Origin of the sequence: Modestobacter italicus (genome assembly GCF_019799965.1) — a bacterium.
GTDB classification, from domain to species: Bacteria; Actinomycetota; Actinomycetes; order Mycobacteriales; family Geodermatophilaceae; genus Modestobacter; species Modestobacter italicus_A.
This window is the reverse complement of the sequence record NZ_JABGCJ010000001.1, coordinates 619,263-734,605: the sequence shown is the minus strand read 5'-3', so window position 1 is coordinate 734,605 and position 115,343 is coordinate 619,263. Positions and strand designations below refer to the sequence as shown.

Below are 115,343 nucleotides of genomic sequence, written 5' to 3'. Positions count from 1 at the left end.
GCGGCATCATCCGGGTGCACTGGTTCGACAAGGTCGAGATGTTCAGCTTCTGCGCCCCCGAGGAGGCCGAGGCCGAGCACCGCCGCCTGCTGCAGTGGGAGGAGGAGTTCCTCCAGCTCCTCGAGCTGCCCTACCGGGTGGTCGACATCGCCGCCGGTGACCTGGGCACCAGCGCCGCCCGCAAGTTCGACATCGAGGCCTGGTTCCCCAGCCAGGGCGCCTACCGGGAGCTGACCAGCACCTCGGACTGCACCACCTTCCAGTCCCGCCGGCTGCAGATCCGGCACCGGGACGCCGACGGGAAGCCGCAGCCGGCCGCGACCCTCAACGGCACCCTGTGCGCGATCGCCCGCACCATCGCCTGCCTGCTCGAGGTGCACCAGCGTGCCGACGGCTCGGTGCACGTGCCCGCCGCACTGCGCCCCTGGCTGGGCGGGCACGCCGTCCTCACCCCCGGCATGTCGCTGGCCGCGGTCGCCGCACCGGGCCTCCCCGCATGACCGCAGACCAGCCCGGCGGCGGTGGCCTCACCGCGCCGGCCGCGGCCGGCCGTGCCCAGGAGCTGGTCGACCTCGGCGACCTCGGGGCCCGGCTGGGCAGCTGGCGGCCGCGGCTGGTGGTCAGCGACATGGACGGCACCCTGCTCGACTCGGCCGGCGAGGTCAGCGGGCGCACCGCCGCCGCGATCGCTGCCTGCCGCGCCGCGGGCATCCCGGTGGTCGGGGCGACCGGCCGCGGGCCGCGGCTGCTGGAGAGCGTCCGCGCGGCGATGGCCGGGCAGGGGATCGCCGTCCTGGCCCAGGGCGGCTACGTCGTCCGGTTCGGCACCGGCGGCGAGCCCGACGAGGTGCTGCGCACCGTCGGGATGACCCGCGAGGTGGCCACCGAGGTGATCGCCGCGATCGAGGACGTCGCCGGTGAGCTCATCGTGGCCGTGGAGGACGCCGCCGAGCAGGCCGAGGCGCTGCGCCCGCTGCGGGTGCAGCACGGCTTCGACTGGCCCTACCCGGAGCCGGCGCACCTGCTGCCCCGGCACGAGGTGCTGCCGGTCGGGGCGGTGCTCAAGGTGTTCCTCCGCTCCCCGCGGCTGGCGGAGGACCAGTTGGTCGCGCTGGCCCGCTCGGTGGTCGACCCGGTCGACGCCGAGCTGACCCACGCCGGGCTGGGCTTCATCGAGGTGCTCCCGCCGGGGGTCACCAAGGCCACCGGGCTGGCCGTCGTGCTCGACGAGCTGGGCATCGGGTTCGGCGACGTCCTGGTGTTCGGCGACATGCCCAACGACCTGCCGATGTTCGAGGCGGTCACCGCCGCGGGGGGCCGGGCGGTCGCGATGGCCAACGCCCACCCCGCCGTCCGGGCCGCTGCCGCTGACCGGACCAGCGGCCACGACGCCGACGGCGTCGCCCGCTACCTCGAGGCCCTGCTCGCCCTGGAGGGCACCGATGTCTGACTGGCGCCCGAAGCTCATCGTCAGCGACCTGGACGGCACGCTGCTGCGCAGCGACGAGACGATCAGCGACGCCACCCTGGCCGAGCTGCACCGCTGGGCCGACGACGGCGTGCCGCTGGTGCTGGCCACCGGCCGCCCGCCGCGCTGGATGCTCGGCGTCCGGGACCGGCTGGGCGGTGGCACCGCGATCTGCTGCAACGGCGCCGTGCTGCTGGACCTGGGGCCGTTCCGGGTGCTGGAGGAGCACCCGGTCCAGCCCGAGGTGCTGCGGGAGGTCACCGCGCAGCTCCGCCGCCGGCAGCCGGACACCTGGTTCGCCGTCGAGTACGGCGACCAGTTCCGGCACGAGCCGATCTACCGGCCGCGCTGGGACGCCGACGCCCCGGGCGTCGCGGTGGCCACCCTGGAGGAGATGGTCGCCCAGCCGGTGGCCAAGCTGCTGGCCAGGCACGAGCGGCTCGGCCGCGACGAGTTCGTCGCCCTGGTCGCCGAGGTGGTGGGGGACACCGCAACGGTGACCACCTCCTCCTCCGACGCGATGGCCGAGATCTCCGCCCGCGGGGTCACCAAGGCCACCGGCCTGGCCCGGCTGGCGGCGGAGCGGGGGCTCGGCCCGGCGGACGTCGTCTACTTCGGTGACATGCCCAACGACCTGGCCGCCTTCGACTGGGTGCGCGAGGGCGGTGGGCGGGCGGTCGCGACGGCGCACGCCCACCCCGACGTGCTCGCCGCGGCGACCGACGTGACCGGCTCGAACGACGAGGAGGGGGTGGCGGCTTTCCTGGCCGCCCTGCGCTCCTGACCTGCCGCCGGACCGGCGAACTCGTTGGTTCCGGAACTCTGCTGCGCTGCACATCCGGTCGTGCACTGCCGATCTCTGGCTCACCTGGGCGCTCGAGTGCGTCCGACGCTCGAGAGGCACCTCATGATCGACATCCTGGTCGGCGACCACGGCACGGCCCCTGCTCCTCCCCGGACCGGCGGGCTCTTCCAGCGGATGGGCCTGCAGGCGCGGCTGCTGGTGGCGTTCCTCCTGGTCGCCCTGATCACGCTGATCGTGGGCGCCCTCGGCGTCACGCGGATGAGCGAGCTCAGCCACCAGGCCGAGGCCGTCTACGAGGACGGCGCCGTCCCGCTGCGGGACATCCTGCTGCTGCGCTCCACCTACTGGGAGATGCAGGCGGCCACCTCCCGGAGCCTGAGCCCCGGTCTCGGTCCGGACGTCGTCCAGTCGCTCCAGGAGCAGTCGGTCGCCATCCGCGGGATGCTCGACGGTCTCCGGGCCGGCCTGGACGAGGCCGACCTCGGCTCGGCCACCGAGGCCGCCTTCCAGGACTTCCAGGCCGCGATCGCGCTCTACGACGACACCAGCGCCCAGATGGGCGAGATCGCCGCGGCGGGCGGGGACATCTACACGGTCCTGCCCACGCTCATCCAGGCCGAGGAGGACGCCGTCGCCGCGCTCAACGAGGCCACCGACGCGCAGATCGCCGCCACCGAGGCCACCGTGCAGGAGGCGCGGGACGCCTACGCCAGCGCCCGCCTGCTGACCGTCGCCGGCGTGGCGATCGGCCTGGCCGTCTCCGTCGCGCTCGCCGTCCTGATGGCCCGTAGCGTCACCCGCCCGGTCCAGCGCATCCGGGAGACGCTGGAGCAGGTCGCCGGGGGCGACCTGCGGGTCCGTGCCGGCCGCACCGGCGGCGCCGAGCTCGGGCAGGTCGCGGAGTCCCTGGACGAGACGCTCGACGCCCTGGGCGGGGTGCTGACCCTGGTCAACGACTCGGCCGGGCGGCTCGCCGCCGCGTCGACCCAGCTCAGTGCCGGCGCGCAGTCGATGGCGGACAACGCGCGCACCGCCGCGGGCCAGGCCGACGTGGTCGTCGCCTCGGCCGGTGAGGTCGCCTCCAGCGTGGACACGGTGTCGACGGGGTCGCAGCAGATGGAGGCGGCGATCCGGGAGATCTCGCAGAACGCCAGTGAGGCGTCGCGGGTGGCGGGCCAGGCGGTGAGCGTGGCGGAGAACACCACCCGGACGGTGGGGAAGCTGGGTGACTCCTCGCAGGAGATCGGCAACGTCATCAAGGTGATCACCGGCATCGCCGAGCAGACCAACCTGCTGGCCCTCAACGCCACCATCGAGGCGGCGCGCGCCGGGGAGCTGGGCAAGGGCTTCGCGGTGGTGGCCACCGAGGTGAAGGAACTGGCGCAGGAGACCGCGCGGGCCACCGAGGACATCTCCAAGCGGGTCGAGGCCATCCAGGGCGACACCGCCGGGGCGGTCGCGGCGATCGAGGAGATCAGCTCGGTGATCGGGCAGATCAACGACTACCAGGCCACCATCGCCGCGGCGGTGGAGGAGCAGACCGCGACCACCAACGAGATGAACCGCAACGTCGGGGAGGCGGCGGGCAGCTCGCGCAGCATCGCCACCGCGATCACCGGCCTGGCGGCCGGCACCGCAGAGACCAACCAGCGGGTCGCCGAGGCGCAGCAGTCCGCGGCCGAGCTCTCCCGGATGAGCGGCGAGCTCCAGCAGGCGGTCAGCCGCTTCACCGTCTGACCGACCCGGCTCCACCGGACGCCGGTCACCGCTCACGCGGTGGCCGGCGTCCGGCGTCTGCGCCCTCGGTCACCCCGACGGGCCGCTCCTTTCAGTTGCGCTCAACAGGACCCGTGGACTGCCGATGAGAACGACGAGCGGGCCGCACGAGCGAGCCCTCGGGCAGAGGGGCACACATGGAACCGGGAGCACAGCAGCAGTCGTCGGAGGCGGGCGGCGGACTGGGGGCGATCGCCGAACGGGTGGGGCTGCGCGGTCGGCTGCTCGTCGCGATCGGGCTGGTGGCCGTCACCACGCTGACCGTCGGCTCGGTCGGCATCCAGCGCATGTCGGTGCTCAGCGACAAGGCCGAGCAGGTGCACGCCGAGGGTGCCGTGCCGCTGGACGCGCTGCGGCAGCTGCAAGCCGGGTGGTGGCAGTTCTCCGCCACCAACGCCCGGGCGAGCATCTCCGAGCTCCCCGCCGAGACGCGAGCCGCGTTCGCCCAGGCCTCGACCGAGAGCCTGCAGGTGCTGACGGAGGCCACCGCGGCCGCTGAGGACCTGCCGCTGTCCGACGAGGCCCGGGCCGGCTACGAGCAGTTCGCCGCGGCCTCGCAGCAGTACCTGGGCATGCTCCAGCAGCTGTCCGGCGGTCAGGGCACCCGGACGCCGCAGCAGACGCTGGCCCTCATCGGTCAGATGAACGACACCGAGACGGCGATCTCGGCCGCACTGGTCGCCGCGACCGACGCAGCCGCCGCGGACGCCGAGCAGACCGCCGCCGAGGCCCGGGACGCCTACACCAGCGCCCGCACCGTGACCCTGGCGATCATCGCGGTCGGCCTGCTGGTCTCGGTGCTGCTGGCGCTGCTCGTCGTCCGGTCGGTCATGCGGCCGGTGCAGCGGGTCCGCGAGGTGCTCGACCAGGTCGCCGGCGGTGACCTGAGCGTGCGCGCCGGGGAGACCGGTGGCGCCGAACTCGGTGAGGTCGCCCGGTCGCTGGACACCACCCTGGACTCGCTGAGCAGCGTCCTCACCCTCGTCAACGAGTCCGCCGGCCGGCTGGCCGGTGCCTCGCAGGCGCTGAACGCCGGGGCGGCCGGCATGGCCGAGAGCGCCCGGACCGCCACCGGTCAGGCCGACGTGGTCGTCGCCTCGGCCGGTGAGGTGGCCGCCAGCGTGGACACGGTGTCGACGGGGTCGCAGCAGATGGAGGCGGCGATCCGGGAGATCTCGCAGAACGCCAGTGAGGCCAGCCGGGTGGCCGGTCAGGCCGTCGCGGTCGCGGAGAACACCACCCGGACGGTCGGGAAGCTGGGTGACTCCTCGCAGGAGATCGCCACCGTGGTCAAGCTGATCAACGGGATCGCCGAGCAGACGAACCTGCTGGCCCTCAACGCCACCATCGAGGCCGCCCGGGCCGGCGAGGCCGGCAAGGGCTTCGCGGTGGTGGCCAGCGAGGTGAAGGAGCTGGCGCAGGAGACCGCGCGGGCCACCGAGGACATCTCCAAGCGGGTCGAGGCCATCCAGGGCGACACCGCCGGGGCGGTCGCGGCGATCGAGGAGATCAGCTCGGTGATCGGGCAGATCAACGACTACCAGGCCACCATCGCCGCGGCGGTGGAGGAGCAGACCGCGACCACCAACGAGATGAACCGCAACGTCGCCGAAGCGGCCAGCAGCTCACGCAGCATCGCCACCGCCATCTCGGGGCTCGCCGCGGGCACGCAGCAGACCAACGAGGGCGTGGCCGAGGCCCAGCGCTCGGCGGCGGACCTGGCCCGGATGAGCGACGAGCTCCAGGACGCCGTCCGGCGGTTCACCGTCTGAGCATCCCTCCGCCGATCGGCGGACCACGCCGGGACGTCACCGCCGATCGGCGGTGACGTCCCGGTCGTCGTCGTCGGCGGCGGGCACAGCCGGGGACCCGGTGTGTGACGCGTGTGGCGGGTGGGTCGACCCCGTGACGGGCGACGCCGTCCACTGGATGTCGGACCGCTGCGGCCGAGACTGACTGCGTCCCACCGGATCGTCCACGAGCCATCGAGGTGCCCGCGCATGCCCACCCCCACCGGCGAGGACCCCGCCGCAACCGACCACCTGCGCGAGCTGTGCCGCATCGCGGAGGCGATGCGCGACTCCTCCGCGACGGTCGAGCTCGCTCTCGACGGGACCGTGCTGACGGCCAACCGGCACTACCTCGACGTCATGGGGTACACCTCCGACGAGCTGGTCGGGCAGCACCACCGGAAGGTCTGCGACCCCGCCCACGCCGCGTCGGCCGAGTACGCCGCGTTCTGGGACCGGATGGCCGCCGGGCAGGTCGACGCGGGCGTCGTGGTCAAGCGGCTGGCCAAGGGCGGCCGAGAGGTGTGGCTGCGCGGCTCCTACATCCCCATCCCGGATGCGTCCGGCCGGCCGACGAAGGTCGTCGTGCTGGCCACCGACATCACCGAGGGGAAGGTCGCCGCGCTCGAGCGGCTGAGCCAGGCCGTCGCCCTCGACCGGTCGCAGGCGGTCATCGAGTTCGCCCTCGACGGCACCGTGCTCACCGCCAACTCCAACTTCCTGGACGCGATGGGCTACACGCTGGCCGAGGTGCGGGGCAAGCACCACCGCCTGTTCGTCGAGCCCACCACGGCCGCCAGCACCGAGTACGCCGAGTTCTGGCAGCGGCTGGGCTCCGGCCAGTTCGAGGGCGGGGTCTACAAGCGGCTGGCCAAGGGCGGCCGCGAGGTGTGGCTGCAGGCCACCTACAACCCGATCCTGGACGACGAGGGCCACCCGCTCAAGGTCGTCAAGTTCGCCAGCGACATCACCGTCGCGCGACTGGCCGAGGCCGAGTCCCGAGGCAAGGTCGCGGCGATCGACCGGGCGCAGGCGGTGATCGAGTTCAAGACCGACGGCACGGTGCTCAGCGCGAACACCAACTTCCTGGAGACGATGGGCTACGCCCTGCACGAGGTCCAGGGCAGGCACCACCGACTGTTCTGCGAGCCGGCCCTGGCCAGCAGTCAGGAGTACGAGGAGTTCTGGGAGCGGCTGGCCAGCGGGGCCTACGAGTCCGGGGAGTTCAAGCGACTGGCCAAGGACGGGCGCGAGGTGTGGCTGCAGGCCACCTACAACCCGATCCTGGACGACGTCGGCAAGCCGATCAAGATCGTCAAGTTCGCCAGCGACATCACCGAAGCCAAGTTCTCCGGCGCCGAGGCGCGCGGCAAGGTGGCCGCGATCGACCGCGCCCAGGCGGTCATCGAGTTCGACCTCAGCGGCCGCATCCTCACCGCCAACCAGAACTTCGTCGACACCATGGGCTGGGCGCTCACCGAGATCCGCGGCAAGCACCACCGCATGTTCTGCGAGCCCTCCTACGCCGCCTCCGACGAGTACGCGGAGTTCTGGGCGCGCCTGGGCCAGGGCCACTACGAGGCCGGGGAGTTCAAGCGGCGCGACAGGGACGGGCGGGAGGTGTGGCTGCAGGCCACCTACAACCCGATCCTCGACGACTCCGGGCGCGTGGTGAAGGTGGTCAAGTTCGCCTCGGACGTCACCCGGGCCAAGCGGCAGAACGCCGAGTTCACCGGCAAGGTGACGGCGATCGAGCGCGCTCAGGCGGTCATCGAGTTCGACCTCGACGGCACCATCCTCACCGCGAACCCCAACTTCCTCGACGCGCTGGGATACACGCTGTCGGAGGTGCAGGGCAAGCACCACCGGGTCTTCTGCGATCCCGTCTACACGACCACCCAGGAGTACCGGGAGTTCTGGGAGAAGCTGAGCAGCGGCGACTTCCACACCGGGGAGTACCGGCGCATCCACAAGAGCGGCCGCGACGTCTGGATCCAGGCGACCTACAACCCGATCCTCGACGACACCGGCCGGCCGTTCAAGGTCGTCAAGTTCGCCAGCGACGTCACCACGGCCAAGCTGCGCAACGCCGAGATCGAGGCCCGGGTCAACGCGGTGGACCGCGCCCAGGCCGTGATCGAGTTCGACCTCGAGGGCAACGTGCTGTCCGCCAACGACAACTTCCTGCGGACCATGGGCTATTCGCGCCGGGAGGTGCTCGGCCACCACCACAGCGAGTTCTGCGACGACGAGTACATCCGCTCGCCGGAGTACCGGGACTTCTGGATCAGGCTGGCCGCCGGCGAGGTGCTGGCCGGGCGGTTCCACCGCAAGGGGAAGTACGGCCGCGACGTGCACATCCAGGCCACCTACAACCCGATCCTCGACCTGACCGGCCAGCCGTTCAAGGTGGTGAAGTTCGCCTACGACGTCACCGCGGAGGTGGAGCGGGAGCGCCGGATCGCCCTGGGCACCAAGGACATGACCACCTCGGTGCAGCAGCTGTCGGCGTCCATCGAGGACATCGCGCGCAGCTCGCAGACGGCGACCGGGCTGGCCGCGGAGACCCAGGACAACGCGCGGCAGGGCGTGGAGGCGCTGCGCGCCTCGCTGGAGGCCATCGCGCTGATCCAGAGGTCGTCGAACTCGATCACCGAGATCGTCCGGGTCATGGGCGAGATCGCCAACCAGACGAACCTGCTGGCTTTCAACGCCTCGATCGAGGCCGCACGGGCCGGGGAGCACGGCGTCGGCTTCTCCATCGTCGCCGGCGAGGTGCGCAAGCTGGCCGAGCGCTCGTTCGAGGCGTCCCAGCAGATCGGCAAGCTCATCGAGGAGTCCGCCGAGCGGGTCGCCCAGGGCTCGGAGGTGTCCAAGCGGGCCGAGAACGCGTTCGAGCGGATCGTCAGCAGCGTCACCCGCACCAACGACACGATCCTCAGCATCTCCGAGTCCACGCAGCAGCAGCAGGCGGCCTCCCGCCAGGTCGACGAGCTCATCTCCCAGCTCGCCGCCGCGGACTGACCGTCGTGGCCACCTCGGAGGAACCGGCCGGGGACGTCGTCCACGGCCTGCTGCGGCTGGCCGGGATGGACGTCGCCCTGCCGCTGTCGGCGCTGCGGGAGGTCGTGCCGTGCCCGGCCGAGCTGGCCGGGCTGCCCGCGGCGTCGCCCGGCCTGCTCGGCGCGATCGAGCTGCGCCGGCTGGTCCTCCCGGTGCTGGACCTGCAGGCGGTGACCGGGCGCGCGGAGGAACGACACCCGGACCAGGTCGTCGTCGTCGTGGCCTCCGGCGGCCGGGTGCTCGGGCTGCTGGCCGACCAGGTGCAGGGGATCTGCGAGGTCCCCGCCGACAGCCTGGTGGCCGCGCACGCGCACGGCGGTGGGCTGCTGTTCTCGCACACCTTCCGGCACCCCGACACCGGCCGGGCGTACAGCGTCCTGGACGCGGCAGCGGTGCTGGAGCTGCCGGGCGTGCCCACCGTCACCGACGTCACCCGGGACGCCGCACCCGTGGGGGCTGGCGGGCCGGTGACCGGCCGGCACACCCTGACCGTGCTCCGCTGCGGGGAGCACCGGCTGGCGATCGACGCCGCGCACGTGCACACCACCATCCCCACGCCGGACCTGCGCACCTCGGTGCTGACCAGCCGGATGTGCCCGGGCACGGTGCTGTACGCCGACCGGGAGGTGCCGGTCGTCGACCCGCTGGTCCTGCTCGGACTGGGTGAGCTGCCACGCGCGGACACCGGCGCGGGCCTCGTGCTGGACCTCGGTCACGGCTACGTGGTGCTGGCGCTGAGCGAGCTGCTGGAGCTGGCCCACGTCGGCCCGGACGACGTCCTGCCCACCCCGTCGTTCGCCCTCCCGCGGCCGGACCTGCTGGCCGGGATGGCGCAGGTCGCGGGCGTCGGGGACTGCCTGGTGCTCGACGGCGGGACGATGCTGACCGACCCGCAGCTGTCGGGCTTCGCGGCGGTGAACACCGCGCTGGAGGCCACCCGCGGCGACGACGGGTCCGCGCTGGCGGCGGCGGCCGCCGCGGCCGGCGGGGCCCCGGCCTACCTGACGTACTCGATCGGCCTGGACATCGCCACGCCGCTCGAGCAGGTCGGCGAGATCCTGCCGTTCCCGGACTCGCTCACCCGGACCTCGGTGCCCGGGCTGCTCGGGCTGGTCACGCACCGGCGGGCCGCGGTGCCGGTGCTGTGCCTGTCCACCCTGCTCGGCCGCGAGCAGCGGGAGGTCGGGCCGTCGACCTGCCTGCTGCTGGTGGAGGTCGATGACGCGGTGGTCGCGTTCACGGTCGACGCCCTGCGCGGCATCTCCCCGCTCACCTGGACCGACGCGGACCAGACCGTGCGGGGCGGGACCGGCGACCGGGGTGCCACGCTGCAGTCGGCCCCGCTGGTGCGGGTCGGTGAGGACAGCAGGCTCCTGCCGGACCTGGACCTCCGTGCGGTGGCGCGGCGACTCAGCTCGGCCACCGCCCTCCCGACGACCCGATCGGGCGCCGCGGAGCTGACCGCGGTCTGATCGTCACTGCCGGGGCTCAGAGGTACTGGCCGCCGCCGGGGCGCTGGTCAGCGGCGGGCGCGCCGCCGGGGAGGGCCTTGCGGCGCATCTCCTCCAGCTGGGCCCGGGCGGCCATCTGCTGGGCGAACAGCGCCGTCTGGATGCCGTGGAAGACGCCCTCCAGCCAGCCGACCAGCTGGGCCTGGGCGATCCGCAGCTCGGCGTCGGAGGGGGTCTCGCCCTCGGTGAAGGGCAGCGTGATCCGGGCCAGCTCCTCGCGCAGCTCGGGGGCCAGGCCCTGCTCGAGCTCGCGGATCGAGGAGGCGTGGATGTCGCGCAGCCGGTTGCGGCTGGCGTCGTCCAGGGGCGCGGCCCGCACCTCCTCCAGCAGCTGCTTGATCATCGTGCCGATCCGCATCACCTTGGCGGGCTGCTCGACGAGGTCGCCGACCCCCGCCATGCCACCGTCGTCCCCGTCCATCCCGTCCTGGGGCATCGGCATCGCCCCGACCGGCTGACCGTCGGGCCCGACGACGAGGACCTGCTGCGGGCGCGACTCACCGGTGCCTGGTGCTGTCATGGCCTCCATCCTGCCTCGCGCCCTCCGCGGGGCCCCGAGCGCCCGGCCGGGCCGCCGCCGGACGAACTAGGCTCCCGGCATGTCGTCGGGCGGGGGCCAGCTGGACGTCGCCCGGGTCCGGGGGCTCTTCCCGGGGCTGTCCGACGGGCTGCTGCACGCCGACGGCCCCGCTGGCGCGCTCGTGCCGGAGAGCGTGGTGCGCGCCGTCTCCCAGGCCATGCGGGTGCCGATCGCCGACCGCGGTGGGGTGTTCGCCGCCTCGGCGCGGGCCGAGGCGCTGGTGTCCGGGGCGCGGTCCGCGGTGGCCGACCTGGTCGGCGGCACACCCTCGGGCGTCGTCCTCGGGCCGAACATGACGACGCTGACCTACACCCTTGCCCGCGCGCTGGCCAAGCACTGGCGGCCCGGCGACGAGATCGTGCTCAGCCGGCTGGACCACGACGCCAACATCCGCCCGTGGCTGCAGGTGGCCGCCGAGGTGGGCATGGTGGTGCGCTGGGCGGAGGTGGACATCGAGACCGGGGAGCTGCCCGACTGGCAGTACGACGAGCTGGTCACCGGCCGCACCCGGCTGGTCGCCGTCACCGCGGCGAGCAACGCCATCGGCACCCGCCCGGACGTCGCCGCGATCGCCGTCCGGGCCCACCGGGTCGGTGCGCTGGTGTACGTCGACGGCACGCACGCCGCGCCGCACGTGCTGCTGGACGCCGACGAGCTGGGGGCGGACTTCCTGGCGCTGTCGGCCTACAAGTGGTGCGGCCCGCACGTCGGCGCGGTCGTCGCCCATCCCGGCCTGCTGGGGGAGCTGCACCCGGACAAGCTGACGCCGGCGCCGGACCGGGTGCCCGACCGGTTCGAGGTGGGGGCGCCGTCCTTCGAGCTGTACGCCGGGGTGGCCGCCTCGGTCGACCACCTGGCCGCCCTGTGCCCGGACGCCCCCGGCACGCGGCGGCAGCGGCTGGCCACCTCGATGGCCGCGGTGCACCGGTACGAGGCCGGGCTGTTCGGCTGGCTGGACGACGCGCTGCGGTCGATGGCGCACGTGCAGGTGCTCGGCTCGCCGCAGCACCGCACGCCGACCCTGTCGTTCACCGTCTCCCGGATGCGCCCCCGGCAGGTGGTCGGCGAGCTGGCCCGGCGCGGCGTCTGCGCCTGGGACGGCGACTTCTACTCCCGCGAGCTGTTCGACGCCATCGGGGTGAACGAGACCGGCGGCGCGGTGCGGCTGGGGCTGATGCACTACAACACCCCGGAGGAGGTCGGCCACCTGATCGACCACGTCTCCGCCCTGCGCTGATCGAAGGACCTGACTGCCCCCCACGACTCGCAGGCTCGCCGCGGGCCCCTGCAGCCAGGCCGTTCCAGCACGTCACGCGGGGACGAGGAGGACCTTGCCGATGGCGCCGCTGGACTCCAGCAGGGTGTGCGCCTCGGCAGCGCGGGACATCGGCAGCCGGCGGTCGACGATCGGGCGGATGACGCCGCGCTCGACGTCGGGCCACACGTCGTGCCGGACGGCGGCGACGATCTCGGCCTTGCCGCCGGGGCCGGTCGCCGGGCGGGAGCGCAGGGTGGTGGCGGCCACGGAAGCCCGCTTGCGCATCAGCTTCCCGAGGTCGATCTCGGCCTTGGTGCCGCCCTGCATGCCGATGCCGACCAGCCGGCCGCCGGTCGCCAGCACGTCGACGTTCCGGGCCAGGTACTTGGCCCCGATGATGTCCAGGACGACGTCGGCGCCATGCCCGTCGGTGGCCTCGCGCACCACCTCCACGAAGTCCTGCTCCCGGTAGTCGACCAGGATCTCGGCGCCCAGCTCGCGGCAGAACGCCAGCTTCTCCGGGCTGCCGGCGGTCACCGCCACCCGGGCGCCGGCCCGCACGGCGAGCTGGACGGCCATGGTGCCGATCCCGCTGCCGCCGCCGTGCACCAGGAACACCTCACCGGCGCGCAGCCCGGCGAGCATGAACACGTTGGACCAGACGGTGCAGACGACCTCCGGCAGCGCCGCCGCGGTGGCCAGCTCGACGCCGGCGGGGCGGGGGAGCAGCTGACCAGCCGGGACGGCGACCCGCTCGGCGTACCCGCCACCGGACAGCAGGGCGCACACCTCGTCGCCCACCGACCAGCCGGTGACGCCCTCGCCGACCTCGCTGATCACGCCGCTGCACTCCAGGCCGAGCACCTCGCTGGCGCCGGGCGGCGGCGGGTAGTGCCCCTGCCGCTGGAGCAGGTCGGCCCGGTTCACCGCGGCCGCGGCGACGTCCACCAGCACCTCGCCGGGCGCGCACACCGGGTCGGGGACCTCGCCCCAGCCGAGGACCTCGGGCCCACCAGGGGAGTCGATCGTCACCGCACGCATGCCCCGACCCTAGGCCCGCCCCGAGGGCACGACGCGACGATCATGGAACGCCGGGGCGGCACGCTGCGTGCCGCCCCGGCGCCATGACCGTCGCGCGCGGTCAGCGGTTCTTGAGGTCCTTGCGGAGGATCTTGCCGGCCATCGACTTGGGCACCTGCTCGATGAACTCGACCAGCCGGATCTTCTTGTGCGGGGCGACGTGCTCGGCCATGTAGGCCTTGATCTCGTCCTCGCTGATCTCCGAGCCCGGCGCCCGGACGACGAAGGCCTTGGGCAGCTCCTCGCCGCTCTCCTTGTCCAGCACGCCGATCACCGCGGCGTCGGCGATCTGCGGGTTGTTCAGCAGCACGGCCTCAAGCTCGGCCGGCGCCACCTGGTAGCCCTTGTACTTGATCAGCTCCTTGACCCGGTCGACGACGGTGTAGCGGCCCTCGTCGTCCACGATCGCCACGTCGCCGGTGTGCAGCCAGCCCTCGGCGTCCAGGGTCTCGGCGGTGGCCTGCGGGTTGTTCAGGTAGCCCTTCATCACCTGCGGCCCGCGCACCCACAGCTCGCCGCGCTCGCCGGGGGCGGCGTCCTCGCCGGTGGCCGGGTCGACGAGCCGGCACTCGGTGTTGGGCAGCGCGTAGCCGACCGTGCCCTTCGGGGTGGGGCCGGCGCCGGCCGGCTCCAGGCCGACCTCGGGGGTGGTGTGCGAGACCGGCGACAGCTCGGTCATGCCGTAGCCCTGCCCGACGCTGACCCCCTCGCTCGCGCCCTTGCGCAGCCGGTCCTGCGCGGCCTGGGCCAGCGACTCGTCCAGCGGGGCGGCGCCGGAGGTGATGCTGCGCAGCGACGACAGGTCGAACTGGTCGACCATCGGGTGCTTGGCCAGCGCCAGCACGATCGGCGGGGCGACGAACGCCCGGGTGATCTTGTGGTCCTGGATGGTGCGCAGGAACTGCTCCAGGTCGAACCGGGGCAGGGTGACGACGGCGCCGCCCCACTGCAGGCCCTGGTTCATCAGCACGGTCAGGCCGTAGATGTGGAAGAACGGCAGGACGGCGATGATCCGCTCGTTGCCCTCGTCCACCCCGGCCAGCGGGCGCGACTGGGACACGTTGGCCACCAGGTTGCGGTGGGTGAGCATGACGCCCTTGGGCAGCCCGGTGGTGCCGCTGGAGTACGGGAGCGTGATCAGGTCGTTCGCCGGGTCGATGTCCACCTGCACGGCGGGGGCGTCGGCGGTGATCAGGTCGCGCAGCGAGGGGTGGCCCTCGGCGCCGTCCATCACGATGACCTCGTCGACCGGCGACTTCTCGGTCGCGGCCAGCGCCCGGTCCAGGAACGGGGAGACGGTGACCAGCACCTTGGCGCCGGAGTCCTTCAGCTGGAAGGCGATCTCCTCCGGCGTGTACAGCGCGTTGACCGGGCTGATCACGCAGCCGGCCGCGGCGATGCCGTGGAAGACCACCGGGTACCAGATGGTGTTCGGGCTGAACACGGCGACGACGTCGCCCTTGCGCAGGCCGCGGGCATGCAGGGCGGCGGCGACGCGCTCGACGTAGAAGGCGAGTTCACCGTGGGTGATCGTCTCGCCGGAGAGGCCGTCGATCAGGGCAGGGCGGTCGGCGCGTTCGCCGGCGCCCGCCAGCACGAACTGCGGGACGGACAGCTCCGGGATCTCGACATCGGGATAGCGGCTGGCCAGCGGCACGGGGTCCTCCTCGACTCAGGTGCGGTGACGCCAGTCTCACACTCGGCGTGTCGTGCGCCACACCCGGGCTACCCGCCGGTAGCCCGGGAGGGTCAGCGCGGCCAGAGCACCGACTGGGTGCAGCGGAAGAGCGCCAGCGTCTTCCCGGTGGCCTCGGCGGTCACCACGGCGTCCCAGACCTGCGTCGTCCGGCCGGCGTGCACGTTCGTGGCGACGGCGGAGATCCGACCCTCCCGGGCGGTGCCCAGGTGGTTGCTCTTCAGCTCGATGGTGGTGAAGCCGGTCGACCCCTCCGGCAGCAGTGCCCGGGTGGGCAGGCCGCAGCTGGTGTCGGCGAGGGTGACCACGGTGCCGGCGTGCAGGTACCCGTTGGGCGCGAGCAGCTCGGGTCGGACGTCCAGGTGTGAGGTCAGCCGGCCCGGCTCGTGGGTGTCGACGACGATCCCCAGCAGTCCGGGCAACGTGCCCGGCAGGATCGCGTTGAGCTCGTCTGCGGTGAGGAACCCGGTGGCGGCCATGCCGGGCAACCTATCGCCGCGGGGCCGTCCGACCCTCCGGCCTCCCGGCAGGGGCCGCGCCGAGCCCGCGAGGGGTGGGGGCGGGGAGGCCCCTTCCTCAGGCGAGGCCGCGGGTGGTGCGGGCCGGTGGCCGGTCGCCGCGGATGGAGGCCACCATGTCCAGCGTCTGCCTGGTCGCCGCCACGTCGTGCGCGCGGAACACCCGGGCGCCCAGCCAGGCGCTCACCGCGGTCGCGGCCAGGGTGCCGGTCAGCCGGGCGTCGACCGGGACGTCGAGGGTCTCCCCGACGAAGTCCTTGTTCGACAGCGCCACCAGCACCGGCCACCCGGTGGCGACCAGCTCGTCCAGCCGCCGGGTCGCCTCCAGCGAGTGCCGGGTGTTCTTGCCGAAGTCGTGCCCGGGGTCGATCAGCACCCGCTCCGGGTCCACGCCCGCGGCGACGGCGGCCTCGGCCAGCGCCGTCGTCCGCCGCACGATGTCGGCGACCACGTCGTCGTAGGTGACCCGGTGCGGCCGGGTGCGCGGCGGCAGCCCGCCGGCGTGGGTGCAGACGATCCCGGCCCCGGCCTCGGCGGCGACGTGCGCCAGCTCCGGGTCGACCCCGCCCCACGCGTCGTTGACCACGTCGGCGCCGGCGGCCAGCGCCTCCCGGCCGACCTCGGCGCGGTACGTGTCGATGGAGATGGGCAGGTCCGGGTGCGCCGTGCGGATCGCCGCGACCAGGTCCACGGTGCGGCGGATCTCCTCGGCGGGGTCGACCTCCGCGCCCGGGGCGGCCTTCACGCCGCCGACGTCCACCATGTCCGCGCCCTCGGCCACCACCCGCTCGACCCGGGCCAGCGCCGCGTCCAGCTCGTAGGTGGAGCCGCGGTCGTAGAACGAGTCGGGGGTCCGGTTGACGATGGCCATCACGACCAGCCCGCCGTCCGGCACGTCGAGGGAGCCGATGCGCAGCACGGGCCCACTCAACCAGCCCGGTCGCGCGCACCGTGACACCGTCCGGGGGTGTCCACGACCCCCGCCGACGTGCCCGACGACCTGACCGACGTCCTCGACCGGGTGGCCGCCGAGGCGCGGCCGCTCGCCGAGGACGACGAGGTCGCCCAGCCCGGGGCCGGCCCCGAGCGGTTCGCGCTGGCCCTGTGCGAGCTCGACGGCACCGAGCACGTCGCCGGCGACGCCGACGTCGGCTTCCCGGTGCAGAGCGTGGTCAAGGTGTTCACGCTGACCGCCGCGCTGCGACTGGTCGGCGAGGACGTCTTCCAGCGGGTCGGCCGTGAGCCGTCGGGAGACCCCTTCGACTCCCTGGTCCAGCTCGAGCGCGAGCACGGCGTGCCCCGCAACCCGTTCATCAACGCCGGCGCGGTGGTCGTGTGCGACGTGCTGGTGGGCGCCGCCGGATCGCCGGAGGCGGCGGTGGAGGAGGTCACCGACCTGCTGTCCGAGCTGGTCGGCGAGCGGCTCGAGCCCGATCCCGAGGTGCTGGAGGAGGAGCGCACCGGCGCCGACATGAACACGGCGATGGGCCACCTGATGAGCTCCTTCGACAACTTCACCCACCCGGTGGCCGAGGTGGTGGACGCCTACGCGCAGCTGTGCGCGCTCACCGTGACCACCCGGCAGCTGGCCCGGGCCGCCCGGTTCCTGGCCCACGACGGGGTGGACCCACGCACCGGCGACCGGGTGCTCAGCGAGCCGCTGGCCCGGCGGGTCAGCGCCGTGATGCTGACCTGCGGCACCTACGACGCGGCCGGGCAGTTCGCCTACGACGTGGGCTTCCCGTGCAAGAGCGGGGTGGCCGGCGCGGTGATGGGCGACGTGCCCAACCGGTTCGGCGTCTGCGCCTGGTCCCCGCCACTGGACCGGGCAGGCAACTCCCGGGCCGGCCGGGCAGCGCTGCACCTGCTCAGCGAGCAGCTGGGGCTGTCCCTGCTGTGAGGCCGGGACGGCGGTCCCGCTCGGCGGCCGGTGGACCCGACAGACTGGCCGGGTGACTGTGTTCCCGCCCGCCCCGCCCCGCGACGACCCGCCGTTCCGGGACGGCGAGCGCGCCGCCCTGGACGCCTGGCTGGACCTGCACCGGGCCACCCTGCTGACCAAGTGCGCCGGCCTGACGCCGGAGCAGCTGGGTGAGCGGTCGGTGCCGCCGTCCTCGCTGAGCCTGCGCGGGCTGCTGCGGCACATGACCGACGTCGAGCGCTCGTGGTACCGGCGCGTGTTGGGCGGCGCCGGTGACGCCCCGGCCCTCTACTGGAGCGACGACGACCCGGACGGCGACTTCGACGCGATCGGCCGGCCCGGCGACGACCCGGCGACCGCCGTCCCCGCCGAGCTCGCCGCGTGGACCGCCGAGGTGGCGGCCGCCCGGGAGATCGCCGCGGGCTTCGCCTCGCTGGACGACGTCGGCGCCGGCCTGCGGCACGGCGAGCGGGTGTCACTGCGCTGGGTGCAGCTGCACATGATCGAGGAGTACGCCCGGCACAACGGCCACGCCGACCTGCTCCGCGAGCGCATCGACGGCGTCACCGGCGAGTAGCTGCCCGGCCGTGTCCGCCAACACGGCCGGACGTCGTCAGCGGACGGCGCCCCAGGGGAGGACGGCGTGCACGCCGACCACCTGGTTGACGACCTGGGTGACCCGCAGGTCGACCACCACGCTGGCCAGGGCGAGCGCGTCGGAGCGGCCGATGCCGTGCAGCGCGGCCATGACGTCGAGCATCGCGTCCAGCGCGATCGCCATCGCCTCGTCCAGGTCGTCGGCGACGCCCATGGTCACCCAGCCGGCCGGGGTCCTCGCGACGGGCGTCGTGAGCGGAGCGCCGAAGAGGTCGGGCAGCACGTCCAGGGTCAGGTCGACGGCGTCCATCGGGCACTCGATCGCCGTCCCGCCGACCTCACCGTCGCCCTGCGCGGCGTGCCCGTCGCCCACCGACAGCAGCCCGCCGGGCACGGTCACCGGCAGGTACAGCGTCGCGCCGGCGACCAGCTCGCGGCAGTCGATGTTCCCGCCGTGCCAGTAGGGCGGGATGGTGGAGTGCTCACCCGGCTCGGCCGGCGGCACCCCCATCACGCCGAGGAACGGCCGCAGCGCCACCGAGTGCCCGGCCTGGTTGCGGCCGATCCCGGCGACCGGGTCGAGGCGCCAGCTGTGCACCACCGGCTCGGCGGTCACCCCCAGCCGCTCGTTGAGCGGGGTCGAGCGCAGGCCGACGTACGTCGTCCCGAACGCGGCGGGGACGACGTCGTCGATCCGCACGCTGAGCACCTGACCGGGCTGCGCGCCGGCGACCGCGACAGGGCCGGTCAGCGCGTGGCCGTAGGCAGGGTCGTGCACCGGGTGGCGGGGGCGGCCGACCATGTCCAGGCCGTGCTCGTCGGTGTGCGCGCCGGTCCACCAGCCGGAGTCCAGGGTGCCGATGCGCACCGTCGTCCCCGGCTCGACGGTCAGCGCCGGGGGGAGCGCGGGGTCCCAGTGCCCGTGCAGGGTGCGCTCGTCGGGCAGCAGGACGTGGCTCGGCTCCATGCCGACATCCTCCAAGACCGGCCATGTTCGCCAACATGGCCGCTCCCCGGGCGGCCATGTTGGCGAACATGGCCGGTCATTCACACGAGGGCCTGCTGGACCAGGGGGCGGAGGTGGTTGCGCACCGGCGTGGTGCTGGAGGGCAGCAGCTGCGTGTAGAAGGTGACCGTCAGGTCCTCGACCGGGTCGACGTAGAACTCCGTGGACGCCGCCCCGCCCCAGCCGTAGGTGCCCACGCTGGCCACCCCGCCGTAGCGCACCGGGTCGATCACCACGGAGAAGCCGAGCCCGAAGCCGACGCCGCGCAGCGGGGTCTCGGCGTACAGCGGCCGGCCGGCGGTCTCCAGGTCCAGGCCGCCGGGCAGGTGGTTGCGCACCATGTGCGCCAGCGTCCGCGAGCCCAGCACCCGCTCCCCGGACGGCGTGACCCCGCCGGCCCGCAGCATCTCCACGAACCGCAGGTAGTCACCGGCGGTGGAGACCAGCCCGGCGCCGCCGGCGAGGAAGGCGGGCTTGCGGTGCGCGGCCTGGGCGAACGGGGCGGGCAGCTGGGTGACGCCGGGGCCGTAGAGCTGGGCGAGGGAGTCGACGTCGTCCTCGGGGCGCAGGCCGAACGACGTCTCGGTCATGCCCAGCGGCCCGAACACCCGCTCGGCGAAGACGTCGTCCAGCGGCTTGCCGGCGACCACCTCCACCAGCCGGCCCAGGACGTCGGTGGAGACGCCGTAGTTCCACTCGCTGCCGGGCTGGAACAGCAGCGGCAGCTCGGCGAACTGCCGCACCACCTCGGCCGAGTCGGCGCCCGGCGGGGTGCCCCACTCGTGCCCGCGCAGCCGGTACGCGCCGTCGACCGGGTGGGCGTGGTGGAAGCCGTAGGTCAGCCCGGAGGTGTGGGTGAGCAGGTGCCAGACCCGGATCGGCTCCATCAGCGGCACGGTGACCGGCTTCTGCGCCGGGCCGGCGGTCCAGACCCGGGCGTCGGCGAACTCCGGCAGCCAGCGGCTGATCGGGTCGGTGAGCTCGAAGGCGCCCTCCTCGTACAGCGACATCGCCGCGACCGAGGTGACCGGCTTGGTCATCGAGTAGATCCGCCAGCGGGTGTCGGCGGTCACCGGGCGGCCGGCCTCGACGTCGCGCTGCCCGCCGATGCCGACGTGCACCAGCCGGCCGTGCCGGGCGACCGTGACCAGGTACCCGGGCAGCTGGCCCTCGTCGACGTAGCGGGCCAGCCGGCGGTCCAGCCGCTGCAGCCGGCCGGCGTCCAGCCCCACCTCGGCCGGGTCGGTGGTCACGGACAGGTCGGTCTGGACCGCGGTCATGGACGCACTCCGCTCGTCGCGGGCCCCGCTCCCCGATGAGCAGCGCCCCCGCCGCGCATCCTGGCACGGGGTGCCAGGCGCGCGACGGGGGCGCTGGGGTGGTGCTCAGTGCGGCCCTGCGAGAGGGCCGTTGCTCACTTGACCGGGACGGCGGCAGCGGCCTTCTTCAGGTTGGAGCCGGCGGTCACCTTGGCGGTGTGCGCCGCGGCGATCTCGATCGACTCACCGGTCTGCGGGTTGCGCCCGGTGCGGGCGGAACGCTGCGAGCGCTCGACGGTCAGCAGGCCGGGGACGGCCACCTTCTCGCCGCGGGTGATGGCCTCGACGAGCTCCTCCTGGAGACCGTTGAGCACCGAGTCGACGGTCGACGAGGGGACGTCGGCGCGCTTGGCGATGGCGGAGACGAGTTCAGCCTTGTTCATGGTGTTCCTCTCACAGTGTGATCAGCAGCCTGCCCCGGTGCGGGGCGGGCGCAGTCTGGTGTCGCGTCCGGCTGGGCCGGGTCGCGTCCCCCGGCCGTCCTGGCGGACCTCCGAGGCCTCCACCGTGCCAACTCGCCGCGGACGAACAACGCGGCGGGGGGCACGGTGGGCGGATCTGGCCGACCCCGTCGTCGACCAGCAACGGCGGGCACGTTGCCATGCCGACCTGGGTGTTGGCGAGCCGTACCCCCGGATTTCCGGGGTTTTCCTGCTCGTTGGTCACAAGCGTCACGGATTCGGGACCCGCTGGCGGTCCGGGCGCCCGCCGCGCGACGTCCTGGTGGCCCGCCTAGCGTGGAGCCCATGCCTCAGCTCCCCGGGACCGACCTGACCGTCAGCGACCTCTGCCTGGGCGGCAACGTGTTCGGGTGGACGGCCGACGAGCCGACGTCCTTCGCCCTGCTCGACCGCTTCCTCGACGCAGTCCCCAGTACCCAGCAGCCGTTCGTCGACACCGCCGAGATGTACGGCAACGGCGTCTCCGAGACGATCCTCGGCAACTGGATGGCCGAGCGCGGGGTGCGCGACCGGTTCGTGGTGGCCACCAAGGCCTCGCCGGGGGAGAAGGAGCACCCGCTGTCGGCCCCGGAGATCCGGGCGGCCGCCGAGCGCTCGCTGCGCAACCTGCAGGTGGACACCATCGACCTGTACTACGCGCACTACGACGACGAGACGACGCCGCTGGAGGAGACGCTCACCGCCTTCGACGAGCTGGTGCAGGCCGGCAAGGTGCGCTACGCCGCGGCGTCGAACTACTCGGCGAAGCGGCTGACCGAGGCGCTGGACACCGCGCAGCAGCTCGGGGTGACCGGGTACGTGGCGCTGCAGCCGCACTACAACCTGATGGAGCGCGAGGTGTACGCGGCCGAGCTGGCCGCCGTGGTGACCGAGCGCGGGCTGGGCTCGATGCCCTACTTCGGGCTGGCGCGCGGCTTCCTTACCGGCAAGTACCGCGCGGGGGAGACGATCGACTCGCCGCGGGCCAAGGGCGCGGCGAAGTACGTGGGGGAGAAGGGCGACCGGGTGCTGTCCGCGCTGACCGAGGTCGCCGAGGCGCACGGCGTCACCGGGGCGGCCGTGGCGCTGCGCTGGCTCGCCGACCAGCCCGCGGTGACCGCGCCGATCGCCAGCGGCCGCTCGGTCGAGCAGCTCGCCGACCTGCTGCCGATGCTCGACCTGGTGCTCACCGACGAGCAGCGCCAGCGCCTCACCGACGCCAGCGCGTGAGCCGGGAGGGCCGCCGCAGGCGGCCCTCCCGGCATCGGCCCCTCTGCAGGGGCCCGCGCCGAGCTCGCGAGGCGTGGGGGGCAGAGGGTCCTTCGTCAGGCCGCGACGATGTGCGCGCGGACCTGCGCCACGAGCTCGGGCGGCACGCTGCCCAGCCCGTGGTCGGCGGCGGCGTGGGCGGCCACGTGGGTGAGGACGGCGTCCTCGTCGGGTCCGGTGAACGTGGTGGTGCAGCCGGGGACGACGTCCCCGCAGGCGAAGGTCTTCATGGCGGCTCCTGTGCTCGGTGGGCGGGGTGGCCGGGCCGCGGGTCGGGGCGGCCCGGAGGTCAGCGGCCGGCGGCTGCGGCCGACGCGAGGTCCTCGACCCGCAGCAGACCGACGACGCTGCCGGTGCGGTCGGTGCACAGCACCGGGTCGAAGCGGTGCACCGGCGGGCGGGTGAGCGCGCGCTGCAGGGTCTCGGTCACCCCGGCCGACGGCGGTACCCGCAGCGACACCGGCGCGCGGTAGGCGGCGCCGGTACGCGGGTCGGCGAGCACCAGCTCCACCGGCACCTCGGCGTCGTCCAGGACGACGTAGGGCGGCGGCGCACCGTCGTCGTCCCCGACGCCGTGCTGGCGGAGCGGGCGCAGCAGGCTGGCCACCGAGTCCGACAGCTGGGCGCGGGCCACCTGGGTGCGCACCAGCTGGGCGGCCTGGGGGGAGAGCGGCGCGAAGTGCGGTGCCGGGCGGCCGAGCAGCCAGCCCTGCGCCAGCGGGACGCCGAGCCGGGCGAAGGCGGCCAGCTCGCCCGGGGTCTCGATGCCCTCGGCCAGGAGCCAGGCGTCGATCCGGCTGGTGAAGGCGCCGACCATCTCCGCCAGCGCCGTCTTGACCGGGTCGGTGTCGGCGCCGCTGACCAGCGCGCGGTCGAGCTTGACCAGCTGCGGGCGGATCTCGGCGAGCTGCTGCAGCCCGGCGTAGCCGGAGCCCGCGTCGTCGATGGCGATCAGCGCGCCGCGGCCGCGCAGCGCGGCGGTCTGCGCGCGGAGCCCGGCCAGGTCGGGGGTCGGCATGTGCTCGGTCAGCTCGACCACGACCCGGCGCAGCGTCGCCGGCTCGGCGAGGGCGGCGGCAACCGGCGCCGCACCCAGCAGGTGCGGGCTGACGTTGACGGTGAGGAAGGTGTTCGGCGGCAGGTCGGGCAGCGAGGCGAGGGCCTTGCGCAGGGCCAGCCCCTCCAGCTCCGCGCCCAGGCCGGCCTCGTGGGCCGCGGCGAACCACACGTCGGGTGCGGCCGTCCCCGGGAACCGGGCGAGGGCCTCGTAGCCGGCCACCGAGGCGGAGGCCAGGTCGACGATGGGCTGGAAGACGATCGTCAGGTCATCGGCGCCGGACAGCAGCGGCCGGCAGTCCCAGCGGTCCGAGAGGGTCGACGTCACCTCCTCCAGATCGGTCGTCCGGGGCTGGTCCTTGAGAGCTCCGTGCCCGGCGGAGGCGACACCGCCCCGGCAGCGGTCCCGTGGACCCCGGCGGCGGCGTGCCAGCATGGTGCCGCCCGCGTGTGGTGGGTGGTCGGCCCGGGCGGTCGGCGTGGTGAGCCGGGGGAGGTCGACTGAGCGTGCTTCCGGCGAGCACGGCGACCGGCGACGACCCGCTGACCGACCCGCAGCGGATCGCGGCCGCGCGCCGGCTGATGGAGGAGGCCTCCGCCGGGGCGCCGTTCGACCGGCTCTCCGGCCTGGCCGCGCGGCTGGTCGGCGCCGGCCACGCCAAGGTCACCCTCTTCACCGACCGCGACGTCGTCATCGGCGGGTACGGCCTGCCCGAGGGCGCGGTCGGCGGACCAGCCCTGCTGACCGGCGCGCTGTCGGCGATCACGGTCCGCCAGGGGCTGCCGCTCAACGTGCCGGTCGCCGCCGCGGACGACCGGGTGGCCCGTCTGCCGGCGGTGACCTCCGGGCAGGTGCAGGCCTACCTGGGCGCGCCGCTGACCGCGGCGTCCGGGCAGGTGGTGGGCGTGCTCGCGGTCTACGACGACCAGCCGCGCAGCTGGTCCGACGACGACGCCCAGCTGGTGACGCAGCTGGCGGCCTCCGTCGTCGCCGAGCTGGAGCTCGCTGCCGCGCAGTCCGCGGTCGGCGCCTCGACGGCGCGGCTCGAGGTGGCCCTGGAGGCCGGGTCGGTCGGCATCTGGGAGCGGGACGTGCGGGCCGGCTCGGTGCACTGGGACGAGCGGAACGCAGCCATCTTCGGCCTGACCGGGCCGCTGGTGCTGGCCGGCGACGACGACCTGATGGCCCGCATCCACCCGGACGACCACGACACGGTCCGGACGGCGATGGAGGCGGCGCTGACCGCGGAGGCCGGTGAGTTCGTGGTGGAGATGCGCGTGCTGCGGGAGGACGGCCAGGTGCGCTGGACGGTCTCCCGCGGCCGGGTGCTCCGCGACCAGCGGGGCGAGCCGGTGCGACTGCTCGGGACGACGGTGGACGTCACCGGCGCACGGGAGGAGGCGCAGCGGCGGCTGGTCGCCGTGCAGCGGGCTGCGGCGATCAGCGAGGTGGCCGCCGAGCTGGCCAACGCGGCCCGGATGCCGGAGCTGGCCGAGGTGGCGCTGCGGGGCTGCTCGGCGGTGCTGGGGGTCGCCGCCGGTGCGCTGGCGGTCTTCGACCCCGACGGTGACCGGCTGCGACTGCACATGACCCGCGGTCTGGCCGACGCGGTCGAGTCCGGCGCCGACGTGACCCTGCCCAGCAGCGGGGTGGAGCTGGCCCTCGACGACGCGCTGCCCACCCAGTACGTGGCGCGGCACGGCGTCCCGGTGCTGCTGGCCGACCGGGATGCCGCGGTGGCCGCCTTCCCGCGGATGGCCGAGGTCGGTGACCTGGTGGGCGTGCGGGCGCTGGCCGCGCTGCCGCTGCGGGTGGAGGGCCGGGTGCTCGGCAGCTTCATCGCCGTCTGGTCGGAGGACCGCACGCTGGACGAGGAGGAGGTGTCGCTGCTGGAGGCGCTGACCGCGCAGATCGGGCTGACCGTCTCCCGTCTGCAGGCCGATGCCGAGCGGGACGCCGCCGTGGCGCAGATGGCCGCGGCGAACGCGCGGCTGGAGCTGCTCGCCGAGGCCGGCCGGGTGCTGTCCGGGACGCTGGACATCGCCGAGCAGCTGGGCCGGCTGGCCGAGCTGGTGGTGCCCGCGCTCGGCGACTGGTGCTGGGTCGTCGTCGCCGACGAGCACGGCCGGATGCGGGACGTCGCCTCCGCGCACCGGGACCCGCGCCGCTCCGCCGAGCTGGCCGAGTACGTGCGCGCGATGGTCGCCGGGATGACCGACGAGGCCGCCGCCCGGGTGGTGATCCGCAGCGGCCGGCCGCTGGTGGTCACCGACCTGGACGCCGGCTACGTGCAGCGGGCGCTGCCCGACCCGCAGGCCCAGGCGCTGCTCGGCCGGCTGGCCGCGGGGTCGGGGATCGTCGTCCCGCTGGTCGCCCGCGGTGTCACCCTGGGCGCGCTGGGCCTCTACGCCGAGGCCGGGCGCGGCCGGCACAACGACGCCGAGCTGGACATCGCGCTGGAGCTCGGCCGGCGGGCCGGCGTGGCGCTGCAGCAGGCGCAGCTGTTCGGTCAGCAGCGCCGGCTGGCCGAGACGCTGCAGCGCAGCATGCTCACCGCCCCGCCGGCACCGGACCACTGCGAGATCGTCGTCCGGTACGTCCCCGCGGCGGCGGGCGCCGAGGTCGGCGGCGACTGGTACGACGCGTTCGTGCAGCCCGACGGGGCGACGATGCTGGTGATCGGGGACGTCGTGGGCCACGACAGCCGCGCGGCGGCGGCGATGGGCCAGCTGCGCGGCCTGCTGCGCGGCATCGGGCACCACACCGGCGGCACGCCGGCGGAGGTGCTCACCGGCCTGGACCGGGCCAGCTTCGGCCTCGACCTGGACACCATGGCCACCGCGCTGGTCGCCCGGCTGGAGCAGGACGACCCGGAGCTCGCCGTCGCCGACACCCGGGTGCGCTGGTCGACCGCCGGGCACCCGCCCCCGGTGCTGGTCGGCGGCGACGGCACGGTCACCCTGCTCGACGGCGACGACCCGGACCTGCTGCTCGGCGTCGAGCCCCGCCGCCCCCGGCACGACCGGGTCGCGGTGATCCAGCGCGGCGGGACGCTGCTGCTCTACACCGACGGTCTGGTGGAGCGCCGCGACCGCGACCTGGACGCCGGGATCGCCGAGCTGTGCCGGGTGCTGGCCGGGCTCACCGACCTGCCGCTGCAGCAGCTGTGCGACCGGCTGCTGGAGCGCATGTACCTGCCCGACACCGAGGACGACGTGGCCCTGCTCGCCGTCCGGGTGCACCCGCAGGACGAACCGCGACCGCCGGAGGCCGGCCCGCAGCGGGTGCCCCCGGGGATCAGCCCGGCACCGTCGGTGGTGCCCGGCGCGGGCAGGGAGCGGGCCTGACTCAGGCCCGCCGGCGGCGACGTCGCCGCGGGGTGCGGCGGACCAGCCGGCTGCGGGCCCGCTGCGGCAGGTCGACCGCTACCGGGGCCTCCCAGCCGCGCCACACCGAGACGACCCGCAGCGCCGCGACCAGCGCGATGACCAGCGCGGCGACCGGCAGTGGGGGCAGGCCCAGCGGACCGGCGAGCACGGTCAGCGCGGTGGCCCCGAGCAGGGCCGCGACGGCGTTGTAGGGGCCGGGCTGCACGATGTCGGCCCGCTGGGCCAGCAGCACGTCCCGGATGACCGCGCCGCCGACCCCGGTGAGGGTGCCGATGAAGACCACCGAGGCGCTGGGCAGCCCTGCCAGCTCGGCCTTCTGCGCCCCGATCACGGTGAAGAACCCGAGCGTCAGCGCGTCCAGGCCGACGAGCAGGCCGGTCAGCCGGGACAGCCAGCCGGAGAAGAAGAAGGTCACCATGGCGGTGATCGCCACGGTCGGCAGGTAGGCGGGGTTGGTCAGCGCGACCGGCGGGGGGCCGGCGAGCAGCACGTCGCGGATCAGCCCGCCGCCCAGCCCGGTGCTGACCGCCAGCAGCAGCACCCCGGAGACGGCGAACCCCTCCCGGGCGGCGAGGAGTCCACCGGTGAGCGCGCCGACGACCACCGCCGCCAGGTCGACCACGGCCGGCACCCGCAGCGTCTCCGCCGCAGCGGCCACGATCTCCACGACCGCACATCATCCGGCCCCGGCCCGCCGCCGTCCGCCGTCCCCTCCCGGGAGCGGCCCCGTCCGCCGTCCCCTCCCGGCCGTGTTGGCCGACATGGCCGGGAGGTGAGCGGCCATGTTGGCGAACATGGCCGCTCGTCGGCTCCGCCCGCGCGGGCCGCCGGCTACTGGGCGGGGGCCATGTCCAGGTCGGTCGCGGTGTCCTGCGCCTGCGGCTCGCTGCCGGCGGACCGCAGTGCGGCGTCGTGGGCGGCCATCGTCTCCTGGCGGCCCGGCTCCTCGGCCAGGATCGCGCAGTTCAGCCAGGCGTCCGGGATCGCGAAGGCGTCGACCAGGGTGCGCATGTGCGGGCGCAGCTCGGCCAGCAGCTCGTTCACCGCGCCGGTGAGCGCCTTGCCGCGGGTCGGGCTGATCCGCGAGTGCTCCAGGTACCAGCCCTTGTCCGCCTCGATGGTGGTGAGCGCGAACAGGTCGCAGACCCGGGACAGCAGCGCCCGCGCGGCCGGGTCCGACGTCCGCTCGATGCCGGCGACGAACGCCTCCAGCACCACCCGCTCCATGTGCGCCTCGGCGGCCTTGAGCGCGTGGTCCTGCACGTCGTTGAAGACGTCGAACTGCCGGCCGTCCCGGTGGGTGGCGGCGTTGCGGCGCAGCCGCTTGATCACGCCCGCCAGGACGTGCTCTTCCCGGTCCTCGAGCATCTTCAGCTGCCAGCCGCGGTCGGTGAAGGGGACGTCGTCCTCCCGGCCGGGGACGGCGTCGACCAGCCGCTGGATCAGCGCACGGGCCGCGGTCCGCTCGAGCACCGTCTCCCGCACCTGCTCGGCGACGAACGCGGCCTTGCCCCAGCCGTCCAGGGAGCCGAAGGCGTCCCGGTAGCCGGTGAGCAGGCCCTTGGCGACCAGCTGCATGAGCACCGTGTTGTCGCCCTCGAAGGTGGTGAAGACGTCGGTGTCGGCCTTGAGCCCGGGCAGCCGGTTCTCCTGCAGGTAGCCGGCGCCGCCGCAGGCCTCCCGGCACAGCTGGATGGTCTGGGTGGCGTGCCAGGTCTGCAGCGCCTTGAGCCCGGCGGCCCGGGACTCCAGCTCGCGCTGCGCCCCCTCGTCGACGGACCCGGCGCCCAGCACGTCGTGCATGGTGCCGAGCAGCTCCTCCTGGGCGAAGGAGAAGGCGTAGGTGCGCGCCAGGGCGGGGAGCAGCTTGCGCTGGTGCACCAGGTAGTCGTTGACCACGACCTCGCGCTCCTCGCCGGGGGCGGAGAACTGGCGGCGCACGTCGCCGTAGCGGACGGCGATCTCCAGGGCCACCTTCGTCGCCGAGGACGCCGAGCCGCCGACGCTGACCCGCCCGCGCACCAGGGTGCCGAGCATGGTGAAGAAGCGCCGCGTCTCGTTCTCGATGGACGACGAGTAGGTGCCGTCGGGGGCGACCTGGCCGTAGCGGTCGAGCAGCATCTCCCGCGGGACGCGGACGTGGTCGAAGCTCAGCCGGCCGTTGTCCACGCCGAGCAGCCCGGCCTTGGGGCCGTCGTCGCCGATGGTCACCCCGGGCATCGGGTCGCCCGCGGCGTCGCGGATCGGCACCAGCCAGGCGTGCACCCCGTGCCGCTGCCCGCCGGTGACCAGCTGCGCGAACACGACCGCCATCCGCCCGTCCTTCGCAGCGTTGCCGATGTAGTCCTTGCGGGCGGCCTCGTGCGGGGTGTGCAGGTCGAACGTCTGCGTCGCCGGGTCGTAGGTGGCCGTGGTGCGCAGCTGCTGGACGTCGGAGCCGTGGCCGGTCTCGGTCATCGCGAAGCAGCCGGGCAGGTCGAAACTGATGATCGCCGGCAGGAACTCGTCGTGGTGGCGCTGGGTGCCCAGCGCCTGCACGGCCCCGCCGAACAGGCCCCACTGCACCCCGGCCTTGACCATCAGCGAGAGGTCGGCCTGGGCGAGCATCTCGATCGAGACCACCGAGCCGCCGCTGTCGTCGGACCCGCCGTACGCCGCGGGGTAGCCGAGGGCGACGCTGCCGGTGCCGGCCAGGTCGGCGGTCAGCCGGGTCACCCGCTCGCGCGCCTCGGTCATCGTCTCGCCGTGCACGGTGGCGTAGCGGGCGGTGCCCAGCTGCTCGCGGGCGTCGCGGCGCACGTGCGCCCACCGGCCGTCGAGGACCTCGGTGAGCCGGGCCGGGTCGACCGGGGTGAGGGGGGTCGGGGTGCTGGTCACGCTTCCTCCATCGGACTCGCGGGGGCAGGAGTTGAGTGGCCGGGGGTCACGACGCCGCGCAACCCCGTCCAGGCCAGGTCGGTGAGGTGGGCCGCGAGCTGGGCGCGCGGCATCGGCCGGTCGGCGCGCAGCCACCAGTCGGCGGCGGCCCGGACCAGGCCGATGACGCCGTGGCCCCAGGGGGCGGCCGCCGCGGTGTCCTGACCGGCGCGGGTCAGCGCCGCTCCGACCAGCGCGCCGACCTCGTCGCCGACCAGGTCCGACAGGTTGCTGATCGGGTCCTTCTCGTCGGTGACCAGGCCGACCGGCCGGTCGACCAGCGCGTGGCCGACGACGAACCGGTAGACCTCCGGGTCGGCCTCGATGAAGAGCAGGTAGGTCTCCACGGCCGCGGTCACCATCTGCCGCGGGTGGTCGCTGCTGCCCATCGCCTCGCGCAGCTTGCGGGTGAGCTGCTCGGCGACCCGGGCGCAGACGGCGACGTACAGCTCGCTGCGGTCGGCGAAGTGCCGGTAGACGACGGTCTTGCTGGTGCCGGCCTCGGCGGCGATCTCGTCCATGCCCACCCCGGCGCCGTGCCGGCCGACCGCGGCGAGGGTGGCGGTGACCAGCTGCTCACGCCGGGCGCGGCGGTGCTCGTCCCAGCGCGAGTCGCGCCGGTCCCGCGGTGCGGGGGCCGTCTCCGTGTTCACGCAACCGACGGTACCTGATACTCTCGGTACTGGACATCGCCCCTTTCGAGGGGCAGAAATGGCCATTTCTGCCCTGGCTCCTGGAGGTCCCCCATGGCTGCACCGACCCGGAAGGCCGCGATCGTCGGCGGCAACCGCATCCCGTTCGCCCGGTCCAACGGCGCCTACGCCCGCGCCAGCAACCAGGACATGCTCACCGCGACCCTCGACGGGCTGGTCGCCCGCTTCGGTCTGCAGGGGCAGCAGGTGGGCGAGGTCGTCGCCGGCGCCGTCCTCAAGCACGCCCGGGACTTCAACCTGACCCGGGAGTCCGTGCTCGGCTCGCGACTGTCGGCGGCCACCCCGGCCTACGACGTCCAGCAGGCCTGCGGCACCGGGCTGGAGGCGGCCGTGCTGGTCGCCAACAAGATCGCGCTGGGTCAGATCGAGTCCGGCATCGCCGGGGGCACCGACACCACCTCCGACGCCCCGGTCGCGGTGAACGAGGACCTGCGCCGGGTGCTGATGGAGCTCAACCGGGCGAAGACCGTGCAGCAGCGGCTCAAGGCGCTGGCCGGCCTGCGCCCCGGCCAGCTGGCCCCGGAGATCCCGCGCAACGCCGAGCCGCGCACCGGGCTGGCGATGGGCGACCACGCCGCGATCACCGCCCGGGAGTGGGAGATCGGCCGCGAGGAGCAGGACGAGCTGACCGTCCGCTCGCACCAGGCGCTCGCCGCCGCCTACGACCGTGGGTTCTTCGACGACCTGGTGACGCCGTTCCTCGGCCTCTCCCGCGACGCGAACCTGCGGCCGGACACCTCGGTGGAGAAGCTGGCGAAGCTGAAGCCGGTGTTCGGGCAGGGTGAGGGCGCCACGATGACGGCGGGAAACTCCACCCCGCTCACCGATGGGGCCTCCGCCGTGCTGCTGGCCAGCGACGAGTGGGCCGCCGAGCGCGACCTGCCGGTGCTCGCCCACCTGGTCGACGCCCAGACCGCCGCGGTCGACTACGTGCACGGCGGCGAGGGCCTGCTGATGGCCCCGGCCTACGCCGTCCCGGTGCTGCTGGAGCGCAACGGCCTGACCCTGCAGGACTTCGACTTCTACGAGGTGCACGAGGCGTTCGCCTCCACCGTGCTGGCCACCCTGAAGGCATGGGAGAGCCCGGCGTTCTGCAAGGAGAAGCTGGGCCTGGACGCCCCGCTCGGCTCGATCGACCGGTCGAAGCTGAACGTCAACGGCTCGTCGCTGGCCGCCGGCCACCCGTTCGCCGCCACCGGCGGCCGGATCGTGGCGACGCTGGCCAAGCTGCTGCACGAGGCCGGCCCGGGCAAGCGCGGCCTGATCTCCATCTGCGCCGCCGGCGGCCAGGGCGTCGTCGCCATCCTCGAGTCCTGAGCCCCCCGCCGGCTCCCCGTCGCCCCCGGGTCGACCCGGGGGCGACGGGGTCGAGCCGCGTGCGCACCCGGCTCAACCCCGCCCGATCTGGGTCAACCCGCTTCGGGCCGCACGACCGACCCCCCTCCATGCGGAAGGACCCCACGTGAGCGACTGGTACCGCGACTTCGCCAACTCCGGCGTCGGCACGACCATCACCAAGCAGCTCGGCCTGCCCCGACCGGCGGTGCTGCGCCGCCACGAGCCCGGCCAGCCGCTGCTGCCGGGGCCCGCGGTGGTCGGCTCGGCGGGTGAGGGCCGGCTGCGTGACGAGCTGACCCGGCTGCTGCGCGACGCCGGGGTCACCGTCGTCTCCCCGGCGACCGTCGACGGCGGCACGGACGGCGACCGGCTGGCCGCCGTCCTGCTCGACGCCACCGGGCTGACCGGGCCGGCCGACCTGGCCGCGGCGCACGACTTCCTGGCCCCGGCGGTCAAGCGGCTGGCGCCCAGCGGTCGGGTGCTGGTGCTCGCCGACCCGCCGGCCGACGCCGCCTCCCCGGCCCAGGCCGCGGCCCGGCAGGCGCTGGACGGACTGGTCCGTTCGCTGGCCAAGGAGCTGCGCGGCGGGGCGACGGCCAACCTGGTGCAGGTGCCGCTCGGCGCGGAGGCGTCGTTGGCCGGCCCGGTGCGCTTCTTCCTCTCCGGCCGCGCCGCCTACGTCGACGGCCAGGTGCTCACGGTCACCGCCGCGGACGTGCCGGCCGGTGAGGACCGCGAGCGGCCGCTGACCGGCAAGGTCGCCGTGGTCACCGGGGCCGCGCGCGGCATCGGCGCCGCGATCGCGAAGGTGCTGTCCCGGGACGGCGCGCACGTGGTCGCGGTCGACGTCCCGGCGGCGGGGGAGCAGCTGGCCCAGGTGGCCAACGAGATCGGCGGGACGGCGGTGGCGCTGGACATCACCGGCGCGGACGCCGGCACCCGGCTGGCGCAGCAGCTGATCGCCCGGCACGGCGGGGTGGACGTCGTCGTGCACAACGCCGGCATCACCCGGGACAAGCTGCTGGTCAACATGGACGCCGCCCGCTGGAACTCGGTGATGGCGGTGAACCTGCAGGCGCAGCTGGACATCACCCAGGCGCTGCTGGACACCGAGGGTGCACTGAAGCCCGGCGCCCGGGTGATCAGCGTCAGCTCCCAGTCGGGGATCGCCGGCAACCGCGGGCAGACCAACTACGCGGCGTCCAAGGCGGGCATCATCGGCATGGTGCGCGCCTGGGCGCCGGAGTTCGCCCGGCGCGGGGCCACGATCAACGCGGTGGCGCCCGGCTTCATCGTCACCGAGATGACCGCGAAGATGCCGCTGGGCACCCGCGAGGTCGGCTCCCGGCTGAACTCGCTGCAGCAGGGCGGACTGCCGGTCGACGTCGCCGAGACGATCGCCTTCCTCGCCCAGCCCGGCAGCGCCGGGGTCAACGGCCAGGTCGTGCGTGTCTGCGGCCAGTCGGTGCTGGGTGCCTGAGATGGCCCGCACCGTGCTCGACGCCGCGCCCGCCATGCCCGCGCTGTTCGCCCGGGCCGCGCTCACCGCGCGCGGCCGGGGCGGCGACCTGCCGGACACCCGGCTGGCCCGGGTCGGTGTCACCGCGGACCCGGCCCAGCTGGCCGACTACGCCCGGGTCTGCCGGTTCCCGCTCTCCGACGCGCTGCCGCTGACCTTCCCGCACGTGCTGGCCTTCCCGCTGCAGGTCGCGCTGATGACCGACCGGGCGTTCCCGCTGGCCCTGCCCGGGCTGGTGCACGTGCGCAACCGGATCGAGGCCGACCGCCCGATCGGCGTGGGCGAGGCGCTGGACCTGGAGGTCTGGGCCGAGCGGTTCGCCACCCACCGCAGCGGCGCCACCGTCGACCTGTGCGCGTCGGTCTCCGCCGGCGGTGCCGAGGTGTGGCGGAGCCGGTCGACCTACCTGGCCCGCGGGGCGTCGGCACCCGAGGGTGCCCCGGCGTCGGACGTCGACGTCGAGGTCGGTGCGCTGGAGCGGCCGGCCGCGCAGTGGCGGGTGCCGGACGACGCCGGCCGCCGCTACGCGAAGGTCTCCGGTGACGTGAACCCGATCCACCTGTCCGGGCTGACCGCGAAGGCGTTCGGCTTCAAGCGGGCGATCGCGCACGGCATGTGGGTCAAGGCCCGGGCGCTGGCCGCGCTGTCCGGCCGGCTGCCGGACGCCGTCGCCGTGGACGTCGCCTTCCGCAAGCCGCTCTTCCTGCCCTCGACGGTCACGCTGTCCACCGAGGAGGCCGGCGGTGGCTGGGACCTCGCCGTCCGCAACGCCACGGCAGGCACCGAGCACCTGATCGGCACCGTCCGCCCCACCTGACCGGCCATGTGGGCCGACAGGGCCGCGGGCCGGGCTCCGCCGATCGTCGCTGACCACTCCTGCCCGGCCATGTTCGCCAACATGGCCGGGCAGGGTGTCAGGGCTGGTGGACGGCGCCGGTGGCCAGGAGGGCATCGACGTCGCGGACGCCCCAGTCGGTGAGCGCCTCGCGGGTGTGCTGACCGGGGCTCGGCGGCGGCCGGTCGAGGGCGCCGGGGGTGCGGGAGAAGCGCGGCGCGGGCGCCGGCTGGGGAGTGCCGTGCGACTCCACGTACGTGCCGCGGGCCCGCAGGTGCGGGTGGTCGCGGGCCTCTGCGTAGGAGAGCACCGGGGCCACGCAGGCGTCGGATCCCTCGAAGACGGCAGCCCACTCGTCCCTGGTCCGGGTGCGGATCGTGTCGGTGAGCAGCGCGCGCAGCGCGGCCGGGTCGTCGCGGGAGGCGCCGGGGAGGCCCAGCCGGTCGACCAGCTCGGCGAAGAACCGCGGCTCGAGCGCGCCGACCGCCAGGTGCCCGCCGTCGGCGGTCTCGTAGACGTCGTACCAGGGGACGCCGGTGTCCAGCAGGTTCACGCCGCGCCGGTCCTGCCACAGCCCGCCGGCGAGCATCCCGAGCAGCATCGTGGACAGGTGGGCGGTGCCGTCGACGATCGCGGCGTCCACCACCTGCCCCCGTCCGCTGGTAGCGCGCTCCAGCAGTGCGGCCAGCACCCCGACCACCAGGTACATCGCCCCGCCACCGAAGTCGCCGAGCAGGTTCACCGGCACCTGCGGCGGCCCGCCGGCCCGGCCGATGGCGTGCAGCGCCCCCGTGACGGCGATGTAGCCGACGTCGTGCCCGGCGGTGTGCGCCAGCGGCCCGTCCTGCCCCCAGCCGGTCATCCGGCCGTAGACCAGCCGCTCGTTGCGGGCCAGGCACTCGTCGGGGCCGAGCCCCAGCCGCTCGGTCACCCCGGGGCGGAAGCCCTCCAGCAGGACGTCGGCCCGCTCGGCCAGGGCCAGCACGGTGGCGACGCCGTCCGGGTGCTTGAGGTCGACCGCGATCGAGCGGCGCCCACGGGTCAGCAGGTCGACGTCGGTGCGGCCGAAGGGAGGCTCGGCGCCGGGCCGGTCGACCCGCAGCACGTCGGCGCCCAGGTCGGCCAGCAGCATCGCCGCGAACGGGCCGGGGCCGATGCCGGCCAGCTCCACCACGCGCAGCCCGTGCAGAGGTCCCATCCGCCCACTCTGGCAGGAACGCAGCGAGGGCGGGCTCCCGGTGGGAGCCCGCCCTCGTCAGAGGTCAGCCGCGACCGCTGCGGCTGGGACGGCGTCCCTGCCGTGACCCCGACCGGGACGCCGGGCGGCCGCCACGGCCGTTGCGGCCGGCGCCCTCGCGCTTGGCGCCCTCGCGGCCTGGCCCGCGCCCACCGGAGGGCCCGGAGCTGCACGGCCGGCAGGTGCTGAACCACGGCGCGATCGACGTCCCGCACTCGACGCACTTGCCGGAGCGGCCGATGGAGATCGCGTCGGGCAGCAGTTCGGTGATCGTGTTGGCGCACGCCTCCTCGAGCTCGGCGGCGTCCTCGCTGTCCAGGCCGGCGACGCCGGGGAACTGGCGCAGCAGGGTCTGCGCGTCGCGCGCGGCGGCGGCGGTCTGCTCGTACTCCTCGACGCTGGCCTTCACCGGGTACTCCGGCAGCACGGTCTCCACCGGCACGGGCAGGCCGATGGCGTGCTGCAGGGCGGCGCGGGCGAGCACCAGCCAGCGGGTGCGCCGCGGCGGGTTGTAGTCGATGGCCAGGTTGACCAGCCGCCACACCGTCTGCAGGTCGCCGGCGGCACCGAGCGGGCCCTTGAGCATCGGCAGCAGGGCGTGCACCCGCAGCACCAGGCCGGTGACGTCGTCGGCGGTCATGCCCTCGTCGCGGGTGGCCGCGCGGGCCCAGGCCATCCAGCGGGTGAGTGCCTCGGGCAGGTCGACGGCCTCGAACGCGCCGAGGTCCTCCAGCTCCGGGCGCAGGCGGGGCCGGCGCTTGGGCAGGTCGCTCATCTCGTCGCCGCGGGCCACGGCGGCACCGGAGGCGACCAGGGCACCGACCGGCTTGAGCCCGGCCACGCCGATCAGGATGCCGGTCTGGCCGTGCCCGGTGAGCCCGTAGCGGCCGGCGCGACCGGCGATCTGGGCGACCTCCCAGGTGCGCAGCGGCCGCAGCTCCTGGCCGTCGAACTTGGTGGTCTCGGCGAACAGCACGGTGCTGGCCGGCACGTTGATGCCGTGGCCGATCACGTCGGTGGTCACCAGCACGTCGAGCTCGCCGCGGGTGAACCGGTCGATGACGTCCCGGCGGGTGGCCGGCGGCAGCGCGCCGTAGAGGACGCCGACCTTGCCGGGCCGGTGCTGGTCGAGCTCGGCGGCGACGGCGTAGACCGTCTTGCGGGAGAACGCGACGACCAGGGTCTGCGGCTTCACCCCGTCGGTGCGCACCGGGGAGCGGAGGACGTCGAGCCGGGACAGCCGCTTGTGGTTCACGACCTGCACCTGCTGGGCGTCGGTGACCAGCGGCTTGAGCACCAGGTACGCCTCGGCGGCGGAGATCAGGTGCATCTCGCGGTACTCACCGGTCAGCAGCAGCCGCGCCCAGTGGTGGCCGCGGTCGGGGTCGGTGACCCAGTGCGACTCGTCCAGGACCAGCATCTCGCCGCGGTCGGGGGCCTTCTCCACGGTGCAGCAGACGATCGGCGCGTTCGGGTCGATCTCCTCCTCGCCGGTGGAGAGCCCGACGGTGCCGGCGGGCAGCTGGGCGGAGAGCTTGGCGTAGGCCTCGTGCGCCAGCTGGCGCAGCGGGGCGGCGTAGACCCCGGAGCCGAGAGCGGCCAGCGCCTGCAGCGACTCGTAGGTCTTGCCGGAGTTGGTCGGGCCCAGGTGGAAGACCACCTTCTGCGGGCGGGTGGCGCGGGTGGGCAGCTCGGGAGCGGCGCCGTCGACCCAGATCTGCTGGGCGCGCTTCTCGTCGCGGGCGGCGGTCCGGTCGGCGTCGCGGGCTGCGGCCTGACGGGCGGCGCTGCGCTCACGGCGACGGGTGGGGGACTGCTGGGGGGCGGTCACAGACAGGGAGTGTCCTTCGGTTGACGTGCAGGCTGTGGGAGGTCGACGCGAGCCTCGCGGACCATCTGGGGGGTGCAACGCCGTCCGGCGGCGGTTCATGCCGGGACGGCGGGGGGAACTGGGCCCGGGGTTAGGCTCGTCGCCGCCAGGAGGGCTCGCCTAGTGGCCGATGGCGGCGGTCTTGAAAACCGCTAGGAGTTCACAGCTCCTCGTGGGTTCGAATCCCACGCCCTCCGCATCCTCGCAGGTGGCGGCCCTCACGGGAACGGTGGGGGCCGTCACAGCGCGCAACCGCTCGGTCTTGCTGGCGCCGAGGTCGTCGCCGACCTGCTGCTCGGCGGCTGAGGCGCCTCACCCGCCCGAGGGGGTCACGGTCCGGTCGTGCACAGTCGATCTCGGCGGGCGCCGATCATGGAGGGGTGCAGACACCGGCGACGATGAGGGCCCGTGACCCTCGGGTGGCCGCCCGCACGGCGGTCGTCGTGCTGCTGGTGTGCGCAGTGACCATGCTGGTCTTCTCGCTGTTCGGTCCGAACGCGGCCACCCCGGCGGGCGTGGTCGCCTCCTGGGTCACCGCCGCGGTGCTCGTCGGGCTGGCCCTGCTGTACCGGGCCGCCCCGCCGGAACTCATCGACGCGCGCGGCGGGTACGTGCTGATCGCCGTCATCGGCACCGCCCTGTGCTGCGCGATGAACTGGATCACCCAGGACCCCTCGGCCGGGGGGCAGGCGTTCCTCGCGTTCCCCGTGCTGTGGGCGGGGGTGAACCTGCGCCGGGGCGCCGTCGCCCTCGTCACCGTCGTGGCGGTCGCCGGCGACGCGGTCGTGCTCTTCCGTCTCCAGCCCGTCGGCAACGCGGTCAGCGACCTGAGCTTCTTCGGCGCGGTGCTGGTGGTGATGGCGATCATGCTGGTCCGCGCCGGGGAGACCACCGACCGGCTGGTCGCGCTGCTCCAGCGGCAGGCCACGGTGGACTCCCTCACCGGCCTGGTCAACCGCCGGGTGCTCGACGAGGCCCTCGGCTCCGCGCTGGGTGCCCCCCTCACCCCGCAGGGCACCTCGCTGGTGCTGGTCGACGTCGACTCGTTCAAGACCATCAACGACCGGTACGGACACCCGGTCGGGGACGATGCCCTGGTGCACGTCGCCGACGTGCTGCGCACCGTCGTGCGCGCCGGGGACGCCGTGCTGAGCCGGATGGGCGGTGACGAGCTGGCCGTCCTGCTGCCCGACTGCCCCGCCGACGTGGCCCTCCGCCGCGCGTCGGAGGTGCTCGACGCCGTCCGGGCTGCGCCGCTGCTGCTGGCCGACGGCACCCTGCTGGCGGTCTCGGTGAGCCTGGGGGTGGCGCACGCTCCCTCGCACGCCACCGGGCTGGAGGAGCTGTACGCCGCCGCCGACGCGGCGCTCTACGCGGCCAAGCGCGCCGGTCGCGGCCGGGTCGAGGTCGCCGTCAGCTGAGCCGGCGCACGGTGGCCGCCAGGGTCCGGGCGGTGAGCCGGCCGTCGGCCAGCCCGAGGGCGACGACGTCGTCGAAGACCCGCTGGTCGTCGCGGGCCGCGCGCACCGCGGCGTCCATCAGCACCGGCAACCGGCTCAGCTGGGAGGCCAGCGTCGAGCCGCGCAGGTGCCCGCCGAGCCGACGGTGCAGCAGCTGCCGGTGCAGCTGCCCGGCCCCCGCCCCGGCGCCCGCCGCGGCCCCGGCCAGCGCACCGGACAGCACGGCGTAGAAGATCCCCTCGCCGGTGAGCGGGTTGATCAGCGACTGCGCGTCCCCGGCCAGCAGCACCCGGCCACCGGGCAGCGCCGGCCGGCCGGTCGACAACGGCAGCCGGTGCGCGCGCAGCTCCGTGGGCTCCACCCCGGGCAGCAGCCGGTGCAGCCCGGCGACCAGCTCGGCCCGGGTGACGCCGCCGGACACCAGCTCGCCGTAGCCGACGTTGGCCCGGCCGTCACCGAGCGGGAACGACCAGGCATAGGCCGGCCAGCGCCGGTCCGTCGTGGTCACCACCTGCACGCCGTCGTGGCCGGGCAGCACCGGCGCGTAGCCGCGGATCGCCACCGCCAGCCGGTCCGGGGGGTTGACCGGCACGCCCAGCGCGCGGCGGACCACGGACTCGGCGCCGTCCGCGCCGACCAGCACGCCGGCCCGGACCACGCCGTCCACCTCGACGTGGTCGGGGTGCACGGTGACGGTGCGGACGGTGTGCCGGCGGAACCGGACGCCGGTGGCCAGCACCTGCGCCAGCAGCCGGCCGTCGAGCACCGCCCGCGGGACGACGACCGAGGGCCGGGTGGTCGCCCGCTCGACCGTCGTCCCGCGCGGGCCGCGCAGCCGCAACCGCGGGACGGCGGGGTACCCGTCGGTCAGCGCAGCGACGTCCAGGCCGAGACCGCCGAGCACGTCGAGCGCCTCGGGGGCGATGCCGTCACCGCAGACCTTGTCCCGGGGGAACTCGGCGCGGTCGAGCACCAGCACGTCGGCGTCCGGGTGGTCCCGGCGGACGGCGGCCGCGCAGGCTGCACCGGCGGGCCCGCCCCCCACCACGACGACGTCGGCGTGCTCCACCGGTCAGCTGTTGCCGGCCGCGTCGGGGGTGCCGGTCTGCTCGCAGTTCTCGTCGTGGCTGTTGTTGTTGCCGCCGTCGCAGTCGGTCTCGCCGCGCTGCAGGTCGGTGTTGTCGCCGCCGCAGCCGGTGAGCGCGGCGCTGCCGGCGATCAGCAGTGCCACCAGGGTCCTCTTCAGTCGCATGTCCCGACCGGTGCCCACGGTGGGCGGGCGTCAACCTCAGGTCGCCGGGGGCGTCCACTTGCGGGCCGGGTGCCGGTAGCCGTCGACGAAGGCCAGCAGCTCGGCGGCGTCGTGCACCACGCCGAGGGCCTCGAGCCGGTTGGCGGCCAGGTAGCCGTCGTCGACCATCCGGCGCAGCTGCTGCAGCAGCGGCTGCCAGAACCCGTCGACGTCCAGGAACGCGGTCGGCTTGGCGTGCAGCCCCAGCATCCCCCAGGTCCAGGCCTCGAACAGCTCCTCGAGGGTGCCGGCGGCGCCGGGGAGGGCGACGAAGGCGTCGGACAGGTCGGCCATCACCGCCTTGCGCTCGTGCATCGTCTGCACGACCTCCAGCCGTGGCAGGCCGGGGTGGGCCACCTCGTCGTCCACCAGGTGCTGGGGGATCACCCCGACGACCTCGCCGCCGGCGGCCAGCGCGGCGTCGGCCACCACGCCCATCAGGCCCACGTTCCCCCCGCCGTAGACGATGCCCACCCCGGCGCGGGCCAGGGCGGTGGCGAAGTCGGCGGCGGCCTGCTGGTGGGACGGCGGCCCGGACTGGGACCCGGTGAAGACGGCGATGCGCACCCGGGGGACGCTAGGCGCACCGCCGTCCCGGACCCCTGCAGGGGTGGGGCAGGGGCCTCCTAGGCGTAGGTGCGGAAGACCAGCTCGGCGATGCAGACGGGCTTCTCGCCGCCCTCCCGCTCGATGACCGCGCCGATGGTCAGCTGCAGCCCGCCGGCGATCTCGGTGACGTCGTTGAGCGTCGCGGTCAGCCGGATCCGGGAGCCGACCGGCACGGGCGCGGGGAAACGGACCTTGTTCAGGCCGTAGTTCACGCCCATCTTCGCGTCGCTGACGCTGAGCACCTGGGAGTACATCGGGACGACGAGGGAGAGCGTGAGGTACCCGTGCCCGATCGGCCCGCCGAAGGGGCTCTCGGCCTTGGCCCGCTCGACGTCCACGTGGATCCACTGGTGGTCACCGGTCGCCTCGGCGAAGGTGTTGACCCGTTCCTGGGTGACCTCGAACCAGTCGCTGGTGCCCAGCTCCTGCCCCTTCAGCGAGGGCAGCTCGGCGATGGTCGTCGTGGTCCGCGTCGATGCGGTCATCGGTTCTCCTCGGGGTACGGGTCAGCCGCTGTGATCCTGCCACCGGTGCGTCCGGCCCGGGCGATGGAGTGGCCGGGGCACGGCCTTCCTGCGAGCAGTTCGCACAAGTGTCTGTTGTTGGCCGGATGCTCGTCTTCATGTCACCCGTTCGTGGCGACTCCATCGGAGAGTCGCTGCCGACAGATGCAGGACTGACGATGCGGGAGCGCCTCGAATGAGCCACGACCACGACCACGAGCACGGTCACCACCACCACGGCGACCACGACCACCACCACCACGCGACCGCCGGGGTCGAGGGCACCTGGGCCGACCCGCAGGCCGACGACCCGTTGTCGGTCTCGCGCCGTGGCTTCCTGGCCACCGCGGCCGTCGTCGCCGGTGCCGCCGCCGGTGTCGCCGGCGCCGCGGGTGGGCTGGGTCAGGGCGTGGCCGCCGCGGCCGAGCCCGGGACGACCACCAACGCCTGGACCGGGCGTTCGCAGTTCTTCGCCGGTGACCACCACATCCACACCAAGTACTCGCCCGACGCGCAGTACGACGTGGCGACCCAGGTCATCAAGGGCCGTCAGTACGGCCTGGACTGGATGGTCATCACCGACCACGGTGGCGTCGCCCACCAGAAGCTCTCGATCGACAAGATCACCCCGGAGATCGAGAAGGTCCGCCGCCAGTACGCGGGCACGATGATCTACCAGGGCCTGGAGTGGAACATCCCCGGCGCCGAGCACGCCACCGTCATGCTGCCCCCGGGCAACGCGACCGTCGACATCCTCAAGGCGTTCGAGGCCGGCTACGACGGCAGCGTGCTGTCGGCCAACGGCGTCACGGGCAACGTGGAGCCCTACGCCATCGAGGCGCTGAAGTACCTGGACAACCAGGTCCGCAACCGGCGCACCGAGATCGCGCTGATGTTCGCCAACCACCCCAGCCGCCAGGGCATCGACAGCCCGCACGAGATGCGCAACTGGCGCGACGCGGCCCCGCAGGTCGCCGTCGGCATGGAGGGCGCCCCCGGTCACCAGGCCGCCGGCATCCCGACCTCGCAGGGTGGCCCCGGCAGCGGCCGCGGCTACTACGACAACGCCGGCCAGCGGGCGGACCGGTTCATGCCCTACCCGCCGGAGTCCTACCGCACCTTCGGTGGCTTCGACTGGATGACCGCCACCGTCGGCGGCATGTGGGACTCGCTGCTGGCCGAGGGCAAGCCGTGGTGGGTCACCGCCACCTCGGACTCGCACCGGGTCTTCCGCGACACCCGCGTCCAGGGTCCGCTGGACTTCAACACCCACGGCACCAAGGGCGACGCCGTCGACACCGGCCGGCCGATCACCGAGTACGGCGACTTCTGGCCCGGCCAGTACAGCAGCACCCTGGTGGCCTCGGACTCCCGCTCCTACGTCGGCATCATGCAGGGCCTGCAGGCCGGCAAGATCGTCGCCGTGCACGGCCGGATCATCGAGGGCCTGGACGTGCGGGTCCGCTCGGCCAGCCACGGTGACGCGCAGGGCGCGACGCTCGGCGGCCGCACCTGGGTCCGCCGCGGCGGCGACGTCACGGTGACCATCACGGTCAAGGTGGCCGGTGGCGCCAACGCCAACGGCGACGTGCCGAAGCTGGCCAAGGTCGACCTGATCAGCGGCGCGGTGACCGGTCCCGTGTCCGACCGGGACGTCTTCGTCGCCCCGGAGACCTCCGTGGTGAAGACCTTCGAGGTGGGCCGCGGCCGCGCGCACTGGACCTTCGAGCACACCTTCAAGAACGTGGAGCGCTCGTTCTACGTGCGCCTGCGCGGCAGCGACGGCAACCAGCTCGACGGCAACGGCAACCCGCTGATGGACGTCGTCGGGGACGCGAACCCGTGGGAGGACCTCTGGTTCTACGCCAACCCGGTGTTCGTCGACGCGATCTGATGACGGCAGCGCTGACCGCGCTCTGGTGGGGTGTGGCGCCGGGGGCCGACGAGGTCCCCGACGCCCACCTGCTGGCCGCGGTCGACGAGGCGCTGGCCGGCTCGGGCACCGGGGCGGAGCTGGTCTGCACCCACGTGGACCGCTCCGGCCCGGTGCCCCGGGCCGGGGTCTCGCTGCGGCTGGCCGGGGAGCCGGCCGACCCGGCGGCGACGCGGGCCGCTCTCGCCCGGGCGCTGTCCGGTCCGGTGGTGACCGGTGGCCCCGACGCGGAGCACGCCGGCGACGGCGGCTCCGAGCCCGGTGCCGGTGACGAGGCCCTCGCGGCCCCGGCCCGGACGGCGCTGGACGAGGCCGGTGCCGGCACGGCCGGCCGAGCGATCCGCTTCCCGGGCTCGGCCGAGGTCGCCGGGCGGATCGCGGTGGCCGACCTGATCGCCGCGACCGCGATCGAACAGGTCACCGGGATCGGCGTGGAACCGGCCGGCACCGACGTCGTCGACACCGGCCCGAACGGCTTCCTGCGGCCGACCTTCTCCGGCGGGCGGCTCACGCTGCTCGTCGAGCGGGCGGCCGGGGGAGTGCTGCAGCCGTTCGAGATCGAGGACCCACACGTCTGCTGCGAGGGCGGGCACTGACCGACCCCCTGGGGCGGAGACGCACCGTCTCCGCCCCAGGGGACCCTCAGACCGCTGAGGTGGCGAAGCCGATCTCCTTGGCGGCGATGCACGCCGGGAAGGTCTCGAACACCCGGGCCCGCTCGGGTGCGTCGTTGTAGACGGCCTCCACCCGGCGGAACTCGTCCTGGTCACCGTCGTGCGCGACCGCCCAGGTGAACGTCTCGTGCTCGTCGTCGACGAGGGCGAACAGCAGCCGGAACCCGTACTGCTCCCGCACCGGGACCAGCGTCGGGAACCAGGCCAGGAAGTCGGCCATCCGGCCCGGCTCCATCACGTAGCGGCGCAGCTGCACCGTCTGCACGGCGTCCTCCGATGGCATCGGCGGGTCAGGACGGCGGGGCGTAGAACTGCAGGTCGTTGCCCTCGGAGTCCTTGAACGGCGCGATCCGGCCCCACGGGTGGTCGCTGATCCCGCCGGTGAACTCCACGCCCTTGTCCCGCAGCGACGCGACCTCGGCGTCCAGGTCGCCGTCGGGCTGGAAGGTCAGGACGGCGCCGCCGTCGGCGCGCTTGGCGCTCTCCCGCGCGTTCAGCCCGATCATCAGGCCGTTGGCGTCGAACTCGCTCCAGTCCTCGGTGGTCTTCTGCTCGCTGAGGCCCAGGGTGTCCCGGTAGAACGCCCGCGCCCGGTCCATGTCCTCCACCGGCACCCACACACTCGCCACGCCACTCGCCACGTCAGCCACTCCTCGATCGTCCGGTTCGGTCCTGCCCGACCGGTGCCCCGGGTGGCGGCGGGCCAACCCCCCGGCAGACTGTGGCCGTGCGCTCCCCGACCGACGGCTGGACGACCTGCGCCCTGGGCCACCGGCACTGGGGGCTCGCCGGGGCGGCCGGGCTGCTGCTGCACCGGCCGGGGGGCACCGGCCCGGAGGTCCTGCTGCAGCTGCGCGTCGAGTGGTCGCACCACGGCGGCACCTGGGGCACGCCCGGGGGCGCGCTGCACCCGCAGGAGTCCCCGGCCGACGGGGCACTGCGCGAGGCGGGCGAGGAGCTGGGGCTGCGCCGCGCCGACGTCATCCTGGGGCAGGAGTCGGTCGACGACCACGGGGGCTGGCGCTACACGACGGTGCTGGCCACACCGGCCGGCCCGCTGGACCCGGCGGACCTGGCGCTGAACGAGGAGAGCGTGGGCGTGGGCTGGTTCGGCCTGGACGACCTGCCCGAGCTGCACCCGGGGTTCGCGGCGTCCCTGCCGGTGCTGCGTCCGCTGCTCACCTGAAGTCCGGGGAACCTCCGGCCGAGGATGTCGGGGTGACCGCTGCCGATCCGCGTACCGCCCTCGCCCGGGTCTGGTGGGGCCTGCTGGCCCTCGTCGTGGGCGCAGCGGTGCTCATCGACCTGGTGCGCACCGTCGACGGCGCCGGCTCGGCGACGCCGGTGATCCGCTACCTCAGCTACTTCACCATCCAGAGCAACCTGCTCGTGGTCGCCGCGGCCGCCACCCTGGCCCGCGACCCCGACCGGGACGGGCGCGGTTGGCGGGTGCTCCGGCTGGACGCGCTGCTGGGCATCACCGTCACCGGGCTGGTGTACGCCGTGGTGCTCGCGCCGACCATCCACCTGCACGGCCTGTCCTGGTGGACCAACGTGGCGATGCACTACGTCTCACCCGTGGCCACCCTGCTGGGCTGGCTGCTGCTGGGCCCGCGGCCGCGGATCACCGGCGGCACGGTGCTCGCCGCCCTGGCCTGGCCGCTGGCCTACGCCGGCTACACGCTGGCGCACGGCGCGGTGACCGGCTGGTACCCCTACCCGTTCCTGGACGCCGGCGTCCTCGGGCACGCGACCGCGCTGCAGAACCTGGGCTTCGTCGTCCTGCTGGCGCTGGTGTTCCTGGTGCTGTTCCGTGCCCTGGACCGGGCGCTGCCGACCACCGACCGCCGCGCGGAGGTGCTCAGCGCGGGCTGATCTCGACCGTGGCCAGCCGGTGGTCGCCGATCGCCAGCCGGCGCACCTGCGGGTGCTGGGCCGCCAGGCCGGCCGGGCCGATCAGGTGGTCGAACTGCACCCTGGGTGCGCCGGCCGGGTAGCTGGGGGCCTCGACCAGCCGCCGGCCGCCGAAGACCGCGGCGGGCACCGGGCCGACCAGGTTCAGGTCACCGGCCAGCAGCACCGGGCCGGGCAGCGTGGCGCACCACCGCCGCAGCCGAACCAGCTGGCGCAGCGCGGTGTGCGGGGCGAACGACAGGTGGGTGGCCACCACCGTGCACCCGGCGAGCTCGGCGGCGATCGCCAGCCGGGGCTCGTCGGGGAACCACCACCAGCGCACGCGGCCGGTGCGCGGGTCGGGTGCCTGCAGTGGCAGCCGGGCCCGGCCCGCGCCGAGGGAGAGCACCTGCCAGCGGCGCACCGGGAGCCGGCTGACCAGCGCGATCCCGTAGTGCGGCCCGTCGACCGGCTCGCCGGGCCCGCGCAGCACCGGCGGGTCCACCGGCGTCCAGCTGCGGAACGGGGACGGGGTGCCGGCGACGGCCGCGGCGTGCCGCCAGTCGGGCGCACCCAGCGCGGCGGCGACCTCGGCGGCCTGGTCGGTCCCGTGCGAACGGGGCTGGCCGGCGTCCACCTCCTGGACGGCGAGGACGTCGACGTCCACGTCGGCCAGGGCGGCGCGCAGCGTCGCGGCGTCGACGGAGCGGCCGCCGGCGTCCCGGCCGGAGGCGAGGTTGAACGTCCCGACCCGCACCGCACCGACACTGCCCGCTCGGCACCGGGACGGCCAGCCCAGTGGGGGCGGCGGACGCTGGTGCTCTGCTGCCCAGGAGGCAGCAGAGCACGAGCGTGCGGGAGACCCGCTGGGAGGCGGGCGACCGGCCGCACCGGAGGGGCGGCGCCCCCGGGCGGCGGCTAGGTTCGGCGGCGTGAGTGCACGCGCCGACGTCTCGGAGATCTTCGACCCCACCGCCTGGCAGGAGGTCGAGGGCTTCGCGGGCCTCACCGACGTCACCTACCACCGTGCGGTGGACGCCGGCGTCGTCCGGATCGCCCTGGACCGGCCCGAGGTGCGCAACGCCTTCCGCCCGCAGACGGTCGACCAGCTGCTGGCGGTCTTCGAGCACGCCCGGCTGGCCACCGACGTCGGCTGCGTGCTGCTCACCGGCAACGGTCCCAGCGAGAAGGACGGCGGCTGGGCGTTCTGCTCCGGTGGCGACCAGCGGGTGCGCGGGAAGTACGGCTACGAGGCCGGCGACGGGGCGAACGGGCGGCTGCACATCCTGGAGGTGCAGCGGCTGATCCGGTTCATGCCCAAGGTCGTCGTCTGCGTCGTCCCGGGCTGGGCGGCCGGCGGCGGGCACAGCCTGCACGTGGTCGCCGACCTCACCCTGGCCAGCGCGGAGCACGCCCGGTTCAAGCAGACCGACGCCGACGTGGGCAGCTTCGACGGCGGCTTCGGCTCGGCCTACCTCGCCCGCCAGGTGGGCCAGAAGTTCGCCCGCGAGGTCTTCTTCCTCGGCGAGGAGTACTCGGCCGAGGAGGCGCACCGGATGGGCATGGTCAACCGGGTCGTGCCGCACGCCGAGCTGGAGGCCACCGCACTCGACTGGGGCCGGCGGATCGTGGCCAAGAGCCCCACCGCCCAGCGGATGCTCAAGTACTCGTTCAACCTGATCGACGACGGCCTGGTCGGTCAGCAGCTGTTCGCCGGGGAGACGACCCGGCTGGCCTACATGGCGGAGGAGGCGGTGGAGGGGCGCGACTCCTTCCTGGAGAAGCGCCCCGCGGACTTCTCCCGCTTCCCCTGGCACGCGTAGCGGAAGGACCCCGTTGCCCCCACCACTGGCAAGCTCGCGGCGGGCCCCTGCAACCGGGGCGTCCCAGCCCTGGCCACGAACGTCGACCGGAGGAGGAGACCGGAGATGATCGTCGAGGTGGTCGGCGGTGCCGACGAGGTGCCTGAGGTGCGGGTGGCCGACGTGGACGACCTGAGCCGGCTGCACCTGGCCGTGGGCGCGGTGACCGACGAGGACGTCGACCGGGCCCTGCGCGACGCGGGGATGGGCCGACTCGGCGACGGGGACACCGGCTTCCTGGACGTCGCCGCGCTGCGCGCCGCCGCGCAGCCGCAGGCGACCGCCGCGGACTGGGCGGAGCGCTTCGACGGCATGGTGGCGCAGGCCGCGGAGAAGGGCTGGGCCGGCGACGACGGTGCCAGCCTGCAGGTGCACATCGAGCCCGCCGCCTCCGCCTGAGCAGGGTCTGGGCCTTGCCCCGGCACCTGTGACTTGCATGTGCACGCGCGCGGTTGTTGTGGTCACTCCACTTTCTTGGGCACGATTGCACGGTGACGACCACCGAGCTCCCCCAGCGCCCCGCCGGCGCTCGCCCTCCGGGGCGTCCACTGTCCTCGGAACTGTCCGAGCAACTGGTGTCCGTGGCCGTGGACATCCTCGCCGACGAGGGGTGGGGTCGGCTCAACAGCGACCGGGTCGCCGCTCGGGCGCGGGCGGGCAAGGCCGGCATCTACCGGCGCTGGCCCACCATGGCTGCGCTCGCCCGGCACGCGCTGAGCACCGCGCCGCTGGTCGAGGTGCCCGCGGACGGCGGCTCGCTGCGCGCCGACCTCTGCGGCCTGCTGGTCCGCTGGACCCGCCCGCTGGACCGCGCCGAGCGGGCCGCGGCCAGCCTGGTCGGCGCGGCCCGGCACGACGACGAGCTGCGGGCCGGGCTGGATGACGCCCTGGTGCGCCCGCTGGCCGGCGCGGTGCGCGAGCTCGCCGCCCGGGAGGCCGCCCGCGGTCATGAGCTGTCGCACGAGCGGGTCGCGCTGCTCGGCTCGGTGCTCCAGGCGCTGTGGTGGCAGCGGTACACCGCCTTCGGGGCGGCGCCGATGAGCGCGCCTCAGGTGGAGCAGCTGGTCTCCGACGTCCTGCTGCCCCTCGCCGAGCCGGACCCGGCTGCCGTGGCTCGCTGACCCATCGGCCGGCGGCGGGTCAGTCGACCGGCACGTCCAGTCGGTGGGCCAGCTCGCGGACGCCGTCCTCCAGTGCGGCGAGGGCGTCGGCGGGGGGCACCGGACGGCGCAGCTCCGCCGGGGCGCCGTCCAGCACCCGGCGGCGGTGGTCGAGCACCAGCACCCGGCCGGTGATCAGGAACAGGTCGGCGGCCAGCCGGCTCACCACCTCGACGGCGGGGGAGGGGCTCGGGTCGCCGGGGGCGATCGCGGCGACCAGCGTGTCGGCGACCAGCTCACCGGCCTGCTCGACGAGCGTCCGTTCCCGGGCCTGCAGGCTGGGTGAGGAGGCCAGTGCCTCCAGGTAGCTGCGGTTCTCCGGGCGGGCCTCCTGCTCCAGCAGGGCGGACAGGTCGGCCTCGAGGTAGCGGCAGAGCGCACTGAGCGGGCCGGTGCCCGCGGGCCGGGCGGCCACGGCGGCGGCGACGCCCTCGACCCAGGGGGTGCGGCCGTCGAAGAACAGCGCCTCCTTGGTCTCGAAGTGGTTGAACACCGTCTGCACCGCGACGTCGGCGGCGGCGGCGACGTCGGCGATGGTGACCGCGTCGAACCCGCGTTCGGCGAACAGTCGCTGTGCGGTCTCTCGTACCTCGGCCCTGGTCTGCGCCTTGCGGCGCTCCCGTCGGCCCCCCGTGGCCTCACTCACACCGGCAAGCCTATGGCCCCGGGGGTGCGCCGCAGCGCATGTCAGCTGGTCAGCGCGCCGTCGGCGGCCGCGCGCAGCTCGCGGTGGGCGTGCGACCAGTCCTGCCACACCGCCTCGGCCCAGGCGCGCAGCAGCGCCGGCAGGTCGACCACGTCGAGGTCGGCGGCCAGGTCGGCCACGGTCGTCGTCCAGTGCGCCGGTGGGGCCGGCGAGGGGGGATCGTCCACCCGGGCGCCGGGGGCGCTGGCCCGTCGTGGGCCGGACGCCTGGTCCAGGTCCAGGCACAGTCGCACTGCCGGCCCGGCCGGCGCGCCGGCCGGCAGGTGCTGGGCGTCGTAGGCGTCGGTGGCCAGCTGCAGCAGCGCCGCGGACCGGTGGTCCTGGGGCGCCTCCTCCCGGAGCCCGCGGACGGTCACCCGGAACAGCCCGGCGCAGCTGGCCGAGGCGCCGGGGTGGTCGGCCTCCAGGCCGGGGACGACGACGAGCACCGCGCCGCAGCCCGGGCAGCTCGAGGTCTCCGGGGCGGTGGTGGCCAGGCCGTCGGCGGGGTCGGGGACGTCGGCAGGGCTCACGACCGACGATGGTGCCGCACCCGGGCGCCCGCCGCCGTGGCACCGGGTGCCACCCCGCCCCGGGCACCCCCTAGCGTGGGCTGGGTCACGCTCGAGACAGGGAGACGGTGGATGAGGACGCACGGTGCTGTGCTGCGGGGTCCCGGCGACTGGGAGGTCGCCGAGCTGGAGCTGGTCGACCCCGGTCCGGGGCAGGTGCTGGTGGAGATGGCCTACGCGGGGCTGTGCCACTCCGACGAGCACCTGCGGTTCGAGAGCCAGCGCTACCCGATCGTCGGGGGCCACGAGGGTGCGGGCGTGGTGCAGGCGGTGGGGGCCGGGGTGACCGGTGTCCGGCCCGGCGACCACGTCGTCACCTCGTTCCTGCCCGCCTGCGGGCACTGCCGCTGGTGCGCCACCGGCCGGTCCAACCTCTGCGACCTTGGCGCCACCATCGGCACCGGCCGGCTGCCCGACGGCACCTGGCCGTTCCGGTTGGACGGCGAGGAGGCCGGCGGCTTCTGCATGGTCGGCGCTTTCGCCCAGCACACGGTCCTGTCCGAGCACTCGTGCGTGAAGATCGAGCCGCACCTCCCGCTGGACGTCGCCGCGTTGATGGCGTGCAGCGTGCCCACCGGCTGGGGGTCGGCGGTGAACGCCGGCCCGGTGCGCCAGGGCGACGTCGTGGTGGTCGTGGGCACCGGCGGGGTGGGGTGCAACGCGGTGCAGGGCGCGGCGATGGCCGGGGCGGGGTCCGTGGTGGCCGTCGACCCGGTGGAGTTCCGCCGCGAGTTCGCCCGGACGCTGGGCGCCACCCACGCCGTGGCGAGCACCGAGGAGGCGGCGGGGCTGGCCCGCGAGCTGTCCCGTGGCACGGGGGCCGACGTCGTCGTGCTGGCCACCGGCACCACCAGCCCGGAGATCACCGGCGGCGCGTACCGCTGCCTGGGCAAGGGCGGCACGCTGGTGCTCACCGGCCTGGCCGACCACACGATGGACACCACGGTCGCGCTGCCGGGCAACATCACCACCGTCTACGAGCAGCGGGTCCAGGGCGCGCTGTACGGGATGTGCAACGCCTACCGGGACATCCCGCGGCTGCTGCGCCTCTACGAGGACGGCAAGCTGCAGGTGGCCGAGCTGATCACCAAGCGGTACGCCCTCGACGAGGTCAACCAGGGCTACCAGGACCAGCGCGACGGCACCGTCATCCGCGGCGTCCTGCAGCACCAGCACTGACACCTGAGGGGCCAGAGTCGCGATTTTGCCCCTCAGGGGTGGTCGGCGGGCGGGCTGGGCAGGTCAGGGGCATGGCTGAACCCACGATCGCCGTCCTGGACGTCGACGGCACCCTCGTCGACTCCAACTACCAGCACGCGCTGGCCTGGTACCGCGCACTGCGCTCCCTCGACGTGATCGAGCCGATCTGGCGCCTGCACCGGCTGATCGGCATGGGCGGGGACCAGGTCATCCAGGCGGTCGGCGGCGACGAGCTGGAGGAGCGGATCGGCGCGGAGGCCCGCAAGCGCCAGGGCGAGCACGTCGACGAGATGATCGACGAGATCTCGCCCCTGCCGGGCGCCCGCGACCTGCTGCTGGCCATCAAGGACCGCGGCCACCGGCTGGTGCTGGCCAGCTCGGGGCAGCCGCGGCACGTCGACGTCGCCGTCGACCTGCTCGACGCCCGCGACATCGCCGACGCGATCACCTCCAGCGAGGACGCCGAGGCGACGAAGCCGGCACCGGACCTGCTGCAGGTCGCGTTGCGCAAGCTCGGGGCGAGCCCGGACGACGACAGCGTGATGATCGGCGACTCGGTGTGGGACGTCGAGGCGGCGAAGAACGCCGGGATGCCGGCGATCACCGTGCGCGCCGGTGGCTTCGGGGACGAGGAGCTGCGCGAGGCCGGGGCGATCGGGATCTACGACACCCCGGGTGACCTGGCGAAGGCGCTGGACGAGACCCCGCTGGCCTGACGCCGGAGGGGCCCGCGGGGGTCAGCCGACGAGCATCCGGGGCGGCTGACCCCGGCGGCCTGCTCCTCGGTCGCCGACGCTCCCGCCGCGCTCAGCCCACGACGCCTGCGCGCAGCAGGGCGTACTCGTCGACGGCGCTCATCGGCGGGCGCTCGTCGACGGCGACGGTGTGGCTGGTGGGCACGAACCCGCGGCCGTCGTGGGCGAACTGGGTGAGCAGCCCGCCGGGCTCGAGCCGGCGGCGCCCGGGGCGCCCGCGCTCGGCCCGGGCCAGCACGGTGGAGACGATCTGGCCGGCCATCTTGCCCAGCGCCTCGTCGGTCTGGTGGGAGTGCTGGCGGGTGCCGAGGTCGACCTGGGCCAGGCCGTTGAGCCCGCACACCTGCAGCAGGTCGACCAGCAGCCCGACCTCGACGCCGTACCCGGAGACGAACGGGACCTGCTCCAGCGCGGAGCGGCGGCCGGCGTACTCCCCGCCGAGCGGCTGCACGAAGCCGGCGAGCTCCGGCCACAGCGCGTTGAGCAGCGGGCGGGCGGTGAGCTCGGTGACCCGGCCCCCGCCGGCCGGGCGGTGCTCGCCGTCGACGGTGAGCGGGCGGGTGTAGCAGCCCTTGACGTAGTCGACCCGCGGGTCGGTGAGCAGCGGGGTGAGCAGTCCGGGCACGTAGTGGCTGACGTCGCCGAGCAGGTCGGAGTCCATGAAGACGACGAGGTCGCCGGTGGTGGCGGCCAGCGACTTCCACAGCGCCTCGCCCTTGCCGGGCCGGTCGCCGTGGGTGGGCAGCACGTCTCCGGCGGCGACGACGTCGGCGCCGGCGGCCCGGGCGACGTCGGCGGTGCTGTCGGTGGAGTTCGAGTCGATGACGACGAGCTCGTCGATCAGCGGCACGCCGTCGACCCAACGCTCGACCAGGTCGCGGACGAGGACGCCGACGGTCGTCTCCTCGTTGCGGGCGGGCAGGACGACGCTGATCCGGTGCCCGCCCCGGCGCTTGGCCTGGAGCAGGGCGTCGACGTCGATCTCGGCCAGGGAGGTGGCCGACGTGGTGCGGTGGTCGAACCAGGCGCGGGCGTCAGGTCGCATCAGCCCACTGTCGGGCACTCCGCCCACCTCCGGCACGTCGACGAGGCGGCGTTCACACGAACTTCACCTGCCTCCCATCCAGGGTGAGGGCAGCCGCGGAGGTCGGCAAGCCGCCGGACGACGTCCGCTGGACGCCGCCGACGGGCGCCGGATCTCCGGCGGAACGGTCACCTCGCCGGAGAGGGTGCGGGTCGGGTCGGGGCGGTGAGGACGGCGTCGTCGGTGGCCGGCCGGCCCGGGGTGGGGTCGGGGTGACCGAGGTCTCGCAGCCACCCGCGCAGCACCCGGTGGAGGTGCTCGGCGCCGACGACCTCGCCGGGGTCGGCGAAGGAGCGCGGGTGCACCAGGAAGCCGTGCTGCTGTGGCCCGCCGAGGCCGCCGTGCGAGCCGACGTGCGGCTCGAAGGGGGATGCCTCGTCGGTCTCCGGGTCGTACCGGCTGTTGATGACCACGTCGGGGCAGTGCGCGAACCCCGACGCCCGGGCGACCAGCGCGGCGGCGTGCTCGCCGTAGGCGGCCAGGGGGTCGGTGCCGATGACCACGCCGGTGCGCAGCCGGTGCAGGCCGTCGCGGCCGAGCACCACCGGCCCGAACTCGGTGGAGTGCACGAGCAGGAAGCCCACGCCGTCGTGGTCGACGAGCGCGGGGAGCAGGTGCGGCCAGCGGCGCTCGATGGTCTCCAGCGGCACCCGGCCGGCGAGCTCGGTGAAGGAGACGTGCGCCATGTGCCCGGAGACGGTGACGACCACGCCGGGGGCCACCCGGCTCACCGCGCCCTGGTCGTCCGCCGGGCCGGCCGGCTCGGCCGGTTCGGCGCGGGCGACCCGGTCGCGCAGCCGCCGGGCGATCACCCCGCCGCCCTCGGCGAGGGCGGAGGTGACCTGCCAGGCCTCGGCCGGGCGGCGGCTGTCCTGGGCGGGCGCCGTCCGCAGGCCGAGCCACCGGCGGCGGGTGGGGGCGACCGGCCCGCCGCAGAGCCGGCCGACCAGCTGCTCGACGGTCTCCCCGAACCGGTCGGCGAACGTCTGGCCCTGGGTCTGGCCGTGGTCGGACAAGCACACCAGGTGGTAGCGCCGGGGGGCGAGCTGGGCGGCCCGCCACAGCCGGCCGATCTGCTGGTCGATGCTGCGCAGCACCTCGAGGGTGTCGAAGCGCTCGATGCCGGAGTGGTGGGCCACCTCGTCGTAGCCGAGGAAGTCGGCGTAGACCACCGGGCGGCCGGCCATCATGTCCTCGAGCAGGGCGTTGACCACGACGTCGCGGGCGATGACCGTCGTCCCGGGCCGGGCGAGCGGGTAGATGCCGCCGCGGTTGACCCGGGGCCGCACGTCGGCCCGGCGCTGCCGGGCGGCGGCGACCAGCTCGCGGTGGACGTCGACGAGGGAGACGCCGAGGGTGCGCAGCGCGTTCACCGGGTTGGCGAAGTAGGCGTAGTAGCCGGCGCCGATCCGGTCGTGGTGCGGCCGCTCCCGGCGCGAGCCGCGGGCGACGACGGGCAGCGAGCTCATGGTGAGCGACACGTGCGGGGCGTCGCCGGTGAAGAGGTTGCCGCGTCCGGCGCCGTCCCCGGCCAGCAGGCCCCGACCGTCGGAGTGCCGTCGCTCGACCTCGGCGGCGTCCTGCGGGTGGGACACGGCGACGACCCGGTCGCGGTCCTTCTCGTACCAGCGGAAGCCCAGGACGTCGTCGTTGGAGCCGTGCAGGATGCCGACGACGCCGGCGCCGGTCTGCGAGCTCCAGTCGGTGTGCCAGGAGCGCAGTTCGTGGGTGCCGGCCCGCAGCCAGCCGGCCAGGGTGGGCATCGACCCGTCGCGCACCGCCCGCCGGGCGACGGCGTGGCCGAGCCCGTCGATCTGCAGGAACAGCACGCCGGGCGGGCAGTCGCCGGTGTCGGCGGCGCGCCGGCCGCGACGGCGGACCCGGCGGAAGAAGACCTCGTCCTCGTTGACCGCCAGGACGCTGCTGATCACCCCGGCGACGCCGGCCATCGCGACGGCCACGACGACGCTGGTGCGGAAGGAGTGCACCTCGACGCCGGGGATCGCGGTGAAGACGGCGAGCACCCCGGCCCCCAGCAGCAGGAAGCTGCCCAGGCCGAAGGTGAACAGGGCGACCGGCAGGGCGATCCGCAGGACCAGCGGCCACACCACCGTGACGAGCACGCCGAGCAGCAGTGCGGCGACCGGGGGCTGCCACCAGGAGCGCAGCGCGAAGCCGGTGAGCCAGCCGTCCAGCGCGATGAGCGCGCCGGTGACGGCGGCCCAGATGAGCAGCAGCCGGGCGAGGGTGCGCCCGCTGCGCAGCACCCGGCCCGGGGGAGTCGTCCCGGTCACGGCTGCTCGCACCGCTCCGCGGCGCCGTCCCTCTGCGCTTTCGCGCGCGAAAGTGCGTCGTCCCTCCGCGCTTTCGCGCGCGGAGGTGCGGAGGGGTGCTTGCGGTGCGCGGAGACCAGGTTCAGCACCAGTCCGACGAGCAGCACCAGCAGGGTGGCGATCAGGGTGGCGATCAGCGGGGAGTCGAAGATGCCGCCGCTGACCACGCCGAGCAGCGCGTAGGCGCCCGCCCAGACGGCGCCGGCGGCGAGGGAGGCCGGCAGCAGCCGGCGCCACGGGTAGGCCAGGGCGCCGGCGGCGAGCAGCACGGGGATGCGGCCGGCGGGCAGCAGCCGCCCCACGACGACGATCTGCCAGCCGTGCCGGCGGAACTGCTCCCGGACCTCCTCGATCCGCTCGGCGTGCTGCCCGCGGGCGACCCAGCGGACGGCGGTCGGGCCGCCGGACCGGCAGATCGCGAAGGTGATCACGTCGCCGGTGAAGGCGCCGAGGGTGGCCAGCAGCAGCACCACGGGCAGCGACATCGCGTCGGTGGTGACGGCGACGGCCGCCGCGGCGCCGACGACCGCACCGGTGGGCACCACGGGCACGACCGAGCCCAGCAGCACCCCACCGAACAGGACGGGGTAGCCCAGCGAGCTGCCGTCGGTCCAGCTGACCGCCAGCACGGTGGCGCTCATCGGGGTTCCGGCAGCAGGGCCACCGGGGAGCCGGGATCGGTGAGCAGCACCTGCGTGCGGGCGCCACCGACGGTGGCCGCCGCGGCGACGGCGGCGGCGAACCGGCGCGGCGGCTCGACCAGCAGGGACCGCATCCGGGCGCGGTACGGGCCGGGCAGCGAGGTCAGCCCGGCGACGGCGTAGGTGCCCCAGTGCACCGGGACGGCGGTGCGCGGGCGGAGCAGCTGCACCGCCTCCGCGGCGCCGGCCGGGTCGAGGTGCCCGGGTCCGAGGGAGGGGCCCCAGCCCCAGACCGGCAGCAGGGCGACGTCGATGCCGTCGTCCCCGAGCTCGGTCATCGCGGGGAAGAGGTCGGTGTCCCCGGCGGCATAGACGGTGACGCCGTCCCCGCTCAGCAGGTGGCCGACGGCGGGGGCGTGCGGTCCGTGGGTGAACCGGGGGCCCCAGCGGTGGGCGGCGTGGTCGGCGGCGGTGGCGGTGACGGTGAGCCCGCCGTAGCGGAGGCTCTCGCCGGCGCCGAGCTCGGTGACGTCGGTGAACCCGTGCCGGGTGAGCCAGCGCCCGGCGCCGCGGGGCACGACGATCGGCGTGCCGGTGCCCAGCAGGCGCAGCGAGCGCAGGTGCAGGTGGTCGTTGTGCAGGTGCGAGACCACCACCAGGTCGACCCCGGCCCAGGACGACGGGGGCAGCGGGGCCACCACCCGCCGCAGCGGCCCGAGCCGTGGGGTGAGCAGCGGGTCGGTGAGCACGGTGCGCCCGGCGAGCTCGACCCGGACGGTGGAGTGGCCGAGGAACTGCAGGCCCGGTGTGCTCACCGCGCCAGTATCGGGTGACACGGCTGCCCGGTCACGACACCTCGGCGCGCGGCCGGGGCGCCGGGAGGGGTGCCACCACCGCCGACGACGGGTGCCGCAGCAGGGCGGCGGCCTGCGCGGCGGTCAGCCCGCTGGGCAGCACGGGGCCGGAGACGGCGACCACGCCCTGCACGCGCAGGTCGTGGAGCAGCTGCGGGGAGCCGATCTCCTTCGCCACGGTGGAGACCTCGAACCCGCGGGCGCTGCGGCCGATCGCGCCGAGCAGCTCGAGGGTGCGGTCGCGCTCGCCGCCGGCGGAGAGGGTGCGGACGTCGACCATGACCACCTCCAGGGGCAGCCGGGCGAGCTGGGACCACAGCGTGGAGCCCATGCCGTAGTCGTCCAGCCCGAGCCGGACCCCGGTGCGGTGCACGGCGTGCAGCGCCGGGATGAGCGCGGCCGAGGAGGTCTGCAGCACCTCCTCGGTGACGAACAGGGTGAGCCGGGGTGGCGCCAGACCGGCGGCGGCCAGGGCCGTGGCCACCTCGCCGGGCAGCTCGTCGGCGTGCACCAGCCCGGCGGGCAGGTCGACGGCGACCAGCAGCTGGTCGTCGAGCTCGGCCGCGTCGGCGCAGGCCCGGGTGATCAGCCACCGCTGCAGGGCCGCGGTCTGGCCCTGGCGCTCGGCGGCGGCCCACAGCTCGGCGGCGGGCAGCACGCCGAGCTCGGGGTGCACCCAGACCGGCTGGGCGTGCAGCGCGGCGAGGATGCCGGTGTCGCCGTTGGCGATCGTGTCGAAGCGGAGCTGGACGTCGCCGTCGGCCAGGGCGGTCGCGAGTGAGCTGGTGGCCGCGGCCTGGGCCACCCGGTCCTCGGTGTGCACCCGCCAGCAGCCCTTGCCGGCCTGCTTCGCGGCCCGCAGGGCGGTGTCGGCCTGGCGGAAGGCGAGCTGACCGCCGCCGGGGTGCACCCGGCACAGGCCCACGCTGGCGCCGACACCGAAGGTGCGGTCGCCGACCCGGTAGGGGCGGGCGAGCACGTCCACCACCCGCTGGGCGGCCTCGACGGCGGCGTCCTCGGCGCCGGCCAGCAGCACGGCGAACTCGTCGCCGCCGAGCCGGGCGACCAGGTCGTCGGCGCGCACCAGGCCGCCCAGGCGCCGGGCCACCTCGACGAGCAGGAGGTCGCCGGACTCGTGGCCGGCGGAGTCGTTGACGGCCTTGAAGCCGTCCAGGTCCAGCACCAGCAGGGACCGGTCACCGGTGGCCGGCGCCGCCATCTCGCGGAAGAGCATCGCCCGGTTGGGCAGCCGGGTCAGGTGGTCGGTGAAGGCCATCCGCTCCAGCTCGCGCTCGCGCCGGCGGCGGGTGGTGGCGTCGCGCAGGTGCAGCACCCGCCGGCCGCTGCCGGGCCGCTCGTGGTGGGTGACCTCCAGCTCCCGCGGCTCGGCGCCGGGCACCGGGACGCGCAGGTGCACGGCCTGGGCGACCGGTCCGGCGGCGCAGGTGAGCTCCGCCCGGACCCGCTCGCGGTCCTCCTCGACCAGCAGGTCGAGCAGCACGGGGTGCCGGTCGCTGCCGGGGAGGAGGCCGAGCAGGGTGCGGGCGGCCGGGGAGGTGAACTCCAGCCGCAGGTCGGTGTCGATGATCGCCAGGCCGTCGGAGCTGGCCTCGACCAGACCGCGGAAGTCCTCCTCGCTGCGCACCAGGTCGGCCTGGATGCGGCCGCTGTCCCGGATGCGCAGGACCAGGCGCAGCAGCAGCAGCCCGATGAGCGCTGCGGTGCAGGAGATCTCGCCGGTGCCGATGGGCAGGTCCAGCAGCAGCGCGAGGACCAGCGTGACCGGGACGCCGCCCAGCGCCAGCACGTCGACGGCCACCCCGGCGGTGTTGACCACCGGGGTGTCGCGCTCGTCGGCCGCGGGCGCGGCGGCGGCCAGCTGCACGGCCCGGACGCCGACCACGAGCGCACCGGCGATCGCGACGTCACCGGCCGCGCTCCACAGCCCGCCGGGCCGCAGCACCTGGAGGGCCAGGCAGCTGGCGGCGACGCCGAGCAGGCCGGTCATCACGATCATGGCGGTGGCCGGGCGCCGGACGCCGGCGGTGGAGACGGTGCACAGCGCACCGACCAGGCCGACGGCGACCGCCGGGTAGATGCCGTAGGCGAGCACCAGCGGCTGCAGGCCCGGGCTGATCGCGCCGGGGGTCAGGGCGGGGGAGAGCACCAGCACGTCGGCGACGATGACCAGGGCGACGGTCACCATCGCGCCGTCGACCACCAGCACCGGCCAGCGCGTGCCGCGGACCCGTCCGCCGATGAGCGCGGCGCTCACCGTGGGGCCGAGGGCGGCGACCAGGACCAGGCACTCGCCGATGCCGACCGGGCCGATGCTGCCGCCGATGCCGAACCCGCTGAGCAGGCCGGCCACCCCGAACAGCAGGGCACTGCCGCTGAGCACCAGCCACGGCAGCCGGTCCCGGCCCTGGAGCCGGCGGGTGAGCCGCCTGCCGTGCGCCGCCGCCCACACGCCGGCCGCGGCGAGCACCAGGTCGTCCCACCGGGGGAGGGCGCCGGCCGGGCTGAACGGCACGGTCACCGCGATGCCGGCCAGCGTGAGCAGCAGTGCCAGCAGCAGCGGGGACAGGGGGGCGCGGTCGGACCTCGCCGGGTCGCTCACGTCGGCACCCCGTCGCCGTCCTCGTCCCGCCCGGGGGCGGGCAGGCCGGCGACGGTCGCGTCGGTGAGGCCGGGCAGCTGGGTGGGCAGGGCGGCGACGTCCAGCGGGCGGGCCAGCAGGAAGCCCTGGATGTAGCGGTGGCCCATGTCGCGCAGCAGCTGCAGCTCGGTCTCGGTCTCCACGCCCTCGACGACCACGGCCAGGCCGAGGCTGGTGCCCAGGTGCAGCACGGAGCTGCACAGCGCCCGGCGCTGCGGGTCGGTCTCCACGTCGGCGAGGAACTGGCGGTCCATCTTGAGCACGTCGATCGGCAGGCCGACCAGGTAGGCCAGCGACGACCAGCCGGTGCCGAAGTCGTCGACGGCGATCCGCACGCCCATCCGGCGCAGCGCGGCCAGGTCGTCGGTCACGTGGTCGTCGTCCAGCAGCACCGACTCGGTGATCTCCAGGACCAGCCGGGAGGCGCACAGCCCGCTGGACTCCAGCGCGGCCAGCACGTCGGCGACGAGCTCCCCGCTGCGCACGTGCCGGGCCGAGACGTTGACGGCCACACCCAGCTCGGCGTGCGGCAGCGCGGCGACCGTGGCGGTGGCCTCGGCGAGCACCCAGCGGCCCAGCTCGGTGATCAGTGCCGACTCCTCGGCCAGCGGCACGAACTCCGCCGGCGAGACCTCCCCGTACACCGGGTGCCGCCAGCGCAGCAGGGCCTCGACCGAGGTGGTGCGGTGCAGCGCCAGGTCGACGACGGGCTGGTAGACCAGCCGGAGCTGGCCGGCGGCGAGGGCGTGGTCCAGGTCGGTGCGCAGCTGCTCCTCGCGGTCCTGGGTGATCCGCAGCGCGTCGGAGTGGCGGCGGACCCGGCCCGGGCCGGCCGCGCGGGCGCTGCGCAGCGCCAGGTCGCCCCAGCGCAACGCCTCACCCGGGTCGGCGTCCGCGGGCAGCGGGGTGACCCCGGCCGCGGCGGTCAGCCGCAGGGTGCCGCCGGCGGTGGCGACCGGCTCGACCGCGGCGACCAGCCGTCCGGCGACCACCTCGGCGTCGGCGATCGTGCCGTCGACCAGGACGGCGAAGTCGCCGGCCCCGGCGCGGGCCAGCCAGTCGTCGCCGCGCAGGACGCGGGAGCAGCGGGTGGTCAGCTCGCGCAGCACGGCGACGTCCGCGCCGGTGGGCAGCCCGTCGACGCCGAGCACGACCAGCGACGCCGGCCGGGCGCCGGGCGCCCGCAGGGTCGCCGCGAGTCGCTGGGTGAGCGCGGAGCGGTTGGGCAGGCCGGTGGCCGGGTCGGTGGTGCTGACGGCGAGGTCGGGCTCGTCGGCCGGCCCGGGGTCGTCGCGGCTGACGTCCCGGCAGTAGAGCACCAGGGCGCCGACGTCGGGGTCGCTGCGCAGGTCGCGCACCTGGGCCTGGATCAGCCGCCAGCGGCCGTCCTCGTGCCGCACCCGGGCCGTGCGGGTCTTGGTCTCGGTGGGGTCGGTGTCGTGGGTGCTCAGCGCGGCGACCAGGCCGGGTACGTCGTCCGGGTGGACGGCGGCGGTGACCGGCCCGCCGATGATGTCCTGCGGGTCCATGCCGAGCAGGTCGGTGATCGCGGGGGAGACCCACTGCACGTCGAGCCGGTCGTCGAGGATCAGCACGGAGTCGGCGTTGCTGCGCACCAGCGTGCGGAACCACGCCTCGCTGCGCCGCAGGTCGCCGGTCAGCCGCAGCTGGGTGCGCCAGCTGACGGTCTGGTGCGCGAAGAGCACGCCCAGCCCGAGCATCGCGAGGCTGGTGCCGAAGATGGTGATCTCGCCGGTCAACGGCACGCTGAGCAGCAGCAGCGAGCCGCCGACCACGGCGGTGGCGTGCGGGAGCAGCGAGCCGAGGGTCGAGGCGGTGGGCAGCTGCAGCTCCCGGGGGCACGCGGCGACCGGCCGGTCGGCGCGGCAGGCCACGGTCACCAGCCCCAGGCCCAGCACGCTGGCCCCGCAGGCCAGGTACTGCAGCAGCTGCGGCCCGGCGGTGATCGCCGACAGCGCTCCGGCGGAGGAGGCGGCGCACTGGGAGGCGAAGACCAGGCCGGCGACCCGCCGTCCGGCCGCGCGGGCGACCGACATCATCAGCAGCGAGAAGCCGGTGCCCAGCGCGATGCTGAACAGCAGGGCGAAGAAGCTGACGGTCTGGGCCATGGAGAGCAGCCCACGGTCGGCGATGGTCAGGTGGTAGATCGTGTGCACGGTCAGCAGGTCGGCCAGGACGAACAGCACCAGGGACGTCGCCAGCTGGGCGCGGGCCGCGAGCAGTGACGGCCGGTCGAGCATCTGGGCGATGGCCAGCACGATGACCAGCTGGCCGGGGATGCTGCCCAGCGCGGTCTGACCCCAGGGCATCAGGACGGCGGCGAGCGCCGCGCCCCCGCCGCCGAGGGCGACGGCCACCGCGTACCAGCGCCAGCCGGCGGGGTGGGCGGTGTGCGGGGCCGACCGGGCGATGACGACGGTCGCGCCGACGATCACCAGGAAGTTCAGCGCGACGGGCAGCAGCTCGCCGCCCGACGGGCCGAGACCGGAGACGGTGGTCAGGGCGGCGAGGGCCAGCACGAGGAGCAGCTGACGGCCCACGGCGAGGGGGGCCGTGCCGCCCGTCGCCGGTGCGGCCACGGCCCGCGCCGGTGCGGCGAGGACTCCAGAGGTCACCGGTCAGTTGTCGGGACGACGCCGTCCGCACTGGACCGGTGTGGCCGGCGCCTCACCCGAAGGAGAGGGGTGGGCCGCCCTGCTACCAGCGCAGCGGCTGGACCGCCCGGGAGTCGGCGGTGCGGCAGGCGCGGCAGTGCCCCCAGGTGACGATGCGCAGCGGGCTGCTGGGTTCGCCGCACTCGGGGCAGTCGACCGACGCCGCCGGGTCCTCCGGCGCCTCGGTGAGCTGCTGGGTGCGCGCGGTGTGCAGCTGTTCGTCGCCTGCACACGCGCAGTCGGGGTGGACGTCCGGGCAGCCTGCGGGGTGGGTCGAGATGGTGCGCCTCCTGGGTGTCCCGGCCGACGCTACTGGCCCCGGGTGCCCGGCGGGGCCGATCGCCGCGCCGGTCCGCCCGGGGGCACGACCGGGCGCGGACGGTGCGCGGCCGTCGTCCGCCGTCCGCGGCGCGGGCCGACCCGTGCCGGCTGCGCGGTCATGACGGTCTCGTGTCGACCCGACGCGCGGGGGGAGCCGGACGCGCGTGGTCCCCGATCGGGTGGCAAGCTCGTCGCCGTGAAGACGTGGCTCGACGCGTGGCCGGTGTTCCGGCAGCTCACTGGATCCGATCCGCTCGGCCGGGGCCATGCTGCCCGCAGCAAGGCCACCGAGCAGGTGGTCAGCCGGACGGCCACGGCCGACCGGGTGGTGAAGTCCGTCTGCCCGTACTGCGCGGTGGGCTGTGCCCAGCGGGTGTTCGTCAAGGACGAGCAGATCGTGCAGATCGAGGGCGACCCCGACTCGCCGATCAGCCGCGGCCGGCTGTGCCCCAAGGGCAGCGCCAGCAAGCAGCTGGTCACCAGCCCGTCCCGGGTCACGACGGTCAAGTACCGCCGTCCGTACGCCACGGACTGGGAGGACCTGGACCTGGACACGGCGATGGAGATGATCGCCGACCGGGTGCTGGAGGCCCGGGAGAAGGGCTGGCAGGACGAGGACGCCGGCAAGCGCGTCAACCGCACCATGGGCGTGGCCAGCCTCGGCGGGGCGACGCTGGACAACGAAGAGAACTACCTGATGAAGAAGCTGTACAGCGCCCTGGGCGCCGTGCAGATCGAGAACCAGGCCCGCATATAGCACTCGTCGACGGTCCCCGGTCTGGGGACCTCGTTCGGCCGTGGTGGCGCGACCAACTTCCTGGAAGACCTGGCGAACTCCGACTGCATCGTCATCGAGGGTTCGAACATGGCCGAGTGCCATCCGGTCGGGTTCCAGTGGGTGTCCGAGGCGAAGGCCAAGGGCGCCAAGATCATCCACATCGACCCGCGGTTCACCCGCACCAGCGCGATCGCCGACCTGCACGTCCCCATCCGGATGGGCACCGACATCGCCTTCCTGGGCGGGCTGATCAAGTACGTGCTGGACAACGACCTGTACTTCAAGGAGTACGTGGTCGCCTACACGAACGCCGCCGCCCTGGTCGGTGAGGACTTCGTCGACGCCGAGGACCTCGACGGCCTGTTCTCCGGCTTCGACCCCGAGACCGGCCAGTACGACGAGTCGAGCTGGCAGTACGAGGGTGCTGAGCAGGTCGCCGCCGCTGGGCAGCGGTCCCCCGGCCAGCCGGGCTACTCGGGCACCTTCGAGAGCACGACGGAGGGCAGCGAGGAGGAGACCGGCCAGGCCGACGACCCGAAGCGGGCCGCGGAGCAGGAGGCCACCGACGACGACCCGTCGGTGAAGGCCGCCGACCGCGGGCAGGCCGCCGGCAGCGGCGGGCCCACCATCCCGGGCAAGCCGAAGCGGGACGAGACCCTGCAGCACCCCCGCACGGTGTTCCAGGTGCTCAAGCGGCACTTCGCCCGCTACACCCCGGAGATGGTCGCCGAGGTCACCGGCATCGAGCCCGCGGTCTTCGAGCAGGTGGCCAAGTGGGTCACGTCGAACAGCAACCGGGAGCGCACCACCGCGTGGGTGTACTCGGTGGGCTGGACGCAGCACAGCGTCGGCGCGCAGTACATCCGGACGGCGTCGATCCTGCAGACCCTGCTGGGCAACATGGGCCGCCCCGGCGGCGGGATCATGGCGCTGCGCGGGCACGCGTCGATCCAGGGCTCGACCGACGTCCCGACGCTGTTCAACCTGCTGCCCGGCTACCTGCCGATGCCGCACGCCGCGCAGCACCTCTCGCTGGCCGACTACGTCGCCGCGAGCGCGGGCAAGGCCGGCTTCTGGGGCAACATGGACGCCTACATGGTGAGCCTGCTCAAGGCCTGGTTCGGCGACGCGGCGCAGCCGGAGAACGACTTCGGGTTCGACTGGCTCCCGAAGATCAACGGCGACCACAGCTCCTACCGCACGATCGCCGACATGATCGCCGGCAAGGTGCACGGCTACTTCCTGGTCGGGGAGAACCCCTCAGTGGGGCACCCCAACGGCAAGATGAACCGGTTCGGGCTGGCCAACCTGGACTGGCTGGTCGTGCGCGACCTGCAGATGATCGAGTCGGCGACCTTCTGGAAGGAGGGCCCGGAGATCGAGTCGGGGGAGATGGCCCCCGAGACGATCGGAACCGAGGTCTTCTTCATGCCGGCGGCCACGCACGTGGAGAAGGAGGGCACCTTCACCCAGACGCAGCGGCTGCTGCAGTGGCGCCACAAGGCGGTCGAGCCGCCGATGGACGCCCGCAGCGACCTCTGGTTCTACTTCCACCTGGGCCGCATCCTGCGCGAGCGGCTGGCCGGGTCGACCGACCCGAAGGACCAGGCGCTGCAGAACATGACCTGGGACTACCCGACGATCGGGGAGACGCAGGACCCCGACGCCGCGGCGGTGCTGCGCGAGATCAACGGCGTCGGCCCCGACGGCAGGGCGCTGAGCTCCTACACGGAGATGAAGGCCGACGGGTCGACCAGCGGTGGCTGCTGGATCTACACCGGGGTCTACGCCGACGAGGTGAACCAGGCCGCCCGGCGCAAGTCGCACCGCGAGCAGGGCTCGGTCGCCTCCGAGTGGGGCTGGGCCTGGCCGGCCAACCGGCGGATGCTCTACAACCGCGCCTCGGCCGACCCCGAGGGCAAGCCGTGGAGCGAGCGCAAGAAGTACGTGTGGTGGGACGAGGAGTCCGGTCGCTGGACCGGTGAGGACGTCCCCGACTTCGAGGCCACCAAGCGGCCGGACTACCAGCCGCCGGAGGGGGCGAAGGCGCAGGACGCGATCTCCGGCGTCGACCCGTTCATCATGCAGGGCGACGGGAAGGCCTGGCTGTACGCGCCGGCCGGGCTGACCGACGGCCCGCTGCCGACGCACTACGAGCCGGCCGAGTCGGTGGTGGAGAACGCCCTCTACGGGACGCAGTCCAACCCGACGATCGAGCGCATCGCCGGTCCGTGGAACCGGGAGAACCCCTCGCGCAGCGAGGTCTTCCCGTTCCAGGTGACCACCTACCGGCTGACCGAGCACCACACCGCCGGCGGGATGAGCCGCACGCTGCCCTACCTGTCGGAGCTCCAGCCGGAGTTCTTCGTGGAGGTGAGCCCGGAGCTGGCCGAGCTGCGCGGCCTGACCAACGGCGAGTTCGCCACCCTGGTCAGCGCGCGGTCGGCGATCGAGGCGAAGGTGCTGGTCACCGAGCGGATCCGGCCGATCAAGGTGGGCAACGGGCAGATCGTGCACCAGATCGGCATGCCCTACCACTGGTCGTACGCGGGCCTGTCGACCGGCGACAACGCCAACGACCTGCTGGGCATCGTGCTCGACGCGAACACCCACATCCAGGAGGACAAGGTCAGCACCGCGGACATCATCCCGGGGCGCCGGCCCCGCGGGCCGGAGCTGCTGGAGTTCGTCGAGGGCTACCGGATGCGGGCCGGGGTGAAGTCCGGGCGGGTGGGCATCAACGGCCGCGCCCCGGACGAGGACCCGAGCAAGATGGAAGAAGCGGGCGCGTGACACACGGGAAGCAGGGAACGCGATGACCGCGGTCAGCTCGGCGAGCCCGGGCCTGGGCAAGGGCTCGGCGGGGACGGGGGCCGAGAACCGGCTGTTCGGGCCGTTGCCCGACGTGCAGGGCGAGGCCGGGTACGGCGAGGACCACCCGGCCCGGGTCGGGTTCTTCACCGACACCTCGGTGTGCATCGGCTGCAAGGCGTGCGAGGTGGCCTGCAAGGAGTGGAACACGCTCCCGATGGACGACTCGCACGGCAAGCGGGACGCCATGGGCATGTCGGGGATGTCCTACGACAACACCGGCATGCTCGGCGCGAACTCCTGGCGGCACGTGGCCTTCATCGAGCAGAGCCGCGCGGTCGACCTGCCGATGCCGACCATCGGTCGGCCCGGCGACGACCGCCGCGACTCCGGTCTGCCGGTCAACCCGATCAGCCCGCAGGCCGACGGCCCGCTGAACGCGCAGACCAGCGTGCTCAACGCCGAGGCGCTCTCCGAGTTCGACCCGCAGACCAGCCAGAGCGGCGGCGACAAGCAGATCCGCTGGCTGATGTCCTCCGACGTCTGCAAGCACTGCACGCACGCCGGCTGCCTGGACGTCTGCCCGACCGGTGCGCTGTTCCGCACCGAGTTCGGCACCGTCGTGGTGCAGGGCGACATCTGCAACGGCTGCGGCTACTGCGTGCCGGCCTGCCCCTACGGCGTCATCGACAAGCGCGAGGACGACGGCCGGGTCTTCAAGTGCACGATGTGCTACGACCGGCTCACCGACGGGCTGCAGCCGGCGTGTGCCACCGCGTGCCCGACCCAGTCGATCCAGTTCGGCGACCTCGACGAGCTGCAGGCCCGGGCAGATGCCCGGCTGGCCACGCTGAAGGGCCAGGGCGTCGAGAGCGCCCGGCTCTACGGCCGCGACGAGAACGACGGCGTCGGCGGCAACTCGGCGTTCTTCCTGCTGCTCGACGAGCCGGAGGTCTACGGCCTGCCGCCGGACCCGATCGTCACCACCCGCGACCTGCCCGCGATGTGGAAGGCCGCGGCCACCGGTGCGGCGATGATCGTGGGCATCATCGGCTCGGCGTTCCTGGGGCGGAGGCGGTCGTGACGGTGTCGTCGCACGGGTCCGGCGGGGCGGACAGCAGCGGCCCCACCGGCAACGAGCCGGCCGGCGACGCGCCGGTCACCCCGGGCGCGGGCTGGCACCGGGCCGGCGGGGAGGACCTCACCAGGCCGCGGCGCAAGCGCCGCAAGGGCGGCGGTGGCTGGGGCGGTGGCAACCGCGAGGCGGCGATGGTGCCGGAGGCGGAGTTCAGCTCCTACTACGGCCGCCAGATCATCAAGACGCCGACCTGGAAGAACCCCGAGGTCCCGATCTACTTCTTCCTCGGTGGTGCCGCGGGCACGTCGTCGGTGATCGCGGCGCTGGCCGAGTTCACCGGCCGGCCGAAGCTGGCGCGCAACGCCGAGTACGTGGCCGGGGCCGGCGCGCTGGCCTCAGTGGTGCTGCTGATCGACGACCTGGGCCGCCCCGAGCGCTTCCTGCACATGCTGCGGGTGTTCAAGGTGACCTCGCCGCTGTCGGTGGGCTCCTACATCCTGTCGCCGTTCAGCGCGCTGGCCTCGGCGGCCGCCGCCTTCCGGCTGCTGGACCTCAAGCCGGTCATGGGGCTGGGCACCAAGGTGCTGCCGTTCCTGCCGAAGATCGCCGGGGCCATCCCGTTGCTGCGGAAGTCCTCCGCGGTCGGCGCGGCGGCCTTCGGTGGGCCGATGGCGACCTACACGGCGGTGCTGATCGCCAACACCGCGGTGCCGTCGTGGCACGCGCCCTACGACGAGCTGCCGTTCGTCTTCGCCGGTTCGGCGATGGCCGCCGGTGGCGGCATCACCATGGCGCTGACCCCGGTCGACGAGGCCGGCCCGTCGCGCAGGGTCGCGCTGGGCGGCGTCGCGCTGGAGCTGGCGGCGATGCACAAGGTGGAGAACGGCCACGGCGTGGTCAGCGAGCCCTACCACCTGGGCAAGGCCGGCAAGCTGATGAAGGCGGCGAAGGCGGCCACCGTCGGCGGCGCCGCCATCACCGCGCTGCTGGGCCGCAAGCGTCCCGGCGCGGTGGCCGGCGGCGTGCTGCTGGCCGCCGGTTCGCTGCTGACCCGGATGGGCGTCTTCGAGGCGGGCATGGCCAGCGCCAAGGACCCGAAGTACACGGTCATCCCGCAGCGCGAGCGGATCGCCGCCCGCGAGGCGGCCCGGGGCGCCACGACCGACGGCACCGAGGGCAACGACATCACCAGCGGCGAGGCCAGCACCATCACCCGCTGACCCCTCCGCGAGACACCACACCGCCCCGGTCATCCGAGCACGGATGACCGGGGCGGTGGCATGTGGTGGTGCTGCCCGTCGCCGCGCTCCGGCCCGGGACGGGTGACCCCCGCGCGGGTGACCGAGCGGATGGACGGTGACCGGCCGGCCTCGCCGGGGCGTCACCCCTCTGGGCGATATCTGTGGCGGTATGGGTGCTCCAGGGCCCCAACGCACCTGGATCGCCCGATACTTGCCTGCGATCGGGTGGGGGACGAACCCCCTCCCACGCGGGGAGCCGGGCGAGTTCGGCGTGAGCGTCCGCGGCACTCGAACGGAGGACCATGGACGACACGGCCACCTCGACCGTCGCGACCGCGGCCAACCGGGTCCAGCGACCGCTGCCCGACCGCGGGGAGATCTCTTGACCTCCTCGGCCACCCGGCCTGCCCACCCCGTGCGGCCGGGATCCCGTCGAGTCGACGTCCGGGACCGCCTCTGGCGGGGCATCCAGACGGTCTGCGTGCTCAGCGGCGTCGACCCGGTGATCGACGCGGAGGCGCTGCGCACTGCGCTCCTGCGCCTGCACGACGACACCCCTTCGGCTCGGGCGCTGTGCCGGTTCGACGGTGCCTCCGGACGGTGGACCCCGGTCCCGGCGGAGCAGATGGCGGACTGGCTCCGACGCCTGGTCGTCGATGCCCGCGGGCGGGCGCCCCGCGCGCCGGCGGACGTGGCCGAGCAGCTGTTGCGCGAGCCGTGCGACGAGCGGCCCTTCGTCGTCACGGTGGGCGACGGCTGGCAGGCCTGGCAGGTGCACCACGTCCTCGGTGACGGCACGTTCGCCGTGGCGGAGCTCATCCCCGGGCTGTTGCGGGCGGCCGCCGACGCCAGCGTGCCGAACGGGCTGGCCCGGGCGGAGTCCGCTCTGGCGAGGCCGCTGCTCCGGGCGAGCTGGGACACCCTGGTCCGTGAGCCGCAGTGGCAGACCTGGCGCACCGCGGTGGCCCGGGTGAGCCGACGGCGCGGCCGAGCTCCTCGCGAGGGCAGTGGCGGACCGGCGTCCGAGCTCGGGCTGGTGGTCGCTCACGGTGCGCCGGACTCGGTGGCCCTGCTCCGCCAGTGGGCCGAGGCGCACCACCCCGGCGTGTCGGTGGCCGTGCTCATGATGGCCGCCGCGCGCATCGCGCTGGAGGAGCACGGGGTCGTGGGCCCGACGACGGACAGCGTGGTCATGTACGACCTGCGCCGCTATCTCCCTCGCAGGTCGCACGTCGAGGGCAACTTCGCCGGCGCGCTGCGACTCGAGGACCCGAGCTGCCGGGACCCCCGCAGGATGGGTGACCAGATCCGTGGGGACGCTGCCCTGGGCCTGCCGTTGGTGTCGCTGCTGGCGGCCACGGCGGGGGAGACCCTCGCGCCGGCGGTCGGGCTGGCGTCCCGGTTCCGGCCGGAGCGCCCGTCGGCCGGCCCGGTCGTGCTGACCCACCTGGGCGCGGCGACCCCGCTCCGCAGACTCCCCTGGGACCCCAGGGAGGCGCACCGCGGGGTGATCACGGCCGCCGCACCCGCTGCGCTGGCCGGTGTCACCGCCACCACCAGCGAATGGGACCGGACGCTCCAGGTGGCCATCTCGTTCGGCGGGTCGGTGGCGTCGCGGGACGCCGTCGCCGCCGCGGCCGACGACCTCGTCTGCCGGCCCTGGGACCTGCTGGCCGGCACGGCGGTGACCCGGTGACCGCACTGACGGCGGACCGTGACCGCACGGACGACCGCGCTGCTCCCCTCGGCGCCCCGGGCAGGGACGACGGCTGGTCGGCCGGGCGGACCGTGCTGTGGGTGAGCGTGGCCGTGGCCATCGCCGCGCCCCTCGTGGCCGCGCTCGACCCAGCCGTCCCCGGCCGCACGTTGCTGGCACTGGCCTTCGTGCTGATGGTGCCCGGTGTCCCGTTGGCCGCACTGCTGCGGGTGCCGAACACCCTGCTCAGCGCCTCGCTGGCGGTCGGCCTGAGCATCTCGGTGCTGCTGCTGACCTCGGCCGCGCAGGTGCTGGCCGGCTGGTGGCACCCGACCGTCACCGCGGCGTCGGTCGGGCTGCTGTCCGTGGTCACGGCGGCCGTGGCCCTGGAGCGCATCCCGGGCAGCGGTGCCGGGGTGCCTGCCACCCTCGCCGCCGGCGGCGTCGCCGTCCGGCGGTGGGTCCAGCGGGCCGGACGTGCTGATGCCGTGGGCACACCGGACCGCTCCCGCCTGGCGACGTGGACCCGCCCGGCGTCGCCCGCGCTGCTGCTCTGCGCCGCAGCGTCGTGGTGGGTCGCCACCCGCCAGGTGGACCTGGACGACGCCGGGGCGCTCGGGGTGATCGGGGTCGTGGGTCTGCCCTACGTCGTCGCGCTCGTCCTGGTGGCCGTGGTCGGGGCCGTCCAGCTGACCCGCCGGACCCTGGACGGGCCGGTGCTGGCCGCCACTGCGGTCGTCCTGACCGTGGTCGTCTACGGCTTCTCCAACGTCGCCGACGGTCAGGCGGGGGTGTCGGTCGGCTGGCTGCACGTCGGCTTCAGCCGGTTCATCACCGAGCACCAGGCGTCCTTCGTGGGGTTGGACGCCCGGGCCTACTGGCCCAGCTTCTTCGCCGCGGGCGCCGTGCTCGTGCGGCTCGCCGGAGTGGGCGACGCCAGCACCTTCCTCTCCCTGGCACCGGTCTTCTACAACCTCGCCGCCATCGCCCCGTTGCTCGTCATCGCCCGGTGCATCACCCGTTCGCGCCGGCTGGCCTGGGCGTCGGTGTTCGTGTACCTGGGCGGCAACTGGTTCCAGCAGGACTACTTCTCCCCGCAGGCCACCGCGCTGCTGCTCTACCTGGTCGTCATCGCCGTCCTGCTCTGGATGCTGAGCCGAGCCGGGACGCCGCCGACGGCGGGATCCTGGTGGACGCGGGCCTGGCTGGCGGCCCGCCGTCGCCCGGCGCTCCCCCCGGGAGTCACGCCGCGGCGGTCCGCGGCCTGGGAGCTGGCGCTCCTGGTCCTGGCCATGGCCGTGGTCGTGTCGCACCAGCTGACGCCGGTGACCCTCGTCTTCGCCCTGCTGACCTTCACGGTCTCCGGGCACACCCAGTACCGCAGGCTGTGGCTGGTCGTCTCGCTGTTCTTCCTCGCGTGGTTCGTCTACGGCGCGACGGACTACTGGGTGGGTCACCTCGGCACGGTCCTGGGTGACCTCGGCAACCCCGGCGGCAACCTCGACACCGCCGTCGGATCGCGTGTGAGCGGCGACCCGACCTACCAGGTGATGCAGAACCTCCGGATGGGCTGGTCGCTGCTCTACGGCCTGGCTGCCGTGGCCGGCTGGTGGACCATCCGTCACCGTCGGGAGGCCCTGCCCGTCGCCGGCCTCGCCATCGGCTCCGGTGCCCTGGTCCTGCTGGGCAGCTACGGCGGTGAGGTCGTGCTGCGGGTCTTCGTCTTCGCGGCCCCGGTGCTCGCCCCGCTCGCCGTCCTGGCGGTGCGGCGGGTGGCCGCCCCGCTGCTCCGCCGTCCCGGCCGGCTGCGGCTGGTCGCGGTCGCAGCCGCGCTGCTCGTGCTCGGGCTGGGCGTCACCACCACCAGGGGGGTCAACGTCGCCTTCGAACGGGTCACCGACGACGACCTCGCGGCGGCCGGTGCGGTGTACGACCGGATCCAGCCCGGGGACGTGGTCGGCACGCTCGCCGCGACCGGTGCCCTCGGTCGGGAGCACGTGGGCGAGTGGCTGCCGCTGGACATGTCCGAGGCCGGCTGCGGACGAGAGGCACTCGCCTGCGCGCTGGTCGAGCAGCCGGAGTTCATCGTGGTCGGCCGTACCCAGGACGTGGTCGGCCAGCTGACGGCCGACCGGCCGGCGGGGTGGACGACCGAGGTCGCGGACGCGCTCGTCGAACGTGGCCTCTACCAGGTGATCTACCAGGGCGCCGACGCGACCGCCCTGCAGCTCGTGGACCAGGAGGGCTGACCGGTGGTGGATGCGCTCGCGGGCTGGGTCGGCGTCACGGTCTTCGTGCTGGCCGGGCTGCTCGCTCTCGGCCTCGAGGCCCGCGACCAGGTGCTGCGCGCCGGCCCTGCACGGGACGTCGTCCCGGAACGGCGGCGGTCACCTGTGCTGGGCTGGCTGCTCGTCGTCCTGGTCGTCGCAGCCCTGGCCGCGGTGGCGGTCCGGTTCGCCGTCTACCTGGGCTGACCGGCCGCGCTCCGCACCCGAACACCGATCGAGAGGCCCCCATGTCCGACGAGTCCACCCCGGGCGCGACCCACGACGGCGCAGCCGGCGGCGGCACCTGGTGCTGTGAGCTGGAGCTGTCCGCCGAGCCGAGGCTGCGCGCGGTCCTGCCCCTGCGCGGGGAGAACACCGCCCGGGTCCTCGTCCGGCTGCACGGCGCACCTCTGGGCTACGTGACCGTGGCGGTCGGGGACGCCGGGCTCGATGCCGCTGCGGTCGCCCGGGTGGCCCGCCTGGAGTTCGCCGAGGCCGTCACCGCCCACCTGGTGGAGGACGGGCTGCCCGCCCCGCTCGACCTGCCCCTGCCGGCCGCAGGGGGGCACTGTCCCGAGCTGGCCGAGTACGACGAGCTCGTCTCGGTGGTGGTGTGCACCCGGGACCGCAGCGACGTCCTGACCGGCTGCCTCGACCGGCTGGCCGCACTGACCCACCCGCACCTGGAGATCGTCGTCGTCGACAACGCGCCGACGGACGACCGCACCCGACGCCTCGTCGAGGCGGTCGCCGCCGAGGACCCCCGGTTCCGGTACGTCGTCGAACCCCGGCCCGGGCTGTCCTGCGCCCGCAACCGCGGCCTGGCCGAGGCCCGTGGCTCCGTCGTGGCCTACACCGACGACGACGTCGCCGTGGACCCGCGCTGGGTGCAGGGTCTGCTCCGGGGCTTCCGGCGTCAGGCGGACGTCGGTTGCGTGACCGGGCTGGTCTGCACCGCCGGGATCAGCAGCCGGGCCGAGGAGTACTTCGACGCCCGCACCTCCCTGTGGTCGACCCGGTGCGCGCCCCAGCTGTTCGACCTGGCCGGCAACCGGCCGGCTGACCCGCTCTACCCCTACGCCCCGGGGCTGTTCGGCACGGGGGCGAACTTCGCCTTCGACCGCGAGGTGCTGCTCGAGCTCGGTGGGTTCGACGAGGCGCTGGGCGCGGGCACGCTGACCCGGGGCGGTGAGGACCTGGACGCCTTCGTCCGGGTGCTGCGCGCCGGCCACGGCATCGCCTACGAGCCGGCGGCCGTCGTGTGGCACCACCACCGGGCCGACGACGCCGCTCTGCTGCGGCAGCTGTTCGGCTACGGCACCGGGCTGGCGGCCTACCTGGCCAAGTGCCTGCTGGCGGGGGACACCCGCCGGGAGGTGCTCCGTCGCGTGCCCGCCGGCCTCGCCCGCGGAAAGGGGATCGCGGAGTCCACCAGCGACCGCCTCGGCGCGACCGCGACCGCCCCGCGCGGCGCGGCCCGGCAGGAGCTCACCGGTCTCGCGGCCGGCCCGTTCCTGTACCTGCGCGCCCGGCGGGCCGCGCGGCGGTCCCCGGGCGTGCTGCCGGACCCGGTGGCGCTCGCCGGCTGACCCCCGGCCGGGGCGCGCGGCGCGCACCCCGGCCGGGGACCGGGCGGCTACCGGCTGGCGGACACCGCCGTCGAGACCCGGGCTGCCAGCACCTCGACGTGCCGGACCGCCAGGAGGTCGAAGTGGGCGCCCGGCACGGGCACCACCGTGAGGCGGGGAGCGGCCGCACGCCACACCGACAGCAGGTTCCCGGCGACCGGGATCCGCCGGCGGGCCAGGAAGTAGGTGACCGGGCCACCGTAGGGCTGCAACGCGTGCTGGTCGAAGACCACCTCGGAGTGGTCGAGGGCCTGGCGGTCCACCGGCCGGGTGGCCGGGCGGAACCGCTGCCGGAGCACCTCGCGGAGCGGGCGGTCGGCCAAGCCGGGGACGACGGCTCCGAGCTGCCCCGCCAGGTCGTGTGCCCACCGGCGTACCGACGTCATGCTCGCCCGCGGGGGCAGGACGTCGAGGAGCCCGAGGAACCCGACCGGCCGGCCCTGGAGCTCGAGCAGGCGGGCCGCCTCGAAGGCGACCAGGCCGCCGAAGGAGAACCCGGCGAGGTGCACGGGACCCACCGGCGCGACGGCCGACAGCTCGGTGACGGCCGCGGCGGCGAGCTCGGCGATCGACCGACGTCGCCCGTCGGCGTCGGTGAGCCGGGCGCGCACCCCGTACACCGGTCCGACGCCGGTCAGGCGTTGGGCCAGCGGGCGGTAGACGTCGACGTCCCCCCACGCGTCGTGGAGCAGGAAGAGCGGCGGGGCCGTGGGGTCGCCGGGGGCGAGCTGCACGACGTGCGGCTGGTCGGCGCCGGCACGCCGGACGGCGGCGGCCAGGCCGGCGATCGTCGGGTCGGCCAGGAACTGGTCCATCGGCACACCGGCTCCCAGCTCCAGGCGCAGCCGGCGCAGCAGGGTCATCGACTGGCGGGACGTGCCGCCGAGGTCGAAGAAGCTGTCGATGCCCTCGTGCGGCACGACGCCGAGCTCCCGCCAGAGCCGCCGGACTGCCGCGGTGTGCGGGTCGTGGTCCGGCTCGGCGGGGGCCACCTGGCGAGCGTCGGCGGCGGCCATGGCCTCGGTGATGCCGGTCAGCGAGCCCGGGTTGCGCAACGCCTCGACGTTGGCCACCCGGTCGCCGTTCACGGTGTCCCGGGCGGCCTTCTCCGACACCTTGCCGCTGTGGGTCATCGGCACCGCCGGCACCGCCAGGACCAGGGCGGGGACGTGGGCGGGCGAGGCCTGGCGCCGCAGCTCGTCGCGGATGGTCCGTTCCAGGGGCCCGTCCAGGACGACGCCCGCGCGCAGCTGGACCAGCAGCACCAGCCGGGTGGCGCCGGGGACGGTGGGGTGCCGCTGCTCCACCGCGACGGCCTGGGCGACCTGGGGGACGGCGGTGCGGAGCACCCGGTAGACCTCCGAGGGCCCGATCCGGACGCCGTCGATGTTCAGCACGCCGTCCGAGCGGCCGTGCACCCGGGCCGTGCCGTCCGCCTCGAGGTCGACGACGTCCCCGTGGGTCCAGGCGCCGGCGTGCTCGGCGTAGTAGGCGGCGTGCAGCCGGGCGCCGTCCGGGTCGGCCAGGAAGTGCACCGGCCGGGACGGGAACGGGGTGCGGCAGACCAGCTCACCGGCCTCCCCGAGCACGGGACGGCCGGCCGGGTCGAGGGCCGCGACGTCCATGCCGAGGCTGAGCGACTGGCTGCGGCCCCGGACCACGGGCAGTTCCGGGTGCCCGAGCACGAAGCAGCCGACGAGGTCGGTGCCGCCGCTGATGGACTGGAGCGGGAGCGGCCCGACGGCCTCGCTGAACCAGTCGAACTGCCAGTCGTGCAGCACGGACCCGGTGGACAGCACCGCGCGGAGGCGGTGCAGCGAGAACTCCTCGCCCGGGCGCAGGCCGAGGTCCTGGGAGAGCTGGAGCTGCGCCGGGCTGGTGCCGAAGACGGTGACGCCCTCGTCGGCGACGAGCTGCCAGAGCGTCTCGGGTCCGGTGACCGGGCCGTCGTAGAGCACCACGCGGGCACCGACCGCGAGCGCGGACAGCTGCCAGTTCCACATCATCCAGGCCGTGGTCGTGTGGAAGTACAGCGTGTCCCGGGCGTCGAGGTCACCGTGCAGCCGGTGCTCCTTGACGTGCTCCAGCAGGGTGCCGCCGATGCCGTGCACCATCGCCTTGGGCGGGCCGGTGGTGCCGGAGGAGAACATCACGAACAGCGGGTCGTTGAACGGCAGGCGGGGCCACGGGGTCCGCGGCGTCCCTGGTCCAAGATCGGCGAGGACGTCGCCCAGGCGCTGCACCCGGCGGTCGGGGACCTCCGGCAGCGGCAGGTCGTCCAGGACGAGCAGCGTGCCGGCCGTGGGCAGACCGGTGAGCAGCTGGTCGAGCACGTCCCCGGGGGCGCCGTCCCAGCCGGCCGGCGCGGCTGTGCGGTCGAGCAGCAGCACCGTGGGCGCCACCTGGGTGAAGCGGCCCAGCAGCGCGGTGGGCCCCATGTCGGGCATGCCCGAGGAGATGCTGGCGCCCACGGCGGCGGTGGCGAGCGCCGCGATCACGGTGCTGCCGTTGTTCGTGCCGACGACCACGGCACGGCCGCCGGCGCCCAGCCCCAGCACGGCCAGGGCGGTGGCGGTGTCGGCGACGGCCTCGCGCAGCTGACGCCGCGTCCACTGCTCCCGACCGCCGTCCGCGTGCAGCGCGGTCAGCGCCGGCCGGTCGTCGTCCACGCCGGCCAGGGGGCGCAACAGGTTCTCTGCATAGTTCAGCCGTACGCCGGGGAAGAAGGTGGCCGACTCGACGTCGTCGCTGGTGCACACCTCCTCCGCACTGCCCTCCCAGGCCAGCTGTGACCAGCTCAGGAAGGTCGCCCAGAAGTCGCGGAGGTGTGCCACGGAGTCCGCGTGCAGGGCCAGGGCATCAGCCAGGGGCCGTCCGGTGGACCGGGCGAGCACGTCACGGAACTCGGCGACCTGAGGGCGCGCGGGCAGCGGGGGGCTGGAGGCCGGGCGGAGGGACGTCTGGCTCATCGGAGGGTCACCGTTCCTTCGGCAGCACGGGAGGTAGGGCCGGACGGGCGGACGGCGAGGCTCGCCATCCACCCCGCGGGCACGTCGAGCGGGTGGAGGTGCCAGTCGCCGGCGGGACCGTGGCCGGCCTGGGCTGCCGCGGTGTCCACGGTGCGCGGGTCGACCAGGAGCCCGGTACCGACGCCCTTGAGCACGGCTTCCTTGCCGGTCCACGCCCGGGTCAGGGCCGCCGGCCACCGATCCGCCGGCAGCTGCGCGAGCGCGGTCTGCTCGGCCGCAGTCAGCCAGTCTTCGGCGTCGGCCGCCGCCGTGGTCAGGCGTTCCAGGTCGACGCCCATCCGGCAACGGCGGGCCACTGCCACCAGGCCCAGGGCACCGCTGGCGGAGCAGCCCAGGTCGACGTCCTGGCCGGCGAGTGCGCCGATCAGCGCGGGGCGGCCCGGCGGGTCGGCGAGCGGGACCTCCGCGGCGGTCAGCCCGAGCACCTCCCCGGCGAGCTGGCGGAGCGCGGCGCGGAGCAGGACCCGCCGGGTGCGGACCGGGGGCACGCCCCGGTCGGCGTGGGCCAGCTCGGCCGGGGTGAGACAGGCGCGCGCCGCCTCGACGTCGCTGGGCGAGGCGTCGACGGTGACGAGCCGCACCTGCACGTCCCAGTCCCGGGCCGGTCCGGCCGGCGAGCGTCCGCTCATGCCGCCGGCCGGCCCCCGCGGGTGGTCAGCCGTACCCGGGCCGCGACGTAGGCGGTGCCGGTGAGCGCGGTGCCCTCGATCAGGGCCAGTACCCGCGCGGCGCCGGACAGGTCGCCGCTGAGCAGCTGACGCAGTCCGGTGAGCACCGCGCGCGGCAGCGTCCGGCTCACGTAGCTGCGCTCGGCGGACAGCGCCGAGTCGGCGCCGGCCAGCTGGCTGACCAGTGCCTTGGACCGCCCCTCGGCACGGCAGCGGCGCCGGAAGTAGGCCCGGGTGACCCGGTCGGGCGTCACCGTGTGCCTGCACCCGGCGGTGGGCTGCAGCAGGATGCGGGCGCCCTCCTGCTCACGGGTGGCTCGGATCGAGAACTCGGTCTCCTCGCACCCCGCCGCGTCCTTGCCCAGCCGGCCCATCTCCGGGTCGAACCCGCCGCTGTGGCCGAACACCGATCGGCGGAACGCCATGTTGGCCCCGATCGGGTTGCGGACCTCGGCCTGTGTGGTGGGCAGCCCGGCGTAGCTGCAGCCCACGACCCAGAGGAACTCCTCGGGGAACCAGCTCGGCCGCGGGGCCCGCCAGTTCGGCGTCACGTGACCGCCGACGCCGATCACGTTCGACGCGGTGAAGGCCTCCAGCAGCCGTTCCACCCAGTCGGGATCGGCCGTCGCGTCGTCGTCCAGGAACGCCACGACGTCACCGGTGGCGGACGCGACCCCGGAGTTGCGGGCGTCGGAGAGGCCGCGGGCGCCGGTGTTGGGCAGGCAGATCACCTCGGGGAACGCACTGCGGGCCCGCTCGAGCAGCTCGGGGTTGTGGTCGCTGACCAGCAGCACCTCCGCGGGCGGGCGGGTCTGGTGGCGCAGGCTCTCGACGGCGGCCACGATGTCGTCCCAGCGGTCGAGCGTGTACGCGCAGATCACCACGCTCATGCTCAGTTCGTCGGGTCGGGAGCCGCTCTCCGGCCGTGTGGTCCGGGTGCCCGGTGCAGTGGTCACCGACGTCCTCTCGTGTGGTGTCCGGACGTGGTCCGGGGGCCGCAGCGTATCGGCGCCCGCACCTCTCTGACCTGGGCTCTCACTCGTCCGGGGCACCCCCGTCCGGGTCGCCCCGGACCCGCTCAGGCGGTCCGGGAGAGCTCGGTGCGCTGGGTGGGGAGGGCGGCGGGGGGCATGCGGCGGATGGCGGCGGCCTGGGTGGCGCCGGTGCCGTTGAGGCGTTCGATGAGCAGGGCGCGCAGGACGCGGAGGCCGTCGCGCCAGGTGTTGAGGTTGCTGGTGCCGAAGCGGCGGTCGTACTCGTAGCTGGGGACCTCGACGATGTGGAGGCCGGCCTTGGCGACGCGGGTGTTGATGATGGTCTCGATCTCGAAGCCGTCGCCCCAGAGCTTGTGCTGGGTGGTGCGGTCGCCGGCGTCGAGGGCGAGGACGTCGAGGCAGCGGGTCCAGAAGGCGTTGTAGCCATAGCACAGGTCGGTGTAGCGGGTGCCGAAGAGGAGGTTGGCGGCGCGGTTGAGCCAGCGGTTGCCCCAGGCGCGGATGCGGGTGATGTCGGAGCTGCCGCCGCCGTTGGCGAAGCGGGTGCCCTTGGCGAAGTCGGCGCCGTTGGTGAGGGCGGCGACGTAGTCGGGGATCTCGCGGGGGTCGGCGGAGCCGTCGGCGTCGAGCATGACGATGATGTCGCCGGTGACGGCGGCGAAGCCGCAGGCCATGGCGTTGCCCTTGCCGCGCCGGTTCTGCAGGACGATCTTGACGTCGGGGCGGAGGGTGCGGGCGACGTCGATGGTGTCGTCGATGCTGCAGCCGTCGACGACGATGACCTCGTGGATGTCGGCGGGGAGCAGGGCGAAGACGTGGGGGAGGTTCTTGGCCTCGTTGTAGGTGGGGATGACCACGCTGACCCGGGGGTTGGCGGGGGTGGTGGTGAACAGGGCGGTGGTGGTGCGGCGGGGCATGGATCTGTCCTCTCGAGGGGGACGGGTCCGGTTTCGCCTCTGCTCTCCGCCGGGCTGTGGCGACCAATGTGCGCCCGGCGGGTCAACGCTCACCCGTACATGTGGCTGGGGGCCGGCCCTCCTCGTCGCGGTGACCCACGGTTGCCGCATGGGGTGCGGTCGAACCGGGATCACCTCGCCGAGGTGAAGAGAGTCGGTTCCTCAGTGACTGTGCGTCACCTTGGTACGGGGTCGGCTCAGGCCCGGGGAACCCGGCTTCCCCTGCTCGGGTGACGAACGGCGCCAGGTTCGATCGGACGGGTGAGCGGCCGGGCCCGGCTGCTCGTTGCACCTCTCCGGCGGGCTCGGTCCCGCCGTCCGGCCCGCTGACCGGCCGCGTCATCCGGGTGGGTGAGACGCCGGTCGGAACAGCGCACTCCGGGCCGCCGACCACCTAGCGTGGCGGTGCTCGGGGCCGATGGGCGGTCACGGCGGAAGGGGCACGAGTGTCGTCGTCCGGTGGAGCGGCCCCGGTGCACGGGCAGGCGGACGGCGCACCTCCGGATCCGGAGACCCCGGCCCGCGCCGGTCACGACGAGCAGGCGGGCGCTGCCGCCGCGCTCCCCGGGACCGAGACGGCCGCGCCGTCCCTGTTCGGCCGGGGGCTGCTGTACGTGGCGATCTGGGCGGTGCAGCTGGCCGCCGCCGTTGTGGTCTTCCCGGTGCTGGCCCACCTCGTCCCCGGAGCGGAGTTCGGGCGGCTGAGCTCGGCGATCGCGCTGAGCCAGGTCCTGGTGGTCCTCTCGCTGATGGGCCTGGACCAGGCGCTGGTGGTGCTGCGGGCGCAGACCGGCAACGACCGGGGCGCCCGCTCCCTGGTCGCCCTGGGCGTCGGGCTGGCCGCGCTGGTGTCCGTGGTCGCCGCCATCACCTCGGGCCTGTGGAGCGGCCTGCTGGGCTTCTCCGGTGCGCAGGGCGTCGTGCTGGTGGCCCTGGCCTGGACGTTGCCGGCCGCCGGTGTCCTGCTGTCCTCCGCGCAACTGCTCAGCCAGGACCGGTTGAAGGCCTTCTCCCTGGTGAACGTGGCCTACGGGGTGGGCGGCCCGGTGACCGGTATGGCCCTGCTGGTGCTCACGGACTCCCGGACGGCGGTCACCTACGCGCTGGGCCACCTGGGTGCACTAGTGGTGACGCTGCTGCTCGCCCTGGCCCTGGTGCGGCCGACCTGGCGCGGATCGGCGGACGTGCCGCTGGCTGGCCGGGCGCTGCGGATGGGCCTGCCGCTGATGGTCAGCTCGCTCGCGGTGTACGTGCTGAACGCCGGTGACCGGCTGGTGATCCAGAGCGTGCTGGGCGCCACCGAGGTGGGGCGCTACCAGATCGCGTACAACGTCGGGAACGTCGCCATCCTGTTGCTGGGTCTGGCGAGCGCGGCCTGGGCGCCGCAGATCAGTGCCGTCCGGGACGAGGCGCAGCGGTGGGCACTCATCGCACGCTCCCGGGACGCGCTGTTCCGGCTGATGGTCCCGGTCGTCCTGGGCATGACCCTCGGCGCGCCACTGGCGCTGACGATCGCGGCGCCGGAGAGCTTCCGGCCCGACGAGCTGGTGCTCGTGGCGTTCCTGGTGGCCGCCGCGGGGTTCCCGGTGCTCGTCGGCAACGCCTCGGCGCGCGAGCTCATCGTCCGCGAGCGCACCCGGTCCCTCGCGGTCGCGGCGATCGTCGCCGCCGTGGTCAACGTGGGCCTCAACGTGCTCCTGCTGCCCCTGTGGGGGCTGCCGGGAGCGGCTGCCGCGACCATCGTCGCCTTCTGCGTCCAGACCCTGCTGCACCGGCTCTCGCTGCCGGGACACGTGGTCTGGCCCGGCGTCCCCCGCCGGCTCCTGGCGGCCGGCGGGCTCGCGCTCGCGGTCAGCGCGGGCTCGCTGTCGTTGCCGCAGGACACGGCGTGGGACCTCGGCCGGTTCGCGGTCGCGCTGGCCTGCCTGCCGTGGTTCCTCCGGGAACTGCGGCTGGCCCGGGCCGGCGACGGTCCGACGGCGGCCCCCACCCAGCCGGTCTAGCGCGCGGCTCCCCGGCTGTGCCGGGAGAGCACCTGCTCAACCCGGGTGACGTGGTCGGTGAACGAGAAGTGCTCCCGCGCCTGGGTCGCGCAGCGCGTGCCGAGGCCCGGGTCGGCCCGTCGCCAGTCGAGGAGGTCGACCAGGCCCGCGGCGAAGGCGTCCACGTCGGTCTGCGGCACGAGCAGCCGGGACAGCGCGCCGGACAGGATCTCCGGTACCCCGCCGACCGACGTGGCGAGCACCGGCCGGCCGGTCATCAGCCCCTCCAGCGCGACCCGCCCGAACGACTCGGGGAGCTGGCTGGGGAAGAGCACGAGGTCGGTGGCGTGCAGCAGCGGCACGACGTCCCGTTGCGCCGGCAGCAGCGTGGCCGCGCCGCCGGACACGAGCTCAGCCACCCGCCCCGGCAGCGCCGGGTCCCCGCCCGGCGTGAAGTCGCCGGCCAGCAACAGGTGCGCGCCGCGCAGCCGAGGTGTCGCCCGGTCCCAGGCGTCCAGGGCCATCCGCAGGCCCTTGGACTCGTCCAGGCGTCCGTAGAAGAGTGCGATCGGCACGTCCGGCGGCAGCCCCAGCTCGGTACGCGCCATGGCCCGCTCGGCCTGGCCGCCGACCGGGTAGCCGCCCTCGGGGACGGCGTTGTGCACGACGTCGATGCGCTCGGGGGCCAGGCCGGCGGCGGCCCAGTGCTCGCGCATGAAGGCCGAGACGGCGATGAACCTGCGGACCCCACTGGCCGCAACCGGGACCAGCCGGCTGGCGTTGAGCGCGTGGTGCAGGTGGCAGACGATCGGCGTGCCAGACCGCCGGGCGACCACCTGACCCCAGATGGCGTGCTCGAAACGCTGCAGCCAGAGGACGTCCGGGCGCAGTCGCGCGGCCAGCGACGCGGTCGGCAGAGACCGCAGGGCGGCCGGGACGGCGGTGGCGACGGTGGGCGGGAGGAACGCCTGCGGCCCGTGAAGGGTGACGCCGGCGGCCTCGAACTCCGGCCGCATGTCCGGCAGCACCCCGTCGCTGAGCGGCGGCCCGAACACCAGGTGCACCTCGTGGCCGCGGCTGACCAGGGCGCGGGTCACCTCGAGGGCGTTCACCTCGACGCCACCGAGCCGTTCGAGGCTGAGGGCGTTGGTCAGGATCTTCACGCGCGGCGACCCGAAGCCGCTCCGGAGACGCTCGTGCTCCGGTGTCCAGACATGCGGTCACGGTAGCGGGCGGGCTCCCCTCTTCGGGTGAGCGGCGCCGGTGCAGCCGCCGGATGCGCCGGTCCGGGGCGCCGGGCGACCTAACCTCGCTGCGTGAGGACCACGTTGAGCGCTGCCCCCCGCCGGACCCGCCGTCGGGCTGCGGTCGGTGTCCTGGTCGCCGTCCTGGGCGCGTCCGGGTGCGGGGTCGGCGACCCGGCGGCCTCGCCGCCCGTGCAGCCGGCGGCGCCGGAGGTGGTCGAGTTGACCGTGGGCGGTCAGCCGGCGGTCGCGGTGGTCCCGGACGTCGAGGAGCTGAGCGGTCTGGTGCTCTACGTCCACGGTGCGGGCGAGGACGCCGGCTCGCTCCAGGCCGGCGACGACCAGGCCCGGGTGACCGCGCGCCTCACCTCCGACGGGTACGTGGTGGCGGCCAGCGACGCCCACCTGGACGCGTTCGGCAACGCGGCGTCCCAGCAGGACTACGTGGACCTCGCGGCCGAGCTGACCCGGCGGTACGGCACGACACGGACGTTCCTGCTCGCCGAGTCGATGGGCGGGGTGGCGGGCCTGCAGCTGTTGGCCGGTGACCGCATCCCCGGGCTGTTGGGCATGGCGGCCATCTCCCCGCTCGTCGACCTCGACGTCATCGTCGGGACGGACTACGAGACGCCGGTGCGCCGGGCTTGGGGGGGCCGGCTGCCGACCGGGACCGAGAACCCGGCCGAGCTGCCGGCGGAGGCGTTCGCGGGCACCTCGATGCGCTTCTACCTGGCCGCCGAGGACGAGCTCGTCGTCTCCGCGCAGAACGCCGACCCGCTGGTGTCCCGGCTCCAGGAGGTCGCCGACGTCAGCGTCGTGGCCTGCGAGGGCGGGCACATCGACCCCTCCTGCTTCCAGCCCGACGACCTGGCCGACTGGTTCGGCGGCCTCGCGGGCTGACCCGGTCCGCTCAGGCCGGCGCCCAGACGGCGACCCAGTCGATCTGCACGTGCCCGGCGGCGTCCGGGTCGGGTGGCAGGTCGCTGAGCTGGGTCTCGGTCTGCAGCACCCACCGCATCGGGTCCACGGGGACCGCGCGGGGGTCGGTGGTCGTCCACTCGCGGTCGTCGAGCAGGAAGGTGAGGCGGCCGGGCGTCCACTCGATGGTCGCCGTGTGCCACTCCTGCATGGACGTGCCGGTCTCGATGGACCAGGCGTTCTCCGCCGGATCGCCTGTGACGTCGTGGGCGTTGCCGTCGATGGTCTCCCCGAGGTCGCCCTCCGGGAAGTCGACCTCGCCCTCGGTCCAGTCGTCGCTGGTCGGCCACAGCAGCCATGCGACCTTGTAGCCGGGTACGCGGTCGGCGCGGAACCGCACGGACCAGCGGCCGTGCAGCCGGCCGTCCCACCAGTTGCCGTCGCCGTCGGCGGTCGGCGTCAGCGCCATGACCTGCGGCGTCCCGTCGCGGGTGTGCACGTGGACGTCGAGCACCCCGTCGGCGACGGTGGTGGTCGTGCGGCTGTCGTACCGGCCGCGGGTGCCGCTGGGACGTCCGAGGTCCCGGGAGGTGTCGGTCGCCCCGTCGTAGCCGGCCCAGCCGGGGTACCTGGTGGCGAAGTCGCCCAGCTCGGCGTCGGTGTCGAAGTCCTGGACCAGCACGAGGTCCCAGCCGGGGAGGTCGTGCACCGGTCCGTCGGAGGAGTGGCGGATGACGATGACCCCTCCGAGCAGCGTGAGGCAGGCGATGACGGCGGCCAGGCCCCTGGCCCCGCGGCCGGCCCGGGCCTCCTGCGGCGTGCGTGCAGCTCCGAGGGTAGGTTCTGCCGGCGGTCGGCCGACGTCGTCCGTTGGCCCGTGACCTCGGAGGTCGTGCGCGTGGAACTCCCCCCGGACGTGCGGATCGGCCGGTCGGCCGGTCACCTCGTGCTGGTCGGGGGCCGTCATGACCTCACGCCCCGGCCGGAGCGTCGCTTGCCGGGCCCGTCGAGCGCCGGGGAGACTGGTCGCGTGCCGGCTGCTGCGGGGAAGACGTGTGGGTGTGGCCATGCCCGGCAGGCGCACCAGCACTACCGTCCTGGGTCCGACTGCGCGCTGTGCGGCTGCGCCCGGTTCCACCGTCCGCTGCTGGCCCGTCTCCGGGGGCTGGGTCGCTGACCTGGTCCGGCCGCTGGCCGGCGTGCAGCGCGACCAGCGCGGCACCCACGAGCACCAGCAGGTACAGCGGGTAGGGCATCGTCAGGCTCTGCGCGGAGGCCGGCCAGCCGAGGGGCACGCCCGGACCGGTGGCCAGGTCGCGGACGAGGTGGGTGCCGATCCCCAGCGCCAGGCCGAGACCGGCCGACCGGAGCGCCGGCAGGCTCGCCGCGGCGACCAGCAGCAGCACGGTGGCGAGCGAGTGCGTCACCGGGCGGCCGCCGGGTGAGGCGATCGCCTCCCAGCCCAGGTAGAGCGGCAGGTGGTCCAGGTCGAGGGCGACCGACCCGACGAGCGCCCAGCCGACGACGCGACCGCTCAGCCACCGGCTGAGTGCGCCGACCAGCAGCACGGCGGTGAGCAGGTGGGCCGGCTCGTCGAGTGCGCCGACCACCACGGTCGGCCACGCCCACTCGGTCCGCACCCGGTCGAGGACCGGCACGAGCAGGAGGGCGGTCAGCACCAGCACGGCGGACGGGACCCAGGCGCTCGAGCTGCCGGGGCGGCGCGGCACCGCACCCTCGCCGAGGGCGCTGCTCCGGTGCCGGCCGCCCATCAGGTCAGGCGCTGTGGCTCTGGGCGAGCACGGTCTCCGGGCGGACGACGTTGCCTGCCACCTGGTACGCCGGGGCGGGTGCCGCCGCGGGGAGCGGTGCCACGTCGTCGGACGCCCCAGCCGCGTGGGTGGGGAGGGCGGCGGGGGGCATGCGGCGGATGGCGGCGGCCTGGGTGGCGCCGGTGCCGTTGAGGCGTTCGATGAGCAGGGCGCGCAGGACGCGGAGGCCGTCGCGCCAGGTGTTGAGGTTGCTGGTGCCGAAGCGGCGGTCGTACTCGTAGCTGGGGACCTCGACGATGTGGAGGCCGGCCTTGGCGACGCGGGTGTTGATGATGGTCTCGATCTCGAAGCCGTCGCCCCAGAGCTTGTGCTGGGTGGTGCGGTCGCCGGCGTCGAGGGCGAGGACGTCGAGGCAGCGGGTCCAGAAGGCGTTGTAGCCATAGCACAGGTCGGTGTAGCGGGTGCCGAAGAGGAGGTTGGCGGCGCGGTTGAGCCAGCGGTTGCCCCAGGCGCGGATGCGGGTGATGTCGGAGCTGCCGCCGCCGTTGGCGAAGCGGGTGCCCTTGGCGAAGTCGGCGCCGTTGGTGAGGGCGGCGACGTAGTCGGGGATCTCGCGGGGGTCGGCGGAGCCGTCGGCGTCGAGCATGACGATGATGTCGCCGGTGACGGCGGCGAAGCCGCAGGCCATGGCGTTGCCCTTGCCGCGCCGGTTCTGCAGGACGATCTTGACGTCGGGGCGGAGGGTGCGGGCGACGTCGATGGTGTCGTCGATGCTGCAGCCGTCGACGACGATGACCTCGTGGATGTCGGCGGGGAGCAGGGCGAAGACGTGGGGGAGGTTCTTGGCCTCGTTGTAGGTGGGGATGACCACGCTGACCCGGGGGTTGGCGGGGGTGGTGGTGAACAGGGCGGTGGTGGTGCGGCGGGGCATGGATCTGTCCTCTCGAGGGGGACGGGTCCGGTTTCGCCTCTGCTCTCCGCCGGGCTGTGGCGACCAATGTGCGCCCGGCGGGTCAACGCTCACCCGTGCTCTGCTTGACGTGCTGGCTGTGGGAACGGCTCGCTCACCAGAACGAGCTGCTCCGATCTGGCAGCGAGCCCGGCGACCATCACTCTCCGTCGCGCTCTGCCGCCATTCCTACCGACAGTGACGGATGGGTGGAACCGCTCGGGCCGTTTTTCACCCGCCCGAGTGGACGCCTCGTCACTCACAGTCAGGCAAGGGGCACGGAGGTCATTGCCGCGCCGTAGGCCGTGGTCCTGGTCGACCGGGCTCGGACGACCCTGCGCCAGGGCTTCCTCGACTCGCCAGCCGATGGCCACCGCCGGGTCGCTCGCCGCCGTCGGCTCAGGCGGTGGACATGCCTCCACCGGCACCACCGGACGGGTGCTCTGCTCGTGCGCGGCGGTCACGCCGTGCACCCGATGTGACGTCAGCGAGCCCGGTGCTGTCACCCGATCGGCTGGCTGTTGCCCGTGATCGACTCGAGTTCCCTTACGGTCCGTCACGGCCGCCGATCCGGCGCCGGCGATGGAGGAACCACTGTGACCACAGCACCGACCAGCACGACGACGTCCGGTCCCGGACCGCGAGCCGCGGCCTCCGGGGGTCGGCTGCTGCGGCGTGCCACCGCTCTGGGCCTGCTCAGCCTGCTGACCGTGCTGGGGATGACCGGTGTGGCCGCACCCGCCGCATCAGCCGCCATCGGCTGCAGCATCAGCGTCATCGCGCACCCGGACGACGACCTGTTCTTCCAGAACCCCGCCGTGCAGGCGGACGTCGCCGGTGGCGGGTGCGTGAGCACGGTCTACGTCACCTCGGGCGACGGTGGGCGGGGGACCACCTACTCGCGCAGCCGGGAAGCCGGTGTCCGTGCCGCCTACGCCACGATGGCGGGCACCCCGAACGAGTGGACCACCACGGCCGTCACGGTCGCGGGCAAGGTCGTCACCCGGTCGACGCTGGCCGCGGCGCCGCAGATCTCGCTGGTCTTCCTGCGCCTGCCCGACGGCAACATGGACGGCAGCGGCACCACCACCTCCGGGTTCACCAGCCTCCAGCAGCTCTACGCGGGCGAGATCGCGTCGCTGACGACGGTCGACGACCCGATCCAGAGCTACACGACCACCGAGGTGGTCGACACCATCGGCGCGCTCATCACCTCGAGCGGGGCCACCGAGATCCGCACGCTCGACGAGCTCGGTGACTACGGCGACGGTGACCACAGCGACCACTACACGGTGGCCCGGCTGACGGTGCAGGCGCGCAACACCCACGCACCGACCGTGCCGGTGCAGGGGTATCTGGGCTACCCGAGCGCCCAGCTCGAGGAGAACGTCTCCGGGGCAGCGCTCAGCGCCAAGCAGGACGCCTTCCTCGCCTACGCCCCCTACGACTCGCAAATGTGCCGGACCCTGAGCGACTGCTCAGTGCGGGCCGAGGGCACCTGGCTGCCCCGCCAGCACCTGTCCACCGACATGTACACCCCGCCGGCGCCGATCACGGACGGGAACCTCGCCGCGGCGGCGACGGTGACCGCCTCCTCGCAGAACACCTCGACCGGGCAGACCGCGAAGAAGGCGGTCGACGGCGTGATCGACGGCTACCCGGGCGACCACACGGCTGAGTGGGCGACGCAGGGTGGTGGCGCCGGCAGCTGGCTGCAGCTCAGCTGGCTGGAGGCGGTGCAGCTGGACACCGTCGTCCTGTACGACCGGCCCAACACCGGGGACCGGGTCACCGGGGGCACGCTCACCTTCTCCGACGGGTCGACCGTGTCCGTTCCGGCGCTCGACGACGCCGGCGGCGCCGTGACGGTGGCGTTCAGCCCGCGCACGACGACGAGCGTGCGGTTCAGCGTGGCCAGCGTCAGTGCGACGACCGGCAACGTCGGCCTCGCGGAGCTGGAGGCATGGACGCCGGGCTCGACCCCGGTCGAGCCGACGGATCCGACGGATCCGACGGACCCGTCTGAGCCGGTGGAGCCGGTGACGCCGGTGGTTAACGTCGCGGGTGGGGCGTCGGTGGTCGCGTCGTCGGAGAACCCGAATGACGGGCAGACGGCGGTGAAGGCCGTCGATGGTGTGGTGGACGGTTACCCGGGTGACCACACGGCTGAGTGGGCGACGCAGGGTGGTGGCGCCGGTAGTTGGTTGGAGCTGACCTGGGCTGAGCCGGTGACGGTGAACCGGGTGGTGCTCAACGACCGTCCCAACGGCAGTGATCAGGTGACGGCGGGGACCCTGACGTTCTCGGATGGTTCGACGGTCGCCGTGCCGGCGTTGGACGATGCCGGTGCGGGGACGCAGTTGACCTTCGCCAGCCGGACGACGACGAGTCTGCGGCTGACCATCACCGGGGTCAGCGCAGCGACCAACAACGTCGGGCTTGCCGAGATCCAGGTGTGGACCACCGGCGCGGAGACCGATCCCGTGGACCCGGCCGACCCGACGGGGCCCACCGACCCGACTGAGCCGACGGACCCGTCTGAGCCGGTGGAGCCGGTGGAGCCGGTGACGCCGGTGGTTAACGTCGCGGGTGGGGCGTCGGTGGTCGCGTCGTCGGAGAACCCGAATGACGGGCAGACGGCGGTGAAGGCCGTCGATGGTGTGGTGGACGGTTACCCGGGTGACCACACGGCTGAGTGGGCGACGCAGGGTGGTGGCGCCGGTAGTTGGTTGGAGCTGACCTGGGCTGAGCCGGTGACGGTGAACCGGGTGGTGCTCAACGACCGTCCCAACGGCAGTGATCAGGTGACGGCGGGGACCCTGACGTTCTCGGATGGTTCGACGGTCGCCGTGCCGGCGTTGGACGATGCCGGTGCGGGGACGCAGTTGACCTTCGCCAGCCGGACGACGACGAGTCTGCGGCTGGCGATCACCGGGGTCAGCGAGGAGACCAGCAACGTCGGGCTCGCCGAGATCCAGGTCTGGTCGGGTGGCACAACGACCGAGCCGAGCGACCCGACGGAGCCGGTCGAGCCGACTGACCCGACGGAGCCGGTAGAGCCGACGGACCCGGTGGAGCCGACGGACCCGGTGGAGCCGACGGACCCGGTGGAGCCGACGGACCCGACCGACCCGGTAGAGCCGACCGACCCGGTGGAGCCGACGGACCCGGTGGAGCCGACGGACCCGGTGGAGCCGACGGACCCGGCCGAGGTGGCCACGGTGACGGCGGAGCCCACCACGGCGCCGACAGGACCTGAGCTGGCCTCGAGCGCCTGGATCGCGGACGGCACGCCCGGCCAGACCGTCGGGTCATGGGCCGAGTTCACCTGGCCGACCCCGGTGCAGGTCGGCCGGCTGGTCTTCCGCGACCCGACGGGATCGTTCGGCGGAGCCACCGAGGTTACGCTGACCCTCTCGGACGGCTCCGTGGTGGTCGTCCCGCTGTTCCCGACGCCCACCGGGGAGCTCACGGCGACCTTCCTGGCCCGGACGGTGGAGTCCGTGCGCATCACGGTCGAGGAGGCCTCGTCGACCGATGGGGACATCTTCGGGACCACGGTCCTGATCTACGCAGCCTGACCGCCGATCCCGCGGCGTGCGCACTGGGGACGTGGAGCTGCCCCGTACCGCCGGGACACGGCGGCACGGGGCAGGACTGGGGGGAGTTCAGCCGATCGGCCGGGGGCCCTCCGCGCCGCTGCGGCGGGGCCGGTCAGTGACGGGCGCCGCTGTAGCGGATGACCCGGCCGCCGCCCACGCTGCGGGCGGCGGTGAGGCAGAGGGTGGCCCGGCGGTGCACCTCGGTGGGTGCGGCGTCGGGGGAGAGCCCGGCGATGCCCGCGCAGGCGGTGAGTCCGGGAACGCCGGCGTCGGCGACGACCTGCAGCAGGCGGTTGGCCGCCGTCTCAGCGTGGTGCGCGGGACTGTCGAGCACCACGGCGAACTCGCTTGGGCCGGAACGGGCCAGCCAGTCACCGCCCCGCACGTTGGCCGAGAGTGCAGCCGCAACCCGGTCGAGGTGGGCACCAGGCGTGGGCCAGCCGTTGTCGCGGCGCAGCAGCCCGACGAGCACCAGCGCGGTCGGGGCGACGTCGGAAATCGGTGTCCGCTCGGCGAGGCGGTCGATCAGGGTCGCGCGGGTCGGCAGGAGGGAGATGGCGCTGGTGGCCTGGAGGTCGAGCTGCGGCAGAACCTCGTGGGCGACCGAGTTGGCGGCGATCGGCATGAACGGGTTGTCGTCCCGTCGACCAACTCAGTTGAGCCCCGAAACGCTCTTGCTCGCTCGGACGAGGGAGACCGGCCAGTGCTTGGGTTTAGCCGCGCCAGTGGCTCAGTCGCCGATCAGGTCGCCGACCAGGTCGATGATCTCCCCGATGGCACCGGACGTCTCCGCCGGTGTCTCGGTGGGCGTGGGCATGGCGGTCTCGGTCGGCTGAGGCGCGGACGTCGTCGGCTCGGGGGCGGACGGCGCGCCGGTCTCCGTCGGGGCTGGCCCCGTGGGGACCGGCAGCGGCAGGGGGGCGTCGTCGTCGGACAAGACGGGGGCGTCAGCTTTTCCGTCAGGTGATGGAACTGTCGACGTCTGCTCCTGCTCGGTCCGCTGCAATGTGGCGGGCGTCATCGTCCCGGTGCCTGTGCTGCTGGGAGCGGCCGCGGGGCCGGTCTCCGTGACGTCGGGCGCCGCCTCGATGGTCACGGACCCCCCGACACTGCTGGACTGCGCCGGGTCGGCACTGCTCGCTGCGCTGCTGGCCGCGGTGTTGCGGCCGGACGGCGTGCCGGCTGCGGACGTCTCGCGGCCCGTCGGGGCGGTGGTGGCCGAGAGCTGGCCCCGTGCGGGGGCGGAGGTCGCGGTGCCGATCAGCCCGCCGCGGCTGATCGCCTCGAGGGTGTCGGTGGCGTGATCGGGGTGGGCGGCGACCTCGGCGGCGACGGCGTCGTGTAGGCCGAGGGCGCTGTTCGAGCGCGCGAGCACCGGAGCAAGAGCGACGGCGATCAGTGCCGCGCCGGCCAGGATCCGCTGCGGTGCACGGCTCCGAGCCCGCCGGACGGCGTCCGGGTGCGCCTTCGGGGCGGCGTCAGCGGCGTGCCGCCGACGAGGGGCGGCGTTCTGCTCGGGCGCGGGCTGGGCGCTGACGGCCCGGTGGCGCCCAGTGTCGGTGAGCGGCACCTCGATCCGGCGGTGGCGGCCCGTGGTCTCTGGACCAGATCTTGCGTCCTGCACTCTTCCCCCTCGCACCGCCGACCACCCGATCGACTCACAGCAACGTAATTCGCATGGCACTCCGTGCCCATAGCACCACGGCGTGTCACGAATGACACGCGGAACGAATCGCATGAGCTGTGGACCCGCTGTCTCGATCAGGAGTCCGATGAGCGAACGCAGATCGGGCGGGCCTGCTGACTGCGATAACGCGACCGCCAGCATCTGTCCGGTCTGGCTGTCGGGCTTCCTCGGCGAGCGTTGGGTCCAGAGGACGACTGAGTGTCAGAGCCCTCTTTCGCGCGACCGGGGTGGACGCGCCCATGACGAGACCGCTGATCACGCGTCGTCAGCATTCGTTGACCGCCTGCTGTAGCGAGGTCACGCTTCACGTGACGTGCACCACGAACTTCACTCGGACAGGGCTCCGGATCTGGTGCAGACGGGCATGTGCCGCTTGAGTTGAGCTGGCAGCGGTGACCCCAGCTCCGTCGACAGCACGACGAGCAGGGGGACAGTGCTCAATGGAGCAGAGCGGCATCACGGGGGCGCGACAGGTGGAACGGGTGTGCGAGCTGTGTCTGTCGGATCGGGTGGGGACTCGGCCGTCCCCGCATCGGTGGGTCGGGGTTCGGTCGTGAAGGTGGCGCTGGCCCACGACTACCTCACTCAACAAGGCGGCGCCGAGCGGGTCGCCCTTGAGTTGTTGAAGGCCTTCCCTCAAGCGCCGATGTACACGACGGTCTTCGCTCCTGCGCGAACGTTCCCGGGCTTCACCGGCCGAGACGTCACAACCTCCTGGTTGAACCGAGTTCCTGCGGCCAGGCGGGACCCTCGGCCGTTGCTGCCGTTTCTGCCCAGCGCCATCAGGTCGTTGCACGTCGCGGATGCCGACGTACTGCTCTGCAGTTCGTCTGGTTGGGCGCACGGTCTGGAAGCCGGGTCGGCCGTGAAGGTCGTCTATTGCCACAACCCGCCTAGATGGCTGTATCAGCGGGACGAGTACTTGTCGGGCCAACGACGTGCTCGCCTGCCCCTCAGCGTGCTCGCGAGACGCCTTGAGCGGTTCGACCGGCGAGCCGCCCGGTCCGTCCACACGTACATCGCGAACTCGCAGGTGGTCGCGGGGCGCATCATGACCACATATGGGCGCGAAGCGCAGGTGATCAATCCGCCCAGAGGATTGGAGCCGGACGGGCCGGAAGAGCAACCTCAAGGTGTCGAGCCTGGATATCTGCTGACGGTAGGGCGTCCCCGCGGCTACAAGAACACCGGATTGCTGATCAAGGCACTCTCGGCAAGGCCCAAGGACCGGCTGATTGCGGTCGGCGGTGAGCCGGCCGACGCCGCGCCGAACGTCACGGTGCTCCGGGATCTCACGGATCCGCAACTACGCTGGCTCTATCGCAACTGTCGGGCGTTGGTGGGCATCTCATATGAGGACTTCGGACTGACGCCGCCCGAGGCAATGGCTCACGGCAAGCCGGTCGCTCTTCTCCGAGCAGGTGGGTACCTGGAGACCAACGTCGAGGGCAAGACTGGGGTGTTCATCGAAACACTCACCGAGCGCGACGTGCTGAGTGCGATAGACGACATCGATTCGACTCGGTGGGATTCGGATTCGATACGTACGCACGCCAGCCAGTGGTCCCCCGCGGCGTTCAGAGCTCGCATGATCGAGATCGTCGAGCGGGCCGCTCGTGGCTGACTCAAGACTCGACGTGGCTGACCTGCTGCGACGTGGCGGCCCCGTTCTGGCCGTTGCCTCAGGCGGCGGTCACTTGATGGAGTTGCAGCAGTTCGCGGACGAGGTGACGGATGGCTCCGGTCTCCTCTGGTGTACGTCGGGGCAACCCCGGGAGACGGAGACGATCTCCTTCCCGTACATCCCGGCAAAGAGCCTGTCGCGCGCCGTCAGTGCCGTTCCGCTTGCTCGGCGGATCCTCCGCGCTCACAACGTCCGTCGGGTGTTGACGACCGGCGCAGCCATCGCCCTTCCGTTCGCTGTCGCCTGCAGGATCGAGCGGATACCGATCCACTATGTGGAGAGCGCCGCGCGGCAGGACCGCTTGAGCGTCACGGGACGGCTGCTGAGGGCCAGTCACCTCGCGGTGGTGGCCGCTCAATTCGACATGGGGCGCGGGATCCCCGTCTCGAGCAACGTCTTTGACGGGTTCCACTTCGACTCCGCAGTCAGCCGGGTTCCCGTGGATGGACCTCTGCGCGTCGTCGTCACCTTCGGTACCAGCAGTGACTGGACGTTCCGAGCCGCCATCGACAAGGTCGCTGGCGTCCTGTCGGGTGTCGTGGAGGACTCGGCGGAGATCCTCTGGCAGACGGGGGTCGACGGCGAGGTCGTGATGGGTCAGAAGACCCACAGGCTGGTACCGGTCGAGGACCTCCGTGATGCGATGGCGCGGGCGCATCTCATCATCGGCCACGCCGGGGTGGGCACGGCGTTGATGGCCCTGCAGGCGGGCCGGGTGCCGGTCCTGCTGCCTCGACGGGCTGGGCGCGGGGAGCACACAGATGACCATCAGGTGCAACTGGCCTCCTTCTTGAAGGCGCGTGATCTCGCCGTCACGTGTGAAGTCGATGAACTGACCGCGGACCATCTCCGGACGGCCATAGGCCGACGGGTTCGCAGAGTCGGCGAAGAAGGACCGACTGGACCATGACGATGCCTTCACACCTGCACTCAGATCGCGCTGGTCGCCATGTAGCGACAGCACTGCACCACACCCGCTGCGCGGCCCGATGAAGTTCGCGCGAGTGGCCGCGTCCCGGGTCCGACGACTGTCGCGTCAGACGATCAGGTTCGCCGCTGGCGGGGCACTGCTCCAGTTGTTCGGTCTCGTGAGCGGCCCGCTGCTGGCGCACGCTCTCGGCGCTGATGGGCGTGGAGAACTGGCGGGTTTCCTGGCCCCCTTTGTCACCGTTGCCTTCATCACCTCATACGGACTGACCCAGCGCGCCGGACATCTCGTCGCCAGAGGACAGTGGTCCGGGCGCGCTGCCGCGAGATCGGTCGCTACCGTCGCCCCGTTCTCTGCTGTGGGCGTGCTGGCAGCGCTGTCCGGTGAACCGCCATCTCTCCAACTTCTCGCTGTGTCGGCTGTACTCGGTCACAACGTGAGCGCTTGCGTGCAAGGGGCCTTCCTGGGGTCGGGGCTCGCATCGCGGTTCAACGTCGTGCTCTTGGCGCCGTACGGTGCAAATCTCGCGGTCTTGGTCGCCGCGTTCGCAGTCGGTCGTCTGACCCCCACCGTGGCTCTCACCGCCCAGCTCGGGGCGTTCGTGATCGCCGGTTGTCTGACGGTGTCCCTGTACTGGGTGAGTCGTGGCGCGGTCAAGTCCACGGAAGTGGTCCCGTCGACGGCGCCGTTGTCGTCACTGCCGGCGCAAGCGGTGGCCGGATTGTCCGCGGTGTCATTCGCTGGATTTGATCAAGCCGTCATCTCCTTCCTGGCCGACGATCGGAGTCTCGGGCTGTTCGCGGTGGCGTTCTCGTACGCGGCTCTCCTTGAGACTGTGGTGGTCGCCATCAGCCTCAGCGCATTCAGCGCCATCTCCAATGACCATGCCTCGAGGAAGCACATGGTGACCGCCCAGAAGCAGACCGCGCTGCTCTCTGTGTTGGGGGCAGTGTTCCTGGCCGCGGCGGCGCCCCTGGTGATCCCGGTCATGTTCGGCGAGGACTTCAAGGGCAGTGTCGTGCTGACGTGGGTGTTGCTGTTCGGTCGCATCTTCCACGACCTCTACGGGGTCGTTGCAGTAGCGGTGACGGGTGCGCGAACGGCCCGGAGCAGCCTGACGGTCGGATTGGCGTCCCTGTTGATGGTCGGCAGCGGGCTGGTCCTCGGATGGCACTGGGGGGGGATCTTGGGCTGCGCCATCGGTATCGCGATCGCTGAAGTCAGTCGTTGGTTGCTTGCGCTCGCCCTCATCCGGGTGGATGTGGACCGTCGGCTGCAGCATGTGGAGAGGGTGAGAGCTGTTGAAGCGTGACTCCTACGACGTCTGCATCATCGGGGGCGGGGCTGTGGGGTTGATAGCTGCGACTCGAGCCGCTGCCCAAGGTGCTTCCGTCGTCCTCCTCGAGGCGGGGAGCGGCCCATTGTCTCCGTACCCCTATGACGTCGACGTGCGTGAGGCGCCGGGCTATCGGGGGGCTGCCGAGGCGCTCGGGTTCGGATTGGGAGGCACCACTCAGCTGTGGGGCGGGCAGTTGTGGCCGTGGGTACCGAGTGAGCTGGGACCCCGGCCGTGGCTCGGACTGGCGGGTTGGGACTATGACTTCGCCGACCTGCAACGGGACTATGGCCGCCTGGCCGACATCCTCGAGTTGAGCAGGCCGCAGCGTGCGCTTGTCTCGGGTGGAGCGACGGCGAGTACGCACTCCGGGCTTGGCTACGAGCTTCGGGAGTCCACATGGCTCAGCTGGCGGCAGCGGAACCTCGGCAAGACCCTCGGGCGGGAACTCGTGAACGCCAAGGCGGTCAGTGTCCTGACAGGTCATCAGGTCCGGTCGCTCCACGTCGAGAACGGCGCTGTGACTCGCTTGGTCGGTCCCGGGTGCGAGGACGTCGCTGCCGAGCACTACTTCCTGGCTGCCGGGACGCTCGGGAACGTCGCTCTCCTGCACGAGGCGGGCTCGGCGGCGGGTGGGGCTGTCGGGACGGGGTTCATGGACCACCTGTCTGTTCGCACAGCCGAGCTCGAGGTCGTGGACTGGGATGCTTATCGGGAGCACGAAGCTCCCCGGTACGACGGGTCCTCCTTGTTCACCAAGCGGTATGCAGCGCAGCGCGAGCTGCAGGAGTCTCTGCGTCTACCTGGCGTGCTGGCGCAGTGGGAGACGGAACTCCCGGCTCACTCACCTCTGCTCCAGGCAAGAGAACTGTTGCGAGGGCGGCAGCGCGGCGACAAGCGCCCGAAGGGTCTGGGCTCCCTCATCCCGGGTCTCACCAGCGAACTCCGGGGAGTGATCGGTGCGCGTCTACGTCGCCGACGGTACGTGCCGGAGGAAGCGAGGATCTACCTCAGTGTGAATGTCGAACAGTTGCCGACGGAGGGCAAACGGCTGAGTGTCGATGGGCGGACCGTGCGCATGAAGTGGTTGGCGGAGGAGGCTGACCTCAATGCCGCGGAAGTCTTCACCGAGGCCTTCTTGGACGCCTATGACCTCGAGAGGTCCGGATTGCGCGTGAAGCGCGTGTTGGAGGATCCCGTAGTCAACGACACCTACCACTTGATGGGCGGCGCACGGCTTTCGTCAGATCCCGCAGCGGGGGTCGTGACGCCCGAGCTCAGGCATCACCAGATACGGAACCTGAGTGTCGTGGGCGCATCCGTATTCCCCACGGGGGGCCTGGCCAATCCGACCTTCACGGCCGGCGCCATGTCGCTGGCCGCTGTCGACAGCTTCATCGGGGGCTTCGCGTGACCGGTCCCTTCTCGACCTCTCCGCTGGGACTGGGACTCGCCACGGTGATGAGGTTGCCAGGCCGGACGGATCAGCTGAGGGTGCTGGATGCGGCCTACAGCTCGGGTTTCCGTCATTTCGACGTCGCACCCTCCTATGGCCTGGGACGGGCCGAAGAGCTGTTAGGGAGGTGGCTCGCGTCCAGGAGTGTGGACGTCACCGTCGCCACGAAGGTGGGCTTGCCTCCGAGCCGGGTGGCGAAGCGGCTCGCCAGGATCCAGGGCCCCCTTCGCCGAGGGCTGACCGCCAGTCCGCGACTGCGGCAGTGGGTCAAGGCCAGGAGCGCGCTCGCCACCGCTGCCCCTGCGGCGCCGTCGGTCGGTCAAATCGAGGACAGTCTCGCCGCGAGCGTCCGGGAGATCGGCCGTTCTCCGGACGTGCTCCTGCTGCACGAGGTGCCAACGGACGCTCTCGGTGACGCTGAGGTGTCGGCGCTGAGACGACTGCGGGAGGAGGGACTGGTCTCACACATCGGGGCGTCGGGGCCGTCAGAGGTCGCTGAGCTGGGCGCAATGCGTCTCGCCACGGACAGCGTCGTCGTGCAGATGCCGGTCGACCTGAGGCTCGATGGCGCCATCGATGACGGCACGAAGGCCCCCGTGGTCAGGCGGCTTCGCTATGGCTTGCTGTCCCGGCACCTTGAGCCGCTGGTGGAGTGTCTGCAGTCCGCGGAGCTGGTCCGTTCCGTCGAGTCGCTGGCTGGGCTCCCGTTGCGGACCAGGACAGACGTCGCCAACCTGCTCGTGTTGGTGGCCGTCAACCGCTGGCCGGGTGACACGCTTCTGGTGGGTTCGACGAACGAGGCGAACCTCCGCAAGCTCGGCGCTGCCGTCCACGCCGACGAACGGTGGCCGACGGACACTCTCGCCGAGATTTGCCGTGAGTTGCAGCCGTACTTCCGACCGTGACCGCGGGATGTGACTGTTCTGAGTCGGTCGTCTGCTGACGGCGCGGAGCGCGGGCCGCCCTCTGACTGCTGGCGGCCACCATGTCGACCGCGTCAAGCAGCGGAGCGAGGGGTCCCGCGGAGGCTATGGCAGAGCTGCACTGCTGCCAACCAAAGTGCGTGACGGGCCCTTCGCGGTCGACCCGTTGACTGTCAGAGCTCCGGTCACTGCCATGGCGACGAGCGGGAAGAGCAGGTCGGCGGTGCCCCTCATGGTCAGATGCGTGTCGATCACCATCAGGAGCGACAGCTGGACCAAGCCGGCCATGGCGGCCACTGCCGCTACTCGAAAGGCGGGGTGGGCGGTGGACGAGATGGTGCGCCAACAGGCCTTTCCCGCAAAGAAGACGTAGGCCAGGAAGGCCAACAGCAGCGGGATCCCGCCGTTCCACAGCAGCCACGTGTAGCCGCTCTCGATCCAGATCCACTCCCTGTACGACTCGGGGGCGGGGATCCGCGCGGAGGTCTGGACTCCCAGGAGCCAGTTCAGCCCCTCCCCGAGTCGTGGCCAGATGAAGGTCTGCAGGTTCGCCAGACGACCGGTGTCGCCCGTCCACTGGAGAGGGAGCCCGGTGTTCGGGTCCAGTTCCAGCAGTCGTGCTTCGAGGGCGGGCCTCAACGCAATGGCGGCGACGACGATCAGGGGAATCGACCCGAGCGCCAGACGAGTCAGGATCCGGAGCAGGGCGCCTGTTGCGATGGCCACGGTGATGAGCCCGAGTACGCCCGAGAACTGGCCGGACGCAAGGGTTGCCATGGCGAAGAGCGCCGCGGCGGCGCCGGCGAGCACACGGGAGGAGCGGACGATGACGTACCAGCTGAGCGATACGGCCACGAGTATGGCCATGAGGTCGGCGAAGGCGATGGATCCCCCGATGGTCGACTTGGCGTTGAGCTGCTCGACCTTCTCGGGTTCGTCGGCAGAGACGAACGCGCTGAGCAGACTCGGAACCGGACCGAACTGGAGCACCTGCAGGATCCCGAGCACGGCGACAACGGCTGAGGAAGAGAGCGCCAGCACGAGAGCCGTCCGGGCATGCGTGCCTCGCCGAATGGTGATCCGCACGAGGACGTACAGGGCCAGGTACTTCCAGAGGGTCAGCGCGAACAGGGCGTCATCGAGGGTCATTGACTCAGCCCTCACGAACATCCACAGCAGGCCGGTCACGGAGCTGAACACAGCGAGCCCGAGCACGCACCAGTCGACGACATGGAGACGGATCGCAGGGAATCCCCGCAGGGCCCAGGCGCGGACGGGGCCGGCCAGCAGCCCGAGCCACAGCACTCCGAGGAGCAGTTCGTTGACTCGTATGAACGGCACCGCGGTGCCCCGCTCCAAGCCGACGACGAGAGGTCCGATCGCGAGATAGGCATACGCAGCGAATCGGGGCCACCGCGCCACCACGACGATCATTGTGATCCCGACGACGCCCGCCACGGTGTAGGTGGACCACCGCCCCGCTGCCACGCCGAGCAGGACCGCGGAGAGAAGGACGCCTGTCAGCAAGCCTGCTTGGCGCACAACGGCACCACGGTGGGGTGGTGCATCGGGAGACAGGAGTTTCAACGGGTCACAGCCCACTGGGCTCGCACGTAGCCGCTACTCGTCAGTCGGTCGTCCGGCGCTTCGCCAGGAGAAACACCATAGTGACGGCGGCAAGGACGATGCCCACCAGAGCGCCGGCAGCTGCAGACCGGATCGGCTGGGGCCCTACGGGATCTGGCAGCTCATAAGGCGCGGTCAACAGCTCGACCGGCGGGTCGGGCGGCAACTGCAGGTCCGTGAGTCGGACTTGGAGGTCGATGAGCTGCTCGACGATGAGCTGCTGATCAGGATCACCCGATTGCAGGTCCGCGAGACGCTGCTCCAACTCATCGATCCGGCCGGTGATGTAGGTCAGCTCACCCGCTGCCTGCAGACTGCGGCCAGCCGAGCGCTCCAGGAACGCGTTGGTGATGGACTCGGCGATGTCAACCGCCCTGTCCGGATCGCCGTCCTCGACGGTCAGGCGGAGGATCTGGCTACGGTCGACCCGCTCGCTCGTCACCGAGGCGGTGAGTTCTTCGACCGTCATGTCGTACTGCTCCGAGACGGCTGCCACGACGGGTCGCGACGTCATCAGGGCCACCTGGGTTGCCATGGCCTGGTCATCAGCAGTCGAGTTGGACGACGTCGCCACGAAGAGGACCTCGGATCGGGCCGCATACACGGGAGCCCCGTTCGCGCCAACGAAGTACGCGAGGGCCGTCGGCACGATGACGAGCAATGCGAGGACCGCCCCTGTGACCCAGCTCGGGATCCCGAGAGAACCTCCGGCGAACTCGCCCCGGTGCCTCGGCTTCAGTGTCGTCGTCTCGGACAGGTCAGTACCCTTCTGTTCCCCACGCTACGGATCTCAGACACGTGCCCGCCACGTCAGGCGTCCCTGCGAGAGGCCCGTTGACGCTGCACTCCACAGCACGTTCGAGCGATGAGGCCCGTGGCTCGTGGTCATGCAGGCCCGACCATCTGGGTACCAGTCGGCTGCCTCGCGAGGTTATCGCTACCCGGCAAAGTGTCAAGGAGCACGGTGGGAGGGGCACTTGCGAAGTCACTCGCTGGGAGGAGCTGACGTGTTGAAGGTCACCCAGCGACGGGAGCTTCGGCGATTGCGTTCGTGTGCGTCACCTGTTCGCCGGGATTGTCGCGATCTCCAATACCGCCCCCCGTGCCTCGCAACAGGAGGTGCTAGCAAAGAGCCGGATCGCTGGGAATTCGGTTGAGGTGCCCATCTCACCGCGAGCTCAACTGGACAGTTGAGGCAGTGATCGCCTGAGCTACCGTTGGACAGTGCCCAGGCCCGCTGCTGCATCACGCCGAGGTCTCATCGCCGCGTTGGTCGTCGGCCTGGTGTGTGCCTGCAGCCAGGGGGCGGGCCGCCTGCCTGCCTCTGCGGAGGACGCTCCAGGGCAGGCAGCTGAGACGCCGCCAGCTCCGGTGTCGACCGGACCAGCGACGCGTGAACATGACGGAACTGGCAGGGACGCGGGCGTCCCGCCGCCGGCTCTACCAGAGTCGACTGAGCTCCCTGAACCCCCTGAGCCGCTCGCGCTCGCGCCCGCGTTGGATGACTTCGACTTCCTGCGGGGGGTGAACACGCAGGGAGGCGGGGGGTCGCAGGAAGATCCGAAGCGCGTTCCCGGCATCGCCGAAACCGACTACCACTGGAACAGTGCGCAGTTCTATGAATATCTTTACGAACGTGGGCACCGGGTGGTCCGGGTGGACTTCTTGTGGGAGCGGGTGCAACACCGCTTTGGTGGGGAGTTGGACCCTCAGGGGCTGCGGGAGCTCCGAGAGGTGGTGCAGCGCGCCGGTGAGGCGGGACTGCTGGTCATCCTGGACATGAAGAACTACGGACGATACTGGCTTCCAGACGACACCCAGGTCGTCTTGGGGCAGGGAATCTCGGTTGAGGCATTCGCTGATGTCTGGAAGAGGCTGGCCGATTCCCTCTCGGACCAGACAGCGATCGTGGCCTATGGATTGATGAACGAACCTTGGGGGCTGCCCTCAGAGGGTGGGCTGGGCTCGGGCAGCACGTGGAACCGGTACAGCCAGGCCGCGGTAGAGGCGATCCGGGCGGCGGGCGATGAGCGAGCAGTGCTCGTGGCCGGTCACGAGTGGAGTGGCGTGTGGGCTTGGTCGCGGCAGAACGGGGAGCCCTGGATTGACGACCCGGCTGACAACGTCTACTACGAAGCCCACATCTACTTCGACGCAAACACCTCCGGCGCCTATGTCGACTCGTATCAGGCGACCGAGGCTGACGCCATCGCCCGCGGCTGGGTGAGCCTCTCTGATCGAATCGAGAGCGAGATCGGCAACTACACCTCATGGCTAGCGGAGCACGACCAGCGCGGGTTCGTCGGCGAGATCGGTTGGCCGAGCGGGCCTGACGCGGCTGAGTGGAACGGCGTCGGGCAGTTGGCCTACGAGCTGCTGAATGACGCAGAGATCGGGGCCACTTACTGGGCCGCGGGCGAGTGGCTCGCCACTGGCAATGAGATGTACGCACTTGACGCCTACCAGAGGGGCGAGGGGCGGCCACAGGCGCAGGCGCGCGTCATAGAGGACGCGTGCAACCGGTCTCGCGGGAAGGCCGATCCGCCAGCGGGGTGTTGACCAGGTCGCCCGGAGCGAGTGGCCAGCCGCGTGCTCGCGCGGGCCGCTGGCCGTACGGCCGAGGCCGTCCTGGCGCTCGACGCGTTGTGCCGGCGGGGTGTGAGCTGGGGCTCAGGGCATGGTGCTCGCTGCGGGCCCCCTCTACCGTGAGCCGTCGGCTTGCGGGGGGTCACCTAGGAGTGGCGGTTTAGAGCATGTGGCACTTACCGCCCCGTGGCCGAGCTGGCGAACTCGCGCACCGCTTCGCTCGCGCCCTCACCTGGTGCTCCCCCGTCGCGCGACAGCCTCGCGGTGATCGTTCGGGCTACCGATGACCGCGGCCACCGAGCAGCGATTGAGTCACAGTCGGGGTCTTGATGTCGTCCGGGGCGTGGCGGCGGTGTTGGTCGTCCTGGGGCACTCCAGGGACAGCCTCTTCAGTGCTCGAGATCTGGATCAGTCCGCCTCTGGCGTCTTCCGTCTCCTGCTGATCCCCACGTCTTTCGCGCAGGAGGCAGTGGCGGTCTTCTTCGTCATCAGCGGATACCTCGTTGGCGGGCAGGTGTTGCGCCAAGCGCGGGAGGGGCGGTTTCACTGGGGTGACTACCTGGCCAAGCGCCTCTCGCGGCTCTGGACGGTTCTTCTCCCCGGCCTGTTGCTCACATTGGCCGTCGACTCCGTCTCGATCGGCTTGGATGCTGTCACGGTCGACGCCGTAGGTCCGGACCCGTCGCGCGATGTGGGGGCAGCCGCCTGCAACGCCGTCTTCTTGATGCCCACCCGCTGCGAGAGTTTCGGGACCAACACCTCGCTGTGGTCGCTGGCGTACGAGTTCTGGTTCTATGTCGCGTTCGCCGCTGCTACGACTGCCTGGTTCGCCGTCGTCGAGCGGCGACCCCTGCGGCTTGGCGCGGCGCTCCTTCTGTTCGGGGCAGTCGTGGTCATTTTCGGGATCGAGGTGCTCTGGCTCTTTCCTGCCTGGCTCGTTGGTGTTGGTGTCGCTGGAGCTCGCTTGCGTCTTGGAGCTGACTCGCGCTTCGAGGGGTGGCTTGCGCGACGTGCCGTGCTTGCGTGGGCGGCAAGTGCATCGTTGCTCTTCGTCGTCGCTCTCGGGTCGAATCTCGTGCAGCCCACCTCATATGTTGGTTACCCGAGTGTCGCCATTGCATCGGTACCTCTTCTCTGGCTGTGCCTGGGTGCAGGGGGGGAGAGGCCTCGTCGGTGGGTCTCCGTAGGTGAGTGGGTAGGCGGGTGGTCCTACTCCATGTACGTCTTCCACAGGCCGCTCGTCGTCCTTGCAGTCGTCATCTCGAGAGACTGGTGGAACGGCAGTCAGGCGTTCACGACTGGGGCCGTATACGTGCTCGCCGTAATGGTGATCGCACTCACCTATCCGCTGTATTGGCTCACGGAACGTCACACATGGGTCATTCGGAACCTGGCGCTTCGTTGTCTTGGTTCACGGAGTCGGTCGACCAACGTCCCGTGAGCACACCAGGGCGGTGATGCCCTCGTCGGTGGTGGTGGTTGACCTGCCGGTACGACTCCGGCGGGGCGACACGCCGTCTTCCGGTGACGGCCGCCGTTGACGCGGTGCTGGCTGTGTTGATGCGGAAGGCTGCTGGACGGCCCGTTCTCCGGAGTCGCACGTCAGGTGGCGAGTCGGACCGCAGGTGCACCGCAGGTGCCCCTGGGCTCCGCAGTTCCCAGTTGGCCGGGCCGATCGACCTGTCCGATCGACAGAGTGATGAGCATCACGACAGTCTCGGAAGTGCACAATGTTTGCGACTGTGCGCGTGGCGCCTGCAGTGAGTGTGCAAGAGAGTCCAGCTTGTAGTCAGGGCCGAGAGTTGCAACACAGCGTGTTCACATGATGACGATAATGGCACTGCCAATTAGTCAAGAGCTTGGCTACGTTTCCCCCGCTGGCGAACTGCTGTTCCCCGGCTGACTCAGAAATACACGCCGACGCTGTCATTGGGTCGTCGGTGGACGACACGGGGGTGCGTCGGATGAGCCTGCTCGATGAGCGTGGGGCACTTGGACTGGGTGCCGCGACGGCTGCCCGACGTCGGCTCGCGCCGGCTGCACGGTTACGCGGTGACGGGACGCATGCACGTCGCGCGTGGCGAGCCGCCTACGTCAGACGGATCGTTGCGGGCGACGTCCTCGCCGCAGTCGCTGCCTCCGTCGTCGGCTACCTCGTTCGGTTTGGTCCAGATGCTGGTGCTCTGACGCCCGCGCAGTCGTCGCTGTGGTTGGCCGCTCTCCTGCCGCCGGTCTGGGTGGCGATCATGTTCGTCGCTCGCGCGTACGAAGAGCGCTTCCTCTGGGTCGGCGCGGAGGAGTTCCGGAGGGTCTTGGCGGCTGCCGTCGCATTGTTGGCGGCTGTGGGCGCCGTCTCGTGGGCCTTTCAACTCCAGCTCGCTCGTGGCTTCGTCGTCCTCGCACTGCCGTTGGCCACTGCCCTCACACTGATGCTGAGGTATGGGCACCGCTCCTGGCTGCACCGCAGGCGGGCTGAGGGGAAGTTCCTCCAGACCGCCATCATCGTCGGTCACCGGAATGGTGTCGTAGCGCTGCACGAGCAGATCGACCGGGAGGCCTACCACGGCTATCGGGTGATCGGCTGCTGCCTGCCACCAGCTGTCGCCGGCAGCCAGCCGTTGGCGTTCGACGGTCTGCCGGTGCTCGGCAGCCTCGAAGAGGTCGTCGATGTCGTCCGCGAGTACCAGGTCGACACCGTTGCCGTGCTGCCCTCGCCGGAGCTCGACGGCCCAGCCCTGCGCCGCCTCGGGTGGGAACTGGAGAAGACCGAGGCCGAGTTGCTGCTCGCGCCCGCCGTCACCGAGATCGCTGGGCCCCGGGTTCGGATCCGTCCGGTTTGCGGACTTCCGCTGCTGCACCTCGAGCGGCCAGAGCTCCGTGGAGTCCGGAGGCTCACCAAGGAGAGCTTCGATCGGTCGGCTGCTGCGGCGGGTTTGCTGCTCTTGGCGCCGCTGCTGGTCGCCCTCGCGCTGGTGGTGGGCCTCACCAGTCGTGGTGGGGTCTTCTACCGTCAGGAACGCGTCGGCCGTGACGGGCAGACCTTCGAAATGCTCAAGTTCCGCAGCATGGTGGCTGGCGCTGATCGGTTGGTGGGGGACCTCGACTCGCGGAGTGACGGTAACGGGGTGCTGTTCAAGATGAAGGGCGACCCCCGTGTCACTCACATCGGGAGGGTGCTTCGCCGCTACTCGCTCGACGAGCTGCCGCAGTTGATCAACGTGGTGCGCGGCGATATGTCGCTTGTCGGTCCGAGGCCGCCGTTGCCGAGTGAGGTGGAGCGGTACGGCTTCGACATGCACCGCCGCTTCCTCGTGAAGCCGGGGATCACGGGACTCTGGCAGGTGAGCGGGCGTTCCGATCTGTCCTGGGACGACTCGGTCCGAATCGACGTCCGGTACGTCGAGAACTGGTCACTGACGTTCGACTTCATGATCCTCTGGAAGACCTTGGGAGCCGTCGTTCGAGGCGCTGGCGCCTACTGATCCGGGTTGCTCAGCGCGGCACTTCAGGCAGTGTCTCGTCGGCGAACTCATCCGCGTTCTGGCCAAGCGAATCGGTCCGCAGATAGCCCCACATCCGCTGACCTGTCGTGGGGTCGAGGTAGACGACGCTCGCAGGCCCCTCCATGCCGGTGCCCAGCACCGGGGCGGTGAAGAACTCGACCTCGGACGGGGTCAGCCCGCGCAGCGAGTAGGCCATCGCCAGCAGGTGGCCGTTGCCCAGCCCGTCGTCCACCGCCACTGCTCTCGTGACGGCCAGCAGCGTCGAGTCCAGCTTGGCGGGGGAGGTGAACACCTCCTGGCTGAACAGCTTGGTGAACATCGCCCGCAGGTAGTTCTGCTGCCGCTTCACCCGGTCGAAGTCGCCGCCGGGCAGGTCATAGCGCTGGCCGACGTACCAGCGGGCCTCCTCGCCGTTGAGGTGGTTGAGGCCGGCGGTGAACGTGTACGGCCCGTTGCTGGTCGTCTCGGAGACGAGGACGTCCACCCCGCCCAGGTCGTCGGTCACCTGGATCAGCCCGTTGAAGTCGATCGCCGCGTAGTGGTCGATCCGGACGCCGGTCAGCTGCTCGATCGTCTGGATGAGCAGCGTCGGCCCACCGAGCGCGTACCCCGCGTTGATCTTGTTCTTGCCGTGTCCCGGAATGTCCACCCACGAGTCGCGCGGGATCGAGACGACCTGGACGTGCTCGCGGTCGCCGGAGAACCGGGCGAGCATGATCGCGTCGGACCGGGCGTCGGGGAGCTCACCTGGAGCGATCTCCGCACGGGTGTCGGAGCCGACGAGCAGGAAGGTGATCGGGTCCTCAGTCGCCTGGGACGCCTCGCCCGTGGGGGAGGGGGCCGCAGGTCGGGACTCCTCGTCGAGTGCCTGGAAGACATCGCCGACCCGGTCGATGTTGCCGCCGTACCGGTTGGTGAAGAACCACGCCCCGGCTCCGATCGTGAGTGCGAGCACCAGGCCAAGGACGCCAAGGGTGATCAGTGTCCGGCGCAGCCAACGACGGCGCGGTGCGGCCTCGCCGTCTGAGCTGTCGTCGGCGGCTCCCGCCGGACCATCGGCCACCGGGAGCGTCCAGGCATCCTCTGGCGACGCGTCGCGTCCGGACGGCGCGGCACTATCGGGGTCTCGCTCGCTCATCGGTGTGCCCCCGTGATCTGCGTGGTCAACTGCCGGACAGTAGCTGGGCGCGATCGGGTGGGACCTGCGCTCCACGAACGGCCTCACCCGTCAGGGGCGGGCGACCGGAACCGGACTCTCTCGCCGGGTGACCTTGATCGCTCCGCCGTTCGTCGAACCCCCGCTGGGGTCGCTCTCGCTGGCGCCCGGACGCCTGCTTCTTCTACCGTTCCGCTGCGCGGGGCCTCCGCCCCCGTACGCGCGGGGAGGGACGACGTCCATGAAGATCTCTGTCATCGGCTGTGGCTACCTGGGAGCCGTGCACGCGGCCTCGATGGCCGAGTTGGGTCACGACGTCGTCGGCATCGACGTCGACCAGCCGAAGATCGCGGCGCTGCAGGACGCCAAGGCGCCCTTCTACGAGCCTGGTTTCGAGGAGCTGCTCGGCCGCTCGCTGGCCTCCGGGCGGCTGCGGTTCAGCACCGACATGGCCGACGCGCGCGACGCCGTCCTGCACTTCGTCTGCGTGGGCACCCCGCAGAAGCGCGGCGAGTACGCCGCGGACATGCGCTACGTCGAGTCCGCGGTGGAGTCGCTGCTCGAGGCGCTGAAGCCCGGCGACCTGGTCGCCGGCAAGTCCACCGTCCCGGTCGGCACCGCCGCCCGACTGGCCGAGCTGGTCGAGGGCAAGGTGCCCGGCGCGATGCTCGCCTGGAACCCGGAGTTCCTCCGCGAGGGCTTCGCCGTGCAGGACACGCTGCACCCCGACCGCCTGGTCTACGGCCTGCCGGCCGACGGGAACGGGGAGAGGGCCCGGGCGATGCTGGACGAGGTCTACGCCTCGATCGTGGCCACTGGCACGCCGCAGGTGATCACCGACTACGCCACCGCGGAGATGGTGAAGACCGCGGCGAACTCCTTCCTCGCCACCAAGATCTCCTTCATCAACGCGATGGCCGAGCTGTGCGAGGCCACCGGCGCCGACGTGAAGCAGCTGGCCGACGCCATCGGGCACGACGACCGGATCGGCCGCAAGTTCCTCAACGCCGGCCTCGGCTTCGGCGGGGGCTGCCTGCCGAAGGACATCCGCGCGTTCATGGCCCGGGCCGGCGAGCTCGGTGCCGACCAGGCGCTGACCTTCCTACGGGAGGTCGACAACATCAACATGCGCCGCCGGATCCGGATGGTCGAGCTGGCCCGCGAGGTCTGCGACGGCTCACTGCTCGGCAAGCGGGTCGCCGTGCTGGGAGCGGCCTTCAAGCCCGACAGCGACGACATCCGCGACTCGCCCGCGCTCAACGTCGCAGCCCAGCTGCAGCTGCAGGGCGCGGTCGTGCAGGTCACCGACCCCGCCGCGGGGGAGAACATCAAGCGCAGCTGGCCCCAGCTCGACGTGGTCGACACCCCGGAAGAGGCGGCGAAGGGTGCCGACGCCGTGCTGCTGCTCACCGAGTGGAAGCAGTACCGCGAACTCGACCCGGTGGCCTTCGGCAAGATCGTCAAGCAGAAGCGGGTGCTCGACGGCCGCAATGCGCTCGACCGGGACAGCTGGACCGACGCCGGCTGGACCTATCGGGCGCTGGGCCGCCGCGCCGGCTGAGCCGCCGGCTCGACGAGCAGCACGCCGCCCCGACGCGACATCCTCCTCAGCGGCAGGGTGACGTTGCGCCCGTTGGTCCTGGCGGGTGAATGAGCATTGCGGAAACCCGAGGTGACACACGAGCATCTGATGCGTGTCCAGTGGGGGGCTACGGCGTCTGCTGCATCGGCTCGCTGGTGCAGTGCCAGCCGATGCTGCGCACGAGTGCATGTACGGGAACCTCGCCGGCGCGTTCGATGACTGCACGGTGACCGTTCCGCCGAACCAGGGGCGGCGAGGGCACGGGCTGGTGTTCTGCTCCGAGGAACACGCCCTGGAAGATCAGGGTGAGCAGGTCTTCTGACGGTGGTCAGGCGGCCCGGGCGGTGGAGCTGTCCAGGTCCCGACCGTGGCGCCCAACTCGACCAGGGGCAGGGGCTGCTGCTTCGGTCGCTCTCGGCGGCCCGGGCGCAGCGGATGACCCCGCTGCTGCCCCACGCGTCGGTGACCGCCGCGGTGGCCGCTGCACTGACCTGGCCCGCAGCGAGCGTCTCGGCAACCATGGCGCTGTTCCTCGCCACCATGGCAACCCGTCGAGCGAGCGCCGGCTCAGGCCTGGGTGGAGTCCGGCGCTGGGGGAAGGGGGTGCTCGCCCTGGCGGGGCTGGGACACATGGGCCAGGGGGCGTTGTGCTGCCGGCGGGCGGGCGCCCTGCGACCAGGTCTTCCACGGGCGGGGGAGGTCGAAGACCCAGTTCGCCCAGGGGCGCGGCTCGGCGAACACCGCCGCCACGAACGGCACGGCCACACCCAGCGGGATCGCGATCGCGGCGATGACGAACGGCTCGTCGACGCCGACGGCGAGCAGCACCACCCGCACCCCGGCCACCACGATCACGTGGGCCAGGTAGATCGGCAGCGTGCGCCGGCCGATAGCGGCGAGCAGCCCGCGCAGCGGCGTCACGTGCGAGAGCAGCACCGAGACCGCCAGCAGCGCCACCGTGCCGGCGACGGCCGCGCACAGGCTCAGCGCGCTCTGTGCCAGGTCGGCCGGGGCGGGCACGGTGCCCGGGACGACGTCCAGCTGGTCGATCAGCACCAGGGCAGCCAGGCCGACGGCGCCGACCGCCGTCCACCCCCACACCGAGCGCTGCATCAGCGCGCCCAGCAGTGGCAGACCGACGACCGAACCGGCCGCGGCGAAGACGAGCAGCGACAGTCCGGTGAGGCCGAAGACGTCCGGGTTCCAGCCCCACGTGACCAGGCTCACGCCGAGAAGTGCGACACCGACCACCAGGCCTCGTGAACGGCTCACCCACGGCCGGGAAACGGCGAGCACCACGGAGGTGACGATGAGGAACGGCAGGAACCACAGGTGCGCGAAGGTGATCCACACCGACCAGATCGAGCCGGTGTCGCGGGGCGTGTTCTTCAGGCCGTTCGTGGCCGCCTCGGCTGCGCTCTGCAGCACGTACCAGAGCAGGTAGAGGTAGAGCATCAACGAGACCCGCTCGCGCACGTAGCCCACCCCGCCACGCTTCGTGACGGCTCGCGGCACGAACAGCCCCAGCAGGAACGCCAATGCCGGCATGCGGAAGAGGTAGAGCGCGGAGTTGACCGTCTCCAGAGGATGATCCGCCGGGATGAGACCGGCGTTCAGCATGCCGTCGATGGAGTGGTTGGCGGCCACGCCGACGATGGCGACGGCCCTCGCGACGTCGATCGCGTGGACCCGCTGTGGGCGCGCGGGGGCCTCGGTCACGGGCCTCAACCTAGATCGATTCCGGCGTCGATGCAGATGGGAGCTGTGTCACGTCAGAGGGGCACGGCTGGGTCACGACGGTCACCCGAACGTGTTCTCCGGGCCCGTGGCGAACCCCGCTCGCCCTATCATTCGAACGCTGTCAGCGGGCGGACTCCGCCAGTCAGACGAGAGGACGCCAGTAGATGACCAGCAGCACCACGGGGGCGACCAGCACACGGTCGGTGACTCACGGTAATCAGCAGGACGAGGCCCAGGGTGCTTCCCGGGCGGACACCTGGCCGGGCCCGGCTGCGCCGCTGGTCTGGCTCGCCACCCTCGCCCTGATCGGCGCCCTCCTCGGTGGCCTGATCGGCGCCGTCGTCGGCGCCACCCGCGACGAGGCGGTCACCGCGTCGGCGACGTTCGAGGTGGTCCCCGACGCACGGGCGCTGAACAGCCCGCTGGCGACGAGCACCACGAACACCGACACCGACACGTTCGTCGAGGGTCAGCTGCAGGCGCTGGAGTCCCTGCGCCAGGGCCAGCAGGACGACGACGTCTCGCTGTCCGTCACCCAGGTCGGCACCGCCGACGTGCTGCGGATCAGCGCCACCGCGCCCACCGCCGACCAGGCCACCGCGGCCGTCGGCGGTCTGCTCGACGCCTACGTCGCGCAGCGCCAGGAGGCAGCGGGCGAGTCGGTGACCGCCGCCCTGGCCGCGGTCCAGCAGCGACTCGACGCGCTGGCCGTGCTCGGCGGCACCGACGAGGCCGGCACCCCGGTCGGCCAGGAGGTGCAGCGGCTGCTCTCCCAGCAGAGCGAGCTACAGGCCGCCGCCACCCGCGTCCCCGGCCTCGTTCCGGTGCTGCGTGGCCCCACCGCCGACGAGCCCTCCGGCGCCCCCGCCTGGCTGCTCTCCGGCCTCGTCGGCGCCGTGCTCGGCGCGGTCCTGCTGCTCGCCGCCGGCGCCATCTGGCGGGCGACCACCAGCCGGCTGTTCGACGCCCGCCTGCTCGTCGCCGCCGGCGTCACGGTGCTGCTTCCGCGGCTGCCCGCCGGGCGGGTCCGCGGCCGGGGCCGCCAGGTGCCCAACCGGGTGCCCAACGCCCGCGCGCTCTCCGCCGCCCGGCTCCTGGTGCCCCAGGTCACCGAGGTGGGCCGCGGTGCCAGCAGCCTCGCCGTCTTCGGCGCCGACGAGCGCGCCGGGGCCAGTGAGGTCGCCTGGGAGCTCGCCTGGGCCATCGCCTCCGGCGGCGCCCCGGTCGCCCTGCTCACCACCGCCTCCGCCGCCCACGCCGAGCGCCCCGACGGCCAGCGTCGCGCCGACGGCACCGAGCGGGTCGTCACCTCCGCGCTGAGCGTGGTCGAGCTGCCCGCCCAGCTCGACGACGACGCGCTCGCCGCCGCCGTCGCCCGGCAGCGCGCCGCCGGCCGGCAGGTGCTGCTGCACGCCCCGGCGCTCACCACCGGCGTCCGGGCCCACGACCTCGCCCGGCACGTCGACCAGGCCGTCGTGGTCGTGGGGGAGGGCGTCTCCTCGCTGGAGGGCGCGCTCGCCGCCGTCCGCGACGTCAGCGGCTCCAGCGCCCCGCTGCTCGGCGTCGTCGTCACCACCACCAGCGGCCACCTCGGCCGGGCCCAGGTCGACGCCCCCGCCGGCCACCCTGCGGAGGAGACCACGTCGCCTCGGCAGGAGACCGTCCCCAGCGAGGTCTGACCTTGGCGGTCGCGGCGGAGCAGACCCAGGAGGTCCGCCGGAGCTTCGGGCTGCGCATGGTGGTCGCCGTCCTGGGCCTGGTGGCCACCTTCCTCACCTCGGTGGTGGCCGTCCGGACCCTCGACGCCCGGGCCGCCGCCGGGTTCCTGGCGATCCTCGGCGCGCTGATGCTCGGCCCGATGGTCGGCCGCCTCGGCCTCGGGCAGAGCGCCATCCGGGCGATCGCCGCCGCCGGCTCACCCGCCGAGGTGGCCGTGCAGGTGGTCGCCCACCTGCGCGCCGTCGCCCTGCTCAGCGTGGTCACCGCCCCGCTGGTCGCCTGGGTCGCCACCGTCGTCGTCCGTGAGGACCGCGGCCTGGTCGTCGCGCTGGTCGCCGGGCTGATCGTGCTGGAGACCCTCCGGCTGACCATCAGCGACGTCTACGCAGCACTCGGCCGGATCACCTGGTCGGTGGCCGCCACCCACCACAGCCGGTCGATCCTCGCGCTGCTGGCCATGCTGGTCGTCGCGCTGGTGCAGGGCGGGGAGACCACCCTGACCACCCTGCTCAGCGCCTACGCCGGCACCTCGCTGGTGCTGCTGCTCGTCGTCGTCGTCCGGCTGCCGCTGCGGTCGGGCAGCACCGGCACCCGCTGGTGGCGGTCGATGCTGGTCGCCATGGCCGCCGGGGCCTGGCTGTTCACCGTCGAGCTCGGCGCCTTCCTCGTCGGCCGCGGCGACGTCTGGCTGGCCGGCGCGGCGTTCCCCGCCGACGAGGTGCTGCTCTACTCGACCGCCAGCGTGCTGGCCATGCAGGTCACCGTGCTCGAGGGCCTGGCCAACATCGCCATCACCCCGGTCGCCGCCCGGCTGTGGGCCGAGGGCCGCCGCGACCGGGTGTTCGCCCTCCTGCGGGCCAGCGCCACCCTCTCCACCGCGGTCACCGTCGTGCTCGTCATCGCCGTCTGGCTGCTCGCCCCCCAGGTGCTGGCCATCTACGGCGAGGGCCTGGACGACGCCGCCCCCTACCTGGCCGTGCTGGCCACCGGCGGCCTGGGCATGGCCGTCTTCGGCGCCTGCGCGGTGTTGCTCGTCGTCACCGGCAACGGCCGCACCGCCGCCGGCGCCGTCGGCGTGGCCATGCTCGTCGCCGTCCCCGCGGCCGTGCTCGCCGCCGTGCTCGGCGGCCCGCTCGCGCTGTCGATCGCCAGCGCCTCGGCCACCGCGCTGCTGTTCGGCTCCTACGCGTTCGCCTGCCGGCGGGCCTTCGGGACGGCGCCGCTGCCCGGCCTGCACCTGCGCCGCAGCCTGCTCCTGCTCGCCGGCCGCGGACCGGACGACGACGACACCGCGACCGACGCCACGGCGACCGCGGCCACCGACAACAGCGCGGTCACCGGCAGCGGCGCCGGCCCCGGCGTGGTCGTCGACGGCCCGGGGACGCCGCGATGAGCGTGCTGACCGCCGTCCGGCCCCGGCGGGTCCGGCCGCGCGGCGCCGAGGTCGGGGGCACCCCCGGCGTCTGGTGGCTGTCCCCGCTGGCGCTGATCGGCCTGGTCGCCCTGCCCACCACCTGGCTGGCGCTGGCGATCCCCGACGAGCGGTACCGCGCCCTGTGGGGCACCCCGAAGTCGATCGACCTGCACTGGACGCTGTGGTTCAGCCTCGGCCTGGTGCTCTTCCTCGGCGCGGCGATGCTGCCCGGCACCCGCGGCGTGCGCCGGGTCGCCCACTGGCCCGGCCTGTCCACCGGTGACCTGCGCATCCTCGAGCGCTCCGCCACGGTGCTGTTCTGGCTCACCATGGTCGGCTACATCGCCTACGCCGCGCAGGCCGTCCGGGTCGGGCTGAGCCCCACCCTGCTGCTGACCTCGCTGATCAACCAGGAGCTCTACGGGCTGGGCATCCGCGACCGGCTGGGCACCGTCCCCGGTCTCACCACGATGACCCAGTTCGGGCTGGGCTTCGTCGTCGTCACCGGCGTGCTGCTGATCGCCAACGGCCGGCGCGCCCGCTACACCCGCCGGCTCGTCGTCGTCGTGCTGCTCGCACTGGTGCGCGCCTTCTTCGTCACCGAGCGGCTGGCCCTGCTCGAGCTGCTCGTGCCGATGCTGGTGCTGGTGGTCGCCGGCATGTCCCGCAGCACGCGTGGCGCGCGCCGGGCGGCGTTCCTGCCCGCCGTCCTGCTGCCGGTGGTCGTCCTGGTCTTCGCCGCCTTCGAGTACTCCCGCAGCTGGGTCTTCTACGCCGCGCAGGGCGGGCAGTCCTTCCCGGTGTTCGTGGTCGAGCGGTTCGCCGGCTACTACGTGACCGCCTACAACAACGGCGCGATCCGGCTGCTCCACCAGGACAGCCCCGGCCTGCCCTACGACCTGTGGTCGGCGTTCTGGACCGCACCGGGCGTCGGCAGCGCCAACCTCTTCGCCACCCTCACCGGCGTCGACGCCGACCCGGCGTACACCCTGGCGCTGGAGCAGTTCGGCAACCCCGAGTTCAACAACTACGGCGGCGTGGCCAGCCCGTTCGTCGACCTGGGCGTCGCCGGCGGGCTGGTGTTCTACGTGCTCGCCGGGCTGCTCGCCGGCACCCTCTACCGCTCGCTGCGTGAGGGCCGGATCTGGGGCCTGCTGCTCTACCCGGTGTTCGTGCTGACGCTGCTGGAGCTGCCCCGCTACTTCTACATCGGCCAGGGGCGGGCCACCCCGGGGCTGCTGGCCCTCGTGGTCGTCGCCCTGCTGGTCAACCGAGCCCGCCGACGACGAACCGGAGCCCGACTCTGATGCCCCGCCCGCTGCGCTACCTGCTGGTGGCCACCCACGTACCGCCCAGCGGAGGCGGTGGCGGGATGGTCCGCTACGTCATGGAGATGGCCCGCGGCCTCGCCGTCCGCGACGACGTCGAGCTGCACGTGCTCGCCGGCGCCGGCGCCGAGAGCGCCTTCAGCGACGTGGTCGAGCCCGACCGGGTGCACACCCTGCCCGGCCGCGGGCCGCTGGCCTCCGCCGTCGAGCGGCTCGCCGGTGCCCGGGTCGGTGGGCGGATGGACGTCGTCCACGGCACCAAGCACCTGCTCCCACGGGGCGTGCCGGGCATCGGCGTGCTCACCGTGCACGACATGCTGGCCCTGGACCGGCCGTACGACTTCGGCCTGGCCAAGCGGCTGCTGGTGCGCGGGCCCTACCTGGCCTCGCTGCGGGCGGCCGACGCACTGGTCTGCGTCAGCGCGGCCACCCGCGACCGGGTCGCGGCCTACCTGCCCTCCGTCGCTGGCCGCACGTCCGTCGTGCACCACCCCGACGGGTCGTCGCTGACCTCCGTCGACGCCGAGCCGGTGCCCGAGCTGACCGGGCGGCCGTTCGCCCTGGTCGTCGGTGACCCCTCGCCGCGCAAGAACGTCGGGCTGGTCGTCGACGCCTGGGCGCAGGTGCGGGCCGAGCTGCCCGACGCCGTCCTCGTCGTCGTCGGGCCGGACAGCTGGGGCCCCACCGACCGCGGCCAGGCCTTCGCCGCGCTGGCCGCCGAGGGCGCCGTCGCGCCGATGGGGCACGTGCCCGACGCCCAGCTGCGCTGGCTCTACGAGCACGCCCGGGTGGTGCTGTGCCCGAGCCTGGCCGAGGGGTTCGGGCTGCCCGCCGCCGAGGCGCTCACCTTCGGCGCCCCGCTGCTCACCTCCGAGGACCCGGCGCTGGCCGAGGCGTCCCCGGCCGGCGCCGAGCGGCTGCCCGGT

At 73.3% G+C, this 115,343-nt stretch carries 91 protein-coding genes, 1 tRNA gene and 1 pseudogene (2 of these 93 cut by a window edge); 49 read left to right on the top strand and 44 right to left on the bottom strand.

Annotation, left to right across the window (positions count from 1 at the left end; genetic code table 11):
* The 7 genes from serS to HLA93_RS03535 form a co-directional block, all read left to right on the top strand.
* A protein-coding gene (serS, locus tag HLA93_RS03565; RefSeq protein WP_222192866.1) for a serine--tRNA ligase crosses the window boundary here: on the top strand, window positions 1-500 show its final stretch. 805 nt of this gene lie to the left of the window's left edge; the window shows 500 of its 1,305 coding nt (coding positions 806-1,305); the start codon falls outside the window, past its left edge; its stop codon occupies window positions 498-500.
* Entirely contained in the window at window positions 497-1,450 is a 954-nt protein-coding gene (locus tag HLA93_RS03560) for an HAD family hydrolase (protein WP_222192865.1), read from the top strand. The genes serS and HLA93_RS03560 overlap by 4 nt, the downstream gene beginning before the upstream one ends.
* Window positions 1,443-2,252 (top strand): HAD family hydrolase, encoded by an 810-nt coding sequence (locus tag HLA93_RS03555; protein ID WP_222192864.1) that lies wholly within the window; start codon window positions 1,443-1,445, stop codon window positions 2,250-2,252. Before HLA93_RS03560 ends, HLA93_RS03555 begins: the two co-directional genes overlap by 8 nt.
* A gap of 123 nt (window positions 2,253-2,375) precedes the next feature.
* Window positions 2,376-4,010, top strand: a complete 1,635-nt coding sequence (locus HLA93_RS03550) for a methyl-accepting chemotaxis protein (RefSeq protein WP_246625502.1) — start codon at window positions 2,376-2,378, stop codon at window positions 4,008-4,010.
* A gap of 176 nt (window positions 4,011-4,186) precedes the next feature.
* Window positions 4,187-5,821, top strand: coding sequence for a methyl-accepting chemotaxis protein (locus tag HLA93_RS03545; protein WP_222192863.1), 1,635 nt, complete (start codon window positions 4,187-4,189; stop codon window positions 5,819-5,821).
* A gap of 228 nt (window positions 5,822-6,049) precedes the next feature.
* Window positions 6,050-8,863 carry a methyl-accepting chemotaxis protein gene (locus HLA93_RS03540; RefSeq protein ID WP_222192862.1) on the top strand — a complete coding sequence of 938 codons (2,814 nt, stop codon included), beginning with the start codon at window positions 6,050-6,052 and terminating at the stop codon, window positions 8,861-8,863.
* A 5-nt stretch (window positions 8,864-8,868) separates the two neighbouring features.
* Window positions 8,869-10,374, top strand: coding sequence for a chemotaxis protein CheW (locus tag HLA93_RS03535; RefSeq protein ID WP_308127920.1), 1,506 nt, complete (start codon window positions 8,869-8,871; stop codon window positions 10,372-10,374).
* A gap of 16 nt (window positions 10,375-10,390) precedes the next feature.
* On the opposite strand, the gene HLA93_RS03530 is transcribed toward HLA93_RS03535, so the two are convergent.
* On the bottom strand, window positions 10,391-10,933 hold the full coding sequence (locus HLA93_RS03530; RefSeq protein ID WP_222192861.1) for a bacterial proteasome activator family protein: 543 nt from the start codon (window positions 10,931-10,933) through the stop codon (window positions 10,391-10,393).
* A 79-nt stretch (window positions 10,934-11,012) separates the two neighbouring features.
* Here HLA93_RS03530 and HLA93_RS03525 point away from each other — a divergent pair, with 79 nt between their 5' ends.
* The gene (locus HLA93_RS03525; RefSeq protein ID WP_222192860.1) at window positions 11,013-12,230 is read left to right on the top strand and encodes a cysteine desulfurase-like protein; all 1,218 of its coding nucleotides are present in this window, start codon (window positions 11,013-11,015) and stop codon (window positions 12,228-12,230) included.
* A gap of 72 nt (window positions 12,231-12,302) precedes the next feature.
* Here the strand turns inward: HLA93_RS03525 and HLA93_RS03520 are convergent, their stop codons facing one another.
* The 4 genes from HLA93_RS03520 to folP all read right to left on the bottom strand — a co-directional run bounded on the left by HLA93_RS03520 (window position 12,303) and on the right by folP (window position 16,464).
* Entirely contained in the window at window positions 12,303-13,292 is a 990-nt protein-coding gene (locus HLA93_RS03520; RefSeq protein WP_222192859.1) for an NAD(P)H-quinone oxidoreductase, read from the bottom strand.
* A gap of 100 nt (window positions 13,293-13,392) precedes the next feature.
* Complete coding sequence (locus tag HLA93_RS03515; RefSeq protein ID WP_222192858.1) at window positions 13,393-14,988, bottom strand: 4-coumarate--CoA ligase family protein; 1,596 nt, start codon at window positions 14,986-14,988, stop codon at window positions 13,393-13,395.
* Between the two features lie 92 nt (window positions 14,989-15,080).
* Window positions 15,081-15,506, bottom strand: a complete 426-nt coding sequence (locus tag HLA93_RS03510) for a PaaI family thioesterase (RefSeq protein WP_222192857.1) — start codon at window positions 15,504-15,506, stop codon at window positions 15,081-15,083.
* Between the two features lie 97 nt (window positions 15,507-15,603).
* Entirely contained in the window at window positions 15,604-16,464 is an 861-nt protein-coding gene (folP, locus tag HLA93_RS03505; protein WP_222192856.1) for a dihydropteroate synthase, read from the bottom strand.
* Window positions 16,465-16,512: 48 nt separating this feature from the next.
* Between folP and glsA the strand changes: the two genes are divergently transcribed.
* On the top strand, window positions 16,513-17,445 hold the full coding sequence (gene glsA, locus HLA93_RS03500) for a glutaminase A (RefSeq protein WP_222192855.1): 933 nt from the start codon (window positions 16,513-16,515) through the stop codon (window positions 17,443-17,445).
* A 52-nt stretch (window positions 17,446-17,497) separates the two neighbouring features.
* Window positions 17,498-18,043, top strand: a complete 546-nt coding sequence (locus HLA93_RS03495) for a DinB family protein (RefSeq protein WP_222192854.1) — start codon at window positions 17,498-17,500, stop codon at window positions 18,041-18,043.
* A 36-nt stretch (window positions 18,044-18,079) separates the two neighbouring features.
* On the opposite strand, the gene HLA93_RS03490 is transcribed toward HLA93_RS03495, so the two are convergent.
* The 3 genes from HLA93_RS03490 to HLA93_RS03480 form a co-directional block, all read right to left on the bottom strand.
* Window positions 18,080-19,030 (bottom strand): acetamidase/formamidase family protein, encoded by a 951-nt coding sequence (locus HLA93_RS03490; RefSeq protein ID WP_222192853.1) that lies wholly within the window; start codon window positions 19,028-19,030, stop codon window positions 18,080-18,082.
* Between the two features lie 80 nt (window positions 19,031-19,110).
* Window positions 19,111-20,349 (bottom strand): serine hydrolase domain-containing protein, encoded by a 1,239-nt coding sequence (locus HLA93_RS03485; RefSeq protein WP_222192852.1) that lies wholly within the window; start codon window positions 20,347-20,349, stop codon window positions 19,111-19,113.
* A 134-nt stretch (window positions 20,350-20,483) separates the two neighbouring features.
* On the bottom strand, window positions 20,484-20,771 hold the full coding sequence (locus HLA93_RS03480) for an HU family DNA-binding protein (protein WP_222192851.1): 288 nt from the start codon (window positions 20,769-20,771) through the stop codon (window positions 20,484-20,486).
* Between the two features lie 363 nt (window positions 20,772-21,134).
* Here HLA93_RS03480 and HLA93_RS03475 point away from each other — a divergent pair, with 363 nt between their 5' ends.
* On the top strand, window positions 21,135-22,058 hold the full coding sequence (locus HLA93_RS03475; RefSeq protein WP_222192850.1) for an aldo/keto reductase: 924 nt from the start codon (window positions 21,135-21,137) through the stop codon (window positions 22,056-22,058).
* Window positions 22,059-22,153: 95 nt separating this feature from the next.
* On the opposite strand, the gene HLA93_RS03470 is transcribed toward HLA93_RS03475, so the two are convergent.
* Window positions 22,154-22,327, bottom strand: a complete 174-nt coding sequence (locus tag HLA93_RS03470; protein WP_222192849.1) for a DUF1059 domain-containing protein — start codon at window positions 22,325-22,327, stop codon at window positions 22,154-22,156.
* A 59-nt stretch (window positions 22,328-22,386) separates the two neighbouring features.
* Window positions 22,387-23,481 carry an EAL domain-containing protein gene (locus HLA93_RS03465; protein WP_222192848.1) on the bottom strand — a complete coding sequence of 365 codons (1,095 nt, stop codon included), beginning with the start codon at window positions 23,479-23,481 and terminating at the stop codon, window positions 22,387-22,389.
* 179 nt (window positions 23,482-23,660) lie between these two features.
* Between HLA93_RS03465 and HLA93_RS03460 the strand changes: the two genes are divergently transcribed.
* Entirely contained in the window at window positions 23,661-26,501 is a 2,841-nt protein-coding gene (locus tag HLA93_RS03460; RefSeq protein ID WP_308127919.1) for a SpoIIE family protein phosphatase, read from the top strand.
* A 1-nt stretch (window position 26,502) separates the two neighbouring features.
* Here the strand turns inward: HLA93_RS03460 and HLA93_RS03455 are convergent, their stop codons facing one another.
* From HLA93_RS03455 to HLA93_RS03445, 3 genes are all read right to left on the bottom strand, one after another.
* Window positions 26,503-27,210 carry a trimeric intracellular cation channel family protein gene (locus HLA93_RS03455; RefSeq protein WP_222192847.1) on the bottom strand — a complete coding sequence of 236 codons (708 nt, stop codon included), beginning with the start codon at window positions 27,208-27,210 and terminating at the stop codon, window positions 26,503-26,505.
* A gap of 164 nt (window positions 27,211-27,374) precedes the next feature.
* Window positions 27,375-29,420, bottom strand: a complete 2,046-nt coding sequence (locus HLA93_RS03450) for an acyl-CoA dehydrogenase family protein (RefSeq protein ID WP_222192846.1) — start codon at window positions 29,418-29,420, stop codon at window positions 27,375-27,377.
* Window positions 29,417-30,112 (bottom strand): TetR family transcriptional regulator, encoded by a 696-nt coding sequence (locus HLA93_RS03445; protein WP_308127918.1) that lies wholly within the window; start codon window positions 30,110-30,112, stop codon window positions 29,417-29,419. The genes HLA93_RS03450 and HLA93_RS03445 overlap by 4 nt, the downstream gene beginning before the upstream one ends.
* 93 nt (window positions 30,113-30,205) lie before the next feature.
* Here HLA93_RS03445 and HLA93_RS03440 point away from each other — a divergent pair, with 93 nt between their 5' ends.
* The 3 genes from HLA93_RS03440 (at window position 30,206) to HLA93_RS03430 (ending at window position 33,846) form a co-directional block, all read left to right on the top strand.
* Entirely contained in the window at window positions 30,206-31,489 is a 1,284-nt protein-coding gene (locus HLA93_RS03440; protein ID WP_222192844.1) for an acetyl-CoA C-acetyltransferase, read from the top strand.
* 145 nt (window positions 31,490-31,634) lie between these two features.
* On the top strand, window positions 31,635-32,990 hold the full coding sequence (locus tag HLA93_RS03435; protein WP_222192843.1) for a 3-oxoacyl-ACP reductase: 1,356 nt from the start codon (window positions 31,635-31,637) through the stop codon (window positions 32,988-32,990).
* 1 nt (window position 32,991) lies between these two features.
* A complete protein-coding gene (locus HLA93_RS03430; protein WP_222193013.1) occupies window positions 32,992-33,846 on the top strand; it encodes a MaoC/PaaZ C-terminal domain-containing protein in 855 nt (284 codons plus the stop codon).
* A gap of 97 nt (window positions 33,847-33,943) precedes the next feature.
* On the opposite strand, the gene HLA93_RS03425 is transcribed toward HLA93_RS03430, so the two are convergent.
* Both HLA93_RS03425 and HLA93_RS03420 read right to left on the bottom strand, forming a co-directional pair.
* Entirely contained in the window at window positions 33,944-35,062 is a 1,119-nt protein-coding gene (locus tag HLA93_RS03425) for a CaiB/BaiF CoA transferase family protein (protein ID WP_222192842.1), read from the bottom strand.
* Window positions 35,063-35,126: 64 nt separating this feature from the next.
* On the bottom strand, window positions 35,127-36,932 hold the full coding sequence (locus HLA93_RS03420) for a helicase-related protein (protein WP_222192841.1): 1,806 nt from the start codon (window positions 36,930-36,932) through the stop codon (window positions 35,127-35,129).
* Window positions 36,933-37,080: 148 nt separating this feature from the next.
* On the opposite strand from HLA93_RS03420, the gene HLA93_RS03415 reads away from it, so the two are divergent.
* Together HLA93_RS03415 and HLA93_RS03410 are read left to right on the top strand one after the other, a co-directional pair.
* Window positions 37,081-37,168: transfer RNA gene (locus tag HLA93_RS03415), tRNA-Ser, on the top strand.
* 201 nt (window positions 37,169-37,369) lie between these two features.
* The gene (locus tag HLA93_RS03410; RefSeq protein WP_246625501.1) at window positions 37,370-38,392 is read left to right on the top strand and encodes a GGDEF domain-containing protein; all 1,023 of its coding nucleotides are present in this window, start codon (window positions 37,370-37,372) and stop codon (window positions 38,390-38,392) included.
* Here the strand turns inward: HLA93_RS03410 and HLA93_RS03405 are convergent.
* From HLA93_RS03405 to HLA93_RS03390, 4 genes are read right to left on the bottom strand one after another with little or no spacing between them, the layout of a single operon-like run.
* A complete protein-coding gene (locus HLA93_RS03405) occupies window positions 38,385-39,500 on the bottom strand; it encodes an NAD(P)/FAD-dependent oxidoreductase (RefSeq protein WP_222192840.1) in 1,116 nt (371 codons plus the stop codon). The genes HLA93_RS03410 and HLA93_RS03405 overlap by 8 nt on opposite strands.
* A gap of 3 nt (window positions 39,501-39,503) precedes the next feature.
* The gene (locus HLA93_RS03400; RefSeq protein WP_222192839.1) at window positions 39,504-39,683 is read right to left on the bottom strand and encodes a hypothetical protein; all 180 of its coding nucleotides are present in this window, start codon (window positions 39,681-39,683) and stop codon (window positions 39,504-39,506) included.
* 36 nt (window positions 39,684-39,719) lie between these two features.
* Window positions 39,720-40,289 (bottom strand): TIGR00730 family Rossman fold protein, encoded by a 570-nt coding sequence (locus tag HLA93_RS03395; RefSeq protein WP_222192838.1) that lies wholly within the window; start codon window positions 40,287-40,289, stop codon window positions 39,720-39,722.
* 59 nt (window positions 40,290-40,348) lie between these two features.
* Window positions 40,349-40,816: a MaoC family dehydratase gene (locus HLA93_RS03390; protein WP_222192837.1), complete on the bottom strand. Its 468-nt coding sequence runs from the start codon at window positions 40,814-40,816 to the stop codon at window positions 40,349-40,351.
* Between the two features lie 214 nt (window positions 40,817-41,030).
* Here HLA93_RS03390 and HLA93_RS03385 point away from each other — a divergent pair, with 214 nt between their 5' ends.
* Complete coding sequence (locus HLA93_RS03385) at window positions 41,031-42,728, top strand: PHP domain-containing protein (RefSeq protein WP_222192836.1); 1,698 nt, start codon at window positions 41,031-41,033, stop codon at window positions 42,726-42,728.
* Complete coding sequence (locus HLA93_RS03380) at window positions 42,728-43,363, top strand: hypothetical protein (RefSeq protein ID WP_222192835.1); 636 nt, start codon at window positions 42,728-42,730, stop codon at window positions 43,361-43,363. The genes HLA93_RS03385 and HLA93_RS03380 overlap by 1 nt, the downstream gene beginning before the upstream one ends.
* A 46-nt stretch (window positions 43,364-43,409) precedes the next feature.
* On the opposite strand, the gene HLA93_RS03375 is transcribed toward HLA93_RS03380, so the two are convergent.
* Together HLA93_RS03375 and HLA93_RS03370 are read right to left on the bottom strand one after the other, a co-directional pair.
* Complete coding sequence (locus HLA93_RS03375; RefSeq protein WP_222192834.1) at window positions 43,410-43,706, bottom strand: hypothetical protein; 297 nt, start codon at window positions 43,704-43,706, stop codon at window positions 43,410-43,412.
* A 25-nt stretch (window positions 43,707-43,731) separates the two neighbouring features.
* The gene (locus HLA93_RS03370) at window positions 43,732-44,091 is read right to left on the bottom strand and encodes a VOC family protein (RefSeq protein ID WP_308127917.1); all 360 of its coding nucleotides are present in this window, start codon (window positions 44,089-44,091) and stop codon (window positions 43,732-43,734) included.
* A gap of 77 nt (window positions 44,092-44,168) precedes the next feature.
* Between HLA93_RS03370 and HLA93_RS03365 the strand changes: the two genes are divergently transcribed.
* Both HLA93_RS03365 and HLA93_RS03360 read left to right on the top strand, forming a co-directional pair.
* Entirely contained in the window at window positions 44,169-44,627 is a 459-nt protein-coding gene (locus HLA93_RS03365) for an NUDIX hydrolase (RefSeq protein ID WP_308127916.1), read from the top strand.
* A 32-nt stretch (window positions 44,628-44,659) separates the two neighbouring features.
* Entirely contained in the window at window positions 44,660-45,316 is a 657-nt protein-coding gene (locus HLA93_RS03360) for a Pr6Pr family membrane protein (protein ID WP_222192832.1), read from the top strand.
* Here HLA93_RS03360 and HLA93_RS03355 read toward each other — a convergent pair.
* On the bottom strand, window positions 45,303-46,091 hold the full coding sequence (locus HLA93_RS03355; RefSeq protein WP_222192831.1) for an endonuclease/exonuclease/phosphatase family protein: 789 nt from the start codon (window positions 46,089-46,091) through the stop codon (window positions 45,303-45,305). The two genes, HLA93_RS03360 and HLA93_RS03355, sit on opposite strands and share 14 nt — an antisense overlap.
* A 175-nt stretch (window positions 46,092-46,266) precedes the next feature.
* Here HLA93_RS03355 and HLA93_RS03350 point away from each other — a divergent pair, with 175 nt between their 5' ends.
* The 3 genes from HLA93_RS03350 to HLA93_RS03340 all read left to right on the top strand — a co-directional run bounded on the left by HLA93_RS03350 (window position 46,267) and on the right by HLA93_RS03340 (window position 48,317).
* Window positions 46,267-47,157: a 1,4-dihydroxy-2-naphthoyl-CoA synthase gene (locus HLA93_RS03350; RefSeq protein ID WP_222192830.1), complete on the top strand. Its 891-nt coding sequence runs from the start codon at window positions 46,267-46,269 to the stop codon at window positions 47,155-47,157.
* Window positions 47,158-47,262: 105 nt separating this feature from the next.
* The gene (locus HLA93_RS03345) at window positions 47,263-47,595 is read left to right on the top strand and encodes a hypothetical protein (RefSeq protein ID WP_222192829.1); all 333 of its coding nucleotides are present in this window, start codon (window positions 47,263-47,265) and stop codon (window positions 47,593-47,595) included.
* Window positions 47,596-47,687: 92 nt separating this feature from the next.
* Window positions 47,688-48,317, top strand: coding sequence for a TetR-like C-terminal domain-containing protein (locus HLA93_RS03340; RefSeq protein ID WP_308127915.1), 630 nt, complete (start codon window positions 47,688-47,690; stop codon window positions 48,315-48,317).
* 19 nt (window positions 48,318-48,336) lie between these two features.
* Here the strand turns inward: HLA93_RS03340 and HLA93_RS03335 are convergent, their stop codons facing one another.
* Window positions 48,337-49,002 carry a TetR/AcrR family transcriptional regulator gene (locus HLA93_RS03335; RefSeq protein WP_222192827.1) on the bottom strand — a complete coding sequence of 222 codons (666 nt, stop codon included), beginning with the start codon at window positions 49,000-49,002 and terminating at the stop codon, window positions 48,337-48,339.
* Between the two features lie 41 nt (window positions 49,003-49,043).
* A complete protein-coding gene (locus HLA93_RS03330; RefSeq protein WP_222192826.1) occupies window positions 49,044-49,574 on the bottom strand; it encodes a DUF5946 family protein in 531 nt (176 codons plus the stop codon).
* Between the two features lie 111 nt (window positions 49,575-49,685).
* On the opposite strand from HLA93_RS03330, the gene HLA93_RS03325 reads away from it, so the two are divergent.
* Together HLA93_RS03325 and HLA93_RS03320 are read left to right on the top strand one after the other, a co-directional pair.
* Complete coding sequence (locus tag HLA93_RS03325) at window positions 49,686-50,792, top strand: NDMA-dependent alcohol dehydrogenase (protein WP_222192825.1); 1,107 nt, start codon at window positions 49,686-49,688, stop codon at window positions 50,790-50,792.
* Between the two features lie 71 nt (window positions 50,793-50,863).
* Window positions 50,864-51,529 (top strand): HAD family hydrolase, encoded by a 666-nt coding sequence (locus tag HLA93_RS03320; protein WP_222192824.1) that lies wholly within the window; start codon window positions 50,864-50,866, stop codon window positions 51,527-51,529.
* Window positions 51,530-51,620: 91 nt separating this feature from the next.
* Here HLA93_RS03320 and HLA93_RS03315 read toward each other — a convergent pair whose 3' ends face one another.
* The 6 genes from HLA93_RS03315 to HLA93_RS03290 form a co-directional block, all read right to left on the bottom strand.
* Entirely contained in the window at window positions 51,621-52,613 is a 993-nt protein-coding gene (locus tag HLA93_RS03315) for a glucosyl-3-phosphoglycerate synthase (RefSeq protein ID WP_222192823.1), read from the bottom strand.
* Between the two features lie 167 nt (window positions 52,614-52,780).
* Window positions 52,781-54,946, bottom strand: a complete 2,166-nt coding sequence (locus HLA93_RS03310) for a phage holin family protein (protein ID WP_222192822.1) — start codon at window positions 54,944-54,946, stop codon at window positions 52,781-52,783.
* Complete coding sequence (locus HLA93_RS03305; RefSeq protein WP_222192821.1) at window positions 54,943-55,626, bottom strand: DedA family protein; 684 nt, start codon at window positions 55,624-55,626, stop codon at window positions 54,943-54,945. Before HLA93_RS03305 ends, HLA93_RS03310 begins: the two co-directional genes overlap by 4 nt.
* Window positions 55,623-56,441, bottom strand: a complete 819-nt coding sequence (locus tag HLA93_RS03300) for an MBL fold metallo-hydrolase (protein WP_222192820.1) — start codon at window positions 56,439-56,441, stop codon at window positions 55,623-55,625. Before HLA93_RS03300 ends, HLA93_RS03305 begins: the two co-directional genes overlap by 4 nt.
* A 31-nt stretch (window positions 56,442-56,472) precedes the next feature.
* Entirely contained in the window at window positions 56,473-59,100 is a 2,628-nt protein-coding gene (locus HLA93_RS21385; RefSeq protein WP_222192819.1) for a diguanylate cyclase domain-containing protein, read from the bottom strand.
* Window positions 59,097-61,775 (bottom strand): putative bifunctional diguanylate cyclase/phosphodiesterase, encoded by a 2,679-nt coding sequence (locus tag HLA93_RS03290; RefSeq protein ID WP_222192818.1) that lies wholly within the window; start codon window positions 61,773-61,775, stop codon window positions 59,097-59,099. The genes HLA93_RS21385 and HLA93_RS03290 overlap by 4 nt, the downstream gene beginning before the upstream one ends.
* A 556-nt stretch (window positions 61,776-62,331) precedes the next feature.
* Here HLA93_RS03290 and fdh point away from each other — a divergent pair.
* From fdh to HLA93_RS03250, 7 genes and pseudogenes are all read left to right on the top strand, one after another.
* Window positions 62,332-65,706, top strand: a pseudogene (gene fdh / locus HLA93_RS03280) (formate dehydrogenase).
* Window positions 65,707-65,728: 22 nt separating this feature from the next.
* Window positions 65,729-66,808 (top strand): 4Fe-4S dicluster domain-containing protein, encoded by a 1,080-nt coding sequence (locus HLA93_RS03275; protein ID WP_222192815.1) that lies wholly within the window; start codon window positions 65,729-65,731, stop codon window positions 66,806-66,808.
* On the top strand, window positions 66,805-68,022 hold the full coding sequence (nrfD, locus tag HLA93_RS03270; RefSeq protein ID WP_308127914.1) for an NrfD/PsrC family molybdoenzyme membrane anchor subunit: 1,218 nt from the start codon (window positions 66,805-66,807) through the stop codon (window positions 68,020-68,022). The genes HLA93_RS03275 and nrfD overlap by 4 nt, the downstream gene beginning before the upstream one ends.
* Before the next feature lie 403 nt (window positions 68,023-68,425).
* Window positions 68,426-69,739 (top strand): hypothetical protein, encoded by a 1,314-nt coding sequence (locus HLA93_RS03265; protein WP_222192814.1) that lies wholly within the window; start codon window positions 68,426-68,428, stop codon window positions 69,737-69,739.
* Window positions 69,736-71,988 carry a DUF1616 domain-containing protein gene (locus tag HLA93_RS03260; RefSeq protein WP_222192813.1) on the top strand — a complete coding sequence of 751 codons (2,253 nt, stop codon included), beginning with the start codon at window positions 69,736-69,738 and terminating at the stop codon, window positions 71,986-71,988. The genes HLA93_RS03265 and HLA93_RS03260 overlap by 4 nt, the downstream gene beginning before the upstream one ends.
* A 3-nt stretch (window positions 71,989-71,991) precedes the next feature.
* Window positions 71,992-72,213, top strand: a complete 222-nt coding sequence (locus HLA93_RS03255; RefSeq protein WP_222192812.1) for a hypothetical protein — start codon at window positions 71,992-71,994, stop codon at window positions 72,211-72,213.
* Window positions 72,214-72,254: 41 nt separating this feature from the next.
* A complete protein-coding gene (locus HLA93_RS03250; RefSeq protein ID WP_222192811.1) occupies window positions 72,255-73,595 on the top strand; it encodes a glycosyltransferase family 2 protein in 1,341 nt (446 codons plus the stop codon).
* Window positions 73,596-73,642: 47 nt separating this feature from the next.
* On the opposite strand, the gene HLA93_RS03245 is transcribed toward HLA93_RS03250, so the two are convergent.
* The 4 genes from HLA93_RS03245 to HLA93_RS03230 form a co-directional block, all read right to left on the bottom strand.
* A complete protein-coding gene (locus HLA93_RS03245) occupies window positions 73,643-76,603 on the bottom strand; it encodes an acetoacetate--CoA ligase (RefSeq protein ID WP_222192810.1) in 2,961 nt (986 codons plus the stop codon).
* Window positions 76,600-77,292 (bottom strand): 4'-phosphopantetheinyl transferase family protein, encoded by a 693-nt coding sequence (locus HLA93_RS03240; protein WP_222192809.1) that lies wholly within the window; start codon window positions 77,290-77,292, stop codon window positions 76,600-76,602. The genes HLA93_RS03245 and HLA93_RS03240 overlap by 4 nt, the downstream gene beginning before the upstream one ends.
* On the bottom strand, window positions 77,289-78,287 hold the full coding sequence (locus HLA93_RS03235) for a glycosyltransferase family 2 protein (RefSeq protein ID WP_308127913.1): 999 nt from the start codon (window positions 78,285-78,287) through the stop codon (window positions 77,289-77,291). The genes HLA93_RS03240 and HLA93_RS03235 overlap by 4 nt, the downstream gene beginning before the upstream one ends.
* A gap of 122 nt (window positions 78,288-78,409) precedes the next feature.
* Complete coding sequence (locus tag HLA93_RS03230; protein ID WP_222192808.1) at window positions 78,410-79,243, bottom strand: glycosyltransferase family 2 protein; 834 nt, start codon at window positions 79,241-79,243, stop codon at window positions 78,410-78,412.
* A gap of 512 nt (window positions 79,244-79,755) precedes the next feature.
* On the opposite strand from HLA93_RS03230, the gene HLA93_RS03225 reads away from it, so the two are divergent.
* Complete coding sequence (locus HLA93_RS03225) at window positions 79,756-81,285, top strand: lipopolysaccharide biosynthesis protein (RefSeq protein ID WP_222192807.1); 1,530 nt, start codon at window positions 79,756-79,758, stop codon at window positions 81,283-81,285.
* Here HLA93_RS03225 and HLA93_RS03220 read toward each other — a convergent pair.
* A complete protein-coding gene (locus HLA93_RS03220; protein ID WP_222192806.1) occupies window positions 81,282-82,427 on the bottom strand; it encodes a glycosyltransferase family 4 protein in 1,146 nt (381 codons plus the stop codon). The two genes, HLA93_RS03225 and HLA93_RS03220, sit on opposite strands and share 4 nt — an antisense overlap.
* Before the next feature lie 153 nt (window positions 82,428-82,580).
* On the opposite strand from HLA93_RS03220, the gene HLA93_RS03215 reads away from it, so the two are divergent.
* Window positions 82,581-83,408 (top strand): lysophospholipase, encoded by an 828-nt coding sequence (locus tag HLA93_RS03215; RefSeq protein ID WP_222192805.1) that lies wholly within the window; start codon window positions 82,581-82,583, stop codon window positions 83,406-83,408.
* A gap of 10 nt (window positions 83,409-83,418) precedes the next feature.
* On the opposite strand, the gene HLA93_RS03210 is transcribed toward HLA93_RS03215, so the two are convergent.
* From HLA93_RS03210 to HLA93_RS03200, 3 genes are read right to left on the bottom strand one after another with little or no spacing between them, the layout of a single operon-like run.
* Window positions 83,419-84,393, bottom strand: a complete 975-nt coding sequence (locus HLA93_RS03210) for a glycoside hydrolase family 16 protein (protein ID WP_222192804.1) — start codon at window positions 84,391-84,393, stop codon at window positions 83,419-83,421.
* A gap of 4 nt (window positions 84,394-84,397) precedes the next feature.
* On the bottom strand, window positions 84,398-85,198 hold the full coding sequence (locus HLA93_RS03205) for a metal-dependent hydrolase (RefSeq protein WP_222192803.1): 801 nt from the start codon (window positions 85,196-85,198) through the stop codon (window positions 84,398-84,400).
* Window positions 85,199-85,202: 4 nt separating this feature from the next.
* Window positions 85,203-86,129, bottom strand: coding sequence for a glycosyltransferase family 2 protein (locus HLA93_RS03200; RefSeq protein ID WP_222192802.1), 927 nt, complete (start codon window positions 86,127-86,129; stop codon window positions 85,203-85,205).
* 614 nt (window positions 86,130-86,743) lie between these two features.
* On the opposite strand from HLA93_RS03200, the gene HLA93_RS21380 reads away from it, so the two are divergent.
* Complete coding sequence (locus HLA93_RS21380) at window positions 86,744-89,728, top strand: DUF7402 domain-containing protein (RefSeq protein ID WP_222192801.1); 2,985 nt, start codon at window positions 86,744-86,746, stop codon at window positions 89,726-89,728.
* A 133-nt stretch (window positions 89,729-89,861) separates the two neighbouring features.
* Here HLA93_RS21380 and HLA93_RS03190 read toward each other — a convergent pair whose 3' ends face one another.
* Both HLA93_RS03190 and HLA93_RS03185 read right to left on the bottom strand, forming a co-directional pair.
* The gene (locus HLA93_RS03190; protein WP_222192800.1) at window positions 89,862-90,374 is read right to left on the bottom strand and encodes a diguanylate cyclase domain-containing protein; all 513 of its coding nucleotides are present in this window, start codon (window positions 90,372-90,374) and stop codon (window positions 89,862-89,864) included.
* Between the two features lie 105 nt (window positions 90,375-90,479).
* The gene (locus HLA93_RS03185) at window positions 90,480-91,319 is read right to left on the bottom strand and encodes a hypothetical protein (RefSeq protein WP_222192799.1); all 840 of its coding nucleotides are present in this window, start codon (window positions 91,317-91,319) and stop codon (window positions 90,480-90,482) included.
* 670 nt (window positions 91,320-91,989) lie between these two features.
* Between HLA93_RS03185 and HLA93_RS03180 the strand changes: the two genes are divergently transcribed.
* The 5 genes from HLA93_RS03180 to HLA93_RS03160 all read left to right on the top strand — a co-directional run bounded on the left by HLA93_RS03180 (window position 91,990) and on the right by HLA93_RS03160 (window position 97,745).
* Window positions 91,990-93,060, top strand: coding sequence for a glycosyltransferase (locus tag HLA93_RS03180; RefSeq protein WP_222192798.1), 1,071 nt, complete (start codon window positions 91,990-91,992; stop codon window positions 93,058-93,060).
* 13 nt (window positions 93,061-93,073) lie between these two features.
* Window positions 93,074-94,030: a glycosyltransferase gene (locus tag HLA93_RS03175; protein WP_222192797.1), complete on the top strand. Its 957-nt coding sequence runs from the start codon at window positions 93,074-93,076 to the stop codon at window positions 94,028-94,030.
* Between the two features lie 178 nt (window positions 94,031-94,208).
* Window positions 94,209-95,360 (top strand): lipopolysaccharide biosynthesis protein, encoded by a 1,152-nt coding sequence (locus HLA93_RS03170; RefSeq protein ID WP_222192796.1) that lies wholly within the window; start codon window positions 94,209-94,211, stop codon window positions 95,358-95,360.
* Entirely contained in the window at window positions 95,350-96,798 is a 1,449-nt protein-coding gene (locus tag HLA93_RS03165; protein ID WP_222192795.1) for a GMC oxidoreductase, read from the top strand. The genes HLA93_RS03170 and HLA93_RS03165 overlap by 11 nt, the downstream gene beginning before the upstream one ends.
* Entirely contained in the window at window positions 96,795-97,745 is a 951-nt protein-coding gene (locus tag HLA93_RS03160) for an aldo/keto reductase (protein ID WP_222192794.1), read from the top strand. The genes HLA93_RS03165 and HLA93_RS03160 overlap by 4 nt, the downstream gene beginning before the upstream one ends.
* A gap of 123 nt (window positions 97,746-97,868) precedes the next feature.
* Here the strand turns inward: HLA93_RS03160 and HLA93_RS03155 are convergent, their stop codons facing one another.
* Window positions 97,869-99,221: a hypothetical protein gene (locus HLA93_RS03155; RefSeq protein WP_222192793.1), complete on the bottom strand. Its 1,353-nt coding sequence runs from the start codon at window positions 99,219-99,221 to the stop codon at window positions 97,869-97,871.
* A 169-nt stretch (window positions 99,222-99,390) separates the two neighbouring features.
* Window positions 99,391-99,963, bottom strand: a complete 573-nt coding sequence (locus tag HLA93_RS03150) for a hypothetical protein (RefSeq protein WP_222192792.1) — start codon at window positions 99,961-99,963, stop codon at window positions 99,391-99,393.
* Between the two features lie 950 nt (window positions 99,964-100,913).
* Between HLA93_RS03150 and HLA93_RS03145 the strand changes: the two genes are divergently transcribed.
* The 3 genes from HLA93_RS03145 to HLA93_RS03135 all read left to right on the top strand — a co-directional run bounded on the left by HLA93_RS03145 (window position 100,914) and on the right by HLA93_RS03135 (window position 105,457).
* Window positions 100,914-101,948, top strand: a complete 1,035-nt coding sequence (locus HLA93_RS03145) for a glycoside hydrolase family 5 protein (protein WP_222192791.1) — start codon at window positions 100,914-100,916, stop codon at window positions 101,946-101,948.
* A 310-nt stretch (window positions 101,949-102,258) separates the two neighbouring features.
* The gene (locus tag HLA93_RS03140; protein WP_246625498.1) at window positions 102,259-103,416 is read left to right on the top strand and encodes an acyltransferase family protein; all 1,158 of its coding nucleotides are present in this window, start codon (window positions 102,259-102,261) and stop codon (window positions 103,414-103,416) included.
* A gap of 523 nt (window positions 103,417-103,939) precedes the next feature.
* Window positions 103,940-105,457 carry a sugar transferase gene (locus HLA93_RS03135; RefSeq protein ID WP_222192789.1) on the top strand — a complete coding sequence of 506 codons (1,518 nt, stop codon included), beginning with the start codon at window positions 103,940-103,942 and terminating at the stop codon, window positions 105,455-105,457.
* Window positions 105,458-105,467: 10 nt separating this feature from the next.
* Here the strand turns inward: HLA93_RS03135 and HLA93_RS03130 are convergent, their stop codons facing one another.
* Entirely contained in the window at window positions 105,468-106,433 is a 966-nt protein-coding gene (locus HLA93_RS03130) for an LCP family protein (protein WP_308127912.1), read from the bottom strand.
* Window positions 106,434-106,875: 442 nt separating this feature from the next.
* On the opposite strand from HLA93_RS03130, the gene HLA93_RS03125 reads away from it, so the two are divergent.
* Window positions 106,876-108,195, top strand: a complete 1,320-nt coding sequence (locus HLA93_RS03125; protein ID WP_222192787.1) for a UDP-glucose dehydrogenase family protein — start codon at window positions 106,876-106,878, stop codon at window positions 108,193-108,195.
* Between the two features lie 588 nt (window positions 108,196-108,783).
* On the opposite strand, the gene HLA93_RS03120 is transcribed toward HLA93_RS03125, so the two are convergent.
* Window positions 108,784-109,935 carry an acyltransferase family protein gene (locus tag HLA93_RS03120; protein ID WP_222192786.1) on the bottom strand — a complete coding sequence of 384 codons (1,152 nt, stop codon included), beginning with the start codon at window positions 109,933-109,935 and terminating at the stop codon, window positions 108,784-108,786.
* Window positions 109,936-110,120: 185 nt separating this feature from the next.
* On the opposite strand from HLA93_RS03120, the gene HLA93_RS03115 reads away from it, so the two are divergent.
* The 4 genes in view from HLA93_RS03115 to HLA93_RS03100 are tightly spaced (at most 2 nt apart) and all read left to right on the top strand, a layout consistent with a single transcriptional unit that may run on beyond the window.
* Complete coding sequence (locus HLA93_RS03115) at window positions 110,121-111,635, top strand: hypothetical protein (RefSeq protein ID WP_222192785.1); 1,515 nt, start codon at window positions 110,121-110,123, stop codon at window positions 111,633-111,635.
* A 2-nt stretch (window positions 111,636-111,637) separates the two neighbouring features.
* The gene (locus tag HLA93_RS03110) at window positions 111,638-113,068 is read left to right on the top strand and encodes a lipopolysaccharide biosynthesis protein (RefSeq protein WP_222192784.1); all 1,431 of its coding nucleotides are present in this window, start codon (window positions 111,638-111,640) and stop codon (window positions 113,066-113,068) included.
* Window positions 113,065-114,396 (top strand): oligosaccharide repeat unit polymerase, encoded by a 1,332-nt coding sequence (locus HLA93_RS03105; RefSeq protein ID WP_222192783.1) that lies wholly within the window; start codon window positions 113,065-113,067, stop codon window positions 114,394-114,396. The genes HLA93_RS03110 and HLA93_RS03105 overlap by 4 nt, the downstream gene beginning before the upstream one ends.
* Window positions 114,396-115,343, top strand: the 5' portion of a protein-coding gene (locus tag HLA93_RS03100; protein ID WP_222192782.1) for a glycosyltransferase family 4 protein. It continues 138 nt past the right edge of the window; only the first 948 of its 1,086 coding nucleotides appear in the window; the start codon lies at window positions 114,396-114,398; its stop codon lies beyond the right edge, outside the window. The genes HLA93_RS03105 and HLA93_RS03100 overlap by 1 nt, the downstream gene beginning before the upstream one ends.

Bases quoted from the DNA above. Each gene is read 5' to 3' on its own strand.
- HLA93_RS03115 (WP_222192785.1), top strand. From the start codon at position 110,121: ATGACCAGCAGCACCACGGGGGCGACCAGCACACGGTCGGTGACTCAC.
- HLA93_RS03510 (WP_222192857.1), bottom strand. From the start codon at position 15,506: ATGGCCGCCACCGGGTTCCTCACCGCAGACGAGCTCAACGCGATCCTG.
- HLA93_RS03250 (WP_222192811.1), top strand. From the start codon at position 72,255: ATGTCCGACGAGTCCACCCCGGGCGCGACCCACGACGGCGCAGCCGGC.
- HLA93_RS03245 (WP_222192810.1), bottom strand. From the start codon at position 76,603: ATGAGCCAGACGTCCCTCCGCCCGGCCTCCAGCCCCCCGCTGCCCGCG.
- HLA93_RS03135 (WP_222192789.1), top strand. From the start codon at position 103,940: ATGAGCCTGCTCGATGAGCGTGGGGCACTTGGACTGGGTGCCGCGACG.
- HLA93_RS03200 (WP_222192802.1), bottom strand. From the start codon at position 86,129: ATGCCCCGCCGCACCACCACCGCCCTGTTCACCACCACCCCCGCCAAC.
- HLA93_RS03525 (WP_222192860.1), top strand. From the start codon at position 11,013: ATGTCGTCGGGCGGGGGCCAGCTGGACGTCGCCCGGGTCCGGGGGCTC.
- HLA93_RS03425 (WP_222192842.1), bottom strand. From the start codon at position 35,062: ATGGGACCTCTGCACGGGCTGCGCGTGGTGGAGCTGGCCGGCATCGGC.
- HLA93_RS03400 (WP_222192839.1), bottom strand. From the start codon at position 39,683: ATGCGACTGAAGAGGACCCTGGTGGCACTGCTGATCGCCGGCAGCGCC.
- HLA93_RS03315 (WP_222192823.1), bottom strand. From the start codon at position 52,613: ATGCGACCTGACGCCCGCGCCTGGTTCGACCACCGCACCACGTCGGCC.
- HLA93_RS03140 (WP_246625498.1), top strand. From the start codon at position 102,259: ATGACCGCGGCCACCGAGCAGCGATTGAGTCACAGTCGGGGTCTTGAT.
- HLA93_RS03320 (WP_222192824.1), top strand. From the start codon at position 50,864: ATGGCTGAACCCACGATCGCCGTCCTGGACGTCGACGGCACCCTCGTC.
- HLA93_RS03385 (WP_222192836.1), top strand. From the start codon at position 41,031: ATGAGCCACGACCACGACCACGAGCACGGTCACCACCACCACGGCGAC.
- HLA93_RS03560 (WP_222192865.1), top strand. From the start codon at position 497: ATGACCGCAGACCAGCCCGGCGGCGGTGGCCTCACCGCGCCGGCCGCG.
- HLA93_RS03550 (WP_246625502.1), top strand. From the start codon at position 2,376: ATGATCGACATCCTGGTCGGCGACCACGGCACGGCCCCTGCTCCTCCC.
- HLA93_RS03390 (WP_222192837.1), bottom strand. From the start codon at position 40,816: ATGACCGCATCGACGCGGACCACGACGACCATCGCCGAGCTGCCCTCG.
- HLA93_RS03490 (WP_222192853.1), bottom strand. From the start codon at position 19,030: ATGGAGCCGAGCCACGTCCTGCTGCCCGACGAGCGCACCCTGCACGGG.
- HLA93_RS03240 (WP_222192809.1), bottom strand. From the start codon at position 77,292: ATGAGCGGACGCTCGCCGGCCGGACCGGCCCGGGACTGGGACGTGCAG.
- HLA93_RS03305 (WP_222192821.1), bottom strand. From the start codon at position 55,626: ATGAGCGCCACCGTGCTGGCGGTCAGCTGGACCGACGGCAGCTCGCTG.
- HLA93_RS03520 (WP_222192859.1), bottom strand. From the start codon at position 13,292: ATGCGTGCGGTGACGATCGACTCCCCTGGTGGGCCCGAGGTCCTCGGC.
- HLA93_RS03345 (WP_222192829.1), top strand. From the start codon at position 47,263: ATGATCGTCGAGGTGGTCGGCGGTGCCGACGAGGTGCCTGAGGTGCGG.
- HLA93_RS03410 (WP_246625501.1), top strand. From the start codon at position 37,370: ATGAGGGCCCGTGACCCTCGGGTGGCCGCCCGCACGGCGGTCGTCGTG.
- HLA93_RS03430 (WP_222193013.1), top strand. From the start codon at position 32,992: ATGGCCCGCACCGTGCTCGACGCCGCGCCCGCCATGCCCGCGCTGTTC.
- HLA93_RS03105 (WP_222192783.1), top strand. From the start codon at position 113,065: ATGAGCGTGCTGACCGCCGTCCGGCCCCGGCGGGTCCGGCCGCGCGGC.
- HLA93_RS03540 (WP_222192862.1), top strand. From the start codon at position 6,050: ATGCCCACCCCCACCGGCGAGGACCCCGCCGCAACCGACCACCTGCGC.
- HLA93_RS03530 (WP_222192861.1), bottom strand. From the start codon at position 10,933: ATGACAGCACCAGGCACCGGTGAGTCGCGCCCGCAGCAGGTCCTCGTC.
- HLA93_RS03275 (WP_222192815.1), top strand. From the start codon at position 65,729: ATGACCGCGGTCAGCTCGGCGAGCCCGGGCCTGGGCAAGGGCTCGGCG.
- HLA93_RS03325 (WP_222192825.1), top strand. From the start codon at position 49,686: ATGAGGACGCACGGTGCTGTGCTGCGGGGTCCCGGCGACTGGGAGGTC.
- HLA93_RS03485 (WP_222192852.1), bottom strand. From the start codon at position 20,349: ATGACCGCGGTCCAGACCGACCTGTCCGTGACCACCGACCCGGCCGAG.
- HLA93_RS03475 (WP_222192850.1), top strand. From the start codon at position 21,135: ATGCCTCAGCTCCCCGGGACCGACCTGACCGTCAGCGACCTCTGCCTG.
- HLA93_RS03210 (WP_222192804.1), bottom strand. From the start codon at position 84,393: ATGACGGCCCCCGACCAGCACGAGGTGACCGGCCGACCGGCCGATCCG.
- HLA93_RS03230 (WP_222192808.1), bottom strand. From the start codon at position 79,243: ATGCCCCGCCGCACCACCACCGCCCTGTTCACCACCACCCCCGCCAAC.
- HLA93_RS03555 (WP_222192864.1), top strand. From the start codon at position 1,443: ATGTCTGACTGGCGCCCGAAGCTCATCGTCAGCGACCTGGACGGCACG.
- HLA93_RS03545 (WP_222192863.1), top strand. From the start codon at position 4,187: ATGGAACCGGGAGCACAGCAGCAGTCGTCGGAGGCGGGCGGCGGACTG.
- HLA93_RS03125 (WP_222192787.1), top strand. From the start codon at position 106,876: ATGAAGATCTCTGTCATCGGCTGTGGCTACCTGGGAGCCGTGCACGCG.
- HLA93_RS03480 (WP_222192851.1), bottom strand. From the start codon at position 20,771: ATGAACAAGGCTGAACTCGTCTCCGCCATCGCCAAGCGCGCCGACGTC.
- HLA93_RS03205 (WP_222192803.1), bottom strand. From the start codon at position 85,198: ATGGGCGGCCGGCACCGGAGCAGCGCCCTCGGCGAGGGTGCGGTGCCG.
- HLA93_RS03190 (WP_222192800.1), bottom strand. From the start codon at position 90,374: ATGCCGATCGCCGCCAACTCGGTCGCCCACGAGGTTCTGCCGCAGCTC.
- HLA93_RS03470 (WP_222192849.1), bottom strand. From the start codon at position 22,327: ATGAAGACCTTCGCCTGCGGGGACGTCGTCCCCGGCTGCACCACCACG.
- HLA93_RS03440 (WP_222192844.1), top strand. From the start codon at position 30,206: ATGGCTGCACCGACCCGGAAGGCCGCGATCGTCGGCGGCAACCGCATC.
- HLA93_RS03380 (WP_222192835.1), top strand. From the start codon at position 42,728: ATGACGGCAGCGCTGACCGCGCTCTGGTGGGGTGTGGCGCCGGGGGCC.